The sequence below is a fragment of the Mucilaginibacter pineti genome (genome assembly GCF_900101875.1).
Taxonomy (GTDB): Bacteria; Bacteroidota; Bacteroidia; order Sphingobacteriales; family Sphingobacteriaceae; genus Mucilaginibacter; species Mucilaginibacter pineti.
Genome location: NZ_FNAI01000008.1, coordinates 1 through 112298 on the forward strand (window position 1 = coordinate 1; position 112298 = coordinate 112298).

Annotated in this window: 126 protein-coding genes (1 of these 126 running past the window's edge); 58 read left to right on the forward strand and 68 right to left on the reverse strand. The window is 48.5% G+C overall.

What is annotated here, in order from left to right:
* The first annotated feature begins 78 nt into the window (after positions 1-78).
* The 9 genes from BLS59_RS16935 (at position 79) to BLS59_RS32515 (ending at position 5189) form a co-directional block, all read left to right on the forward strand.
* Positions 79-663, forward strand: a complete 585-nt coding sequence (locus BLS59_RS16935) for a zincin-like metallopeptidase domain-containing protein (RefSeq protein ID WP_262492960.1) — start codon at positions 79-81, stop codon at positions 661-663.
* Complete coding sequence (locus tag BLS59_RS16940) at positions 656-1084, forward strand: M23 family metallopeptidase (protein ID WP_091150767.1); 429 nt, start codon at positions 656-658, stop codon at positions 1082-1084. The genes BLS59_RS16935 and BLS59_RS16940 overlap by 8 nt, the downstream gene beginning before the upstream one ends.
* A gap of 13 nt (positions 1085-1097) precedes the next feature.
* The gene (locus tag BLS59_RS16945) at positions 1098-2339 is read left to right on the forward strand and encodes a zincin-like metallopeptidase domain-containing protein (RefSeq protein WP_091150769.1); all 1242 of its coding nucleotides are present in this window, start codon (positions 1098-1100) and stop codon (positions 2337-2339) included.
* 5 nt (positions 2340-2344) lie between these two features.
* A complete protein-coding gene (locus BLS59_RS16950) occupies positions 2345-3127 on the forward strand; it encodes a DUF4099 domain-containing protein (protein WP_091150772.1) in 783 nt (260 codons plus the stop codon).
* Positions 3127-3759 carry a hypothetical protein gene (locus BLS59_RS16955; RefSeq protein ID WP_091150774.1) on the forward strand — a complete coding sequence of 211 codons (633 nt, stop codon included), beginning with the start codon at positions 3127-3129 and terminating at the stop codon, positions 3757-3759. Before BLS59_RS16950 ends, BLS59_RS16955 begins: the two co-directional genes overlap by 1 nt.
* A gap of 15 nt (positions 3760-3774) precedes the next feature.
* Positions 3775-4248 carry a PH domain-containing protein gene (locus tag BLS59_RS16960; RefSeq protein WP_091150775.1) on the forward strand — a complete coding sequence of 158 codons (474 nt, stop codon included), beginning with the start codon at positions 3775-3777 and terminating at the stop codon, positions 4246-4248.
* A gap of 123 nt (positions 4249-4371) precedes the next feature.
* Positions 4372-4599 (forward strand): hypothetical protein, encoded by a 228-nt coding sequence (locus BLS59_RS16965; protein ID WP_091150776.1) that lies wholly within the window; start codon positions 4372-4374, stop codon positions 4597-4599.
* A gap of 64 nt (positions 4600-4663) precedes the next feature.
* Complete coding sequence (locus tag BLS59_RS16970; RefSeq protein WP_091150778.1) at positions 4664-5074, forward strand: DUF1281 family ferredoxin-like fold protein; 411 nt, start codon at positions 4664-4666, stop codon at positions 5072-5074.
* Positions 5064-5189 (forward strand): hypothetical protein, encoded by a 126-nt coding sequence (locus tag BLS59_RS32515; protein ID WP_262492957.1) that lies wholly within the window; start codon positions 5064-5066, stop codon positions 5187-5189. The genes BLS59_RS16970 and BLS59_RS32515 overlap by 11 nt, the downstream gene beginning before the upstream one ends.
* A 192-nt stretch (positions 5190-5381) precedes the next feature.
* On the opposite strand, the gene BLS59_RS16975 is transcribed toward BLS59_RS32515, so the two are convergent.
* Complete coding sequence (locus BLS59_RS16975) at positions 5382-8954, reverse strand: ABC transporter permease (protein ID WP_091150780.1); 3573 nt, start codon at positions 8952-8954, stop codon at positions 5382-5384.
* A 246-nt stretch (positions 8955-9200) separates the two neighbouring features.
* Between BLS59_RS16975 and BLS59_RS16980 the strand changes: the two genes are divergently transcribed.
* The gene (locus tag BLS59_RS16980) at positions 9201-9437 is read left to right on the forward strand and encodes a hypothetical protein (RefSeq protein WP_091150782.1); all 237 of its coding nucleotides are present in this window, start codon (positions 9201-9203) and stop codon (positions 9435-9437) included.
* Positions 9416-10057 carry a DUF1281 family ferredoxin-like fold protein gene (locus tag BLS59_RS16985; RefSeq protein ID WP_091150784.1) on the forward strand — a complete coding sequence of 214 codons (642 nt, stop codon included), beginning with the start codon at positions 9416-9418 and terminating at the stop codon, positions 10055-10057. Before BLS59_RS16980 ends, BLS59_RS16985 begins: the two co-directional genes overlap by 22 nt.
* 9 nt (positions 10058-10066) lie before the next feature.
* Here the strand turns inward: BLS59_RS16985 and BLS59_RS16990 are convergent, their stop codons facing one another.
* From BLS59_RS16990 to BLS59_RS17000, 3 genes are all read right to left on the reverse strand, one after another.
* Positions 10067-10387: an RNA recognition motif domain-containing protein gene (locus tag BLS59_RS16990; protein WP_091150786.1), complete on the reverse strand. Its 321-nt coding sequence runs from the start codon at positions 10385-10387 to the stop codon at positions 10067-10069.
* Positions 10388-10416: 29 nt separating this feature from the next.
* Positions 10417-11223, reverse strand: coding sequence for a hypothetical protein (locus BLS59_RS16995; RefSeq protein ID WP_091150788.1), 807 nt, complete (start codon positions 11221-11223; stop codon positions 10417-10419).
* Positions 11224-11296: 73 nt separating this feature from the next.
* Positions 11297-12070 carry a DNA-formamidopyrimidine glycosylase family protein gene (locus BLS59_RS17000; RefSeq protein ID WP_091150790.1) on the reverse strand — a complete coding sequence of 258 codons (774 nt, stop codon included), beginning with the start codon at positions 12068-12070 and terminating at the stop codon, positions 11297-11299.
* Positions 12071-12276: 206 nt separating this feature from the next.
* On the opposite strand from BLS59_RS17000, the gene BLS59_RS17005 reads away from it, so the two are divergent.
* Positions 12277-12525, forward strand: a complete 249-nt coding sequence (locus BLS59_RS17005; protein WP_091150792.1) for a hypothetical protein — start codon at positions 12277-12279, stop codon at positions 12523-12525.
* A gap of 1 nt (position 12526) precedes the next feature.
* Complete coding sequence (locus tag BLS59_RS17010; RefSeq protein WP_091150794.1) at positions 12527-13411, forward strand: SOS response-associated peptidase; 885 nt, start codon at positions 12527-12529, stop codon at positions 13409-13411.
* Positions 13412-13420: 9 nt separating this feature from the next.
* On the opposite strand, the gene BLS59_RS17015 is transcribed toward BLS59_RS17010, so the two are convergent.
* Genes BLS59_RS17015 through BLS59_RS17030 form a run of 5 tightly spaced genes read right to left on the reverse strand, consistent with a single transcriptional unit; the run spans position 13421 to position 19217 of the window.
* Complete coding sequence (locus tag BLS59_RS17015; RefSeq protein ID WP_317039772.1) at positions 13421-16222, reverse strand: error-prone DNA polymerase; 2802 nt, start codon at positions 16220-16222, stop codon at positions 13421-13423.
* The gene (locus tag BLS59_RS32285) at positions 16207-16632 is read right to left on the reverse strand and encodes a PHP domain-containing protein (RefSeq protein ID WP_240315260.1); all 426 of its coding nucleotides are present in this window, start codon (positions 16630-16632) and stop codon (positions 16207-16209) included. Before BLS59_RS32285 ends, BLS59_RS17015 begins: the two co-directional genes overlap by 16 nt.
* The gene (locus BLS59_RS17020) at positions 16629-18131 is read right to left on the reverse strand and encodes a Y-family DNA polymerase (RefSeq protein WP_091150796.1); all 1503 of its coding nucleotides are present in this window, start codon (positions 18129-18131) and stop codon (positions 16629-16631) included. Before BLS59_RS17020 ends, BLS59_RS32285 begins: the two co-directional genes overlap by 4 nt.
* The gene (locus tag BLS59_RS17025) at positions 18124-18849 is read right to left on the reverse strand and encodes an ImuA family protein (RefSeq protein WP_091150798.1); all 726 of its coding nucleotides are present in this window, start codon (positions 18847-18849) and stop codon (positions 18124-18126) included. The genes BLS59_RS17020 and BLS59_RS17025 overlap by 8 nt, the downstream gene beginning before the upstream one ends.
* An 11-nt stretch (positions 18850-18860) precedes the next feature.
* Positions 18861-19217 carry a hypothetical protein gene (locus tag BLS59_RS17030; RefSeq protein ID WP_091150800.1) on the reverse strand — a complete coding sequence of 119 codons (357 nt, stop codon included), beginning with the start codon at positions 19215-19217 and terminating at the stop codon, positions 18861-18863.
* 148 nt (positions 19218-19365) lie between these two features.
* Here BLS59_RS17030 and BLS59_RS31645 point away from each other — a divergent pair, with 148 nt between their 5' ends.
* From BLS59_RS31645 to BLS59_RS17045, 4 genes are all read left to right on the forward strand, one after another.
* Positions 19366-19578, forward strand: a complete 213-nt coding sequence (locus tag BLS59_RS31645) for a hypothetical protein (RefSeq protein ID WP_162842666.1) — start codon at positions 19366-19368, stop codon at positions 19576-19578.
* On the forward strand, positions 19562-20062 hold the full coding sequence (locus BLS59_RS31650; protein WP_162842667.1) for a helix-hairpin-helix domain-containing protein: 501 nt from the start codon (positions 19562-19564) through the stop codon (positions 20060-20062). The genes BLS59_RS31645 and BLS59_RS31650 overlap by 17 nt, the downstream gene beginning before the upstream one ends.
* Positions 20059-20649 carry an alpha-ketoglutarate-dependent dioxygenase AlkB family protein gene (locus BLS59_RS17040; RefSeq protein ID WP_091150804.1) on the forward strand — a complete coding sequence of 197 codons (591 nt, stop codon included), beginning with the start codon at positions 20059-20061 and terminating at the stop codon, positions 20647-20649. The genes BLS59_RS31650 and BLS59_RS17040 overlap by 4 nt, the downstream gene beginning before the upstream one ends.
* A gap of 202 nt (positions 20650-20851) precedes the next feature.
* Positions 20852-21361: a hypothetical protein gene (locus tag BLS59_RS17045; RefSeq protein ID WP_091150806.1), complete on the forward strand. Its 510-nt coding sequence runs from the start codon at positions 20852-20854 to the stop codon at positions 21359-21361.
* Positions 21362-21476: 115 nt separating this feature from the next.
* On the opposite strand, the gene BLS59_RS17050 is transcribed toward BLS59_RS17045, so the two are convergent.
* The 4 genes from BLS59_RS17050 to BLS59_RS17065 form a co-directional block, all read right to left on the reverse strand.
* A complete protein-coding gene (locus BLS59_RS17050; RefSeq protein ID WP_091150807.1) occupies positions 21477-24857 on the reverse strand; it encodes an ABC transporter permease in 3381 nt (1126 codons plus the stop codon).
* 111 nt (positions 24858-24968) lie between these two features.
* Positions 24969-25538, reverse strand: coding sequence for a hypothetical protein (locus BLS59_RS17055; protein ID WP_091150809.1), 570 nt, complete (start codon positions 25536-25538; stop codon positions 24969-24971).
* A gap of 118 nt (positions 25539-25656) precedes the next feature.
* The gene (locus BLS59_RS17060) at positions 25657-26136 is read right to left on the reverse strand and encodes a DUF5683 domain-containing protein (protein WP_091150811.1); all 480 of its coding nucleotides are present in this window, start codon (positions 26134-26136) and stop codon (positions 25657-25659) included.
* A gap of 104 nt (positions 26137-26240) precedes the next feature.
* Entirely contained in the window at positions 26241-26459 is a 219-nt protein-coding gene (locus tag BLS59_RS17065) for an Lrp/AsnC ligand binding domain-containing protein (protein ID WP_091150813.1), read from the reverse strand.
* Positions 26460-26900: 441 nt separating this feature from the next.
* Here BLS59_RS17065 and BLS59_RS31655 point away from each other — a divergent pair, with 441 nt between their 5' ends.
* The 3 genes from BLS59_RS31655 (at position 26901) to BLS59_RS17075 (ending at position 31145) form a co-directional block, all read left to right on the forward strand.
* The gene (locus BLS59_RS31655; RefSeq protein ID WP_162842668.1) at positions 26901-27077 is read left to right on the forward strand and encodes a hypothetical protein; all 177 of its coding nucleotides are present in this window, start codon (positions 26901-26903) and stop codon (positions 27075-27077) included.
* 202 nt (positions 27078-27279) lie between these two features.
* Positions 27280-29691 (forward strand): ABC transporter permease, encoded by a 2412-nt coding sequence (locus BLS59_RS17070; RefSeq protein ID WP_091150815.1) that lies wholly within the window; start codon positions 27280-27282, stop codon positions 29689-29691.
* Between the two features lie 71 nt (positions 29692-29762).
* Complete coding sequence (locus BLS59_RS17075; RefSeq protein WP_091150817.1) at positions 29763-31145, forward strand: serine hydrolase domain-containing protein; 1383 nt, start codon at positions 29763-29765, stop codon at positions 31143-31145.
* Between the two features lie 64 nt (positions 31146-31209).
* Here the strand turns inward: BLS59_RS17075 and BLS59_RS17080 are convergent, their stop codons facing one another.
* The 3 genes from BLS59_RS17080 to BLS59_RS17090 form a co-directional block, all read right to left on the reverse strand.
* The gene (locus BLS59_RS17080; protein WP_091150818.1) at positions 31210-31569 is read right to left on the reverse strand and encodes a prolyl oligopeptidase family serine peptidase; all 360 of its coding nucleotides are present in this window, start codon (positions 31567-31569) and stop codon (positions 31210-31212) included.
* Complete coding sequence (locus BLS59_RS17085) at positions 31566-32105, reverse strand: alpha/beta hydrolase (RefSeq protein ID WP_162842669.1); 540 nt, start codon at positions 32103-32105, stop codon at positions 31566-31568. The genes BLS59_RS17080 and BLS59_RS17085 overlap by 4 nt, the downstream gene beginning before the upstream one ends.
* A 185-nt stretch (positions 32106-32290) precedes the next feature.
* Positions 32291-32875, reverse strand: a complete 585-nt coding sequence (locus BLS59_RS17090) for an RNA polymerase sigma factor (protein ID WP_091150822.1) — start codon at positions 32873-32875, stop codon at positions 32291-32293.
* 177 nt (positions 32876-33052) lie between these two features.
* Here BLS59_RS17090 and BLS59_RS17095 point away from each other — a divergent pair, with 177 nt between their 5' ends.
* Positions 33053-33427 (forward strand): hypothetical protein, encoded by a 375-nt coding sequence (locus tag BLS59_RS17095; protein ID WP_091150824.1) that lies wholly within the window; start codon positions 33053-33055, stop codon positions 33425-33427.
* Between the two features lie 210 nt (positions 33428-33637).
* Entirely contained in the window at positions 33638-34186 is a 549-nt protein-coding gene (locus BLS59_RS17100; RefSeq protein ID WP_091150826.1) for a hypothetical protein, read from the forward strand.
* Here the strand turns inward: BLS59_RS17100 and BLS59_RS17105 are convergent.
* Positions 34183-35877, reverse strand: a complete 1695-nt coding sequence (locus tag BLS59_RS17105) for a hypothetical protein (RefSeq protein ID WP_091150828.1) — start codon at positions 35875-35877, stop codon at positions 34183-34185. The genes BLS59_RS17100 and BLS59_RS17105 overlap by 4 nt on opposite strands.
* A 3-nt stretch (positions 35878-35880) precedes the next feature.
* Positions 35881-39786 carry an SMEK domain-containing protein gene (locus BLS59_RS17110; RefSeq protein WP_091150829.1) on the reverse strand — a complete coding sequence of 1302 codons (3906 nt, stop codon included), beginning with the start codon at positions 39784-39786 and terminating at the stop codon, positions 35881-35883.
* Positions 39787-39814: 28 nt separating this feature from the next.
* Between BLS59_RS17110 and BLS59_RS17115 the strand changes: the two genes are divergently transcribed.
* The 3 genes from BLS59_RS17115 (at position 39815) to BLS59_RS17125 (ending at position 42952) form a co-directional block, all read left to right on the forward strand.
* The gene (locus tag BLS59_RS17115; RefSeq protein ID WP_143014148.1) at positions 39815-41194 is read left to right on the forward strand and encodes a hypothetical protein; all 1380 of its coding nucleotides are present in this window, start codon (positions 39815-39817) and stop codon (positions 41192-41194) included.
* Between the two features lie 61 nt (positions 41195-41255).
* Positions 41256-42200, forward strand: a complete 945-nt coding sequence (locus BLS59_RS17120; protein WP_091150833.1) for a D-2-hydroxyacid dehydrogenase family protein — start codon at positions 41256-41258, stop codon at positions 42198-42200.
* Positions 42173-42952 (forward strand): hypothetical protein, encoded by a 780-nt coding sequence (locus tag BLS59_RS17125; RefSeq protein ID WP_143014149.1) that lies wholly within the window; start codon positions 42173-42175, stop codon positions 42950-42952. Before BLS59_RS17120 ends, BLS59_RS17125 begins: the two co-directional genes overlap by 28 nt.
* Here BLS59_RS17125 and BLS59_RS17130 read toward each other — a convergent pair.
* The 8 genes from BLS59_RS17130 to BLS59_RS17165 all read right to left on the reverse strand — a co-directional run bounded on the left by BLS59_RS17130 (position 42939) and on the right by BLS59_RS17165 (position 49270).
* Positions 42939-43181, reverse strand: a complete 243-nt coding sequence (locus BLS59_RS17130) for a hypothetical protein (RefSeq protein WP_091150837.1) — start codon at positions 43179-43181, stop codon at positions 42939-42941. The genes BLS59_RS17125 and BLS59_RS17130 overlap by 14 nt on opposite strands.
* Positions 43182-43195: 14 nt before the next feature.
* Entirely contained in the window at positions 43196-43393 is a 198-nt protein-coding gene (locus BLS59_RS17135) for a DUF2188 domain-containing protein (protein WP_091150839.1), read from the reverse strand.
* A gap of 51 nt (positions 43394-43444) precedes the next feature.
* The gene (locus BLS59_RS17140; protein ID WP_091150841.1) at positions 43445-44017 is read right to left on the reverse strand and encodes an NUDIX domain-containing protein; all 573 of its coding nucleotides are present in this window, start codon (positions 44015-44017) and stop codon (positions 43445-43447) included.
* A gap of 4 nt (positions 44018-44021) precedes the next feature.
* Entirely contained in the window at positions 44022-44525 is a 504-nt protein-coding gene (locus BLS59_RS17145; protein ID WP_091150843.1) for a hypothetical protein, read from the reverse strand.
* Between the two features lie 62 nt (positions 44526-44587).
* Entirely contained in the window at positions 44588-44887 is a 300-nt protein-coding gene (locus BLS59_RS17150) for an RNA recognition motif domain-containing protein (protein WP_091150845.1), read from the reverse strand.
* Between the two features lie 26 nt (positions 44888-44913).
* Entirely contained in the window at positions 44914-45462 is a 549-nt protein-coding gene (locus BLS59_RS17155) for a GNAT family N-acetyltransferase (protein WP_091150847.1), read from the reverse strand.
* Between the two features lie 55 nt (positions 45463-45517).
* Complete coding sequence (locus BLS59_RS31245; RefSeq protein ID WP_143014150.1) at positions 45518-45736, reverse strand: hypothetical protein; 219 nt, start codon at positions 45734-45736, stop codon at positions 45518-45520.
* A gap of 12 nt (positions 45737-45748) precedes the next feature.
* The gene (locus tag BLS59_RS17165) at positions 45749-49270 is read right to left on the reverse strand and encodes an FtsX-like permease family protein (protein WP_091150850.1); all 3522 of its coding nucleotides are present in this window, start codon (positions 49268-49270) and stop codon (positions 45749-45751) included.
* A gap of 155 nt (positions 49271-49425) precedes the next feature.
* Here BLS59_RS17165 and BLS59_RS17170 point away from each other — a divergent pair, with 155 nt between their 5' ends.
* Genes BLS59_RS17170 through BLS59_RS17180 form a run of 3 tightly spaced genes read left to right on the forward strand, consistent with a single transcriptional unit; the run spans position 49426 to position 50808 of the window.
* Positions 49426-49698 carry a hypothetical protein gene (locus BLS59_RS17170; RefSeq protein ID WP_091150852.1) on the forward strand — a complete coding sequence of 91 codons (273 nt, stop codon included), beginning with the start codon at positions 49426-49428 and terminating at the stop codon, positions 49696-49698.
* Positions 49695-50465, forward strand: coding sequence for a non-homologous end joining protein Ku (gene ku / locus BLS59_RS17175; RefSeq protein ID WP_091150854.1), 771 nt, complete (start codon positions 49695-49697; stop codon positions 50463-50465). The genes BLS59_RS17170 and ku overlap by 4 nt, the downstream gene beginning before the upstream one ends.
* Before the next feature lies 1 nt (position 50466).
* Positions 50467-50808 carry a hypothetical protein gene (locus tag BLS59_RS17180; protein ID WP_091150856.1) on the forward strand — a complete coding sequence of 114 codons (342 nt, stop codon included), beginning with the start codon at positions 50467-50469 and terminating at the stop codon, positions 50806-50808.
* A gap of 4 nt (positions 50809-50812) precedes the next feature.
* On the opposite strand, the gene BLS59_RS17185 is transcribed toward BLS59_RS17180, so the two are convergent.
* A complete protein-coding gene (locus tag BLS59_RS17185) occupies positions 50813-51025 on the reverse strand; it encodes a hypothetical protein (protein ID WP_091150858.1) in 213 nt (70 codons plus the stop codon).
* Between the two features lie 89 nt (positions 51026-51114).
* Here BLS59_RS17185 and BLS59_RS17190 point away from each other — a divergent pair, with 89 nt between their 5' ends.
* The 4 genes from BLS59_RS17190 (at position 51115) to BLS59_RS17205 (ending at position 53576) form a co-directional block, all read left to right on the forward strand.
* The gene (locus tag BLS59_RS17190; protein ID WP_091150860.1) at positions 51115-51453 is read left to right on the forward strand and encodes a zinc ribbon domain-containing protein YjdM; all 339 of its coding nucleotides are present in this window, start codon (positions 51115-51117) and stop codon (positions 51451-51453) included.
* A 77-nt stretch (positions 51454-51530) separates the two neighbouring features.
* Positions 51531-51773 (forward strand): hypothetical protein, encoded by a 243-nt coding sequence (locus tag BLS59_RS17195; RefSeq protein ID WP_091150863.1) that lies wholly within the window; start codon positions 51531-51533, stop codon positions 51771-51773.
* 4 nt (positions 51774-51777) lie between these two features.
* Positions 51778-52314 carry a lipocalin family protein gene (locus tag BLS59_RS17200; RefSeq protein ID WP_091150864.1) on the forward strand — a complete coding sequence of 179 codons (537 nt, stop codon included), beginning with the start codon at positions 51778-51780 and terminating at the stop codon, positions 52312-52314.
* Positions 52315-52331: 17 nt separating this feature from the next.
* Positions 52332-53576, forward strand: coding sequence for a cation:proton antiporter (locus tag BLS59_RS17205; RefSeq protein WP_091150866.1), 1245 nt, complete (start codon positions 52332-52334; stop codon positions 53574-53576).
* A gap of 29 nt (positions 53577-53605) precedes the next feature.
* Here the strand turns inward: BLS59_RS17205 and BLS59_RS17210 are convergent, their stop codons facing one another.
* Positions 53606-54052 (reverse strand): YciI family protein, encoded by a 447-nt coding sequence (locus BLS59_RS17210; protein ID WP_091150868.1) that lies wholly within the window; start codon positions 54050-54052, stop codon positions 53606-53608.
* Between the two features lie 92 nt (positions 54053-54144).
* On the opposite strand from BLS59_RS17210, the gene BLS59_RS17215 reads away from it, so the two are divergent.
* On the forward strand, positions 54145-54522 hold the full coding sequence (locus BLS59_RS17215; RefSeq protein WP_091150870.1) for a response regulator: 378 nt from the start codon (positions 54145-54147) through the stop codon (positions 54520-54522).
* A gap of 24 nt (positions 54523-54546) precedes the next feature.
* Here the strand turns inward: BLS59_RS17215 and BLS59_RS17220 are convergent, their stop codons facing one another.
* Positions 54547-55137 (reverse strand): PAS domain-containing protein, encoded by a 591-nt coding sequence (locus BLS59_RS17220; protein ID WP_091150872.1) that lies wholly within the window; start codon positions 55135-55137, stop codon positions 54547-54549.
* A gap of 102 nt (positions 55138-55239) precedes the next feature.
* Between BLS59_RS17220 and BLS59_RS17225 the strand changes: the two genes are divergently transcribed.
* Together BLS59_RS17225 and xth are read left to right on the forward strand one after the other, a co-directional pair.
* Complete coding sequence (locus BLS59_RS17225) at positions 55240-55479, forward strand: hypothetical protein (RefSeq protein WP_091150875.1); 240 nt, start codon at positions 55240-55242, stop codon at positions 55477-55479.
* A 3-nt stretch (positions 55480-55482) separates the two neighbouring features.
* Positions 55483-56268, forward strand: a complete 786-nt coding sequence (gene xth, locus BLS59_RS17230) for an exodeoxyribonuclease III (protein WP_091150877.1) — start codon at positions 55483-55485, stop codon at positions 56266-56268.
* Here xth and BLS59_RS31250 read toward each other — a convergent pair.
* The 5 genes from BLS59_RS31250 to BLS59_RS17250 all read right to left on the reverse strand — a co-directional run bounded on the left by BLS59_RS31250 (position 56223) and on the right by BLS59_RS17250 (position 61642).
* Complete coding sequence (locus tag BLS59_RS31250) at positions 56223-56462, reverse strand: hypothetical protein (RefSeq protein WP_143014152.1); 240 nt, start codon at positions 56460-56462, stop codon at positions 56223-56225. The genes xth and BLS59_RS31250 overlap by 46 nt on opposite strands.
* A gap of 13 nt (positions 56463-56475) precedes the next feature.
* Complete coding sequence (locus BLS59_RS17235; protein ID WP_091150879.1) at positions 56476-57111, reverse strand: hypothetical protein; 636 nt, start codon at positions 57109-57111, stop codon at positions 56476-56478.
* Positions 57112-57316: 205 nt separating this feature from the next.
* The gene (locus BLS59_RS17240) at positions 57317-58990 is read right to left on the reverse strand and encodes an amidase (protein ID WP_091150881.1); all 1674 of its coding nucleotides are present in this window, start codon (positions 58988-58990) and stop codon (positions 57317-57319) included.
* Positions 58987-60567, reverse strand: a complete 1581-nt coding sequence (locus BLS59_RS17245; RefSeq protein ID WP_091150883.1) for a serine hydrolase domain-containing protein — start codon at positions 60565-60567, stop codon at positions 58987-58989. The genes BLS59_RS17240 and BLS59_RS17245 overlap by 4 nt, the downstream gene beginning before the upstream one ends.
* Positions 60568-60685: 118 nt before the next feature.
* Positions 60686-61642: a carboxylesterase family protein gene (locus BLS59_RS17250; protein WP_091150885.1), complete on the reverse strand. Its 957-nt coding sequence runs from the start codon at positions 61640-61642 to the stop codon at positions 60686-60688.
* Between the two features lie 201 nt (positions 61643-61843).
* Between BLS59_RS17250 and BLS59_RS17255 the strand changes: the two genes are divergently transcribed.
* From BLS59_RS17255 to BLS59_RS17310, 13 genes are all read left to right on the forward strand, one after another.
* Positions 61844-62365, forward strand: a complete 522-nt coding sequence (locus tag BLS59_RS17255) for a hypothetical protein (RefSeq protein WP_091150887.1) — start codon at positions 61844-61846, stop codon at positions 62363-62365.
* Between the two features lie 120 nt (positions 62366-62485).
* Positions 62486-63382, forward strand: coding sequence for an ATP-binding cassette domain-containing protein (locus BLS59_RS17260; protein ID WP_205411295.1), 897 nt, complete (start codon positions 62486-62488; stop codon positions 63380-63382).
* A 9-nt stretch (positions 63383-63391) separates the two neighbouring features.
* Positions 63392-64162 (forward strand): ABC transporter permease, encoded by a 771-nt coding sequence (locus tag BLS59_RS17265; protein ID WP_091150890.1) that lies wholly within the window; start codon positions 63392-63394, stop codon positions 64160-64162.
* The gene (locus BLS59_RS17270) at positions 64162-65229 is read left to right on the forward strand and encodes a sensor histidine kinase (RefSeq protein ID WP_091150892.1); all 1068 of its coding nucleotides are present in this window, start codon (positions 64162-64164) and stop codon (positions 65227-65229) included. Before BLS59_RS17265 ends, BLS59_RS17270 begins: the two co-directional genes overlap by 1 nt.
* The gene (locus tag BLS59_RS17275; RefSeq protein WP_091150893.1) at positions 65226-65897 is read left to right on the forward strand and encodes a LytR/AlgR family response regulator transcription factor; all 672 of its coding nucleotides are present in this window, start codon (positions 65226-65228) and stop codon (positions 65895-65897) included. Before BLS59_RS17270 ends, BLS59_RS17275 begins: the two co-directional genes overlap by 4 nt.
* Positions 65898-65904: 7 nt before the next feature.
* Positions 65905-66129 carry a hypothetical protein gene (locus tag BLS59_RS17280; protein ID WP_091150895.1) on the forward strand — a complete coding sequence of 75 codons (225 nt, stop codon included), beginning with the start codon at positions 65905-65907 and terminating at the stop codon, positions 66127-66129.
* A 71-nt stretch (positions 66130-66200) separates the two neighbouring features.
* The gene (locus BLS59_RS17285) at positions 66201-66812 is read left to right on the forward strand and encodes a hypothetical protein (RefSeq protein WP_091150897.1); all 612 of its coding nucleotides are present in this window, start codon (positions 66201-66203) and stop codon (positions 66810-66812) included.
* An 8-nt stretch (positions 66813-66820) separates the two neighbouring features.
* Positions 66821-66982 carry a helix-turn-helix domain-containing protein gene (locus BLS59_RS17290; protein WP_091150899.1) on the forward strand — a complete coding sequence of 54 codons (162 nt, stop codon included), beginning with the start codon at positions 66821-66823 and terminating at the stop codon, positions 66980-66982.
* A gap of 66 nt (positions 66983-67048) precedes the next feature.
* On the forward strand, positions 67049-68878 hold the full coding sequence (locus BLS59_RS17295) for a M3 family metallopeptidase (RefSeq protein WP_162842670.1): 1830 nt from the start codon (positions 67049-67051) through the stop codon (positions 68876-68878).
* 256 nt (positions 68879-69134) lie between these two features.
* Positions 69135-70070: a serine hydrolase domain-containing protein gene (locus BLS59_RS17300; protein ID WP_162842671.1), complete on the forward strand. Its 936-nt coding sequence runs from the start codon at positions 69135-69137 to the stop codon at positions 70068-70070.
* A 416-nt stretch (positions 70071-70486) separates the two neighbouring features.
* A complete protein-coding gene (locus tag BLS59_RS32520) occupies positions 70487-70621 on the forward strand; it encodes a hypothetical protein (protein ID WP_262492958.1) in 135 nt (44 codons plus the stop codon).
* Between the two features lie 42 nt (positions 70622-70663).
* Complete coding sequence (locus BLS59_RS17305) at positions 70664-71464, forward strand: AraC family transcriptional regulator (RefSeq protein WP_091150904.1); 801 nt, start codon at positions 70664-70666, stop codon at positions 71462-71464.
* A 56-nt stretch (positions 71465-71520) separates the two neighbouring features.
* Positions 71521-73164, forward strand: coding sequence for a serine hydrolase domain-containing protein (locus BLS59_RS17310; protein WP_091150906.1), 1644 nt, complete (start codon positions 71521-71523; stop codon positions 73162-73164).
* A 17-nt stretch (positions 73165-73181) separates the two neighbouring features.
* Here BLS59_RS17310 and BLS59_RS17315 read toward each other — a convergent pair whose 3' ends face one another.
* The 3 genes from BLS59_RS17315 to BLS59_RS17325 are packed head-to-tail and all read right to left on the reverse strand — an operon-like array spanning position 73182 to position 74776.
* Complete coding sequence (locus BLS59_RS17315; protein ID WP_162842672.1) at positions 73182-74048, reverse strand: DUF4238 domain-containing protein; 867 nt, start codon at positions 74046-74048, stop codon at positions 73182-73184.
* Complete coding sequence (locus BLS59_RS17320) at positions 74041-74334, reverse strand: hypothetical protein (protein WP_091150909.1); 294 nt, start codon at positions 74332-74334, stop codon at positions 74041-74043. The genes BLS59_RS17315 and BLS59_RS17320 overlap by 8 nt, the downstream gene beginning before the upstream one ends.
* 1 nt (position 74335) lies before the next feature.
* The gene (locus tag BLS59_RS17325) at positions 74336-74776 is read right to left on the reverse strand and encodes a hypothetical protein (protein ID WP_091150911.1); all 441 of its coding nucleotides are present in this window, start codon (positions 74774-74776) and stop codon (positions 74336-74338) included.
* Between the two features lie 8 nt (positions 74777-74784).
* On the opposite strand from BLS59_RS17325, the gene BLS59_RS17330 reads away from it, so the two are divergent.
* Together BLS59_RS17330 and BLS59_RS17335 are read left to right on the forward strand one after the other, a co-directional pair.
* Positions 74785-75105: a hypothetical protein gene (locus tag BLS59_RS17330; RefSeq protein ID WP_091150913.1), complete on the forward strand. Its 321-nt coding sequence runs from the start codon at positions 74785-74787 to the stop codon at positions 75103-75105.
* A 154-nt stretch (positions 75106-75259) separates the two neighbouring features.
* Positions 75260-75859 carry a hypothetical protein gene (locus tag BLS59_RS17335; protein WP_091150915.1) on the forward strand — a complete coding sequence of 200 codons (600 nt, stop codon included), beginning with the start codon at positions 75260-75262 and terminating at the stop codon, positions 75857-75859.
* Between the two features lie 35 nt (positions 75860-75894).
* Here the strand turns inward: BLS59_RS17335 and BLS59_RS17340 are convergent, their stop codons facing one another.
* The 4 genes from BLS59_RS17340 to BLS59_RS17355 form a co-directional block, all read right to left on the reverse strand.
* Positions 75895-78834 (reverse strand): hypothetical protein, encoded by a 2940-nt coding sequence (locus BLS59_RS17340; protein WP_091150916.1) that lies wholly within the window; start codon positions 78832-78834, stop codon positions 75895-75897.
* Entirely contained in the window at positions 78821-79732 is a 912-nt protein-coding gene (locus tag BLS59_RS17345; protein ID WP_143014153.1) for a PIN domain-containing protein, read from the reverse strand. The genes BLS59_RS17340 and BLS59_RS17345 overlap by 14 nt, the downstream gene beginning before the upstream one ends.
* 140 nt (positions 79733-79872) lie before the next feature.
* Entirely contained in the window at positions 79873-80736 is an 864-nt protein-coding gene (locus BLS59_RS17350) for a hypothetical protein (RefSeq protein WP_091150921.1), read from the reverse strand.
* Between the two features lie 12 nt (positions 80737-80748).
* Positions 80749-82467 carry a coiled-coil domain-containing protein gene (locus BLS59_RS17355; protein WP_091150923.1) on the reverse strand — a complete coding sequence of 573 codons (1719 nt, stop codon included), beginning with the start codon at positions 82465-82467 and terminating at the stop codon, positions 80749-80751.
* An 81-nt stretch (positions 82468-82548) separates the two neighbouring features.
* On the opposite strand from BLS59_RS17355, the gene BLS59_RS17360 reads away from it, so the two are divergent.
* Positions 82549-83760, forward strand: coding sequence for an ImmA/IrrE family metallo-endopeptidase (locus tag BLS59_RS17360; RefSeq protein WP_091150925.1), 1212 nt, complete (start codon positions 82549-82551; stop codon positions 83758-83760).
* 5 nt (positions 83761-83765) lie between these two features.
* Entirely contained in the window at positions 83766-84266 is a 501-nt protein-coding gene (locus tag BLS59_RS17365; protein WP_091150927.1) for a hypothetical protein, read from the forward strand.
* 201 nt (positions 84267-84467) lie between these two features.
* Here the strand turns inward: BLS59_RS17365 and BLS59_RS17370 are convergent, their stop codons facing one another.
* The gene (locus tag BLS59_RS17370; protein ID WP_091150929.1) at positions 84468-85421 is read right to left on the reverse strand and encodes a hypothetical protein; all 954 of its coding nucleotides are present in this window, start codon (positions 85419-85421) and stop codon (positions 84468-84470) included.
* A 42-nt stretch (positions 85422-85463) separates the two neighbouring features.
* On the opposite strand from BLS59_RS17370, the gene BLS59_RS17375 reads away from it, so the two are divergent.
* Entirely contained in the window at positions 85464-86192 is a 729-nt protein-coding gene (locus BLS59_RS17375; protein ID WP_091150931.1) for a hypothetical protein, read from the forward strand.
* A gap of 217 nt (positions 86193-86409) precedes the next feature.
* On the opposite strand, the gene BLS59_RS17380 is transcribed toward BLS59_RS17375, so the two are convergent.
* The 3 genes from BLS59_RS17380 to BLS59_RS17390 are packed head-to-tail and all read right to left on the reverse strand — an operon-like array spanning position 86410 to position 91878.
* A complete protein-coding gene (locus BLS59_RS17380; RefSeq protein WP_091150934.1) occupies positions 86410-89388 on the reverse strand; it encodes an AAA family ATPase in 2979 nt (992 codons plus the stop codon).
* A complete protein-coding gene (locus BLS59_RS17385; RefSeq protein WP_091150936.1) occupies positions 89366-90016 on the reverse strand; it encodes an ABC-three component system middle component 1 in 651 nt (216 codons plus the stop codon). The genes BLS59_RS17380 and BLS59_RS17385 overlap by 23 nt, the downstream gene beginning before the upstream one ends.
* On the reverse strand, positions 90013-91878 hold the full coding sequence (locus BLS59_RS17390) for an ABC-three component system protein (protein ID WP_091150938.1): 1866 nt from the start codon (positions 91876-91878) through the stop codon (positions 90013-90015). Before BLS59_RS17390 ends, BLS59_RS17385 begins: the two co-directional genes overlap by 4 nt.
* A gap of 612 nt (positions 91879-92490) precedes the next feature.
* On the opposite strand from BLS59_RS17390, the gene BLS59_RS17395 reads away from it, so the two are divergent.
* From BLS59_RS17395 to BLS59_RS17405, 3 genes are all read left to right on the forward strand, one after another.
* Entirely contained in the window at positions 92491-93735 is a 1245-nt protein-coding gene (locus BLS59_RS17395) for a site-specific integrase (protein WP_091150940.1), read from the forward strand.
* A gap of 180 nt (positions 93736-93915) precedes the next feature.
* Entirely contained in the window at positions 93916-94395 is a 480-nt protein-coding gene (locus BLS59_RS17400) for a hypothetical protein (protein WP_091150942.1), read from the forward strand.
* Positions 94379-94927, forward strand: coding sequence for a helix-turn-helix domain-containing protein (locus tag BLS59_RS17405; RefSeq protein ID WP_091150944.1), 549 nt, complete (start codon positions 94379-94381; stop codon positions 94925-94927). The genes BLS59_RS17400 and BLS59_RS17405 overlap by 17 nt, the downstream gene beginning before the upstream one ends.
* Positions 94928-95061: 134 nt before the next feature.
* On the opposite strand, the gene BLS59_RS17410 is transcribed toward BLS59_RS17405, so the two are convergent.
* The 5 genes from BLS59_RS17410 to BLS59_RS17425 form a co-directional block, all read right to left on the reverse strand.
* Positions 95062-95286, reverse strand: coding sequence for a hypothetical protein (locus BLS59_RS17410; protein ID WP_091150946.1), 225 nt, complete (start codon positions 95284-95286; stop codon positions 95062-95064).
* A gap of 50 nt (positions 95287-95336) precedes the next feature.
* Positions 95337-95825, reverse strand: coding sequence for a J domain-containing protein (locus BLS59_RS17415; protein ID WP_091150948.1), 489 nt, complete (start codon positions 95823-95825; stop codon positions 95337-95339).
* Between the two features lie 4 nt (positions 95826-95829).
* Entirely contained in the window at positions 95830-96030 is a 201-nt protein-coding gene (locus BLS59_RS17420; protein WP_143014154.1) for a hypothetical protein, read from the reverse strand.
* Between the two features lie 4 nt (positions 96031-96034).
* On the reverse strand, positions 96035-96160 hold the full coding sequence (locus BLS59_RS32525) for a hypothetical protein (protein ID WP_262492959.1): 126 nt from the start codon (positions 96158-96160) through the stop codon (positions 96035-96037).
* 67 nt (positions 96161-96227) lie between these two features.
* Positions 96228-96770 (reverse strand): hypothetical protein, encoded by a 543-nt coding sequence (locus BLS59_RS17425; protein ID WP_091150951.1) that lies wholly within the window; start codon positions 96768-96770, stop codon positions 96228-96230.
* Positions 96771-97031: 261 nt separating this feature from the next.
* Here BLS59_RS17425 and BLS59_RS17430 point away from each other — a divergent pair, with 261 nt between their 5' ends.
* Both BLS59_RS17430 and BLS59_RS17435 read left to right on the forward strand, forming a co-directional pair.
* The gene (locus BLS59_RS17430; RefSeq protein WP_091150953.1) at positions 97032-97244 is read left to right on the forward strand and encodes a hypothetical protein; all 213 of its coding nucleotides are present in this window, start codon (positions 97032-97034) and stop codon (positions 97242-97244) included.
* A gap of 268 nt (positions 97245-97512) precedes the next feature.
* Positions 97513-98037: a CBS domain-containing protein gene (locus BLS59_RS17435; RefSeq protein WP_091150955.1), complete on the forward strand. Its 525-nt coding sequence runs from the start codon at positions 97513-97515 to the stop codon at positions 98035-98037.
* 77 nt (positions 98038-98114) lie between these two features.
* Here BLS59_RS17435 and BLS59_RS17440 read toward each other — a convergent pair whose 3' ends face one another.
* The 18 genes from BLS59_RS17440 to BLS59_RS17525 form a co-directional block, all read right to left on the reverse strand.
* A complete protein-coding gene (locus BLS59_RS17440) occupies positions 98115-98636 on the reverse strand; it encodes a hypothetical protein (protein WP_091150957.1) in 522 nt (173 codons plus the stop codon).
* Positions 98637-98749: 113 nt separating this feature from the next.
* Positions 98750-99022: a hypothetical protein gene (locus BLS59_RS17445; RefSeq protein WP_091150959.1), complete on the reverse strand. Its 273-nt coding sequence runs from the start codon at positions 99020-99022 to the stop codon at positions 98750-98752.
* Between the two features lie 180 nt (positions 99023-99202).
* Positions 99203-100021, reverse strand: a complete 819-nt coding sequence (locus BLS59_RS17450) for a hypothetical protein (protein ID WP_091150961.1) — start codon at positions 100019-100021, stop codon at positions 99203-99205.
* 26 nt (positions 100022-100047) lie between these two features.
* Complete coding sequence (traM, locus tag BLS59_RS17455; protein WP_091150963.1) at positions 100048-101103, reverse strand: conjugative transposon protein TraM; 1056 nt, start codon at positions 101101-101103, stop codon at positions 100048-100050.
* Positions 101104-101122: 19 nt separating this feature from the next.
* Positions 101123-101341: a hypothetical protein gene (locus BLS59_RS17460; protein ID WP_091150965.1), complete on the reverse strand. Its 219-nt coding sequence runs from the start codon at positions 101339-101341 to the stop codon at positions 101123-101125.
* 2 nt (positions 101342-101343) lie between these two features.
* A complete protein-coding gene (gene traK, locus BLS59_RS17465) occupies positions 101344-101961 on the reverse strand; it encodes a conjugative transposon protein TraK (RefSeq protein ID WP_091150968.1) in 618 nt (205 codons plus the stop codon).
* Between the two features lie 24 nt (positions 101962-101985).
* A complete protein-coding gene (gene traJ / locus BLS59_RS17470) occupies positions 101986-103185 on the reverse strand; it encodes a conjugative transposon protein TraJ (RefSeq protein ID WP_091150970.1) in 1200 nt (399 codons plus the stop codon).
* A 94-nt stretch (positions 103186-103279) separates the two neighbouring features.
* Positions 103280-103915 carry a hypothetical protein gene (locus tag BLS59_RS17475; protein WP_091150972.1) on the reverse strand — a complete coding sequence of 212 codons (636 nt, stop codon included), beginning with the start codon at positions 103913-103915 and terminating at the stop codon, positions 103280-103282.
* Positions 103899-104549, reverse strand: coding sequence for a hypothetical protein (locus BLS59_RS17480; RefSeq protein WP_143014155.1), 651 nt, complete (start codon positions 104547-104549; stop codon positions 103899-103901). Before BLS59_RS17480 ends, BLS59_RS17475 begins: the two co-directional genes overlap by 17 nt.
* Positions 104533-105225, reverse strand: a complete 693-nt coding sequence (locus tag BLS59_RS17485) for a conjugal transfer protein TraI (protein WP_317039770.1) — start codon at positions 105223-105225, stop codon at positions 104533-104535. The genes BLS59_RS17480 and BLS59_RS17485 overlap by 17 nt, the downstream gene beginning before the upstream one ends.
* Positions 105226-105287: 62 nt before the next feature.
* Positions 105288-105656, reverse strand: coding sequence for a hypothetical protein (locus tag BLS59_RS17490; protein WP_091150977.1), 369 nt, complete (start codon positions 105654-105656; stop codon positions 105288-105290).
* The gene (locus tag BLS59_RS17495) at positions 105625-108159 is read right to left on the reverse strand and encodes a TraG family conjugative transposon ATPase (RefSeq protein WP_091150979.1); all 2535 of its coding nucleotides are present in this window, start codon (positions 108157-108159) and stop codon (positions 105625-105627) included. Before BLS59_RS17495 ends, BLS59_RS17490 begins: the two co-directional genes overlap by 32 nt.
* Positions 108156-108479, reverse strand: a complete 324-nt coding sequence (locus BLS59_RS17500) for a DUF4133 domain-containing protein (RefSeq protein WP_091150981.1) — start codon at positions 108477-108479, stop codon at positions 108156-108158. The genes BLS59_RS17495 and BLS59_RS17500 overlap by 4 nt, the downstream gene beginning before the upstream one ends.
* A complete protein-coding gene (locus tag BLS59_RS17505) occupies positions 108476-108763 on the reverse strand; it encodes a DUF4134 domain-containing protein (protein ID WP_091151248.1) in 288 nt (95 codons plus the stop codon). The genes BLS59_RS17500 and BLS59_RS17505 overlap by 4 nt, the downstream gene beginning before the upstream one ends.
* A gap of 714 nt (positions 108764-109477) precedes the next feature.
* Positions 109478-110308 (reverse strand): RteC domain-containing protein, encoded by an 831-nt coding sequence (locus tag BLS59_RS17510; protein ID WP_091150983.1) that lies wholly within the window; start codon positions 110306-110308, stop codon positions 109478-109480.
* 222 nt (positions 110309-110530) lie between these two features.
* Positions 110531-111439 (reverse strand): response regulator transcription factor, encoded by a 909-nt coding sequence (locus BLS59_RS17515; RefSeq protein ID WP_162842674.1) that lies wholly within the window; start codon positions 111437-111439, stop codon positions 110531-110533.
* Positions 111440-111474: 35 nt separating this feature from the next.
* On the reverse strand, positions 111475-112068 hold the full coding sequence (locus tag BLS59_RS17520; RefSeq protein ID WP_240315261.1) for a GNAT family N-acetyltransferase: 594 nt from the start codon (positions 112066-112068) through the stop codon (positions 111475-111477).
* A gap of 123 nt (positions 112069-112191) precedes the next feature.
* On the reverse strand, positions 112192-112298 hold the end of the coding sequence (locus tag BLS59_RS17525) for an alkaline phosphatase family protein (protein WP_091150989.1). 1258 nt of this gene lie beyond the right edge of the window; the window shows 107 of its 1365 coding nt (coding positions 1259-1365); its start codon lies beyond the right edge, outside the window — the gene reads right to left on this strand; the stop codon is at positions 112192-112194.

The following is a 112298-nucleotide window of genomic DNA, read 5'->3' on the forward strand; positions in this document are numbered from 1 at the left end:
AAACTTATAAGTTATGCCGTATGACCGCACCGGAAAGTGGCCTAAATAACCAGCCAGTCTATCCGGTGCGGCATAATCATTCACGCGGCATTATGGCCGTTATGCCGATATCGGCATAAGGGGCACTGGAGTGGTCACGAAACGCGTTTGAACCGGGATCTCAGTAACCGTTACGGCAGTCCCGGCTATGCCAAAGAAGAATTACGCGCCGAGATTGCTTCGCTGATGCTGGGCAGCGAACTGAACATCGGGCATAATTTCGGCCAGCATGCGGCTTACGTAGAGAGCTGGATCAAAGTACTCAAAGACGATCCCGGCGAATTATTCAAAGCTTCTGCCGATGCACAGCACATCACAGACTACCTGATGGACTTTGAAAGAAAAAGGGCGCTTGCTTTGGAGTCAGCCCAAGTCAACGACGACAGGCTGATGAGCGGCGACAGGATCGCCTATAACGGAACCGTTTATCACGTATTGGACGATACAATTCATAAAGCCTGCCATATACAGGATTTAAATACCGGCGCTAAAACCAAACTGAAGGTGCAGGACGGCTTATACGCTTCGTTACTTCAGGTCAGGAATAATCCGCAGGAATTGGGCAGGGAGGATGAACTGACCATAGCAACCGAACAGGTATTTCAGGCACGCGGTTATGAATAAGCTTTTATGGATAGTTTTATGCTGTCTGCCGCTGCGGCATCTGTCCCTCACTTCAGGTTACGGGCTTCGGGTCCACCCCGTTACGGGTTTGGTACGCTTTCATGCAGGTATCGACCTGCGTGCCAGGCAGGACACCGTGTTTGCGGTGATGCCCGGCCGAGTGGATTTCGTGGGCTATGATTCCCTAACCGGCGTGCATATCCGGTTGATCAGTGGCGACTTTGCCATTTTGTATGGCCATCTGTCGCAGGTCTTTGTGCTGGCGGGTGATTCGGTGAATGCCTGTATGCCTTTGGGTGTTACGGGTTCATCAGGCCGGGTTACCGGTGAGCATTTACACTTCAGTATTTCTTTGAGACAGGTTCCTGTCAACCCGCTGCTTTTTCTGCGGGGCTTAACGAACAATCAATTAACAAATTAAATAAGGAAAAACCATGAGTACACCTTTTAAACCCCTGTCCGAACAGATCACGAACAAGATGATCGCGGACCTGAAAGCCGGAACATCCATCTTTCAACGGCCAAACAACAGTTTGAATTCGGCGTTGCCGTTCAACCTCGAAAGCGGGCACCGCTACGCCGGGCCGTCGGCGTTAATTCTTTTAATGCAGAAACGGGACGACCCGCGCTGGGGCACGTCCAACCAGGCCAACCGTAACCATACGGCGGTGGTGAAAGGCGCGACCGGTACGCTGATCCAGTTTATGTCCAATTATGAGTACCAGAAAATGGTGGACGCTGCGGGCGAACCGGTGCTGAAAGAGAACGGCAAGCAGCGTACCGAGCGTATCAGGCTGGAAGAACCCAAACAGGTAGATGCCTGGCTGTTCAACGGCGAGCAACTGCGCAATATCCAAAAATGGGAAAAGGAGCCAAACATCCTTTCACCTGCCGAACGCGCGCAGCTCATTTTGGATAACAGCAAAGCCGTGATCGAGCATGGCGGCGACGATATGTTTTATGACCGCCAGCTGGATGCCATCATTATACCGGAACAGGAACAGTTCCCAAGCCCGGAACAGTATTATGCGGAGGCGCTGCACCAACTGGCGCACCGGGTAAATGCCCGGGAAGCGCTTGACCGCCCGCAGCTCGGCAACGATCCGGGTGGTATGATCAGCGAGGAATTGCGCACCAATTTAGCATCGTTGTTTTTAAGCAAGGAACTGAATTTGCCTTATGACCTGAATGACCATGTGGGCTATGTGCAAAGCTGGTCGCTCATGCTGAAACAAGACCCCTCCGAACTGTTTAAAGCAGCCTCGGATGCGCAGCAGATCGTAGACAAGGTTTTAGGCTATGAACAGCAGATCGAGGAAAAGCAGGAAGCTGAACAAGGCGAGCAGGCAGATAATGCTATGGACACCGCTGCCGAAATTGATCAGCCAAAGATCGACCCGACCAAACTCAACGAAGGCGAAGTGATACCGCATAACGGCACCGAGTTTAAGGTCATCAAGGTGCAGAAAAACAATGTTTACCAGATGCAGGATTTGGGCAGTGAACAAAAATTTAAGATGAGCGCCAAAGACGGACTTTTTAAGGAATTGCTTGATGCGCGTAACAACTCGCAGGAAATGGGCCTTGACCGTGGCGCGTCCGCCGAAGAAGCTGCTTATCATGAAACCGAGGCCGTAGAACAATACCTGGATGAACAGTTCCAGATCGAAAGGTAATCGCTATGCTAAGACAACAATTTAAACGGGAGGAACTCCCGATGGAGGAACTCCAGAAGCTGGGGCTGGCGGACTGGAACGTTTTGCATATCGATGATGACGACCTGGCGGCATTGCTGGCAGGGCGGCGCACGGATATGCTGCGTTTGGAAAACCTGGAACAGCAGGGTTTGCATATCCCGGCTTTGGATGCCAAGCTGTCTTTGCGGCGCAATGAGGATGGCAAGGTAGAACTATTGGCGCATCCCATTTATAAATATGCCGAGGGGCCGGAATACCTGACCGATATCGAAAAGGAGAGCCTGGAAAAGGGCGAAGCGGTGAATGTGGTCAAAACCATCAGTGACGGCGAAGGCGACAAACGTGAAGTACTGGTCGAATTTGATAACGAGACCAATGAGTTTATTGAAGTCGATACGGGCAAGATCTTTCCGCCCGATGAAATTAACGGGATTCCCCTGACCAAAGAACAAAAGAAAAATTACCGGAAAGGCAAGGAAGTAGAAACCGAGGATGGTACGACCATTCAGTATTCCGCGCAGGATAAACACGCGATCCGCGCCAACCGTTTGGCCCTGATCGCCTCGATATTGATCGACGGTGGTGTTTCTTATGTCCTGTTTAAAGGCTTGAATGCCCTGTTTAACAAGAAACAGGAGGCCGCGCCGGGTAAGAACTTTAATCAGGCTTTGGAAAAACTTAAAGAGGCTGAAGCGAAACGCGTTGCGCCGGATATTAAGGCTGACAAGGGCGAGGACGAGGAAATTTCCGAATCGATCAGCCGCTGATGCATCCTTATTTTACGCGCTTAGCGATCAGGCCGGAAGTACAAAGGTTCTTCCGGCCTTTTTACCAGGTGGATGCTATCGGTAACCCCCTGTTTGCTTATGGTGCAGAAAGCGAACATTTCGGTTTTGCTTTTCATAAGGTGCCAGTAACGGATAGCGTTTGGCTGGCCGGTAACCTGCAATTTCCGCAAGTCCGGCTGGTTATCCTGTCCGCTTCGGCACTCGACGCCGTTTCCTGGCTGAACAAAAAACTGCCTGCCTTTCCGCAGACCGAAAATATACTGTTTGTGAGCTTGGGCGCGGGTGTCAGCGATGTACAGTCGTTGTGGCTGCGGGAGCATTTCGCGGGTAAATCTTTTCGACTGCTATTTGGTAATGATCTGTTGGGACGCATGGCTGATCTGAAGCTGGCGGCTGCTATTCGTGGCTGGCCTTTGTCGGTGTTCCTGGCTGAAAAAGAACAGGTTGTTGTTAACTTTCGTTCCCGGCAATTTTCTTTCGGCCAGGAACACTTCAGTCTTTTTGCCTTCGAAAAGGCTGCGGGTGTACGCTTTGGTATGGCCACCGACAAGCCAAAATCATTTAACACATTTTTTGACGAGCTGAAGGCCAGGGCCGGACTGCTGGCCTGATTAATCTTAATTTTTATGGAATCTTTGATAGTTGATGAGCCGCAGGTGATCACGATCCGGCCTGCGCGTGTTTTTGCTTTTGTGCATGTCATGGCTTTTATGCTGTGCAGCCTGGGCTTTTTACTACTGGCCTGGCGCTTTTGGCCGGGGCTGGTCTGGATCAGCTTATTGTCCGCCCTGTTCGGGCTTTACCGCTTTTGGTTTATCCGCTGCGTTTGCTATACCATCACGCCGGAGATCATCCGCATTCGCCGGGGCATCTTTTTCAAGCGTACCGACCAGCTAGAATTATTTAGGGTCAAGGACTATATTTTGACCCAGCCGTTCTTATTACAAGTCTGTGGTTTGATGAACCTGACGCTGAAAAGCACCGACCCGGAGAATCCGGTCATCTGGCTGCGGGGCATTCCCGCCTCCGACCTGGTGGATACGCTGCGCGGCTATGTGCAGCAAGCCCGGCTGAACAACAAAATTTACGAAATTAATTAAACTTTTTCCTTCAAAATCAGTCAAATAACTAATTAATTTAGTATATTTAAGGTATAAAACACGAGGGTATTTCAACCAATTTGCCCGAGGTTGCTTAGCAAGAGATCCGATCATTTGATAGTAATGAAAACATTTGTTTATCTGGTATTTACCTGTTTTATTTCTACCGGCGCTTTTATGGGGGTCCTGTATTCCAAAACTCCGCTGCTGCTTTACGCCGTTGGCTTTGGCATCTGGGCACTTTTCCTGTGGGGGCTTAACCGCCGCATGAAAAAAAATGAGCTGCGCCGCAGCATGGAGCGACAGTTCCAGGACTATATGCGTTACCAGCTGCGTAAGCCCGCACGCTGAAAACTAATTTAATACCGACCCGCTGTGACCACAGCGGGTTTTGTTTTACCCCTAATTTATTGCTATGCCCAACTGGTGTTCCAATAGCGTGGTGTTCTCGGCAGACGAGGCCACGCTGGAAAAGATCCGCAATATGTTTGCGGACATTCAGCAAAAACAGGAATCAACCGGGCTTTACCAGTTGCCCTCATTCGCCAAATCCGATAAGGGCGTGATAACCGATATCGTGATCAGCCAGGACCGCTTTGAATTTGAAACACGCGGGGAGCCTAACCTGGAGCTGATGATCGAAACAGCGCAATTTTACGGGGCTTCCTTCGTCAGCAGGTTTGCCGAAATGAGCAATGGCATTTATGGTGAGGCGAGCTTCGCCGGCAGCACGCTCCGGCTGGTTACCCTCGATCAGCAGGACTTTATGGCGCTCCGCTATGACCCTGCGCAAAAGAGTTATCCCTGGGGCGGCAATGTTTTTTGAATATAAAGGCGACCTGCTGGATCATATCCTCGACCAAAAGATTGCCACCATCCCGGACTGGCCAACCAACCTGCGTCAGCCTGAAAACGGTACCGGGCCAGGTACGGAAGTGTGACCGATATTAAACCTTTTTCTGTAGTTTTGTCTTATTATACGCGGGCAAATCTGCCCGCATTGTGATAAGGTTTCCTCTAAAAATAACATCAATTATAGGGTCTTCAATTTTCATATCATAGTAACCGGCTAACTTTTGCTTTTAGTCATGTCAGGTTAAATTAATTGAAAACTTTCTGTCACCCGCCCGCTGTTAATCCGCCTTCAGGCTCTTGCCCGGATTAGCCAGCGCAGCCTGGATGGTTTGGTAACTAACGGTTAATAAAGCTATGCCTATTGTACCGGCTGCCGTTAATATAAATATCCACCAGGAAAAAGCCGTCCTGTAATTATAGTGCTGGAGCCATTGTTCCATAAAAAGGTAGGACAGGGGCATGGCAATCAGCAAGGAAATGAGAACCAACCGGATAAAATCTTTAGACAGCATTGCCCACAGCGCCGGGACTGTTGCCCCTAAAACTTTACGTACTCCGATCTCTTTTTTACGCTGCTCAGCCATAAAGGAGGCCATGCCGAAAAGGCCGAGGCAGCTGATCAGGATAGCGAGGAAAGAAAAACAGCTGGCCAGCTTTCCAACTCTTTCCTCATTGTCAAAGTTTTTGGCGAAATCTTCACTCACAAAATTATAAGAAAAGGGTGACGAAGCATCGTACTCCTTGAATATGGCGGCTATTTTAGTTAAAGCGGTGTGTGCGCTAACCGATGGGTTGATCCGCAGCAGCATATTGGATAAATGTCCTTTGCGCAGGTAAAAGAACATCGGTTTAGCCTGGTCATAGGGCGACCCGGTCACCAGGTCTTTAACAATGCCGACAATAGTATAAGTGCCGTTACCCTTCCAGCGGATCGTCTCACCCACCGGTTCTTTCAGTCCCATATAAGCCGCGGCCGTTTCATTGACAATAAAGCTGGTGGAATCGCTGAGAAAAGTGGACGACAGGTCGTGGCCGCGTTCAACTTTCCAGCCTATGGTTTGCCCGAACTCGGGAGTAATAGCGACACTGGTAAATTCCTCCTGAAGGGCTGGGCTTTTGCCGCGCCAATCGAGGCCGCTTTGGGTGACATACGTTTGCGTAACAGGCGTTTCCGATTCGGCAACCGCGGATACCATGCCGGAACTGATGAGGTCATTCCTCACGGCCTGGTATTGTTTATTGATCTCATCGGTTTGCAGCGGTATGGTGATCAGGCCATTGCGGGAATAGCCAACTGGCCGGTCTTTCGCAAATTCGACTTGGCGGAATATCACGATCGTGCCGATGATCAGCATTACCGAAGCAGTGAATTGCAGGACAACCAGCATCTTGCGCGGCAGCATAGCCAGCCGCCCGGTACGAAAAGTGCCCTTCAGTACTTTCACAGGCTGGAAAGAAGATAAGTAGATCGCAGGATAGCTGCCGGCAATTAGTGCGGTGAACACACAAAAACTGATGCTGCAAAGCCAGAAATAAATGTTTGTCCAGGGAATGCCGAGTTGCTTGCCTGCAATGCCGTTGAAGAACGGCAGGCTAAGCAGTACCAGCGCCAGCCCAAGCACAAAAGCCAGCAGTGCGGTCAGCAGCGACTCGGTATAGAACTGGATGATCAACTGGCTGCGCAGCGAGCCGATTGCCTTCCGGATGCCTACCTCCATCGCCCGTTTTTCCGAGCGGGCAGTGCTCAGGTTCATAAAGTTAATACAGGCCAGCAGCAGGACGAAAGTACCGATGATCCCGAAGAGCCAGACATACTGGATACGGCCACCGGTGTTCACCCCGTTTTTGAACTCTGAATATAAATGCCATTTGGCCATAGGATGCAGGAAGACCATGGGGTTGGAATGCACATCCGCCGTCTTACTGTTCCGGATCGCATTGAGCTTTACATCCTTAATCTTTTGAGAAACCGCCGACATGTCCGCGCCATCTGCCAACTGTACAAAGGTCTGGAACATGCTGGAGCCCCAGGGATTGGTAAAACGGGTATCATAATGCTGGCTTTGCACCAGTAAGCGCCAGGGTGCGATAAACTTAAGGTCAGCAAAATAGGAATTGGAAGTCAGGTCTTCGTAAACGCCGGCTACTTTTACTGTCAGGTCATGGTCAATGCGCAGGGTCTTATTCATGGCCTCTCCTTTACCGAAAACAGCCAGCGCGGCCGAACGTGAAAGCAGGATCGAAGAAGGATCGTTTAGACCGGCGCGACTTCCTTCGGCCATTTGTAAAGACAACATGTCCGTAATACCGGGGTCCATAAAATTACCATTCTGCTTCAGGTTATTTTCGCCAAAGGATAATACATGCGGCCAGGTACCGGATGCCATGACGACATGTTTAAAGTCGCTGCCATAATTACTCCGCAAGGCCTGTCCCGTTGGATAGGCCTGTGTATTCCAGGTTTCCGTTTGGTTGTTGCTGGTATGATTTTGCATGACCATGGCAATGCGGTCGTAATTCGGGATACTTCTATCGAAGCTCAGTTCGCTCCATATCCATAGACCGATGATCAGGCTGACCGACATGCCAAGGGCGAGGCCTCCGATATTGATAAACGATGTAAATTTCCTGGTGATCAGGGTTCTCCAGGCGATTTTCAAATAATTCTTAAACATAAAGCTGCGGGTTAGTTTTGTATAAGACCAGTTTGTAGCGGTCTTGTGACGCAAAATTATCGCAACGGGGCGGTTAAAAGGTCTCAAAGTGTAAGTTGGGCGCTCTTTTTCCAACGCTCGTTTATATTCCGCCGGGCTTAACCCTGTCATCTCCCGGAAGATCCGGTTAAAGGTAGATTTGGAATTGAATCCGGCGTCCAGCGCAATGCCGATAAGGGTCAGCCGGTCATAGGCTGGGTCCTGCATTTTTTGAACGACATCCGAAACGCGATACGCATTGATGAAATCGTTAAAGTTTTTCTTCAGCGCTGAATTGATGATCCGGGATAGTTCGTTTTGATTTATATTAAGTGTTTGTGCCAGCGAGCGTAAGCTGAGATCCGGATCGCGGTAATACAGGCGTGCCTGCATGGCCTCTTTAAGCCAGATGCCTTTTTGTTTCAGTTCCGCCGGCAGCAATAGCCTTGTGGATTGCACATTAACCGGTACTTCTGTGTTCAGCCTGGAAAACGCCGCCGCAGCGATCCGGATCATCATGACTGCAGATAGGAGATACAACGGATAAGAAGCTTCGTGACCCAGTTGGTCGTGGAAAAAAAAATAATTTATTAGGGTAAATGGCAACCATAACAGCCACGACAGACCCAGGCTGATAAGCATGCGTCGCAGCCACCGTAATTCATAACGGTACCGGTCACTTAATTCATTAAATTTCAGATGTCGGTAATACCGGTCAATCAGCCTGTTTGCTGCCCACAGGTAGCTCATGACGAAAAGCGAGGCCAGTAATTGAAAGATGAAATTAAACTGATCAAGTAAAACGTGCAAGCTAAGTGAAAGCACAAACGGACAAAAAAGAAGCAGATCTTTGCGGCGGAACTTATATCCCGTCCGGGTTAGTTTTAGTACATAAAAATAAATAAACGGCGCTACCGCCAGTACATATTGCATCGGCAGCCGACTCCAATTTGTTAAGTAATTATCGGGCAAAATGTCAATTCCTAAAATCAGTATCATCCACAACACCATAGTGGTTAAAGCAAGGGCAAGAAACAGATAGGCTGACCGGTTGGGCTTTTTAGCACACCACAACTGCACGCACTGGGTAGCCCCGACAAATATCGTTCCCAGGCAAGCCAGGTCATACAGGTTGATATGTAAGATGTATGCGTTCAAAGTAAATAGGCTGCTTCAATAGCCATTCCAAATTTATAAATGTTTGATTACCAGTAAGCTAGTAGAAGCCGATATAACTCGTGTAATAAAATCGAACATTCGGGTGTCCGCTTTTGATTAGCTACATGGCCTCCGTTGATTATCTTTGAACTACATTTTTGTGAGACCGGGTGTTTTTCAAATCATAACACTTAAGTTGGGGTTCCCGGCAGCGATTGCTTGGGAACCCTGTTTTTTACAACCCTTTTGAACGCTTTTTACGATGTTAACCTGGTGCGCCAACCGCCTGACCTTCTCGGGCGATCAAAAAAAACTTGCCGTGTGCTTTCCCTGTTCGGCGGGATGGCGAAAAAAGGGCAAAAAAAAATGCTTGGCCAGCTTCCCGCGTTCTTGCCAAAGGAACACAAACACTTTTATAATATCCGCATTGAAGGCAGCGACATCCTTTTGATACCAAATACATGCCCGATCATTCCGTGTTAATACTGATCGCAGATCACTTCGGGCTGGATTACCGAAACCAATACCACGAACCGGGCATGCTCCTGCACGGCGAAACCAACTATCAGCACAGCAAACTGGAGGATATTTATTTAGACGGCTATGATATGGATCGCTACAGGTTCGAGGGAGAACGGTTCTGGTACCAAAATGCGCCCTATAAAACAGAGGAAGAAGTCATCGACTTGCTGGTCGCTAACAAGAAGGCGGCCCTGGCTGCCGGGCAGTTCGTGCAGGAGGCTTATACCGAGAATTTCTTTGTCACCAAAAGCCAGCTCAGCCGCGAAGAAGTAGCTGCGCTATATAATGATCCGCCCGAGGGCGAATTGCTGCTGCCATTAGCGGAACTCAAGAATTTCGAGGCGGCCAAGGCTATCTTCGATTCCTGGTCCGAAGAAAATGTGATCCTAATGGAAAATTATTGTATGCAGGAATTCCAGCACTTGCCCCGGCTAAACTATAGCCAGGAGCAATATATTGCGTTGAGGTTTCTTGACCACCTGCTTACCGGGTGGCGTCAGCAACACCGGATCGACTATGAGGATCATCCATTCCTGACCCGGCCTGGTGACGGGCCGGATGAAACCAACCTGGGGCGCTAAGCGCCCCATTTACCACTTATTACCGTCGATCTCCCCGCTATTATCCCGGTATTCCCGGCGCAGCTTTCGAAAATTACCGCTCGAATCCTTCCCTCTTTCTTCCGCTTCCTTCACAGTGATCTTCCTGCCATAAATTTCCTTTTCATTCAAAGCCGAGATCGCGGCTTTTGCCTGATCATTCACCGGCATCTCCACAAATCCCCAGCCTTTTCTTTTCCCATCTTCATCCATCTTTAGCATGACACTATGTACCTGGCCGAACTGGGTCAGCATTTGTTTGAGTTCAGCTTCCGAAAGCTTGTGCGGCAGGTTCGCAATAAATAGTTTCATCGGTTTAAAATAGTGAAAAGTTTCGAAAGCTAAAAGATCATTTTGATCACCTTAGCGATCCCGTCCAGCAGGAGATCCAGGTCTTGCTTTTCCGGCTCACGGCCCTTGGCCGCATAACACAGCCGGACGATCTCCGCCAGTCCTTCCATATAACGCCAGGTATGAAAATCATAGACCTCCGCTTTTTTTAGCGCTTCGTTGGTTTCGCTGATCCCCGGATTCTTTTTGAGCCTGACTTGGTGGATACGCGCCAGCTGGCTAAGATGTTTGCCCAACACGACGCCCGCTAATATGCCCGCCGCGCGATATTGTTTATTGCGCGCCAGTTGCGCCGCCGCCGAAAGTTCGGCATCCAGCAGATCGGCCTGCAAATGCAATTGCAGGTCGTACAACGTGCTTTCAAAAGTGATCTTTACGGCATCTAGGATCTGCATTTGCTGCTGCATCATCGGAATGGCGGCATCCGGGCCGACGATGACCTTTTTATCAAAGCCTGCCGTAATGGTCACATTACGCAGGTAGTCTTCGATGACGTAATTTTCCGGCCTGACTTCCTTGCGCGTTTTCGGTGTTTCATAGAGCCGGGCGAAATCGGCAACCCGGTCCGGCAATAGCAGGCGAAGGAAGGTTAGGGCTTCGGAATACCAGGCTTGGTACTCATGGGCAAATGACGGCAGCTTTTTTTGAAAGGCCGTGTAATCCTGTTTTAACACCTGGGTAACATGCGCCGCCGTCTTTTGCGGGAACTGTTCGTTCTGCATCGCGTTAAAAAGGCCGACACCCTGTGCGCTCAAACGCTTCAGGTCGGCGGAAAATTGATCAAAACCGGTTTTCATGCGGGCGCAAAACTAAGCGAACGGCCCGGTTTTTCCAATTGATTTTGATCAAACGGCTGGTCAGTATCGATGATCATTCATAGCGTTCCTGGCCTGCCGTATAATAAGTTTTTCGTTTGGCGATTTCGGCGACGAGGATTTCTTCTCCTTTTGGCGTCAGCTTGTGTTTGGGCAGGTGGATTTTCAAAAAATCGCGCTCCTTTTCCGTGATCGTATCCGGGAAGTTATGGCGGATATGTGCTTCGGCATCGCTTAAGACCTCGGGTATCGCTTTGGTCAGTACGTTTAGCTGCTTTTGGGGTATTTTATTGGCTATGGAAAACGGCGAAATATTCGCGGCGTACAGGATTTCATCTACATAGGCGTTGCCGATTCCCTGGACGATCTTCCCTTCCTGCAGCACGGTTTTGATGGGTTTGGAGATCTTTTTAAGCGCTGTTTCGAGGTAATTATTTGGCAGCTCCATGGCATCGGGAACTTTTGATATTTCCGGGTCGAGGGTTAAGATAACGGCTTTTTGCCAGTCGGTGATGGCGAGCCCGGTGCCGCCAGCAAACTCCAGGGTGGCAACGGTAAATTTATTTTCGTTTTCACCCTCGTACCAGTACATCGATCCGTACAGCATCAATTGAACGCTGAGGATGTGCGTTTCGCCAAAGACAAAGTATAATTGCTTGCCTATACGGTTGATGGCGGTCAAGGTTTGTCCTTCCAAAGCCGACTTGAAATCGGCTTCCGGCAGCTTTAGCCTCCGGTGGACCAAAATGTTGATACTGGCCAGTTTTTTGCCAACCAGCCGCTTCGCCAGGTTGGTGCAGAAGATATTTAGATCCGGGATTTCAGGCATGGCTTTATTATTGATAGTTGCTCTCTATTCTTAACCGATTTCGCCGGGGATAGTTTCAGGTATTGACTTTCACTGTTTGACCGGTTAAAGTAACAAAAGCGCAACAGCGAATCCTGGCGGGGAACCGCGGATGTTTGCAGGCGCGTAAGGTTTAAAAAGTCTATCTTCCATTTCTTGTATTTGTGGGGATTGATTAATTTTAGCCTATGGAGGAGCCGTTCGTTATCGAGTATGAAGGAAAAACTGCAAAGGTCAGTGAGCACCATTTGCAGGATATGCGCGTCTTCCGGATCATTTTCAACGGCACGCGCAAGCCACTAACCATCACCGTTGCCGAAAAACCGGGGCGCAAGAAATGGTGGACTTCCGTGCCGCAGGGCCGCCAGAAAGAGGCCGAAGAAGTTGGCAGGCTAATTGCGGACTATATCCGGGCAAAACGAAAGGAGCAGCAATAGGATGTGTTATTACAATGGACAAAAAGTAACCCGGGCGGAATTCATCAAGCTCAAGGATCTGGAAAGAGCGGTCAGCAAATATGACTTTCTGGACAAAGGGGCGATCAGCGGCTTTACCGATACGCAAGTCGCCGTGGTCGTTGCCACGCCGGATAAGACCAATTTTGATATCGTGCAAATGGAATGGGGATATATCCCGAACTACCTGCGCAACCGCGAGGAAGTGGTGCGAATGCGGCAGGGCTACAAGGATGAAAAGGGCGAATGGGTCGAAGGCCAGCCGCAGCTCAACGCCAAAGCAGAGAACCTTTTTGTCAGCGAACGCAGCGGCGGCAGGTCCATGTTCTACGATGCGGCTAAACACCGGCGCTGCCTGATCCTGTCGACCGGTTATTTTGAATGGCGGCATATTTACAAAAAACATAAAAAGACGGGCAAGCGCTTAAAAACGCGGGATAAATATCCCTATTATGTGAGCCTGCCGGAACATGAATATTTTTTCACCGCGGCTATCTGGAATCCCTGGACGGATCAGGATACCGGCGAAATGGTGAACAGTGTAGCCATGGTAACCGCTATTGGCAATCGGCTGGCGATGTGGGTGCATAATTCCAAACGACGAATGCCCACTATTTTGAACGATGATCTGGCCTGGCGCTGGATTTCCAGAGACCTGAGTAAAGAAGAAATATTGGAAATTGCGGCGACCCAGTATCCTTACGAGCAAATGGACGCCTGCCCGGTAGCCAGCGATTTCTTAGCCAGGCTTGATCCTTCGGAGCCATTTGCCCATGCCAAACTTCCGGCAATCGATTTGTCTATCGAACCCACAGACGAACACCAGGAAGAAGTTGCGGAGGTGTCGCAGCAAGCTTGTTTGTTTTAGCTTTTCGAATTACCTGAAATTCCGGCTTTTTGGAAAAGGCTTTTTCAAGTCCTCGGCGCTCAGCGTATTTTCGAAATAAGCATCGGCATAGGGGTCAACCTTTTTCGCCGCTGTCGAATTTTTAAGCTGCCGTGCCTCCGCCGCCTTATCCTGCGTGAGCTGCCCGACCAGCCGGGAGTAGTCGTAACATCTGGTCACGATCAGGTGCGTGCTGCCGCCTTCCTGCTGTACCCGCCCCTCCACGCAAAGCACATCAGAATAAAGAATCTCTTTGGTAAACTTCTTAAAATTCTGTTTAAAGACCACCAGGTTGCAGGTGTCATCCTCATCCTCTAAAGTGATAAAACATACGCCCTTTGCAGTCCCCGGCCGCTGGCAGAACAGCATGATCCCGGCCAGACGGACATAAGTCCCGTTCGCTACGCCTTTGACCTGCCGGGTGGTCAGGGCGCGCAGCTTTTGCAATTGCGGGCGAAGGAAGCGGAGCGGGTGCGCCTTGATGGACAGGCCGGTGGTCGCATAGTCCTGTAGCACATGCTCGGAAAGCTGCATAAAGGGCAATTGCAGCTGCGGCTCAAAAGCGCTGTTGGAGGCCTGGCCGGCAAACAAACCGATGGGCCGGTCTTTGAGGGCTTCGGCTTCCCATAACGCCTGCCTCCGGTCGAGGCCGATGGAACGGAAAGCATCGGCTTTAGCCAGCAGGACAATTCCGGCCTGTGACACACCGGCTTCCGCCAGCTGCTCCATGCGGGTAAAGGCCTGCGTCCGGGGCGCTGTCAGGAAATGGCTGTCTTCTTCCCGCAAGCCCTTGACCTGGCGCAAGCCGAGGCGCAGCGCACAGAATTTGCCTTTCGTTTCTTCCAGCGTATAATCCCATTCGGAATGGTTGATGTCGATGTTACGCAGGGAAACGCCGTGCTTGTAAGCATCGCTCACCAGCTGCGCGGGCTGGTAAAAACCCATCGGCTGACTGTTGAGGATGGCGGCGGCGAAGACATCCGGATAATAGCATTTGATCCAGCAGGAAACATAGACCAGGTGGGCGAAGCTGATGGCATGGCTTTCCGGGAAACCGTAGCTGCCAAATCCCTCCAGCTGCTTAAAGATCCTTTCAGCGAATTCGCGGCTGTAGCCGCGGGCGGTCATACCGCCGATCAGCTTATGCTCAAACTTGCTGACCAGGCCGTTGAACTTAAAGGTCGCCATACTGCGGCGCAAAAGATCGGCTTCGGTCGGCGTAAAGCCGGCCGCGACAATGGCCAGTTCCATCGCCTGCTCCTGGAAAAGCGGGATGCCCAGCGTGCGTTCCAGTATCGCTTTGATCTCGTCGGATTCATAGGTAACCGGTTCAAGGCCCTGCCTGCGCTTGATATATGGATGCACCATATCACCTTGTATCGGGCCGGGTCGGACCAGCGCTACCTGGATGGCCAGGTCGTAAAAGTTTTTAGGCCTGAGCTGTGGTGCCATGACCATCTGCGCGCGGCTTTCCACCTGGAAGGTTCCGGCAGTATCAGCAGCAGTTACCATTTCAAAAACCTTCGGGTCATCCTGCGGGATATTCGCCAGCGTCAGGTCAAGCCCATGGTGCTTTTTGGCGAGGTCAAAGGCTTTGCGGATGGCGGTCAGCATGCCGAGCGAAAGCAGGTCAACCTTCATAAAACCGAGCGCGTCGATATCATCCTTGTTCCACTCGATATTCGTCCGGTTGATCATGCGCGCATGGAAGACCGGGCACAGGTCGCTGAGTTTACCCTGCGTAATCACGAATCCACCCGTGTGCTGGCCAAGCTGGCGCGGGAAGCCGATGAGCTGGCCCGTCAGCTGGATCACTTTCCGCAAGTGCCGTTCTTTCGGGTTCAGTCCGAGCTTAATGATCGTCTCTTCATCGATATGCTCATCCGCCAGTTCCCCGAAAGCTTTGGATAGTTTTTTAACCGTATCTACCTGTAAACCCATAGCCCTGCCCACATCCTGGATCGCGCCCTTGCTTTGCAATACGGTTACGGTCGGTAGGATGGCCGCACGGTCACGGCCAAAACGTCTGAATACATACTGCATGACTTCTTCCCGGCGCTCATGCTCAAAGTCCACATCAATATCCGGTGGTTCGGGCCGGTCATCCGACATAAAACGCGAGAACAGGAGCCGGTACTTCATCGGATTGACCGGGGTGATGCCCAGGCAATAGCACATCGCCGAATTCGCCGCCGAGCCGCGGCCCTGGCAAAGGATCTTTTGGGAACGTGCCCAGGCCACGTAATCATGTACTGTCAGAAAATATTTGGCATGACCGCGTCTTTTGACAAAGTCCAGCTCGAAAAGGAGCTGCTTCTCTAATTTGGGCGCCAGCTTTTCGCCAAAGAATTCATGCGCGCCTTTAAAGGTGACCTCGGCCAGGTAATCATCGGCGGTCATCCCTTCAGGCACCAGCTCATCGGGATATTCGTATTGTAAGCTCTTTAAATCGAAGTGGCAGGCATCTGCTATCTTTTGGGTGTTGGCTATAGCTTCAGGATAAGCATGGAACAAGCGCTCCATCTCTTTGGCTTCTTTCAGGTAACGCTCCGCATTCTGGTGCAGCAGGTAACCTGCGTTAAAAATGGTACGCTTCGCCCTGACGCAGGTCAGCACGTCCTGCAGTTCGCGACGCGACGGATCATGATAATGAACGTTATTGGTGGCCACCAGCGGTACAGCCAGTTCCGACAGCAGGAAGAGGCGTTTCGCGTCGCCGTCTGCAAAGGTGCGGGAGGCTGCGATATACAGGTCTTTAAGATGGTGACGGTATTCGGCTACCTCGTTTTTAATTTTTTGGGCAGCTCAAAATCGGCAGTGATCTTTTCCGGCGGGATGATGACAAAGATGCTGCCTTCCGCATATTCGTAAACGTCCTGCTTATGGAGAAAGCATTTTTCTTTTTCAGCCCGCAGGTTGCCTAAAGTGAGCAGGCCGGACAGCCGCGAGTAAGCGGCCTGGTCGGTGGGATAAGCCAGCAGGCTCGGTCCGTCCAGCAGGTCGAGCCGGACGGCCGGAATAAACTTAATGCCGCGGTCTTTGGCGACCACATAGGCACGGACGACACCGGCAAAGGTATTGCGGTCAGTGAGCGCAATAGCGGTGTAGCCGAGATCAGCCGCCGTATCGACGAGTTCCTCCGGGTGGCTGCCGCCGAGCCGGAAGCTGAAGTTGCTCGTGACCTGCAGCTCCTCGTAACTCATGGGAAATATCCGTGAATGAACCAGCGCCGCGTTTGGCCGGGCAAGTCGTTTGGCGTGCCGAACAGCCAGTAACGCATGCCTTCTTCGTCCTCGGCCACATAGTAATCCCGGTAGCCGCCATCCTCGATCCACCATTCATGACTGATCCTTTCCGGATCATCCGCATTCACAATGATATGCCGCTCATGACGGTAGACAAATTGCCGGGGCGCGTAATCAGGGGTCAGCGCCATCGCTTCGATGGGTTCCGGCGGCTCCAGCAATTGCACCGGGCGGATACTTTCTTCCGGCCAGTCGCTTTCCGGCGTCTGCGTCAGGTCAGCCGTGTTTCCGGCGGCACGTTCCGGCCAGTGGTGCTCCTGCGGCAGGTAGCGGTGTGTCTGATCTTTACCGACACGGGCGGCCACATTATCGAGCAGCTCAGCCACCTGTTCGCTGTCCACTGCCGGTTTGCCGTTCCAGAGCAGGTTCTGCTTGTCGCTAGCGGGTTCTGTTTTCGGAGCGTCCAAAATAAATAGCTCAATACCCAGGCCGGGCGCTACCTGGTCAAACTGCAAAGCGAACAGCTTAAAGATATGATCGGTGGGCTGGCTGGGATGATTGGTGCCGATGCTGAGTTGCCCCGACTTGCCGTCGATGCGGCAATAGGTCAGCACCGCGCTGCGCAAACCAAGCCCTTCACCATATAGCCGTTTGCACAGCGTATCGATCAGCGCATGAACAGTCGTTTCGATGACTTCGCGGGTACGGATCGGTTCCAGTAAAGCGACCCGTTCGGAATACGGGACTGGCTCTTTCAGCGGCAGCAGGAATTCCGCTTCCTGGCCGAGCGCCTGGTACAAGCGCAGCACCATATTGCCGCCGAAGCGGCGCTTTAAAACGGATTTGGGCATATGGATAAAGCTGCCGACCTGGTAAAAACCGAGTTCCCGCAGTTTGATCAACAGGTCAAGGCCCAAACGTAATGACCCAGGCGGCAAGGGCATCAGCGCATTGCGTTGCCCGCCCACCGGTACGATCAGGCCGCTTTCGGCGCAGCGCGCCACGGCCCAGGCGCAGCCGATGGTATCGGCCATGGAGGGACGGATGGTATAACCCAAAGCGTGTAAACGGCTGACCATATCTTTCAGAAATTCGGTCTCGCCGCCTTTCAGATGTGTGCAGCCGGTGACATCCAGCAGTAGACCATCCGGCGGGTCGACCATGACCAGCGGGGTATAGCGCAGGCACCATTCGGCCAGGCCTTTCAGCAATTTGATGTTCCGTCCGGGCTTGTTTTCAAAAAGCTGGATGCCCGGTGCGAGCACACGGGCATCGGCCGCAGCAATGCCCGGCTTCACCCCGTACTGCTCGGCCTGAGCGTTCATGGCCATGACCAGCATACGCCCGTGATCCGGCTCGGTAAAAGCCACGGGCAATTCGCGGAGCGAATGAAGGCGGATGGCCTCGCGGTCGGTCAGTAAATATTTGAACCATATGGATACAAAGCGCTTAGGCATAACGTTGCGCTTTTTCCGTCATCACTTCTTCCACCACCTGCGTAAACTGCCGGTCTTTCCATTCCATCGCCCAGGAACCGGGCTGCCCGTTCTTGACTTTCAATAGTTCCACCTGCCAGCGGGGAAAGCCCACGCCCGGCATCCCCGGCCGCAGCTTGCTGCGCAGCGGCTTCACCGTCCAGCGGGCGGTGCAGGCCGTGGTATTGAGCACCTTCACATCTTTCCGCAAAATAAATCCCGTCACCTGGCTTTGCTCGATCGCCAGCTGCAAGCGGCGCGATTCCATAAAACTCAGCAGCCTGGTTTCGCAGATCACCGCCGCGATACCATTACACTTCAGCGCTTCTTCCGTCACCCAGAGCACATCCTTTTCACGCACCACATCCACAAAAATGATCCGGTCGGGATTGATACCGAAACGTTTAAGCGCCGGCGGGTAGATCCGGCGCGTATAGCTCACCCAGACACACACGCCGCCCTTAGCCAGCAAGGTCTGTATAATGCCGGCAATAAAGCCGCCAATAGCAGCGGTAAATTCGGGCCGCGTGCTGATAAATTCATGCAGCGCGCCGGTCGGAAACACCTGGTTGGGAAAAGCGTTTTCGATCGGTCCCAGGCCAAAGGATTGCCTTTCCTCCGGCGCTACCGGGCGGAAACCTTCCCAGCCCAGCAGGTCCTGGCGCAGTTTATCGATCATTTCTTGTTTGGTCGCTGTCATGTCCCTTGGTTTTAAAGATCAAAATTGAATTCCGGAAAGCGGATGCCCGCCTCCCGGTTATACTGGCGGATCGCCGCAGCGATGGTGTTCAGTTCGCTGGTCGTAAACAGTTCATCATCCGTTTCGGGGTAGGCCTGTCGCGGCTGCCCGATATAATGGATGAGCTCGTAATAATTTTCCACGTCGGCCACGGTTTGCAGCGGTTGCGGGTCTTCATATTCGACGTTCACGTAGATGATCGAACGCCGCTCACCGGCAGTCACATCATAACGGCAAAAGCCGTCCACATCCGCAAAGTTTTGCAGCTGCTCGACCAGCAACGCGCACATTTTATTTCCTAATTCGATTTCGACACTATACGGCACCATATGACCTCCATTTTTGGGACTATAAAGTTATGCTAATATTTTTAGCATTTTCTTTATCTTTTTTACAAATTTTTACTCACATTGTTTTCATGACAAATAACTGTTTCCCGATATCCCTAAAACGATCAAGGCCAGGACCGAAAGATGGGTGCGTATCTTCCCGGACGCAGGAGACGGTTACAGGCTCTATGACCCGCTATTTGAACGGGAACTTGGCCGCATTTTGTTTGATGCAGCGGATAACTGGATCTATGATGGCGAGTTGCTCACCATCGAGGAACAGGAAGAACTGGCCGGCGCGATCACCGTCACCAGAAAGAAATGGACGAACTACTCAAAAACTTATGAAGAAGAACATTGATTATGAGCTGAGCGTAGCCGAAAAGCGGGCGCTCAAAGACCGCAAGGTCAGCCAAAAAATGCTGCGCGATTACGCGCCGGACGAGATCGCGGCTTTGCTGAACGCCTCGCCGCAACGCGCTAAAGAACTGGCTGCGCTGGCGGAATTCCAAAGCATTCCTTCGCTGGGCATCGGCTTTGCCAAAGAACTGATGGCGCAGGGCTACTTTTCCCTGGAGCAACTCAAGGGCAAATCCGCCATAGAACTTTTTGATGCCTTCGAAAAACACTGCGGCTGCTGGGCTGATCCCTGCGTGGAGGATTCTTACCGCCTGCTGGTCCATTATATCGAAAACCGCGATGACAATAAGCGCTGGTGGAACTTCACGGCCGAGCGCAAAGCCTACCGCGCCGAGCATGGCTTTCCCGCCGACCGGCCGCTGACCGCCTGGTACGAGACCGGGCAGTTCCCCAAAATGCAGGCTTTTAAGGAGGTAGCAAAATGACCGAACAACTATGTTTTTTTCCCGAAGCCGGCCAAAGCAAGGGGCTGCCCAAGAAACTACTGGCGTATACGCCCGGCCTGCTCGATACAGCCACGAGTGACCGCCTGCTGCAACAATTTATCCGGGAAACGCCCTGGAAGCAAACCACGCAAAAGCTGTGGGACAAGGAATACCTGACCCCGCGGCTGACCTGCTGGTATGGTGAAACGGAACGCATTGCCGGTACGCTCCCCTGGACACCCGAACTGCAAATGATCCGGGAGCTGGTGGAACCACTGGCCGGCGTCCGCTTCAACAGCGTCCTATTGAATTATTACCGCGACGGCAACGATTCGGTGGCCTGGCACAGCGACAAGGAAAGCATCATGGGCAGCCAGCCAACCATCGCTTCCGTGAGTTTCGGGCAAGTACGCAGCTTCGATATCCGTAAAAAGACCGATCACAGCGAGCATTATTCGGTAAGGCTGGAACACGGCTCCTTCCTGCTGATGAAAAGCGGCCTGCAGGAGCATTGGGAACACCGCATCGCTAAGTCTATCAAAGCGACGAAGCCGCGCATCAACCTGACTTTTAGGCTGGTACTTTAGGATTTTAAAATAATTTGTTATCTTGCCTGCCTAATGACCACCAACCAATTATATAGCAGAATCTATAACGCGATAACTATCGTGGTGGCTGTCATTATTATTATTCCGATTTCCCCGGGAGTATCCTGATTGCCCTTTAATTAAGCCATCATATACGAGCCTCCCGGAAACCCCGGGAGGCTTTTTTTATTTCAAACCAATCATGAAAAAGCCAGCAACCTCCGAAAACCAGTTTATTTTCTCTATCCATGCCGAAGACAAAAAGGGTCTGATTGGCCAATTGCTCATGCACTTTAACCGCAGCAGCTATGATGTGCAAAGCCTGAATGTCGCCCGCACGGACATCAGCGACCTGGTGCTGATCACTTTAGAAGCGTGTGTCCCGGAAGCGGTCATCGAACCTTTCCGCCATAAACTCCAAAAGATCGTGGAAGTATACGCGGTTAACTTTTGCCCGGCTAACGATGGCCTCAGGAAAGTTGGTTTCTACCGCCTGGCCAAACCGGCGCTGGACGCCAGGCTGTGGGAACTCATGAACAAATTCGGCGCTACGCTAAGCAGCATAGCCGAGCACAGCCTGGTGATCTCCAAAACAGGCTCGGATAAAGACCTGGCTGAGTTGTATGCGCTGCTGGAAGGGCCGCATTTACTGGGGTTCTGTAAGAGCGGGCTGATCCGGGAAGAGAGCCTGGTGCCGTTTGATGCGCTTTAAGCTAATGCTTGAACGAACAACAAAGCCGCGCTATTAAACGGCCCGGAACATCCGGGCCGCATAAATCATTTTTCAGGCTAAAAACAATTACACCTCGCGCAGCTGAAAATAACGGTTACTCGCTCCGTAAGCTTTTGACCGGGTTGACTAACGTCACTTTAATGATCTGAAAGCTGACCGTGACCAGCGCGATCAAGATGATCGCAGCGCCGGAAAGTGCGAAGACCCACCAGGACAGCGGCGCCCGGTAGGCAAAGCCTTGCAGCCAGCCGTGCGTCACCAGCCAGGCCAATGGCAGGGCAATAGCGATCGCGATGCCGATCAGCGTCATAAATTCAGCGGACAGCAGCGCAAACAAGGAACCGGTACCCGCACCGAGCACCTTGCGGATACCGATCTCTTTAACACGCTGTTCGGCGGTAAACATCGCCAGGCCTAAAAGGCCCAGGCAGGATATAAAGATCGCCAGCCCGGCGAAAATATCGGCTAACCTGTTGATGACCTGTTCATTTTGATAAAGCAGCTGGTATTGCTGGTCGACAAAATAAATGACCGGTGGAAAGGCAGGGTTTAATGCTTTGCTCAGGTTTTCAATTTGGGTAAGCGCTGCCGCTGTTTTGCCGGGCTGGGTTCGCACCAAGACCACGCCGGACGGGTCATTTTCACCGGCGGCCAGCACCATCGGTCCGATCGCTTCATGGAGCGAATGAAAATGAAAGTCTTTAACCACGCCGACGATCGTTCCCCGCTTTCCCATATAGGCGAATGGCTGACCGATAGGCTCTTTGTAGCCCGTTAATTTGATCGCCGTTTCATTCAGGATATAGCTTGAACTATCAGACGGGTAGGCTTTGGAAAATTCACGTCCTGCCACCAAGGTCAGCTTCATGGTCCTGAAATAATCATAGCCAATAAACGCACGGGTAAACATGATGTTGGAGGTGCTGTCATGACCGGTCCAGTTTACCGCTGGGCTGCTGCCATAAATGTCAACCGGCGCAGAGCTCACGCGGCTGACGGCCAATATGCCGGGCTTATTTAATAGTTCATTCTTGAAAACTTCGTATTGGGAGGAGAGCTGTCCTTCCATCGGCAGGTAGACCACGTTCTCGCGGTCGTAGCCCAGGTCTTTGGAGGCCAGGTAATTCATTTGCCGCGAAACGATGATGGTGCCGGTGATCAGCACCACCGACAACACGAACTGGAATACGACCAAGCCCTTCCGGAAGAAAAGGGTGCCGGTATCCAATTTCACGGCGCTCTTTAAAACTTTAATGGGTTTGAAAGCTGATAAAAAGAAGGCCGGGTAACTCCCGGCGACGAGGCCCGTGACAAGCGTGACACCGGCAGTAATCAGCCAAAACCCGGGCTGTGCAAATGGCAGGGCCAGCTGCTTTTGGGTGATCTGGTTAAACCCGGGTAATAACAACCATTCTAATACCAGCGCGAAGACCACGGCGATCAGGGTGACCAATAAAGATTCCGTCATGAACTGTCCGATCAGCGAACCGCGCAAGGCACCTGCCACTTTGCGGACACCCACCTCTTTTGCCCGTTTAACCGAACGCGCGGTGGACAGGTTCATAAAGTTGATACAGGCGATCAACAGGATAAAAACAGCTATCAGGCTAAACAGGTGTACATATTCAATACGCCCGCCTGCGGGTTTGCCGCTGGCCAGGTCATTATGCAGGTAAGCCTCGGCATAAGGCTGCAAAGCGATATCGGCATACCAGTTCGCCGTGCTACGGTTAATATGGTAATAGAGGTCAAAGACATGCGCGATCTTGGCGTTGACAGCGGCAACATTTGCCTGCGGCCGTAGCATGACATAGGCCTGTGGCCCGGTGTTCCCCATCTCCCTCGCCCAGGGATTGTTATGCAGGAAAGTATCCCAGTTGGTCAGGAAATCAAAGGACTGTGATGCGTTTTTAGGCAGGTTCTCAAAAACGGCGGTGATCTTAAAATCCCGTTGATTTTGATAACGGATCGTCTTTCCAATGGCTTGCGCAGGATTGCCATAAAATATTTCTGCCATGTGCCTGGAAATGGCAATGGCATCCGGCGAATTCAGTGCCGTCTGCGCTGAACCGGCCAGCAGCGGATAGCTGAACATTTTAAAGAAATCGGCTTCGGCCGAATTACCGTTCATCTTGACGACTTTGTCGCCCACCTGGAAAGCGCTGTTTTCGCCGAAGCCGATATTGGTCGCATATTCAATATCCGGGAACGCCCTTTTCAGTTCATCGGCCAGGACACCGGGCAGTTCATAAGAACCGGAGGGTACATGGTGATCGTAATTGGTTTTATACACCTTGAACAAACGGCTGCTGTTCTGGAAAAATCCGTCGACGCTGTATTCATTTTGCACCCATAGCAAAATCAGCAAACTACAGGCCAGGCCGACGGCCAGCCCTGAAATATTAATAATGCTTTGCGATTTGTGTCGGAGTAAACCGCGCCAGGCGGTCTTGATGTAATTCTTTATCATAAAACTGCGTTTGATATTTAAACGCAATGATAGCGGCTCCAGGCGCTGCGGAAGGCCCGGATTATAACTTGGGCGCTGTTTAGTCAACTCACTTTTGTACTCGGCAGCGCTTTTCCCGGTCACTTCTCTAAAGACCCGGTTGAAGGTCGTCTTGGAATTGAAGCCTGATTCGTAGGCGATCCCCAGCAGGGTGAGCTGGTCATAAGCGGACTGCTTCATTTTCCGCACTACTTCCTGTACCCGCAATTCACCAATAAAATCGTTGAAGTTCTTTTTGAGGCCCAGGTTGATGATGCGCGATAATTCGTGTAGCGGCAGGGTCAGTTGAGCGGCCAGCGATGGCAGGGTCAGGTCGGGATCTTCGTATAAACGCCGCTCCTTTACCGTTCGCTTCAGCCACCGGCCTTTTTCACGCAGGTCGTCGGGTATCCGGTTTGGCTGCGGCATGGCGATAATTGTCCCAGGCTTTACAAGCACCTGCGCTGCGATAACGACCAATACCGCGGCGGAAGCTACCGCGAAAGCATCGCTGCATAACCACAACAAAACGCTGACAGCAAACAAATACAAAAATGTTTGCAGCAGCCGGAACCTGGACCGGGCCCTGTCCATCAATACGGGCTGCATGCGCTCGTAAGCTTGCTGTATGAGCCGGTAAGCCAGATACAAATAAACGAGAATAGCAACAGTTACCAGCCATGCGGGCAGCAGCGGGTTGATTAATACCACGCTGAAATGAACCCAGTCTTTGCTGCGAAAAAGCTGCTCCGGCCACACGATGTTGCGGGTAAAAAAATAGAGCAAGGACCCCAATGCCAATGAAAAGTCCACCGGTAAGGCTGCCAAATGCAGGGCCATGACCACCAGGGCCAGGCTCAACCATAGGGCAGCAGCCGGCGCTTGCTTCCTGGCGAATACTAATAATATGGACAGGGTAATCGCACAACAAATTGCCGCCAGCCGAAGCAGGTCATTAGCGGCGATATGAAAGATGAAGGAATGCAATGGGCTTTACAAGTCAATTTTTGTTCCAAACCTATAAATAATTGACCGATAATGACTTAATTAAACGAGATTTTCAGACTGTAACAGAAACGAACGTCTGTATGTACGGTTTTAGTGCTGCGCTCGGATGCGTTTAAGAATTTCCGATTCCAATGCAGCATCCGGCAAATCGCCGCCGGTGATTTCCCAATCTTCTTCCATCATTTCAATTTCAGCTGCAAAACCGCCATTAACAAAAACCAGGAAGCGGCCCTCGTCGGGCATCAGCTGGATGTATTTACGCTCGTTAAACCGGTCATAGGTTAAACTCAATTCCGTATCCGGATCATTGCCCCGCAAAAAGGTGGGTTGGTTATCCTGTAATAGTTCGACCACCTGTAAGACTTCCGCTTCACTTAAAGCGGTCCCGCTGTATTTCCATTCGAAAGCCGTACTGCCCTGGAAATGCAGCTCGCCCAAAAAGCCCGGATGTTCCGCGCCCTCCAGCTCGACATATTCGAGGTATTTGTCCAGCCTTTCTTCAAAGTCATCGCCTTCCTCAGCCGGGTAGCCTTCGTATAAGCGATAGGCTGATGTAGCCACATACACATTGCCCTCCTGGCGGTAGACCGGGAAAATATCCAATGGCTGTACAAGGCCACCATCGCGAATAATCTGTAGCAGTGCGGGATTGTTAAGCATACGTTTCAGTTAACAAAGAATCAGGAACTTTGGTTTTCATGGCAGTGGGCATCAAGCGCGTAGAAAGAAACAATTTTTCAGGATACAGCTAATTCATAGTAAAACAAAATTCAAAGGCTCAGTGGATAACCAGGCTAAGACCGGCGGTGTATTTTCCCGTCCCGGCTGATAGCATAGCAGGTTCAAATTGCAGCACCGATAATTCCCGGGGGTGCTTTCCCAAATGATATGACCGGTTAAGCCGCACCGAACTGACCGGCGCGTCAATCGCGCTATAAAGGTAAGCGGCAAACAGGGGCGCGAGCAATGCGGCAGTTACCCCATTTTCGGGATGCGTTCTGGAACTGTGATAAATCTCAGCTGCACCCAGGGACAGCACCGTCGTTCCGAAAACGATAGCCCCTTTGCCGTATTCTTTGTTATAAACCTGGCCAAGACCGGGAATATACACCGATAACAGGCAAGACAGCACCGGGCTTCGGCGGTGAATATTTTGATAACGCGCAGGAACGGCCAGCGTATCGGAGGTCATCTGCTGCTGGGCATAGGCATTGGCCAATACCATAAATAAGCTAAGGGTCAGGAGGATTTTTTTCATAAACCGAAGATAATTAATTCGTTGAAGTAAAGTAGATGACTTGCCAGCCAATATTGCCTGACTTCTCAGAAGTTCGAAGATATCTGGGACTTTGGCTTACCTGATCAGGAAGCGCTGCCCAAACGGATCGGGTCATAGCGCTTGCATTCTTTGAGCACGATATGACTTTCTACATGCGCCACGTTGGGCATGCTGCAGATGCGGCTCATCAGGAATTCAAAATAAGCCTGCGGACTGGCGGCATTGATATGCAAGATAAAGTTCCAGCTGCCCGAAACATGAAGGCAAAATTCCACCGCATCCAGCGTATAATGCGTGGCCACAACCGGCGAACAGGCGCCTGCTGATACAGACCAGCACGTTTCAGCGTACCCTGCAACAGCCGCTCTTCCTGTTCAGGCTGGGGTAATTCCTCAGCCGACAGTTTTTGCCTGGAGGCTTCCGCGCGGTACCAGTTATCCAACCAGTTCCGTTCGTCGGGCGTAGCCGTTCCGTTATTGTAACGGGCAATAAGTGCTTTGATGTCCTGTTCGTCCATGACCCTGTTTAGCGTTTGTATATATAAAACAGGTGATGCGGGCGTTTGGGAGTAGATGGAATTAAAATAAAATTAACGGGAATTTAACAAAAATACCTAAGTATCTGAAATCAATCGCTATTTGACCAATTAAATAATTGCGATGCTGATGATAACGCTATGGAGCTATCTTAGTAAACTACAGGACGAATTGCTAATTTTGTAGTGCCAGCTTAAAAAAGCGCTTATGACTCGTCTCCGTCTCTTTCAGGTTTTATTCCTTTTGTTATATCTTTCGTTCGCAAAGCCGTTTGCAGCCAGCGGCCAGATCGACCCGTTACCTGTTCGGAATGATACAGCGGTACATATCCCTAATGATAATGCCAAGCAAATGCTTGAACAACTGGTGAACAGTAAGCCTTAGCGAAAACGGCTGCCATGCATTCGGGCGGGCCAGTAAAAGTAAAAAACGACAGTTTTAAAAGCGTACAGGCGCTGTATCACAAACGGACAACAAAAATTAGGTTTTAGAGATTAATATATTGATTGTTAATGAGTATAATAATGGCACCGCAATTGAAGCTTGTCGATATTAACCAGAACGATCATTTTTATTGTCAACCGCCATGTGGAAAAACTACTTTAAGACTGCCTATCGTACGCTTTTCCGTAACAAGAATTACACCTTTTTAAATATGGCCGGGCTCGGTGTCGGCGTTGCCGTATTCCTGGTGATCTTTATGATCATCAGTTTCGAGACGGGCTATGATGGTTTCCATACGCAGAAGGACCGGATCTTCCGGGTGCTGACCGTTTCGCCGGCGGCCTCGGGTGACCCGGCGATGGGTTCAGGTGTCCCGGCGCCTTTGCCGGATGCGCTGCGGGCGGAGATACCGGGTTTAAAAGTGACCGACATCAGCGGTTATACCCAGGTGCCGGCTTTATCGCTGCAAGCCGGCGGGCAGGTGGAAAAGAACCTGAAAACGGACGTGTTCTTTGCCGACCCGGCCTTTTTTGAAATTTTTGATTTTAAATGGCTGGCGGGTGATGCCAAAGCTACGCTGAACGATCCGAGCTCCATGGCCATGACTAAAAGTACGGCGGCCTTGTACTTCGGTGACTGGAAGCGCGCGCTGGGTAAAACCATGAAGATCGCGAATGATTTTACGTTAACGGTAAGCGGTATCGTGGAGGATGTGCCCGGGCAGACCGATTTCCAGTTAAAGCTGATCCTGCCGGCACGGCTTTTAAAACATGCTGTAGCTACAGACTGGACCTCTATTACAGGCCACCAGCAATGCTATGTATTATTGCCGGCGGGCATGACCGTAACCGGGGTGGACCGGCAACTGACCGCATTTTCGCGCAAGTTTCGTAAGCCGGATGACAAGACGACGCAGGTCTTGCAGCCGTTGGCCGCGGTGCATTACGACGCGCAAAATGCCTATGCGGGCGTGAGCAATTTTTCCGGTAAGCAGATCTCGGGCCAGCGGGTGGACATGCTGTGGCTGATCGCGTCGTTCATCCTCATCATTGCCTGTGTCAACTTTGTTAACCTGGCCACTGCCCAGGCCGTGAACCGCAGCAAAGAGATCGGCGTATGTAAGGTAATGGGCAGTAACCGCGGCCAGCTTCGGGTACAGTTCCTGACCGAAACATTTTTGCTGGTTGCCGGTGCTATCATTTTAGCGGTTGCATTGGTAGGCTTTACGGCGGAAGAGATCGGCCGCATCATTCATATCCCGCTTTCCCTGCTCAAAGTCCCGCTGTCTGTTTTGCTGCCTTTTCTTTCGGCAGTTACGGTTGTGGTAACCCTATTAGCCGGAGCCTATCCGGCGGTGATCCTGTCAGGTTTTAATCCCATCACGGCGCTGAAAAACAAGGTTGCGCAGAAAAGCGGTAAAGGCTTGTCATTGCGCCCCATGCTGGTGGTGCTGCAGTTCGTGATCGCGCAGGGTCTGATCATTGCCTGTTTCATTTTTGTCAGGCAGCTAAGCTATTTCGAAAATGGCGCCATGGGTTTTGAAAAGAACGCCATAATCAATGTGAGCTTTTTACCCGACAGCGCCCGCAACAGCAAACTGGATTATTTGCGGAACACCTTACTGACGGTTAAAGGGGTCAAAAGCGTGAGCTTCAGCAGTAGTTCGCCTGCCGAAGAAGACAGCTGGTGGACTCCGGTCGGCTTTGACCACGGCGCAAAGGAAACCCCTTTCTCCTCGGTATTAAAATCCATCGATGCGAGCTACCTCGATACCTACCATCTACAGCTCGTAGCCGGCCGGAATGTACAGGCGGCTACACCGGAAAGGGAATTTCTGGTGAACGAGACTTTCGTCAGGCAACTGGGTTTCAAAAAGCCGGAAGATGCCCTTAATAAAGAAATCAACTTATGGAAGGGTTATACCAAAGGACTGGTCGTTGGTGTGGTCAAAGATTTTCATTCCGCCTCCTTCAAAGAAAGCATCGCGCCGGTTTTCTTTTTGAACCACCCGAACCGCTATAACAATGCCGGGCTGAAGTTAGCGACCAATGATATGCCGGCTACGATCAAAGCGGTCGCAGCCCTGTTTGCCAAGGCTTACCCCGAGTCCCCGTTCGAATACCAGTTTCTCAGCGACAAGATCGCCGGATTTTACCAGCAGGAAAGGCAGTTATCGAACCTGTTCGAGCTGTTTGCCGGTATCGCCATCTTTTTAAGCTGTCTCGGGCTGTACGGCCTGGCTTCCTTTATGGCTACGCAAAGGGTGAAAGAGATCGGTATCCGCAAGGTACTGGGCGCAACCGCATCGCATATCATTTACCTGTTCTCGCGGGAGTTTGTCCTCTTGGTCTTAATCGCCTTTGCCATCGCCAGCCCGCTGGCCTGGTACTTTATGCACCAATGGGTACAGCAGTATACTTACCACGTCAACCTCAGCGCCTGGATCTTCCTGGCCGGTGGCGCCGGTTCGGTGCTCATTGCTTTAGCGACTATCAGCTTTAAAGCGCTGGCCGCATCACTGGTCAACCCGGTGAAAAGTTTGAAGAGCGAGTGATCCGGAGATTGAGGAAAACTATTTGTAACGTATCTTGCTGTACCGCGTCTTTTATTAACATCAATTGCGCTATGAAACTTTTATGGACATTATTACTTACCATTTGTTTCGCTAACGGTTTTGCCCAGGTGCGTGACCACCGCATAGCTGATGAGCTGAAGGACACATTTGTGTCCAAGTACAATCATAACGACCTGAAAGGCATCTACCAGTTAACGGACACCGCCTTTTCCAACCATATTACCGAAAGCCAATTAACGGGATTTCTGCGGGGCAACCGTAATTCGGGTAATATCCTGAAAGATTCCCTGCTTGGCGAATTGAACGGTAAGTTTACCTACCTGCTGATAGCGGAGTCGCGGGATCTGCGCCTGAACCTGGAAGTGACAGCCGCCAGGAAGATCAGCGGTTTTGGCATGTCCAATGCACCGCTGGTTTTGCTGGAAAAGCCCAAAGCGGTTAACAGCAGTAACCCCATGAAAACACCGCTTGACCTGTCGGTGGACAGCGCGGCGCGGGAATATTACCGCAACCCGAACGCGCAAGGGGTGGCCATCGGTTTTATCCAAAATGGCAGGCGCTATGCCTATTTTTATGGGGAGCTCAGCCCGGATCATTTACTGGAGATCGGTTCGATCACCAAAACTTTCACCGGCACTTTACTCGCCCAAGCCGTACTGGACAAAAAAGTGGCGCTGAGCGATGACATCCGCAAATATCTTACAGGCGATTATCCTAATTTAGCCTATAATGGCACGCCCATCACCTTACAGGATCTGGCCAATCATACGTCCCGCTTGCCCGAACTGCCTGACGACATCGGTACGCAGCCGGGGTTTAATCCGCTGGCACCGGAAAAGGACTACGACTCCGTATTGTTCTATGCTGCGCTGCACCGGGTAAAGCTGGACACCCTGCCCGGTTACAAGTATAATTATTCCAATTTCGGCATTTCGTTGCTAGGCCATATCCTGGAGCGGGTGTATGGTCAGTCCTATGCCAGCCTATTAAAAAAATATATCACCGGGCCATTCGCGATGAAGCATACCTTTTATGAGCTGAATGCGCAACAACAAAATAGGATGGCGATCCCGCATGGAGAGAATGGGCGCAGGATACCATTCCAGGAAGAAGGGATGTTCGGGCCTGCCGGTGACATCCATGCCACGCTGGGTGATATGCTCATTTACCTGGACCAGCAAATCAGGGAGACCGCGCCTGCCGTAAAATTAAGCCACCAGCCTACCGCGGGAAATGTCGGCCTGGCCTGGGGTGTCCGCCATACGGGCACTTACCGCGACATCCAGCACAACGGCAGCACCATCGGGTTTACCGCGCACCTGTCCGCCTTCCCGGAACTGAACAGCGGCTGCGTGATCCTGACCAACAGCAAAGCCAATTTGCGAAAATTGATCTATGCCATCCAGCAGATCGCCCGGCGAAAGACCTTATAAATGTCAAAAATCGTCGCTTACCTGCATTCGTGTTGAGCGCTAAACCAATCTATAGAATGATCATTTAATTCAAATGTTTGTTTAAAAATGCGACTAGAGCATGTACAACCGGTTTTGTATCAAACAGCGCACCGCCATGCGGCGCTTTCTTAATGATAAGGAGTTTAGCCTTTACCGCATGTGCTTTGAGCGAATCCCTTAAACATACAGATTGACGGATATCCATTAATTCATCCTTAGTACCGTGAAGGATCAAAAATGGCGGATCAGCGCTATCTATATAATTTAGGGGGGTCGCCAGTTTAACCAAATCCGGTTTGCTGGTCATGGCGCCTCCAAATAAAAGCCCGGGTCCGCTTTTGGGGCTTGTAAATTCTGAGTCAGGCCTGAGGTAAAAATTTGACAGGCCAAAATAGTCAATCACGACCCTGATGCTGAAATTTGGCTTTTGATGTGCAGGAAAAAATCGGGTATGAAGTTGTTGTTGGATAAACCAACTAAGGCAGCCAAATGGCCGCCGGCTGAAAATCCAATGACCGCAATTCGCCTTCGGTCTAAATGATACCTGCCGGCATTATCATAAATGTACCCGCTGGCCTGGTTACAATCAATGATTTGCGCAGGAAATATAGCTTCGGTACTAAAACGGTAATTGATGTCAACGATCGCATAGCCGTTTTTGACCAGGGCTTTCAACGTATTGGGCATATAATGCATATCCCCTTGTTTATTACCGGCCCGCCAGCCACCGCTGTGCAGCCATACTAAAACAGGGTGCTTGCCAGTTCCCGGCAGCATAAAAATATCCAGCTTATGCTTTTCCAGCGTGTCGTGTGCGTAAGAGATGTTCAACATGGCTTGGGTTCCCGCTGGAAAGAATCGGAGCGCCCCGGAGTTTTGGCTATGTCCAGTTAACGAAAAAAGAATAAAAAAACAGATCAGCAGCAGGCGTTTACTCATCAGCGAACAGATTGACTTCCAAAAATAGCATAGTGACGGTTCGCCTGCAACAGGAATCGAATGATTATTCCTTTTATCATTAATCGAAGTTAAATGAGCAGACATCGCCGATCTATGGATCTTCGTTCGCCACCAAAAATTGGTATAAGATCGCAGCCGGAAAAATGAGCAGCTGATGTAAGAGCCTATCGCATGAATAAGATAATCGCGATGCTCAGGCCGGCATCGTGCAGCCTGGGCTTCAGCACCTTCAGCGCGTTCTGCACCTGTTTCTTTACGGTATGCTCCGAGATATCCAGACGCTCGGCGATCTCTTTATGCGACAGGTCGCTTTTGCGGCTCAGCTCAAAGATCTCGCGCATTTTTGGCGGCAGCGCTGCGAGCTCGCGGTCCAGCAATTCGGCGCATTCCTTTTCATCGATCAGGGTCAGCGTAGCGAGGTCTTCCTCGTTGAGGTATTTGGCGATCGCGCCCAGGTAATTCTGACGGGTTTTCTGCTGCTCGATGAGATTGAATACCCGGTTCCGGGCATTAACGTAGAGATAGCCTTTGAGGTTAGCCGCATCCTTCAGCCCCTGGCGCTTGAGCCACAGGCTGCTAAAAATTTCCTGCACGGCGTCTTCAGCGGCTGGTCGGTCGCGCAGCATTTTGTAGACATGCGCGTAGATCAGGCTCCAGTAACGGCGGTAGATCTCGGTGAACGCAGCCTGGTCATCACCCTTTAGCAGGGCGACCCGTTCAGCATCCGATGAGTTTTTATACACGGCCATGACGGGGAGATCATTACATTAAAGTTATGCAATATTTTATCAATGTTAAAGAAAATATTTTGATCTGCAAGAGTGGAGGGCTAAAAACCAAGCCCTTAACTTAATGTAAGTATAGCTTTCCTGCGTCTTATCCGAAAATGAAACTTTAGTTTTTGGTACATTAGTGACAATTTATGCATGAAGATGGAAGATATACAAGCCGCTTTTAAGCGTTTGCCTTTGCTGATCGGACCGGATGGTTATGCGCCTGGGGTCAACGAGCCGGTGTTGCTTTATCGCGGCGATCTGAGCTTGCAGCTGGAAACCGGAACCTTGCCCGTCGATGGCGAAGTCTTTTTTAGCTGGCGGCCACGTCCCGGCGTACGTTTCCGCGGCGCAATTGACCGCTATACCCTGGACTTTGATGTCAAAAACATAGACCTCCCCGGTAAGCGGACAACCCATGGCCAGGCCATGATCACTCATATCGGTGGTGCCGACGGCAGCGTGACGGGGGTAATCAATAATCCCTTTATTTTTAAAGTGCAGGAAAGCGCCGGCCGGCTGTCGTAACGCTGCGGCAGCCAGGCATATTCTTCCTTATATTGATCCACATGATAGGAGGAGCAGTCCTCCCAGGCCAGGCCATCCCTGCTCCAGGCCCGGATCAGGCAAGGGTAACAGCGCCTGCCGTTCAGAAAAGTCAGGAACAGTCCCAGGTCACTGATCAGCTTGCGCGAACGGTCATAATCGAATACACCCGTTTTTGAGATCGCTTCCCCCTTGTGGAGCGATCTCTGGCAAAGTTTCACCCGGCAGACCAGTGACCCGGCTGCGCAGGAATGCCTCGACCTGCTGATCCACTGGTACGTAGAAGCTAACAATAACAGCGGTTTTGCGGAAGGCGCGATCGTCTTCATGCAGAATGCCTTCGAGCTGCTTTACAACTGGCAGATCGGACCGTCGCCCAAAGGGCAGAAAGTAGATGCTGCCGGCAAACTGCGGGCCCTGCTTAACCGGGCCAGCATACCGACGCAGGTCCCGACGGCCTACCAGCGGATCACGGCTGACCTGAAAGCCAAGGGCATTCACGTAGCGGACCTGCCGGAACTTTTTACGCGCGTCCGGAACACAATCGTACATTCCGACAACAATAAGCGTAAAACATTGCGGGCCATTTCCTCCATGGACAGGTTTCACATCCGTCACCTGGGGCTGTACTGCCTGGAACTGCTGATCCTGTTTGAACTGGATTATCGCGGAAAGATCGCCAACCGGATTTCGCTGAATAAATTCGTGGGCGGCAATGAAGAAACGGTACCCTGGGTCTAAAGCGGTTGGTCGATCGGCCCGAAGTGTCCGGCGTTGATCAGGGAGCGGAAAACGGCGGTGTTCTTGCCCAGCTCATCCTTCCCGCGGCCTTTGACCAGGGCTACGTATTCCGCAAAAGAGATGTGCTGTTCATAATAAGCGAAGGGTCCGCCGTGCTTTTCATAGCTCTTTTTCTTGCCGCGGAGATAGCGCTGGTAGGCATCCACCAGGTCCAGCAGATTGGACGGTGCCGCCTTCAAAAACGCAAATTGTTCGAGCAGCGTATTGATGCCGATCATCGTGAGCGGCTTGACATGGAATGTCAGGGCTTCGGCTGCGCTTAATTGTTCGCTGAATACAGACTGTACTTCCGCATTAACGCCTACCATGTCCAGCGCCTGGTCGGAATAGATGATCAGCGGGTAAACGTTCAGCTTTTGCAGGTTGCCTAATTTCAGGCGGTTCAATATGGCGGGGCCGGCCGTTTCGAGCAGGCGCAGTTGCCTGATCAGTTGATAGGCGCCTTTTGCGCCGCCCTTCGTATCCTTGGGTTTCGCATAGTTATCCAGGATAAATGCTTTAAATCCCTCCACGTCGAATGTCTCGCCCGTCTTCGGGTTCAGGTCAGCCATTTTCACCTCTACGATGATCAGGTCCTTCTGGTTGGGGCGGATCCAGAAGTCTTCGAATGGCGGTTCGCCAGCAACTACGTGATGCCTGCGGTCAAACAGCGCTTTGAGCATATTACCCACCAGGAACTCCTCGAAAAATTCCTTGCCCATTTTTGAACGGAAAAGGCCGAACGTTTTTTGAATGTCCCTGCCGGTGTTCAGCCCGGAATATTGAAAGATGCACCAGAACAAGCCCTGGTCCAGGATGTAACGGAAATAACTGAAGTCGATCACGGCGATATGCTCGTCATCCACCGCGTAAAAGGGCCGCGGGATGAGGTCGAAATGGATGGACATCTCGTCCCTGGACTGCGTTTTGTCGTAACTGAAAATTTCGAGGGCCTGCGGCGGGATCTCGCTGCGATGGAAAATATATTGACCGGTATGCTCTTCACCGAGCACCCGCTGCATGAGCTCCATGAAGGTCTTGGCGAAATTCCACAGGTTGCCCAGTCCCAGGCGCTGCTGAAAGGAACTGATGATCTTTTTGCGTTCATCGCTGCTGCCGAAAAATTGCTGCACCAACAGGAATTTGATCGGCGCGGTATAGAATAAGGCGTTGAAATCCCGGATATAGTTCTGCTGCCGGAGCGCGATCTCCCAAAGCCCTTCGCGTGTTTCCAGACCCGTGCCTTCGGTGTGATAGATCAAATGATTGTAAATGAGGATCGTATTGAACAGATCCTTGTTGAATGCTTTGAGGTCGGTCGTCACCGCTTCTGCGGCACGGTAATGCGTCAGGCTTTCCCGGATCAGGTAGGCGATCGACTGCACCGCAAAGATAACCTGGTGCTCATGCGACAGGAGTCGGTCGACCACCTGTTCGTAGTCGGGCTGCCTGTCACCCGGCTTGAGAAAAACATGCCGGAAGATCTGGATGGATTGCGTCCGGGCATCCGTCTCCTGGAAGAGGATCACGTTGATCTTGGACAGGTAAAGCACGATCAGATCTGTCGGATAGGGATAAAGGAAGCTAAACGGATCTGCCGGCAGCGGCAGCCCGTAAGCGGTGGTATAGTCGGCAACAGCGATGGGTTTCATAGTTTACCAATTCTTCAAGTCCTCGTCTTTTTCCCACTCGATATCCCGCGCCACGTTAGCGCGTATCTCCAGGAGGACTTCCCGTACCGGGGCCGCTAACTCCAGCGTTTCCAATGCTTCATCCAGCATTGCCTGTTTGCTGACGTCCTGCGGAAAGGGCCCGGCGCCCACCTTTCTCCGGGAACCGAAGTTGCCGTAAAAACCGTCATTGAAAATAGCACGGATATCCGGCAGCGTGCAGCCGGGCAGCGCAGCAAGTGCATTGCCGATAGTGGCCGCGAGGCGTAAATAAGCACTATCCTGTATCCGTAAGGCCCGCAAGCACATCGCTATCCCGGTCAGGTAGCGCTCGTCGCCCGCGTGCTCCGCCACAGCCGCCAGCAGTTTATCCCGCAGGCTATCGGGCACCGGACCGTGGGGCTGCAGTACCTTGAGCATGTCGGCGTAGGTCAGCTGTTCTGCGTCGCTCAATCGGGCGAACCAATCGATCAGCGCCACATATTGGTCCTCCCGTACGCCGGCGTCGGTTTCCGGGTTGTAATATTTGAGATTCTGGTAAGAGCGGATCAGTTCATCGCGCCCGGCGAAGGCTTTGAACTTGGCCCGGAGGAAATCAAGCAGCGCCTCGAAACCGAACCGGTCCTCCAGGAATTTTAGCGCTGCGTGCAGAAAGGTCTCCAGCGGCAGGTCTATGCAGTGCTGGTAGAGCAGGTCCCTTAACTGATCAGCATGCGCCTTGGTCAGGGCTTTATCCCCGAACAAATGGTAGAGCAGGTTTTCGTGTTCGCTGCCGTCTTTGTCCAAATCGATCAGGCGGCCGATCAGGGCGATCGTTTTCTCCGCGTTGACAGGCAGGTAGTCGCCAACGTTGTAGATCAGGTTGCCGATGGCGGTCATGTTGCCTTCATCCAGGACCTGGTCGAAATAGTCGAAATCCTCTTCACTGTAAAGTGATTTATCGGCCTGTCGCGCATAGGTAAGCACCCAGATCGCGTTAGCACGCGCGGCGGGCGTGTCACGCGCCCAAAGCGTATCGACGATACGGTAGTAAAGATCCGGCTCCCTGATCCCCGCCTTGGCCAGCATCAGTATGGTTTCCAGGGCATCAGGATGATGGGTTTCTACATAAGCCAGCAAGGCCAGCGCCTGATCAGGTTCCTCTTCCAGCAAATACTGCAGGATTAGACGGAAATTTTCACCGGCCGGCTCGCCGGGCGCCCGGCGGCTCGTGATCAAGTGCTCAAAAAAACCTTCCCAACTGCCGAGTTCTGATACCGATGTCGCCAGGAAGTCTTTGACCTGCGCCTTCGCCGCGAAGTAATCGGAGTCCAAGAACAACTGTAAACGTTCCGCGTAGTTCGCTGTACGGGTCAGTTCAGCCAGCAAACGTTCCTGTTCTTCGCGGTATTCGGGTTTAACGTCCGAACGTTCCAGGTGCTGCAGCTGGCGCAGGAGTTTATTTTTTTGGGCAGCGAATACCGGGTCACCTATGACGGAATGAAGGAAGGCCAGGCTTTGCGCCAGGTCGGCCGTGACCTCCATCGGCTTGGGATGGTCTTTCTTGGGAATGCGCATAAAGTTCAGCTGGCGCGTCATATGCGTAAGGATCTGCGCCTTAGTTTCCTCAGCGGATTTGGGGTATAGGGTGACCATGTCCCGAAAGGCCTGCGTGCGGATGGCGTCGATGATCGCGTTGCGCGGCACAACGGCGTGACCGTAGCTATAGGCGCCGGTATGTTGCTCGTAATGCGTTTCTAAGGTAATCTCCGGGTTCAGCAGGATCGAAAAGCCACTCAGGGCCAGTTCCTGCTGCGTTGGGTCCAGGTGATCGGCAGCAACAAGCGCTGTTAGTTTACGGCCCAGGAATTGCTGCCGTTCGCAGGGCTGCGGCGGTGCATAGTTGAACTCGCGGAAATCATATTCCTTGTAACGGAAGGCCGCCCGAAGCATGGACGGGTCGCCGGGCTTGCTGTAACCCAACACGACCTGGTAGTTGTGCTCCAGCGCTGCCTCACCATGCGTGTTCAGCATCGCGATCGCACAAAGCCGCTCCAGATTTTCAAAGACGCTTTTCAGGCTCATTCCGCCCCAGATATCGTTGGCCGCCGGTTGTTCGACCCCTTGAAATGCGGGCGACAGGCGGGCCAGGACTTCGATTGCCAGCTCCGGTCTTTTATAAGCAAACGACAGCAGTACCTCCAGCCCTTCATTCAGGCTGCGGTATTCACCCGCCCGGGCAGCGGTCTCCATATCCCGGATCAGTTCAGCGAGCATCGCGTTCAGCTGAGTTTCCACCCGGCCTTCTACCTGCAATAACATGAGGTTTTTGATGATCCGTTCGCGGAAAGGTGCCAGCTGCGGATTTTTGAGCAAAGCGGCCACCCTGGAAAGGGAATTGGTGATAATGACATCACTGTAAGGATCAGGCTGTATTGCGATGCGCAGGGAAGGGCTGACAAAACCAGCGCTCCTGAGCTCATCGATGATGATCTCCGTCTCTTCCGCATCGACCTGGTTGACAGTTCCCAACAAAGAAAGCTCATCCCCGGTATCGCTCACCGGGCCGCACAAACTGATCAGCTGTATCGTTTTATAGATCTTCTCGCGGTCGATATAAGTTTTTTTGGAAATATCGGCTACCGTCTGATCGGTCAGTTCAGTAACGAACTGGGCGAAGTTAAAATCGGCGGCCAGGGCTTGCGGATCGGCACCGTCGGCCACACGCTGGCAAATGGACAGGATCACGGCCGGGACGCCCCGGGCCTGCTCGGTGAAACGCACGATAAATTCATCGCGCATCCCGAAAAGCTGGGCGCGAAACATGGCTTTGGTCTCTTCGTAGGATAAACGCTCAAGCCGATGTATAGCGATATCGCGGCCGTGGGTCGGCAACTGCCGTAAGGTTTCATCCAGCAAGGCTTTACGCACCGTCAGCAACAGTTTCGCTTTGGGCAGCCGGGATACAACATCGACCAAACTACGCAGCATCGCCGGATCTTTATGGGCGTCATCCAGCAGGAGGATAAAGATCTTATCGCCGGTCAGCGTCTCTGCCAGAGCCGCCGGGTTGAAATTCAATTCATCGACCACGAAAGCTTCCTTGCCTGCGTCACCGTCTACGTGCCGGATAAAATATTCGATACAGAGCCGGGTTTTGCCGTAGCCGCCTTCTGCGGCGACCGCGAGTACTTTTTGCGCCGGGTCCTCCACGAACGCCCGGAGCACTTCCACATCCCCTTGGCGGCCGATAAAAGGATTATGGAACTGGAAGGTCAGCTGGTCATTGGCGGTATTCAGCTGTTTACCGAAGGCGATGCGGTAAGGCAGCAGCGGATCATTAAAGGTCGGCAGCGCGGTAACCTCGCCATATTCTGATTCGAGGAAGGCGGCGATCTCGGCCAATTGCGTGACATCACATTGCTGTTCAATCAGCAGGCGCAACTGACCGATGTTGATCAGCCGGTTGCTGATCGGGAAAATAACCGAAGGCGCCGGATCCAAGGTTAATTTTGCGACCTCATCCTGGATATACTGGTCCACATCGGCCTGGGACTTGGTGGTCTGGTAGCCCATATCGATCACCAGGTGGTACAGCTCCGGAAACTGCTCGTAAAGCCGGTGGGCTACATAGCGCGAAAGGGTATGAGTGATCTTGCCAAAGCCTTTTTGGGAGGTGACCTGGATCGCAATGCCCTTGTCCGCATCGCCGACATCCACCGCAGGATAGTTCAGCTGCTCGAATTCCAGCCTTTTGAAATCAGCCCGAAAAATGATGTTTAAGATGGGAATAAAGAAACGCTCTGCGTGACGGTTGATATCGAAATTATTCGCCTTATTCTCCAGTTCCACCTGGTAGACGAAATAAGCGAGGTATTTGCTGATCTTATAGAGATAGGTTTGACTGAGCATGATTTAACGGTTGATGGATAAAGATAAGGTGCGCCGGCCTTATCTTAGCCTTATATTTGTAACTATGCTGATCTATCTCGATCTTAACGTGATACAGGACATCAAACAAGCGGGCGGTGAGGAGCTGTTAATGCGCATCAAGCAAGATCAGCAGCGCAATGTCTATTGCTTTTCCGAAGCGCACCTCTACGACCTCAGCCGCGACCAGACGGACCACAAATATACGGATATGGAGCTGATTGCCGAAGTTGCGGGCGATCACTGTATTTATTTCGAGGGTGATCGTGTCCGGTTCGATTATGAAACGCCGCGTGAATATTTCGGCCGATTTGACTGGAGTACGGTTTCCGCCGCCTGGCAAAGTCTGCCGGACGAAGCAAATTTGCTCTTCGACGTCTTCAAACTAATGCCTTTAAACTTTACAGCAGCACTGCATGACCTAACGCTGCCGGAAGATATGCCGGACGTTTTCAAAGACCTTTTAACGCAAACGGTAACCTACTATGATTTTTTTGCGGCTTTCATGGATTACACCGTGGAATTGTCGGAGAAACAAAAGTCATTCCGGGCCCTCCTGCAGTATTTGCGCAGCCAGGACCTGCTCATCAATTATTATGAATATTTCGGCTTAAAGGGTTACGACGGTACCCGGATCACCGATCAGGCCGCATTCCTGGAGAGTTATTCCGCTTTTTGCGCCAAGAATGTTCCTAAAATGACTGTTTATCAATCGTTTATACGCATGTACTATTGCCTGGAATTTCTGGGTTTGGTGAAGGGCAAAGCGGACAAACAAAAAATGATGAACCTGGCTAACGATGGCCGGCATGCGTTTTTTGGCGGTTATTGCGATATCGTCGTTTCTAAGGATGAAGATTTCCGGAACAAGGCAAAGTTTATGTATGAGGCCTGTGGTATTCACCCCTGGGTGATCGGTCCGGATGAATTTCGCGATTGGATTACTGCCGGGCCGCCCAATGACGATACGCTCGGTGAGCTGTACCAGCTGATCGGGAAAGTCGGTGAACTGGAATGCATCGATGAGCATGAGACTGATGATACCCGCTACACTACGTTCGCACTGCCAAGGTTATTTTACGATTATTTCGGCTTGCTGACCTTTGGAGAGAACGAGGGTAAATATTTCTTTTACCTGACTGCCGAAAAATTGCGCTTCAACCGAGGCACCTGGACGCCACAGATCAGTGTACCGGTCGGCTTGCTGCTCAAAGAATTGGGCATGGATCTCCAGGGTAAAGGCGAGTTTCAGCGAAGCGAGGTCACGGCGTCAGGCTGGCCGGGCCGTGCCTGGCTGTATGGCAATTCGATCGTGGAGCTGATCTGCGAGCAGGATCTTTACCTGAAATTCAATCCCGTTAACGATATCCCTGCCGCCGATAAAGTTTGAATACAATTGTTCGATTTAATAGGGCTTGCAGCAGTTCGTGCCAATTGCCTATTTTTGCCCCATGAACATCAAGATCGGGATCCTGGACGACTACCAGTCGGTGGCTTTGACCATGGCAGACTGGAGCGTCGTGCAGCAACAGGCTGAAGTAACCGTATTTACGGAGCATATCGCAGCCGAAGACGTGCTGGCCGAACGCTTGCAGCCGTTTCAAGTGCTTTGCGTGATGCGCGAGCGCACGCCGCTGACGCGGGCACTGCTCAGCCGATTGCCGAACTTAAAACTGATCGTCTCGACCGCGCAGCGGAACGCATCATTGGATACGGCGGCTTGCACCGAGCTCGGCATTGAAGTGGCCATGACCAGCTATGTAGAAAGCGGGGCGCCCGAACTGACCTGGGCTTTATTGCTGGCGCTGGCACGCAACCTGGCGGCCGAGGCGGGCAATGTGCGCTCGGGCGGCTGGCAGACCACGGTCGGTGCCGACCTGCAGGGCAAAACGCTCGGTATTGTGGGCCTGGGCCGCATCGGCACCAAGCTGGCGACCTATGCCAAAGCTTTCGGCATGAAAGTGATCGCCTGGAGCGAAAACCTGACGGAAGAACGGGCGCACCGCGCCGGAGCCGAACTGGTCAGCAAGGAATACCTTTTCAGGAGCGCCGATTTCGTGACGCTGCACCTTGTCCTGAGCGACCGCACGCGCGGCATTGTTGGTGCCAGGGAACTGGAACTGATGAAGCCAGCCGCATTTCTGGTCAATACTTCACGCGGGCCGCTGGTGGACGAGGCGGCGCTGCTAACCGTTCTGCAAACCCGCCGTATCGCCGGCGCCGCATTGGATGTATATGATACCGAGCCGTTGCCGGCCGATCATTCCTTCCGGAAATTGCCCAACGTACTGGCTACGCCGCACATCGGCTACGTCACGGAGCAGACCTACCGCGTATTCTATGGGGATACGGTCAAAGTGATCGAAAAATGGCTGGCTGGTCAACCTACAAATTAAATTGTAATACCAATATGTCAGACCCTCCTAACCATCCCGATCATGCCGGCCTGGAAGCATTTCAAGCTTCCCTCAGGCAAACTGCTGCCAATACCTTCCGGCGGTTCATGCAGGAACTGGAAGCCGAGTCCGACCGCGGGGCGGCTATCTTTGCCGGGACATTTTTTGAATGTACCTTGAAGCTTTTGCTGGAAGAATTGCTGAACAAAGTAAAGTCAACCAGGAGCCTGCTGGAGGACGCCAATGGCGGCTTATATACCTTCAGCGCAAAGATTAACATCTGCTATAGCCTGGGTTATATCACTTTAGCCGAATACCAGGCGCTCAACGTGCTGAAAAAGATCAGGAACCAGTTCGCCCACAATTTCGAATACCGGTTCTCTTTCGAAGATGAGCGGATCGCCGCCCAGTGCGTGTCTTTGAAACAGGAGCTCAACGCTTTGAAAGGCAAAGATTTTGAAACGTCCCGGGCTATGTTTATCGAAGCAGTTAAGGAATTGCATCAAAAACTGTTCGACCGGCGTTATGAGGTCATTACCTTCTCGGCACCGGCCTTTAAGATCGAGCACTATTTGGATGATCCGCAGGCTTTCCAGAAACTCACACAAGAACAACAGGCGCTGGAAGAAGCGAAGTGGATGCTGGAGCATGAGAGCAAATGGGCGGACAAACAACGCCGTGCAATCCGACGCAACCAGGCTGCTGACAAAGCAGACAGCGGAAAACCGGGTGAGCAGGTTACCGGCAATTAAACTTCACATGCGCGATATACGGCACCAGCCGGTCCAGGTTACTGAAGGCTTCATGTTTGGTAATGCGGTTAGCGGCCGGATCATAATGCCGTTCCACGTAATAATTCGGCAATGAAAAGAGCTGCACGATACAGTCGCCGGCTTTGCGGTCAGCCAGGAAATGCCCATCTATGGCTTTCGCCTGCTGCTCGGTTTCGCTAAGCGCGTTGAAATGTTGCGGTGTCGGCATAGTCAAAAATAAGCTTATTCTTTTTCATCTGTCGGTATTTCTTCCGGGTGATGTTCAAAATGGACACGTGCCTGTTTAAGGCCGGTCGCGATGGCTTCCCCTTCGTTGTGCGTGGTCTTCAATACCTCATTAGCGATCTCGACCGCTTTGTCGCGCAGGTATTTGGGCTGGTTCTTATAAGATAGCGGGTAATCGCCGTTATACCAGGGCATGGTTCCTCCTTTTCCAATATGAACAATTAAAATGCGATCTGGTTCGCAGAATTAGGCGGTCAGAAAATAATGCTGCAGGAGCATGATCGTCTTCGCATCGCGGAAGCCGCCGGCTAATAATTTTTCTTTCGCCTCGCTAAAGCTCAGCTGAACCAGTTCGATGTCCTCACCTTCTGACTCCAGGCCGCCGCCTTTGCCGTGCTCGCCCCGGCAATCGCAATCGGCGATGAACAGGTAGAGATACTCGGTGATGCCGCCGGCGGAGGAATAAGCCGCGCCGATCCGCCTCAGGCTGCTGATCAGGTACCCGGTCTCTTCTACCACCTCCCGGCGCGCTGCCTGCTCGGGCGTTTCGCCCTCATCGATCAGGCCGGCGCAAGTCTCGACCAGGTAACCGCTGTCATTGCCGTTCAGGAAGGTTGCCAGCCGGAACTGCCGGGTCAGGATAAATTTTTCCTGCGCACGATCTGCTAATAGCACCGCGACCGCATCCGGGCGGTAATAGATCTCGTTCTTTTGCTCGTGCAGCTTGCCCTCCAGGTCAGGCTTCTGGTAGGTCACTTCCTCCAGCAGGTAAGTTTTATGGGATAGCGTTTCCTTATCGAGTATTTGTATGCTGGCCATGATCTTAAATTTTAGTCCATCGTTTAGTGAGTTCGCCTCCTGCACCCATCACCGGGTCGTTTTCCGGGACAGGTAGGGCAGCAATATTTTTATCGGTCTTCGGGCGTTCGCCTGGTTTGCCATAATTCATATCGTAATCCCGGTCGTCCGGGTAAGCGCCGACCACGCCGACGGCGTCTTCTTCGTCCAGATTCTTGTGGGCCACACCAGCCGGTATGACCAGCACGTCGCCTTTCTCAAGCAGGAGTTTGGGCCCTTTGTCGCCGCCCAGCTGGATGGTCGCCTGGCCGGAATAAATGCCCAGCACCTCGTGGGTGATGCTATGGTAATGGTGATAGGTGAAAATGCCCGCATCCCAACTGTTCGACCAGCCGTGCTTTTTAAACAGCTGGCTAACATGGATGGCGGGGAATAGTAGAGGGATGTCGAGCGCGCTTTTATAGAGCAGCGCCGGCAGGTGGTTGCCGGGAAACGTGCCGTCGTCTTTGATCAGAATTTCTTGAACCATAGCCTGATGTTATTCTTTTTAAACCCTCGCAAGATGATATGGTTTGCAAACGAATGGTTGGTTTATTTCGATCGCGGCCAGCGCGGTCGCTTCGACGGGGCTTGTTGCTGCGCCTGCTTCTTCTCTTCCGCTAGCCGGACGCTTAGCTGCCGACCGCCCAGCTGGCTGCCATTGAGGGCAGCGATAGCACGGCTGGCCCCGGCGCTATCGGTCATGGTCACAAAGCCATAGCATTTGCTTTCGCCGGTTTGCTGGTCGGTAACAATGGTAACGGTGTTGACGGTGCCATGGATACTGAACAGTTCCAGCAAGCCGATCTGGGATAGGTCTTTCGGAAAGCCAACGATGAATAACTTTGCCATTGGCCTAAATATACAGTTTTAACCAATCAGGCGACCTGGGTAAACTCATAAAAATCCTGGAGCACATCGAAAGGCTCGCGGTAGTGAAAACCGCATTTGGCTAACAGCTTACTGGCCGCGTAATTGCGCCGGTTGACCACGGCCGCAACTTTCGGTATGCCCTGCGCTTCCAGCGCCTGCAGGATCTTTGGCAGCAGCTTGCTCATCAGGGTTTTACCTTTGTATTCAGCCTTGAGATAAAACTCGATAAAGAAGGGATAGTAGCCGAGCCGGTAATGTTCACGCGCGACCGCAGGCGGGATGATGTCCACGATGCCGGCGAGCCGGCCCGAACTTTTATCCGTGATCAAATGGATCACATTGCGACCGGAGTGGGCGCTCAGAATGGCGGCTTTTAACCATTGTTCAGCTTCGGCTAAATGATTCAGCTTCTTTTCCGGGATAAAATGTAACGTTTCTGCATCGGAAAATAGCTCAAACACCTCGGTTATCAGGTCCCGGTAGCGCAGCAGTTCGGCGGCATCAATGGGGTTCAGCCGCAGCTGGCGGGTTTCGAGGTAGAGCGGATCAAGCATGGGCGGCAAATTTAAGCAACCGCGCCGTTTATTTCGCCCACAAATCAAAATTGGCTCAGCGTTTTTTTGCTGCCCGCGCGCGCCGGATCAGCGCTTGTTTCTGCGCTTCGGTCACCTGCGGGTTCGGGTCCAAAAATTCGGCGAGGAACTCCTCGACATGACCGAGCTGGTCAGGGTGTTTATGCAACAAACCGACCAGCTCGCCTGTTTCATTCGCAGACGCCTGCCCGGAGATAAACAGCTCCAGCAGCAACCAGATGCGCTCTTCCATCATGCTTCTATTGATTTACTGGTTGCGGATGCTTTTGACCGGGTTGGTTAAGGCTGCTTTAACCGTTTGGGTCGCGGAGGTCAGGATGGCCAGCAGGAACATGCCGGCGCCGCTGCCGATAAATACCCACCAGCTGAGGCTGGTCCGGTCGGCAAAGCTTTGCATCCATTGCTGCATGGCCAGCCAGGCCAGCGGTGTCGCTATTACAAAGGCCAGTACGATGAGCCAGCTAAGTTCGGAGGATAACAGCACGACCATTTGCGCGACCGAAGCGCCCATGACCTTGCGGATGCCGATCTCTTTCTGGCGCTGGTTGGCGGTGTAGATCGTGAGGCCGAGCAGGCCCAGGCAACTGATCAGGATAGTAAACCCGGTGGCCCAGTTCAGTAATTTAGCGGTGTTTTGTTCGCTGGTGTAGAGCTGGGCGATGCTTTCGTCAAAAAACTGGAAGCTGAAATCTTCGCCGGGGTAAACGTCTTTATAAGCGGCCTGGATTTGGCTGATGGCGGATTGCCAGTTACCGGGCTTTAAAGCAATATGAAAAGTGCCGTTAAAATAGAGATTGGTGCTGGTCAGAATGACCAGGGGGATGATCGGCGCATGGATGGATTCCTGGTGAAAGTCAGCCACGACACCAACGATCTGCGTCTGCGGTTTGCCCAGGAAGCCGGCCAGTGATTTGCCGATGGCCTCGTCCGGATCTTTAAAGCCCAGGCTTCGCGCGAGGTTTTGGTTGATCAATACGGTATTGACAGTATCCTGCGGCTGCAGGTTACGCCCGGCCAGCAGCGGGATATGGTAAACCTTGATATAGTTCTGGTCGCCGAACTTTTCACCGATCTTATCGACCCTGATCTCGTTTTTACCGTCACGGTAAGTAGCGGAGGCCGAATGCGGATCATTGGACATCGGCGCATCCCTTCCGGCACTGACCTGTTCTACCTGCGGCATCGCGCTCAGCTTATCCAGGAAGAGTTTTACTTTGCTGTTCTGCCGGTCCTTCCAGGGCGAATTGACGATCAGGATAGCCTCTTTTTTAAAACCCAGGTCTTTGTGCAGCGCATAGTAAATTTGTTTACTCACCAATAGGGTCGCCATGATGAAAAACTGCGCGATCACGAACTGGGCAACGGTCAGCGATTTTCGCAGAGTGGTGCTGCGGGTCTGCCCGCCGCTTTGTACCTGGCTCCTTAACACCGACACCGGGTTAAAAGCGGATAAGATCATCGCCGGGTAGAAACCGGCAGCCAGTGCCACGATAATGGCTAAGAGCAACAGGAACAAGAGGACGCCCGGCTGTAACAGCAAGCTTGCATTGATCCCGGCAGGGATAAAGTTCGCGAAGGCCTGCAACAGCAAAGGTGTCAATGCCGCTGATAGTATAACGGTGATCAGCGTCAGGAAAAATGTTTCGATAATGAACTGCGCGATCAGCTGGCTCCTGCGGCTGCCCATCGTCTTGCGGATGCCGATCTCTTTGGCACGCTTGACCGAAGCGGCGGTACTTAAGTTGATGAAATTGATGCAGCCCATCAATAACAGGAACAAAGCGATCGCGCCTAATTCATACAGCGTGGTTTTATTGGCCGTCCGGCCATTACCGTAAGTGCCATAATTGGCATTGAAATGCAGGTCGTTTAACGGCTGGAAGTAAAACGACTGCTGGCTGTTTTGCCCGGCGGCCGGCGGGTAATGGCTTTTGTACAGCTGGTTCAGTTGCAGGCTCACTTTTTCAGCTGAACTGCCTTCCGGCAGCCGGACGAAAAATTGCTGCTCCGGCGTAATGCTTTGGAAAGCGTTGACCAGGACCTGCGCCTTTAGGGCGGGTGTAACCGCTACCGTCGGAAACGAAATAAAGTCGTGGAAGGTCAGGTCCGTGTTCCCGGTGATGTCCGCAACCACACCGCTCACCGTTGTCCTAAGCGAATCGTACTGCACGGTCCGGCCGAGCATGTCGCCATATTTCAGCGACGGAAAATATTTTTTGGCCTGTAAGGCGGTCAGCACGACCTGGTTAGGCCGGGACAAGGCCTGACCGGCATTGCCGGCCAGCCAATGATAGGTGAACAAGCGGAAATAGCCGCCATCGGTCAGGATCACATTATCCTGGGCTTTGAGGTCAGTGGCGGTTTGCCCCGTCGGAATGGTCACATGAGGCTGGTAGAGTGTAAACAGCCGGGCGCTGGCATTGATTTGGCTTAACTGGTCCTTGGTCAATTCAATGGCCGCCCCGGGTAATCCCGCGTTGTAGCTCTGCTGGCCGGCACTGCTGAAGGTAGTGACCACGCGGTAGATGCGGTCGCGGTCTTTATGAAAACGGTCAAAGCTGAAATCAAAATGAATGATCAGGTAGATGACCAGCGCGGCGGTCGTGCCGACGGACAAGCTCACGACATTGATCAGCGTAGATAATTTGTTGCTTCTGAAATTGCGGAAGGCGATCTTTAAAAAGTTCCTAAACATAAAACGGCGATTTGGATGCCGCAATGTTAGCGCTAATCCTGGCCGCTGAGGTCTCAATTTATAACTTGGGAGTTCTTTGGGCTGTTCGGCCTTGTATTCCGCGGGACTTTTACCGGTCATTTGCTTAAAGATGCGGTGGAAGGTGCTTTTGGAATTAAAGCCGCAGGCGTAGGCGATGCCGGTTAAGTTGACGTGACCGAAAGCAGGGTCCTGCATTTTTTGGGTGACCTCGGCGACGCGGTATCCATTGATAAAATCATTAAAGCTTTTTTTCAGGCCCTGGTTAATGATCCGTGACAATTCATGCGTGGTTAGCAGCAGCTTTTCTGCGAGTGTGTTTAGCGTCAATTCCGGATCAAGGTGATATTGCCCGGTTTGCATGGCCCTTTTCAGCCAGGCGCTTTTTCGCTGTAAGTCCGACCTCTTCAACGTGTCGGGCGCTATCAGGGTCACCGGAACGATAACCGGTTTGATGATCGCCAAAGCCGCCATGCGGATCAGCATCGCGGCTAACAGGAAATCATAAGGCGCAGACGTTAACTGATCCCGGTAAAACAGCGCATTGATCAGGAAATAAGCCAGCGACAGTATAGTCAGTATGCCTAAACCGGCCAGCGAAACCTGGACGCTTTTCAACTGCGCACGGAAACGATCACCTTCCTGAAATTTTTGATGATCGTAAAACCGGATGATCCTTCGATGGGACAGGTAAACATAAATAACGACAGCACAGCAGCTAAATGCGGGATTGATATTCAGGCCGGCAATTGCCAGGATGAATGCGATCAGCGCAGGAACAAAATGAAGCAGATCCTTGTGGCTCGTTTGCCGATCCGGCGTCGCCAGCTGTCGGACATAAAAATAAAGCAACGGCCCCAGCGCCAGGGAAAATTGTAATGGCCCTAAGGGTAGCAGGCTGGTGCACAGCACGACCAGCGCCAGTCCCAGAAAAAGGTTGGCCTTTTGCTCCGGTCCTTTGATCAGCCATAACAGCAAAGCAAAAGCCAGCCCGGTAAAAACCGCGCCGGACAGCAGCATCGCATACAGGTTGATCACAAAAGGATATCCGTTCATAACGCTTAAAGGCAGCAAGGCTTATTCCAAATTCTTAATACTTTAAAGATTAGTCTTTTAGCTTGCCTCCATGATCAGCAAATGTAACGAAACCGAACAAGGTGTACGAATTCAGCACGGAGGAAACAAAACGCTGGTCAAGGGGTTGTCCATGTATGGAAAATTATGCGATCACGGTCAGCAAGGATAAGAAAGAACATCATTTCGAAGTGGGCGAATACGCGCACCACGAGGATGACAAGTGCAAATACCGGGTCTATGAGAATGGCAATTACGTCGCCAGCTTTACGCCAGACAGTCATGACTTTTTGCAGATCTGCCAGAACCCGGGAGAAATTGACGAAGAAGTACTGCATTTACTGGCCGACAAGATCGAGGCGCATCACCCGCATGGGGTAAACGATAACATTAGAAAACTGAAATTATGAGAAGCATCTGGACCGGTTCGATCGGCTTTGGGCTGGTAAGTATCCCCATCAAATTATATTCGGCCGTGCAGGAAACACGCCTCGATCTGGACATGCTGGACAGCCGTGACCACGCGCATATCAAATTCCAGCGGGTGAATGAAAACACCAAAAAGGAAGTACCTTACGATAAGATCGTCAAAGGCTATAAATACGATGATGAGTATGTGATCATCGAGGAAGCCGATTTTGAAGCCGCCGCGCCGGAAAAAACCAAGGTCATTGAGATCGAGAACTTCGTGGACCTGGCAGCGGTCAACCCGATGTATTACGAAAGTTCTTACTATACGGCACCGGCCACCAAGAAAAATAAAGCCTATGCCTTGCTGCTGTCCGCCTTAAAGAAGTCGGGTAAGGCGGGCCTCGCCCGGTTTGTGCTGCGCAGCACCGAAAGTTTGTGTATCGTGCACCCGGTCGAAAACGACCTGGTGATCACCCGCATCCGTTTTGCCCAGCAGATCCGCGAACAAAGCGAGCTGGAACTGGATGAAAAGATCGAAGTAAGCGATAAGGAGCTGAAAATGGGGCTGGCGCTGATCGATCAGTATACCGAGCCAATGGACCTGGCGAAATACAAAGACGAGTACCATAACGAGTTATTGAAGATCATCGAGCAGAAAGCCAAAGGTAAACGCCCGACCATCAAAAAACTGAAACCAAAAGCTGCCAAGAGCGATGATCTCTACGATCAGTTGATGAGCAGTCTGAAAGTAAAGAAAGGTGCCTGATATGATCAGCCCCTTACAAACCACGATCCCGCAGCCCGACGGCAGCGACCGCCACGTGATCATCGAGCCCGTGCTTGAAAAAGACAGCGAAGGCCGTTTTGGCTCGACCGGTGTTTATAAAGTTTTCAAAGACGCGTTCGGTGATGAAACCCATTTGTTCACCGAACCGCTGGAAAGCGAGGCGCCGGCAGATGACCTGCCGGATGAACAGAACCCCGATTACCTGGGCAAATTTGTTTTTGAGAACCGCGAACTGCAGCATTTTGAGGGACAGGTGCTGAGCCTGGCGGAACAGGCCTACCTGGCTGTATTTATCGAAAGCTACCAGGAACCGGATATTTAAGCGCCTATTTTTTGACCAGCTCGATCTGGTCGGGCGCTACCTTCAATGCCTCGGCCACCAGGCGCCAGCGCTCTTTTATATCAGCGAGGGGCATTGTCCGGCATATTTCCACCCAATTATGCCGCGATAAGCCATAAGTGATGTAATCGTCACAGATTTCATGGTGATCGGGATAGTCCAGCCAGGTCGTTATGCGCTTGTAATATACTTTTTGCATGTCAGCAAAATTAAAGATTTTGCAAAGACAAATTACGCTCCCATCCATTTTTGAATGGCTACCTTTGTCCTTCAACAAACTTATTTGTCATGAGCGAACTTCCATCTTGCCCGGTCTGCCATTCTCCCTACACCTACGCCCAGGAAAGCTTATTGGTCTGCCCGGAGTGCGGGCATGAATGGAGTCTTGCTGAAGAAGCAGCGGATGACCAGGGCTTTGTAGTGAAGGACAGTAACGGCAATATCCTGCAGGATGGCGATACGGTGGTAACCATCAAAAACCTGCCGGTAAAAGGCACCTCGCAATCCATCAAAGCCGGCACCAAAGTCAAAAACATCCGGTTGGTAAACAGCAACCACAATATCGACTGCAAGATCGAAGGATTCGGCGCGATGGCGCTCAAATCTGAATTTGTGAAAAAAGCTTAAAACGCCATTCGCTTTACACCCGAACACGGCTTTCTTCCAGGCACCGAACAATAACAGGCCGGTCTTGTTATCTTTTTATGAAAAATCCATTTGAAAAAGAAGACCACACAGGACTGTATGTCGGGATCGCGATCGGCGCGGCTGCCGGTATTGCCTTAGGCTGGCTTTACCTGACCGATAAAGGCGCGCAGTACCGCCGGCAGATCAGCCGGACCGTGAAAGAAGGTGCCAGTGACCTCGCAGCAACTATTATTGATAAAAAGACCATCATTCCGAAGCCGCTGGCCAAAGCAGGGACCGACGCGGTCATTAAAGACTAAAAATATGAAAAAAGGTAAAGCATGGATCGGCGTGGCGGCTGCGGCGGGTACTGCGGGCATCGCCTACGCGCTTTGGCCGAAAAAGAAAGTGCCGGCTAGCGCGATCGTGGATCCATTCAATAAAGAAATGTACCTAGGTAAATGGAACGAAGTCGCCCGTTTGCCCAATCTGATCGAAAAAGACCTGCGTGACCTCACTGAGGAATATACACAGAACGAGGACGGAACGATCCAGGTGGTTACCCGCGCCTTTAATCCGATCAAGAACAAACCTGTCGAAGCGACCGGCACGATCAAATTCAGGGGCGCCGAAACCCGTGGTCAGCTGGAGGTCGCTTATTACCTGCCGATCTACCTGGATTACAATGTGCTGGACATCGACGACAACTACCAGTACGCCCTGGTCTCCGGCAACAGTATGAATTACCTCTGGCTGCTCTCCCGCGAAAGTAGTATGCCCGAAGAAATGAAACAGCGTTTTTTGCAAAAGGCCACGGCGCTTGGTTTTGACATCAGCCGGCTGGAATGGATGGACTACTGATCCTTAGCCAATAATTAATGGAGTTATTTGTGATCATCGCGCTGCTTGTCATCATCAGCGCCATTTATTCCTATATCAATGCCCGCTTTATCAAGTTGCCGGGTACGGTTGGTATCGTGACCGTCGCTATCGTGGGGTCTGTACTGACCATTATCGCCGACAAGCTTGATCCGGCCATCGGCAAGCAGCTGAGCGTGGTGGCCAAACATATCAACTTTTCGTCCACCTTACTTAATATCCTGCTGGGTTTTTTATTATTCGCCGGTTCCTTCAATGCCAATACCCGGCGCCTGAAGCGGGAATTGCGGCCGGTGTTTGTACTCAGTACGCTGAGCGTGCTGCTTTCGGCAGCGATATTCGGGGCGATATTCTATTATTTGACGGGCTTTTTCCATATCCGGATACCTTTTAGCTATTGCCTGCTGTTCGGCGCGCTGATCTCGCCGACCGATCCCGTGTCGGTCGGCAACATCATTAAAAATTCCAAACTACCTTCCAACCTGTCCACCATCATCGCCGGCGAATCGCTGTTCAATGACGGCGTGGGACTGGTCCTGTTTATTACAATACTGGAGGTCATCCGTTCGGGCGATGACAAGATCGATATCGCGAAAACCCTTTTGTTATTTGCCCGGGAGGTGTTCGGCGGCATCGCTTTGGGTGTCATTCTCGGGATGCTGGGGCACCGGCTGATGAAAACGGTCACGGACTTTCAGACCATCGTACTGATCTCGCTGTCGCTGGTCATGGGGATCTCGCTCATCGGCGCGTACTGGGGTTTGTCCATACCGCTGGCCGCGGTGTCTGCAGGGCTGTTCGTCGGCGATAATACCATCAATATTGACGACAAGGAACGCTCGCACGAAGCGCTGGAAAAATTCTGGCAGCTGATGGACGAAATGCTGAACACGATCCTGTTTGTAATGATCGGCCTGCAGATGGTCAACCTGCCTTACTTAGCCAATTACTGGCTGACGGGCAGCCTGGCCATTCTCCTGATCCTGGTCGCCCGCTGGCTAAGCATCTTTTTGCCGCTGACCTTTTTACGCCGGACACTGGACGTCAATTATAGCAGCATCAACATTCTGACCTGGGCCGGAGTACGCGGCGGTATCTCGATTGCCCTGGCATTGTCGCTGCCTACAAGTCCATACCGCCACATCATTTTATCCGCCTGTTACTTTATCGTGATCTTTTCGATCATTGTACAAGGCCTGACCTTAAACCGGGTCATTAAAGCGGGGTTAAAAACGGAAAAATAACCGGTGCTGCCTGCTGTACGTGTAAGAAATCAGAAGTCGGTTTTCTTTACCTGGTCATGAAATTTCAGGTACAACGGCAAAGCTGCTGAACCATACCAGCTGTAACATTCCGTTTCCAGCAGGCCCGCGCGTATCGCCGGGTCTGTTTTGAGGAGCTTTATGGCCTCATCCGTTGTTTTTACGTTCAGGATAAAGATGCCTTCGTACCGGCGGGTATTTTTGGCCAGCGGTCCTGCGGCTACCAATTGGCCCGCGGCGGCGAGTTTATCGATATTAGCCATATGGCCTTGAAAGAGGCTGTCGCCGCGGACCTTGCTGACCTTGGTCTTGCCGGTTTTCAGCATGACCAGCACATATTTTTTCATGCCGTATTGGTCGGCGCCGAGCGAATCAGCCAGCCGCTGGTTAAAGGCATGCTGCGCCGAAGCGATCGTACCCGTGGCGAGCAGCAACAAAGTAAGGATCAATGGTTTCATGTAAAGCTTTTGCCTAAGATAGCGAATAAACTTATTTGTTATCCAAACAACCCTGGGTTGTATTTGTAGCTATTTAATAAAAGAACGTTCCGTTGAAAAAGATAGCCGATCCTAAGAAAATAGTACTCGTTGACGATGACTCAGATATCCGGGATATCATGACCTTCATACTGGAATCCGAAGGTTATACCGTTATCGGTTTAGATAAGGGGCTTCGTGCCCTGGAAACCATCACCGAAGTTCGCCCGGATCTGGTATTGCTGGATGCCATGCTCGGCGATATGGATGGCCGCGATATTTGCAAATCACTAAAACAGCAGGCGGTGACCCGCGCCATACCGGTTGTCATCGTTTCCGCTTCCCACGGCTGGCATACCGCGCACGAAAAAAAATGCGGCGCAGATAATTATCTTCCCAAGCCATTTGATATCGCAGACCTGGTGAGCCAGGTTAAGCAGTATGCAGCGTAACTTGTAAGCCCAGCCCATCTCTAACTATTCATTCGTTTTATCAGAGATATCTTTAACGATCTGATCGAGTTCCGCTGTACTATTTTTGAGCATAGTGCAAAGCTGGTCTACCTTTTTGTCCGCCAGTTCTTCCGCGATCAGGCCGGCCAGGCCGATGATATTAGCCAAGGGCTTGCGCACAAGATGGGATTGGATGAACCCGATCTCGTCCAGTTGGGTATGCGCCGAATCCAGCTTGCTTCGCGTGTCCACGAACTCCGTGATATTATAGCCGATGCAGAAAATGCCTTCCGGCTGACCCTGCGCATCAAAGAAGGCCTGCATTTCCCATTGAGTGGTGACAAAACCGCCGCGGCCGTCATGTTTTCTTAAGGTTGCCGAAAACAACTGTCCTGGCGCGGTAAAGCATTGCATACCCACCTGCTCACAGATCACGATATCGGCCGGGTGCAGCGTGATGCTGAAATGTTTGCCCAGTAAAGTACCATTGGTAAAATCAAAATTGCGGTCGTAATTTTTGCTGACGTAGGAATAGCAACTGTCCATGCCGATAGCAATGGTATAGAAAAAGGAGGAGTCTTTCAGGAACTCGTTGATCTGCTGGTATCGAACCATAATTTAGCCTTTAATTATCATTAAAGAACATGACCGGCCGGATTAGGTTTTACCGCGTTTTACCGGCGCGCAACAATAAGCGCTGAGACTTGTTGAACAGGTATGAAAAATCCATTTGAAAAAGATAACCACACGACGTTGATCGTGGCTGTATCTGTGCTTGCTGTAGCGGCCGGCGCCGCTGCATTTTTGTTTCTTACCGATAGCGGTAAGGATACGCGCAAAAGCCTGAAGAAGCAAATCAAAAAGATCGCCAAAGATGCCGCAGTCGAAGCGATCCACAAAAAAACCAAGATCGCTAAAAAGACAGTGCAAGCGGTCGCTGACCATGTGGTGAAATAAACGGTGAAGATCGCCACCTATAATATCAATGGCATTAACGGCCGTATCGTCAATGTGCTGCGCTGGCTGCAGGAAGCCGAGCCCGATGTGGTTTGCTTACAAGAATTGAAATGCGAGGATAACCGTTTCCCAAAAAAAGCGCTGCTCGAAGCCGGTTATCACGCTATCTGGCAGGGCCAGCAAAGCTGGAACGGCGTAGCGATCCTTTCGCGGTACGGCGAGATACAAGAAACACGGCGCGGTCTGCCAGGGGATGCGGAGGATAAGCATAGCCGCTATATCGAAGCTTTTATCAATGGTGTGGTGATCGGCTGTCTGTACCTGCCCAACGGTAATCCCTGGCCGGGATCGAAATTCGATTATAAGCTGCGCTGGATGGAGCGCCTGCAAAGTCATGCAGATAAGCTGCTAACCTTCGGCTTGCCGGGGGCGCTGGTCGGCGATTATAATGTTATGCCAACGGAACTGGATACTTATAAGCCCGTCAAATATTTGAAAAATGCCTTGTTTCGCCCGGAGAGCCGGGAGTCTTTTAAGCGGCTGGTCGATTCCGGCTGGACGGATGCGATCCGCAAGCTGTATCCGGATGAACACATTTATACGTTTTGGGATTATCTCCATAATGCCTACGGCCGCGATGCCGGCCTGCGGCTGGATCACTTTTTATTAAACGGTATTTTGGAACCCCGATTAATCGCTGCGGGCGTAGACAAACAGGTACGCGGCTGGGAGCATTCCAGCGATCACGGGCCGGCCTGGATCGAGCTGGCCGACTTGACCGGCGTCTGATCGGGTTTCAAGCCGAACAGGCGGCGCAATGCGGGAAGGATATTTACCCGCATTAAGTATTTGGCCATAAAGGCTATTTTTTTTGGCTTGTCGCTACCGAACATGGCCAGTATGTCCTGCAGGGCTTTCGGGCTGTGCATCCACTGCGTATTGAATAAAGTTTCCTGACCAACTTTGGCGAAACGGGTAAACATTTATTTTTCGTAGTTAAGCATCACCCGAGCCGTTGACCCGGATGTCTTCGATATGATAATAAAGATCCTGGACCTTGCCGAGCGTTTCCTGGTGGCTGCGCATAGCAGCAGGGAGCATGCTTTTCCTGTTAATCGTTAATATTTTATAGCGCCTGGTCACATCTTCCGGTTTGAAATCGGCATATTTTATTTTTAGATAATAATTATTATTGTCCTTGGTAAGCTCGAAACCGATGGCCTTGGCCGTATCTACTTTTATAAGGTCTGGCATGACCAGCCATCCCGCGCCGCCGCCGAATATCAAATAATTAATGCGGTCTGCATCGGGCACCGAAGTAAAGGTTTTATGGTTATGATCAATCAGATAGCCCAAATGGCCATCATAAATTTTTTCATGGTAATCCCCGTCCAATGCGGCCCGGAATTGGAAGCCCAAAACACTATCGTTTGCATCAGGCTTCATAAAGACGTTCCCGCTCATACTGCGAATATCTCCGGTCATTAATGTATCTGTCCGTTTGATGGTGTAAACCGCCCATCGTGTATTTTTTTGTGCGTTTTTTACAGCGGCAACAAGCGCTGCAGGGGTTTGGGCTGCGGCGCTCATGCAAATAAATGCAGCAGCGATAATTATGATCGTTTTTTTCATATCGGATTTGTAAGTTAATATTTTAAAGCGGCTCCAAGTACCGGGTCATCATGGAGTTGAAGGTAAGCCATAAGGTCTCAAAGCTTTTTTCATGCAATGAGAGCGTCGAGTCAGCGGGCATGGTTGCCGGGTTCTGTGCCTTAGCACTCAAGGTAAAAACCAGGAAAAGAAAACTGAGTCTTTTGATCATTTCAAACAAGTTTTGTTATGGTTCAACCGGGTACTGCTGATGATACCTTGTAGCTGCCTGGTAAATATTCGCCGCTTCCAGCATTTTGCCTTCACCAAATAGCTGGCCGTTAAATGTAATGCTGGTCCGGTATTTCGGACCTATTTTACCGTTCGGAACGACGATGGCCGGGTTTCCGGTCAGGCTGCTGAGGGTGAGGTTGGTAGTGAAGCAGGGCGACATATACAGGTCAAGGCCTTTTAACTTTTCATACCATTGCTGAATGAGCATGGTCCTTGCCCGGTTGGCGTTGATGTATTCGGCCGCCGAGGCGAACTGCGCGCCGCGCAAGGTGTATGCCCAATTGCGCTTTTCCTGGCGGGTTAGTTTATCTACGTCTTTATTGATCACCAGGTTTTGAAATGCTGCACCGGCCTCGATACCGAGAATAAAGCCCATTTCATTAATGGGCAGGTCAGGGTATCGTATCGGCACTAGGGTTGCGCCAAGCTTTTGCAATGTTGCAAGTGTGACGGAATCATTGTCGTGGTTGTCATACTTATCATCAAAATCGGCTTTGATGTAACCAATGCGGAATCCTTTGAGCGTTTTCATGTCGCCGTTATAATTAAACGGTGCGGCAATAGTGCTCAGGTCACGCGGATCGGTGCCCTTGATCACATTGAATACGATGGCGGCGTCTTCGGCGTTACGGGTGATCGGGCCGAGTTTATCCATGCTCCAACTAAGTGCCATCGCACCATATTTGCTAACGCGGCCGAATGAGGGCCTTAATCCGGTCACCCCGCATTCGGCCGCGGGGTTAATGATCGAGCCTTGTGTTTCTGAGCCAATGGCAAAGGGTAGGCAACCCATGCTTACCGCCGAAGCCGAACCGGCAGATGAACCGCTGGATCCCCTGCTGATATTCCAAGGATTTTTAGTTCTGCCGCCAAACCAGATATCCCCTGTAGCCAGTTCACCCATGGACGTTTTAGCAATCAGAATAGCCCCGGCATTTTCGAGTTTAGTGATCACAGCAGCGTCAATAGGAATGATCCTTTCTCGATAAATGGGCGCACCATATGTAGTAGGGTATTCATGCTGGGCCAGCAGGTCTTTAGCGCCAAAAGGGATGCCATGCAATAAACCTTTGTAATGGCCCTGTTTAATTTCTGCATCAGCTTTAGCGGCTTGTTTCAGGGCATGCTCTTCTGTAAACGTTACGACAAAGCGAAGTTTATCGTCAAACTTTTTTAGTCGGCGGATGTAAAATTTCGTGAGCTCAAGAGAACTGATCTGCTTTGTTTTAATCAGTGATGCCAGTTGCATGATGCTATAAAATGCAAGGCTGTCGGGATTTGCCGGTAATCTCGTGACGAGCGCTTTGCCGGGGAGAAAACTGTTTACTTTGTCCGGAAAGTTAAAGCCAACTGGTACCGGATTAAAAATCAGGGCTGGAACTGTACTCGCGGGCATATCGATCCTGCGCAGGGCCTGGTAAGTACTGCGGTAAAAGCTAAGGCTTCCTAAAATGGAATCGGCTTGCGCCTCGTTAATATCAATGCCGATCAATTGTTTGGCGCTGCCAACCATTTCTTTCGTGATTGGCGCGTTCTCCAGTTTCAACGCTGCAAAAGAACCCAGAAAGAATATGCCTGAAAGGGCACCAATTTGTATTGTCCGTCTAATGTATTTTTTTGTTTTCATCGGGTCCCGGTAGCTTTGGCGGTTGCCAGGTTCATTTCTTTGATCACTTCTCTGATGGCGTTATCATCGGCCCACTGCATCTTCATATCATTGATGGCTTTCCAGTAATATTGCCTGCCTTCTTCTGTTTTGCCAGTTTTGATCAGGAATTGGCCTGCTTTGCGTGCTGCATCAGCGGATAGCTGCCAGAACTCAAAGCCTTTAGCATCGGCCAGCTGCCGGTAATATTGCAGGGCGCGTTTTGGATCTTCCTGCGCTTCATAGTACCGGGCAAGGTCGGTTATTACATAAGGCTGAATATGCTTTTGAGCGCTATAGCCGTCCGCCATTTGGTCAATCAGTACGCGATTTTCCTGCAAGTCGGTGAGCAGGTAGGTCAGGCCGGGGTCGTATTGTTTAAAGCGTTCCGGATTTGTTTTAGCCAGACCATTAATCAATTGCTGCGCTTCAGCCTTTCTGCCGGCATAACGCAAGAACAGGGCTTTACCGATGAATTCCTCGGGCTGTAATAATTGTTGTGCTGCCTTGTCTTTCTCAAAAACATAATAACGGAGGAAAGCGGCGGCCAGTGGAGATTCCCAGATTCCGCCGGAGCCTAAACGCAACGCGTAGGAAGGGCCGTTGGCATTTGACAAAAAGATGAAGGTGTAACCTGATTCGGGTACACGGATAAATAACGCAGCGTAATTCTCCGCCTGTCCGTAATGCCAATGGATTTTTTTGCCGGCAAAAGCTTCGGAAAACCAGCCCATACCATAAGGGCTCAGCGTGCCATCGTTTAATTTCGTAGGGATGGTAATCTTATCGTAACTCGCTTGGGTGATGAGGGTATGGTTATCGTAACTGTTGGTATATTTTACCAGGTCATCAATCGTTGACAATAAGCCGCCCGACGGGAATGCTCGTGTCCAACGGGCATAATACCCGGTATCCGCGGTAAAATTTTTGGTTTGCTGATCATATAAATAGGGCGTGGCGATATGCCTGAAAAGACTATCAGTACGGTTTTTCGGAAAACCGAAAATCGTATGTTTCATACCGAGTGGATTTAAAACCCTTTTCTGTAGCTCTAATTTATAAGCATCGGTTTCCGGACTATGGTTACCCGCTTTTTCAAAAATCCCGTAGAGATAATTAAAGCGGGAGCCGTTATAAACGAAAGAGCTGCCGGGGCCATCCTCGGATGTCTGGGACAAGAAGTGTTTTATTTTTGCGTTTGGATCAATATTGTATGGCCAGCCGAAGCCGATATCGACGTAGCGGTAGTTCAGTATGTAATCCTCAAGACTGACGAGATGCTCCTGCTCATACTGCATCACAAGGTTTGCGGTCATCGTTTTGGTGACCGATGCGATCATAAAAAGGTCGTCGCTTCTTACCGGTGTTTTCTTTTCAAGGTTGGCGTAACCATCCATCTGCCGGTAAACCACTTTGCCGTCTTTCACTACGGCAAGACTGTAGCCGGGTAAACGCAAGACCTCAGCCAGTTCCTTAACCCGCCTGGCAAAAGCTGCATTTTGTGCAAAGGTATTTTGGGTAAACGCAAAAAAGCATAAAATCAGAACACGTATTTTCATCGGGGAATATTTAGAATATTAGGTACGGTTATAAGACACCTCCAATAGCGTTAATGTTGCGCATGTGAACCTTCGTTTGCAGGACATTAAGGGCATTTGGCAGGCAAATGCACAGCCATTATCTGATCTTTTTATAAACCATGCGGGCCTGCCGGTTCAGGATACAAAGTTGCTCCTTGCTGTTAATTATAAATTCGGCATCAACAGGCTCCCATGCTCTGACATAAAACTTTGTATCGGAGGCCGCTTTCATTTCGATGAAGCGATCCGGTCTTGGTTTGAGGATGAGGTGCCCTTTTTCCACCAGCACTTCAACCGTATCATATGGCCCGGCGTACTTTCCGGCGTAAGTATTCAATATTTTTTGTTTCACCTTTACAGGCTGGTAGAGAAACTTCCGTTGGTTCAACAGCCAGGTATAAAACTTCGGGTTGTTATATGTGGTATCCCAACTATTATGGTTGGCCTGAGGGTACAGCGTGAGTCGGACGTTGGAACAAAACCGCCTGAGAATATCTACCATTTCGATACTCCGCTTTGGGGGAGCAACATCATCCTTGAACCCGTGAAAAGCCCATACAGCCATATTCCTTAAGCGAAAGAGATTAGCCGTGTCACGGCCTCCTGCAATAGGTGCTATGGCGGCGAAAAGTTCAGGGTATTTTATGGCCATACTCCATGTACCAGCGCCGCCCATGCTGATGCCTGTCAAATATATACGGTTGGTATCTACCCGGTAGCTTTGTTTGGTCCTTTGCAGAAGCCGGTACAATTCGTCCTCATTCCATCCCAAATTGTCAGTTTGTGGAGATATCAAAATGAAAGGGAACTCCTTACCCTGCGCCACAAGTTTGGGCAAACCATTTCCTTTAACCCTTTCCAGATCGCTACCACTTTCTCCCGATCCGTGCAGGTACATCACCAAGGGAAATTGTTTATCAATTTGCTCTTTATAGCCTTCCGGCAGGTACAGCAGGTAGTCGGTTTCCCTGACAAGCTTTTCATGGCTTTGCTGGGCAAACGCTGAAAAAGCTAAAAAGAGCGGCATAGAAATGCTAAGTAGTGTTTTAATCATAAGTTTTTCGGTCTCATGTAAATTTGAATCGGCCGGAAGATGCAGGTAAAATTAAGCCGTTTGAAAATCACCTTGCAGGACGAAAATGCGATTTGGCAGGCAAAAAGATAATAATGGCCCGTTACCTTACTACTTTGTCTGTCTTTCAGGTTTCTTTGCACTCGACGGCTCTGTTATTGTCTTTAAATCATCTAAATATTTATGAAAAGAAAAGAATTGATTGCTCCCAAGATTGGAATATTTTGTTGCTTGTTATTTCTTGTCGTTGCTGTGGGCTTAGGTTTCGGATGCCGAAAAACATCGAAAGGAGATGCTTGTGATGGCATGCTTAGCGAAAGCACACCTGTTCAGATGGCGGTGATTTTCCTTGATGGCAAAACTGGTGAAAACGTATTGCTTTCTAAAAACATTAATCCCGCTACTGTAATGATAACACAATCTCCTGATAATGCAAATGCCATACATGGCATGATGATCAATCAGCCGGGATCACCTTTTCACGGCGCGCTGTTATTTAACGTTGCGGATACTGAAATGGGTGACTTCAGTTATAAGATCGATATAGGTTTTGATCGTGCAATATTGTCCTATACCAATCAGAAATTGAAAAGCGATAACCCCTGCAAGCCTTATTATATCAATTTAAGTAACCCGGTGATCACCGGTCATCCATTTACGATTTTGAGGCTGGGATCGCGGTTGCTTTTTAAAATTATGCTTTAATTCTGATCACATTCGCAGGAGAAAAATGGGATTTGGCAGATAAACATCCGGCGATCGTCTAAATACCTATGCTTTCGTAGGTTAAGCCGCTTTCTTTGTACGATGGAGCAATCATATATATTGGAAACACGTGCGCTGGGCCACCGATTTACAGACGGCGCAGCCGTATTAAACGATATCTGCCTTCAAGTACCCGAAAGATCGGTGTACGGGTTTCTTGGCGCAAACGGCGCAGGAAAAACAACCACGTTGCGCCTGGTACTTGGCCTGTTGGAAAAGCAACAGGGAGAGATTCTTCTGTTCGGCCAGCCATTCGGCCGTAATCGATTGCAGGCGCTGCAAAGAATTGGTGCGATGATCGAATCACCTTCACTATACGGCCATTTAACAGCAACGGAAAACTTGTTGGTGCTGCAAAAAATTTATGGTTGCCCGAAAGAAAGGATCGCATTGGTGCTGGAAATGGTCGGGCTGAGCGCAACAGGTAGCAAAAAAGCTGCCCGATTTTCTTTGGGAATGAAGCAGCGGCTGAGTATTGCGATGGCTTTGTTGCACGAACCGTCACTTTTGATCCTGGACGAGCCTACGAACGGGCTCGACCCCAATGGTATGATTGAAGTGCGTGAACTGCTGCTTTCGCTAAACCGAAAGCATGGTATTACAATCGTGATCTCCAGCCACCTGTTGGGGGAGATCGAAAAAATGGTGAGCCATGTGGGTATTATCCATAGCGGCAGCTTATTGTTCCAGGGGACGCTCGCCGAATTACAACAGCAGCGCAGTGCCGGTGGCCGGCTTAGCCTTTATACCGATGACCAGTCAAAAACGACCAGCGTGCTTCGGGCGATGAACATACAGGCGACGTTTGATGGCGGTAAGTTTACCATGCCTATGCCTCAGCAGGAAATGATTGCCGCCCTTGCTAAAGAACTAATAGGTTCCGGCGTAAGCTTATATGAACTCAGCCCGGCGGGCAATGACCTGGAGGCAATCTTTATGGATATGATCACACATTAAAAATATTTTATGATTCAGTTTGTACAAAGTTTTGAAAGCGAATGGCTGAAGCGCAAGCGTAGCCTCGCGTCCTGGCTGGTGATCTGCGGCGCGTTTTTTACGCCGCTGGTCATTACTGTCGCGAAGATTGTCCGGCATGGTGCGCTGGCCGCTTCCAGCCGTCTCCCAAATTATTGGGAGGCGCTCTGGAAGAGTTCCTGGGAGTCTATGGCCATTTTTTTGTTGCCGCTCGGTGCTATCCTGGCGAGCAGCCTAATCACGCAGCTGGAATTCAAAAACAACACTTGGAAACTATTACACACGACACCGCAGCGTTATGGAGTGATATTTTTAGCGAAGCTGTCGGTGATCCTGGTCATGATGCTGCAATTTTTAATCTTATTTAACATAGGTATTTATTTATCCGGCGTACTGCCAGGATTACTGTTTGGCGTAAGTTATCCTGCTGAACCAATCCCGGTGACATACTTCATGACAGAGAACGGTCGGTATTTCCTGGCATGCCTGCCTATAATCGCACTTCAATACCTCATCAGTTTGCAGTTTAAGAACTTTCTCGTGCCGGTAGGCATTGGCCTGGTGCTCTGGATCTTGTCGGTAGCAGTGCTAAGCTGGCCGTACGGGCACTGGATTCCCTATACTTATTGCAGTTTCAATTACTTAAAGGATGGACCGAAATTCACACACGCTTTCCCCCTGATCACCTTCGCACTTGGGTATTTTCTATTGTTTACGGTAACGGCATATATTTTATACCTTCAACGAAAAGAAAAGGGGTGATGAAAAAAACGGCTGTTTTACTGATTCATTCAGGATATTGGTTATTGTTCGGCACGTTGCTGCTTACATTTTTTTTCTTTGTTGTATTCGTTCCGGCGCATACGCACTTACCTGATTCAGCCCATCATAACGATAGCCTGCTTTCCTGGCTGCGTTTAATGTTTGGTTTCGCGGTCGTGCCCGGTTTATGCTCTTTTTATAGCTGTTATACTTTTCTATTTGGCCGGCTTTTAAGCAAGCAGAAATTTGTCCTTTTTCTTGGCGGTAGTTTTCTCTGCGCTTTAACAGGGTCGCTTATCGGCGCAGGACTGGAATCCCTGCCTTTTATGTTTGGACGAAGTTATCTTTTCAATGATGGTTACGCATCAGCTGTTATGGTGATCCTAATCATGACGGTTGTCGCATGGATCAACGGCATGATGGGGGCAGTTATTAAAGGCTGCCTTACCTGGTACCGCGATATTCGCTTAAAAGAAGAATTACACCGCAAAAACATCGAAACCGAACTGGCACTGGTCAAATCGCAGATCGACCCGCATTTTCTGTTTAATACGATCAATAATATTGATGTATTGATCAGCAGGGATGCTGCTGCGGCATCTGTCTACCTGAATAAATTATCGGGTATCATGCGTTTCCTCCTGTACGAAACCAAGAGTGAACACATCAGTCTGGAGCGCGAGCTCGATCATTTGCAGCAGTACATCGATCTGCAGCGGATCAGGACAAGCAATGCGGATTATGTTGATTTCGAGGTTAGCGGGATGTACACAGGACAATCCATCGCCCCCATGGTCTTGCTGCCTTTTATCGAAAATGCCTTTAAGCACACGGAAGCCCGTAAAACAGATAGCCGGATCAGTATCTCTCTGCAATTGAGTAAAGAGCAGCTCACCTTTATATGTACGAATTCTTTGTACGCTGTTAAAAAGCCCCGCGACGTAAATTGTGGCCTCGGAAATGAACTCATCCGAAAGCGGCTGGATCTGCTTTATCCTGCGGCGCATACGCTTTCAATCAGTGAGGAATTCGGCCTCTACCGCGTTAAACTTGAGCTACAATTATGAGATACATTATTATAGAGGATGAGCCTTTGGCCGCGGCCAGGGTGAGAGAGTTTGCTGATAAGCTAACTTACCTGACATTTTGCGGCGTATTTGAAAATGCGTTTTCCGCGATGGCTTACCTGAAGAATAACGCAGTGAGCCTGATTTTCCTGGACATCAATATCGGGCAGGTCTCTGGTATTCAGTTCCTGGAAATGGCCAAACCTGATTGTGAAGTAATCATTCTGACGGCTTACCAGGAATATGCACTAAAGGGATTCGAGATGCAGGTGGCTGATTATTTGCTAAAGCCTTTTACATTTGAGCGCTTTTGCCAGGCAACCGAAAGGGTGCGCGGCTTGCAAGAGAAACCGGAGTTGGAAAAGGCATTTATTTTCGTCAAAACCCAATACCGGCTGGAAAAAGTAATGCTAAGCGAGCTATTGTATGTTGAGGGCGCAAGGGATTACCGGAGGCTGCATATAGGCAAACAGGAATTAATGACGCTCGAAACTTTCGGGGAACTACAAGAGAAACTTCCCGGGTCAAGGTTTATCCGCGTCCACAAATCCTACCTGGTGGCATTAGATAAGATCCATTCGCTGGAACGGGACTTTATTCGGATCAACAATGAGATGATCCCAGTATCTGCAACCTATAGAAAAGTACTGCTTGAAAAGATAAAATAATATCAAGGTGACTTACGAGCGCTTAAAATTCATTTTTGACACTTACTTTGCCGGTGGCCTTATTGAGCCAGAGGCTCAGGAGTTGATGGCTTATATCAACAACTCGGCAGATGCGGAACTAGAAGCGATTTTAAAGCAAAACTGGGAAAATCCGGATATAATAGCCGTCTTTACAAAAGATCAAAGTGAACGGATCTTAAAAAGAATATTAAACAAACCCAAACCAAAGTAAACAGAGGGTAATATAGTCCTTTCCATCGCGGTTTCATCGGAATACGGGTTCAATGGCTTACATTTACCATAATGGATGAAGATGGGCGTATATTTTTGGGACTTGCCCGCTCTGTAAAGATCGTGGACGGCTGTCATGTGATACCGACTACTTATACCGCAGAAAAAGAATTGGAAGAATGGCATTGCCACGAGGAAGCCAGCGTCAGCTTGTTGCTTAAAGGCACCCATGATGAATACTTATATGGCAAACACTTTAAACGCATTCCCGGCGACCTTAAGTTTATCCCCGCAGGTGAATTCCATCGATGTGACCGTTACGAATCTGGCACGCTCAAGATTAATATTTCTCTCAGGCCGGGCCTTGTAAACGCCATCGGTGCCGATCACCTTGACAATTTGTTCGCAACAAAAGTGGATCTGAAATTTAGTTTGATCAAACTTTACCATGAACTGGAAGACAGCAGTAATTATGCGGAGGCTTCGGCGCAGATGCTTTTGACAGGTTTGCTTTATCCGCAGCGCAAAAAAAATCAAAAGGTCCCTCTATGGGTAAACCGGCTGAAAGAACTTTTGCAGGATGAATGGTCTAACGATATTGATCTCGACGGACTTTCCAGGGAGGTAGGTGTGCATCCCGTTACAATTTCCCGCTATTTTCGAAATATTTTTCCAGCACATTAAGCGAATATATGCGCAAAATAAAGATCGAACATTCTTTGGCTTTATTGAACGACGGCAGCATACCGCTGAACGAGGTCGCTTATCGCTGCGGTTTTGCTGATCACGCACATTTCACCCGTACTTTTAAAGCCGTCACCGGTTACCTGCCCAAACAATTCCGGAAGATTTAAACAGGTTAATCCTGTTCTATTTAGTGTCGTCTGGTCTGTTTACCTTGCCACATGATCATCTTAATTATGTTCCGAACCCGAAATTTCCCTTTAGTTATTATACTTATAAGCCTTTACTTGACCGGTAAGGCGCAAACTTTTGACCCTTTCGATGGCCATGGCGCAGAATTCACAGTAAAGTTGGAGCGTTATTTCCCTTCTCCCGGTGTGGAACAAGCTGGGCGGAAGCGACTAGCGGATAGCGTCCATATCTTCATTAAGGGAAAGCCATGGACGTTAAGTAACGTGGGCGTCCGATTAAATGCCTGTGAAAAATTCCTGGTTTCCCTAAACCGCCATTACGCTTATTTCCAGCTCTTAGCTTATAAAAATAAGCTGGACACGACTGCGCGTTCCGCCAAACAACACATCAGTGAACTGATCGATGCGTTGGATACCCGTACTAATCAGGAGCTGCGAAGACCGCGGTTCGCCTCGTTAGCAAAAAAGAATGGTTATCCTTATCAGTACCTCATCAGGCAGGTAATGCTGAAAGCGGCCCATGAGCTAAGTCCGGCCGATGTGGCGGTAGCGGCTCAACTGAACGATCCCTTTCTGGAACGGTTGACTACGCGCTATGATAACCTGATGGACGCCATCAGCCCAGTTCCGGGCCGAGGTGCTATAATGCAAAATAAAGATCCGTCTGTGCGAGCGAGCGGTATGCGGAAGTTTTACAGCGTGTATGACCAGCACGCGGAGATACTGGCGGCTACGCTGATCGATATTACCGCCCAAAGTAATGCTTACGCGAAACTGCGGGTTTTTAAAAGCGCGCCGGAAGCAGTGTACGCCCGCCGCCTGCAATTGCCGGAAGACAGTGTGCGGTCCATGCTGAAACACATGACGGCACTTAACAGCGTTTTAAAGGCTTATCAGCAAGTTCAGGCAGATCAGGTAAAATTAAAGTACGGTCTGGATACGGCACACAGTTGGGATATGAACCTGCCATCGGGTTACAGCTTTAAGCCAATGACATATGCAGAAGTCAGGAAATTAATTGATCAGGCTTTTAAGCCTTTGGGAAAGGCCTACCAGCGTTCCTTCGCCTGGCTGTTGGAACCGGCCAATGGCGCTTTGGACATCGCCGCCGGGCCTAACCGCATCACTGAAAATACTTCGGTCGGTTATCCTGGCGTACCCACCACCCTGTATATGAAAAGCTATCAGGGCATGCTTGGGGATATCCTGCGGTTGTCACACGAAGGCGGCCACGCGATCCATGCCCAAATGATGAGCGAACACCTTTCGGTTCCCTCTTATTCGTCAGGCCCCGGCTTTCTTTTCGAAGCTTATGCTATGCTTAACGAATTGCTGGTGCTGGATGCACTTAAAAAGCAGGCGGCGACAACGGAGGCCAAAGCCTTTTATACCAAAGCCTTGCTGGATAAACTATCGTTGGAAATATTTACAGCGGCAGAAGAAGGCAGCTTCGAACAGGCGCTTTATGACGGAACTGCGGCCGGCCGTGTTCGCGACCGGAAAGATGTAGACAGCCTGTACAGCGGGATCATGCAGCAATATGATCTTTTCTTTACCTCAGAACCTGAACGTAAAAGCGAGTGGATTAATAAACGCCTGCTGTTCGATGATCCCTTGTACAATATTAATTACTTGTATGCGATGCTGCTGTCCTGCCGGCTTTACCAGCAGGCACATGACGATCCGGCTGACTTTGCTCGTCGCTATGGAGAATTGCTAAAGAATGGCTTCGATGCATCGGCCAATGACCTGATTAAAAAATATATGGACTTTGGCTTGGAAAATGAATCACTGCTTCAAAGTACCATCATGTTGATGCAAGCGCAGACCGATGAGCTAAAGGGTTATTATCAAATCCTTAAAAGGACTAGGTAGCAAATACAGAAAATGGCGTGTTCCATACCTAGAAACAGCTGTAAAGACTAATTGTGCGGTATCGCTAATACAAGTTACTATATTCGTTTTTTAAATGCTGATCATGTTTAAATCCAGGTTTTTTTGTTTGTTGTTGTTTTGCTTTTGCCAAGTGGCTTGCCCGTTGTACGCACAGTCGGTTCGGCCAAAATCGAAATCATTTGCCGGGTTAACGAGTGCTATCGAGCAACAATATGGAGGCGTACATAGTATTCTAATGGCTAAAAGCGGGAAAATGCTTTACGAGCATTACTTCAACGGCTTTGGGGCCGACTCCTTGCATGATACCCGCTCTTCATTTAAGTCTATTACCAGTTTGCTGATCGGAATCGCCATCGACAGGGGGTTGATCAAGAATGTAAACGAAAAGGTTTCGAATTTCTTCCCCAAAGAAAAATCGTTTGCAACCGACACATTAAAAAGAAGGTTGACCATAAAGGACCTGCTGGAAATGCGATCAGGCTTTGACTGCGACGAATGGAATGATGGGAAAGATTGCGAAACCGAGATGACTAAAACCGCTGATTGGGTAAAATTCAGCCTGGCTCTACCCATGAAAAACGCACCGGGAAAAGTTTGGGCGTATACCTCCTGCGATCCGATGATCATTAGCGGAATTATAAAAAAGGTTTCAGGAATGAGCATTATGGATTTCGCCGCCAGGTATTTGTTCACCCCTATGGGTATTACTAATTATCGCTGGACCGTTGACCCGGAAGGTCAAGGTATGACGGCGGGCTCATTTTATATCCTGCCGTCGGATATGGCGAAGATCGGCAGCTTAGTACTGAATAATGGTCGCTGGAAAGGTAAGCAGGTTGTATCAAAGCGTTGGATTTTGGTATCGACTAAAGCGACAATACCAATACCTGACTTTTCTTTTGTGAGAATTAGCAGGTCAAAGAATGCCATACCGCAACCTACGTTTTACGGATTTTATTGGTACAATGAGAATTTAACCCTCAATGGCCAAAACTTCCCCATGGTGATTGCCTCGGGCAACGGCGGACAGTATATCATTGTCATTAAGAAACTGGACATGGTTGTTGTTTTCACGCAAGGAAATTTTGGAACCTGGAAGGCAAAGCAGGCATTCGATATCCTGGCGAAATTTATCATCCCTTCGATTGGCAATGGCAGCCGAGCTAATTGAGCGAAACAAAGGTGGGCGTCGCTCGCGAGTAAGACCTGGCAGGTCCTCGAATGTGACTATTTTATCTATGGCATAATAGGCAAAGGTCTTCCTTCCGAAGGATACCGGGTTTGAAGTTTTACTGGACCTTTGGCCGCAAAACGCTCTACTATCTTTCTGGCCGCTGCCGGCGTTTTACCCAGGTTTGCAACCAACTTTTCTTTGAGTTCATCGCCTAATAAATGCTGTTATGCCTGGAAAGAGCGTAAGCAAGTGTTTATCTGGATTTAGTTGATTTAATTTTGACACACTGCCCTTATATTATTTTAATTTCTACACGTATATAACTTGCTATATAAAGCTAATGATAATTATTAATGTATTTCTGTTCATTATACTTGTTTGTTCATGATTCATGAACACTACTATTGTTGAACATGAAAGAAGCAGAAATTCTAAATCATGCCATCAGCAACTTCAAACTGATTACCGGAGTTAAAAACTACAGCATCAGAAGACCGCAAGACAGCGCTTCTCTTGAAGCCAGAATTAAGATAACGCTGGCTAAATGAAAAAGCAGGAAACGTATTCATTTGGTTTTGTACATTTACACAATGCTGGCTTTAACGAAAGGAAAATATTTGGGGGCAGTAAGCCGTAACGTCGCTGCTAACGGGGTATTGATTGGCATGACCGAATACCAGGCCGGGCATGATTTCAGCCCGATGCATTACCATGAAAACCCCCATTTAAGCCTGGTGCTCAAGGGCACGATGTCGGTTCGCCGTAAGGGTTTTGGTGAAACCGTTCAGGCGGTGGAATCCTGCTCATTTATGCGTGCAGGGGAAGTCCATCAAAACTTCCTGCATAGCGCGTATGGACGAAATATGAACCTGGAATTGGAGCCTGAATTCTTTCGCACTTACGATATCAACGAATCACAGGTGACGCCGCAGTTGGTTAAAGATCACCCGGAATCTACGCTTTTAATGCTGCGGTTGTATAAGGAACTGATGATCGGCGATGACTCGCTCAGCGACCAGGTCCACATAATGTTATTGTCCCTGGCAGACGACTGGCAGCATAGCAGCCGCAGTCAGGCTCCGCACTGGGTTGGCCAGGTGCGTGAACTGCTGCATGACAACTGGAATAAAACGGTGACACTGCTAGACATGGCTCAGGCTGCGAACGTCCACCCGGTAACCGTATCCAGGTACTTTACACGCTATTTCGGTACCGGTTTCGGTGCATACCGCCGCAAGCTAAAAGTGGAGCGCGCGGCGGCAATGATCAGTTCATCCGGGCGCTCTTTAACGGAGGTCAGCTTTGCCTGTGGTTTTTATGATCAGAGCCATTTTATACGGGCCTTTAAATCACTGACACATATGTTGCCTTATGAATTGCGCAGCGTGTAATTTCCCGCGCTAATTCTGTCCTATTTGATAACAATTTATCCGGTTAATTTTGCGCTATGAAAAGATTTCTGATCGTGCTCATGCTAGTCCCGGTGATAACCAGGGCGCAGCAGCTGCCGGATTCACTAATTAGTAAGATAGACGTTGTACTTTCCCGTTGGAAAAGTACCGGGCCGGGCTGCGCAGTGTCCGTGGTTATGGGCGATCACATTGTTTATAGCAAGGGATTTGGCCTGGCGAATGTAGAATATAATATCCCCGTCACACCGGAAACGGTGTTTACCCTGGCCTCGGTATCCAAAGAGTTCACCGGCTATGCTATAACCCTGCTGGTTAAGCAAGGAAAAGTATCCCTTGATGATGATATCCGCAAATACCTGCCCTGGCTGTCTGAATTCAAACACAAAATTACCGTAGCGAACCTGCTACACCACACCAGCGGCTTACGTGACCATCTGTACCTGTTAAATTTCACTGGTTTTCCAATGGATGGTATCCTTACCCAGGAATACGCGCTGAACATCATCAAAAAGGAAAAGACCCTGGACTTTTTACCGGGAGAAAAATTCTATTACTGCAATGCCAATTACGTTCTGCTGGCGGAGATCATTGAGCGAGCGAGCGGGAAAAGTTTTGCTGCTTTCGCAGATTCCGCGATTTTTAGGCCACTGGGCATGCACCATACGAGGATCCAGCAGAATCCCTTCGAGGTCATCAAAGATCACGCGGCATCATATAGTGATGATCAGGGGCATGTCACCACTTTTCCATTAATTCATTATGAACATGGTGACGGTGGCGTTTTGAGTTCTGCAAACGACCTGGCTAAATGGACTGGGAACTTTTATCGCCCCAAAGCTGGGAACTTGTCGGATATAGCTAACTATACTGCGCTGGGGCAGCTCAACAATGGTAAGCGCACGGAATACGGCTCGGGTGTTTTTGCCAATATCCATCGGGGACAAAAGCGGCTGATGCATAAGGGCGGTATAGCAGGTTACAAAAATTTTATAGCTGTATATCCGGAATTGAAGATCGGTATTGTTGTGCTCACCAATGCCGATGACGGGCCGAAAACAACGGCAACGATGGAAGATCTGGCTGCCCTGCTGGTTCCTGAAGGAAAACTGACTGATCCCGCGCAGGAGCCATTGATACCAGTAGCGATGATAGATAGTGCTGCAGTTAAGACATTTACTGGTGAATACGTGGCCCATAACGGTGAAAAGATCCATTTCAAATGGAAGAAAGGCAAGCTTTTCTTAGACGGTATTTCGCTTAGCCCGGCAAAAGGGAACGTATGGTACGCAGAAAATTACCCCGCCATACGCTATCGTTTCGGCGGCGCTGTAAATCCCTTACAGGTAGAAACCCCGGGGCCAAATCCTCCGGTCGGCTATCATAAAATAAAGACAAGCCCCAAAGCACTATCCGCTTTGAAGGCTTATTGCGGGACTTATACGACAGATGAAGTTGATTATTCCTTTACGATAAGCATAAAGAAAGGAAAGTTGGTATTAACAAATCACCGCCACGGACAGACTCCTGTTACGCTTTATGGTGCGGATGACCTTTATCCCGGGTTTTATTTTATCGATCACCTCGTCGCCGTGCGGAATAAAAAGGGATACCTTACCGGGCTCGAACTGGCGCAGGGCGTTACATCAGGTTTGATCTTTCACAAAGCAACCGTCAAATAGATCCGGGAGCTGCGCTATCAATTGCTTGTCAGACTTTCAAAAATAAAACTCCTGAGTTCATCTATAGTATTAAAGCTTTGCCGATAAGCCTCTTTAAGCCATAGCAGGTATTCCTTGTCCACACAGCAAACATATTCCCTGGCCTGCATCAGCTGGAGCATATCAATATAGAATTTGATGTTCGGCGCGAATACTTCTTTCATGTTCCTGATGCGGAAAAGTACTTTATTCGGGGCCAGTGGAAAGATCATATCGTCCAGAAAAGGCTCGGTGTTTTCCGGATGGCGCAAAATGACCGGGTTGTCGCCGCAAATGGATGGAAAAGTCCCCGGAAAGGTTTTAACCGTTGCCGTCCATTTGCAATCCAACAGGTTCCAGTAAGTCGTTGCGGGTATAACATTCCTGAGCCGTTGGAAATAGGATGGATCGGCCCTGACAGCGTCTGCAAATTTCTCTGGATCAAGCGGCCGCATAGTCTTTTTATCGATGACGGCGACGCCAAGCTGGTTCAGTTGATGGATATCGGTTGTAGCATTGATGACATCGCGCTGCGAAGGTACCCGCCAGAACAATTCACCCGCGAAATAATTCAGCAACACAGCATCCTGTTGATCCAGGCCGAAGCCCTGGTCGACCGCCTTGATCTTGTCCAGTATCCGGGCATAACGACTTTCCATCCCGCTGTAAAGTTCCTCCAGATAGTCCTCCGGAACCCCGTCATTGTTGATCGTATTATTATCGGGCAAAAAGAAATGGCTGGCGGGCGAAAAGTACTGACCGTTCTTTTTGAACGCGCTTTGCCTGACTGTCCAGATCATAAATTGGCCCTGCGCGTTAGTAAAAGCTTTGAGGTAAAACTGCGGCAGGTAGTGATGCTTAGCCATGTAAAAAATAATCAACAAGTTCTGTCCATTCTTCCTCCAGCGAGACCTCCGGACGCCGCCGGCCGGCCCTTCGGTACCAATAATCGGCATTTCCTGTGTCCCCTTCCTTCCGGTGCAGGTAAGCATGTACCCAGGCTGATTCCTGGTCACTGAGCTGATCGACCTGGTGATGGGCAAAATCCCAGTTGCCTTTCGCATCATACCAAAGACTTTTCAACTGTACGGCAAGCCCGGTTTCAGGTTTGCTATTACTTAAAATCGTTTTAAATTCAGTTAGCGTTTGCATGCTATAGATCATTCAATTTTTTCTTTTCCTCATCCGAAAACTCGACATGCTTCGATAAGTCTTTCACCATTTTACGAGCAAATACTGCGCCCTTATCGTTACTTTTCATTACATCATCATCGCCAAGATCGGCATCCGGACCATAAATGGCCTGTTTCAGGTCCCGTCGCTGGTGGATTTCTTTGACTTTATCATCCACTTTCTCAACCATAGAATGATCAGGTGTACCGTTTTCGGCAAGGTCTTTAAAATCCTTGTAAGGTTGCAGGTTTACTTTCATTACCTTTTGCATAACCTCTCCCCATTGCAGGAGTTCTTCTACACTATAATCCGGGTTATTCTTTTTCGCCATGTATTGCACCATAGCCAGGTACTGCTCCGGCGAACCGCTGAAGCGTCGTCCAAGTCCCAGCAGCTTGCTGATAAAAGACAGGAATCCCATAGGCGTAAATGTTGATTAGTATAAAATTAGGAAATTTTTTTCTGCCTTTTTTTGGGAAGCTGCCGATGCCATCGGCATCGCGCTTTCCGCTGTATCTTTTTTTCCTGAAAAAGGATGCCGCTGCAATCGCTGTTTCGGCCATGCCTACCATTAGGTTTGCTATCGCGCACCAAAACGAAGGCTGCACAGCAAGCGCCAGCCCGCCGTTACCACTACACTGCCCAAACCGGTCCGTACCGCTGCGCTATACCAGCCGATTTTACGCGCCCACCGGCAGGCAGGCCCTTGCTTTTTCCCCTTCATCAACGGTTTGCTTATTGTATGATTAAACAAGCTTTCCTAACCATTTGAGTTTTTTAATAGCAAAGATAAAGCCCTTTGCGCAGCCGTCAAGGGTTTATGAAACCCGGCACCAGCCGGGCCCTTGACAGCCGCGCACCGTGCTTTTAAAATCCTTGCATTAAAAAACTAAAATGTAATGTTATGGAAAGCCTGGTATTAAATCTTCAATCAAAAAATCAAATCAAAGATTACATCGTAGATAATTACCTTATTCGATATGAGGCAGATATTTTCAACGAAATGTTGTCGGCCATAGAAAATGGGGCACAGGAACATCTTGATTGGTTCCGTAGTTTTGGTGATAGCTTGAGAGCGATTGCCATGAATTTGCACGCCTACCGCAAAGGTTTAGAGTTCGGCTTTACCGAAATTGCTTTTGACAAATATGGTTGGTTTAAGCGTCCGCAATGGCTTGACACCGAAGAACACGCTTTCGGCGATACGCGCCGCTACGGCAACCACAGCACTTTTACCATAGGACATGGGCCAAATGGGCTTTGGACTTATGCGATGAGTTATAGTTTTGGATGCGCCGGTGGCGGATACACGCTATCGGTTTATGATAAGAAATTCAACCACCGTGACCAGGCTTTTACTGCCGCATTAAATGATTTGAAAATGAAAATGACATCGAGAGTTGGTAGTACCGATACCACTAATGATAAACAACCAATAATATTGGCAACGCTTCGTGATATTGAAAAAGTAAAGATTGCTATGGTGCAATTATCATTGTTCTGATCATACTCAGATTGTTGCCAACCTTATAAACTAGCTTATAGGGAGTTATTAGCAAGATATAATTCTTTTAAATAATGGTGCCCGAGTATTACCAATTGGTTGATAATACCGTTTGCTGCATCCTTTTCGCCTGAATCGTAAAGCATCGTAAGCATTTTTTTCAAGACATCAGGCTGATAATGCGCGGTGTAATCCAGCTCACCGGCAATAATTGCGACAAATTTTTTCGAATCCGTATCTTCGTTTAGCCGGGTTAACTGTTTAATCATAAACTGGCCTCTGCCATATGTCGGATCTACAGATAATGTATTTATAATAAGCTTTGTGGTTTCTTGATCCAGTTTCGAAAGTACGGTAACAAAACGGATGATCCCTTTTAATGGTTCGCTGTCGCCCTCTGAACTTGTTCCGCTAAATAATTTCAATAAGTGTTTCCAGATTCGAATGATTTTATTTGTCAGTGCCTGGCGTTCCGTAGCTTCGAGGGCTACAATTGACGCAATCTGTGTATTCAAGAATTGCACCAGGGACGGTGTATACTGATTGGGATAACGGTTGATTAGTTTATACAGAAAGGTTTCTTTGTAATCGATATCATAATTCCAAAAGTAATAAGCTACAAAATGCCGTAGCAAGCCTTGGTGATAGTGTAGATCAATTAGGTTGTCATCCAGTGCCCGTTGATAATGCGGTTGCATGATCGGGTAAAAATCACCGGAGATTGGTTTGCCGAAAGCAACACCGGCCATAAAAGCCAACCATGGCAATTTTGGTAGTTGTTGATGAGCGACGATTTGAATTCGAAGCCACGAATCATCAAGGAACATAAATTGAGATAAATACATTCCCTGTAACGTGTAACCGTCTAAAACTTCCCGTCTTAAATTTTTTTCAAATGCTATTTTAAGCGCAGGTTCCCAATTTGAGCCGCCCACTGGGGCATTCCGATCTCTTGCCTCCTTCAACGCACAGTCGAGGATAGATCGCATTACCTTGCCTTGGGTGTGGTTCAAAGAATGCATTACAAAATCCGGTACCGCTTCAGTGCCGACGTTAGGACTGGGTTTTAAATCATTTGCAATGGTTATAACTATTTCTTTTGCTGCAAGAAGACCGTCGTCATCGAAGCCACCAACTTCCGCCCGTGTACCTTCTGAAATCAAATAGGCGACTTGCCCAAAAACCCAATCCTGGCTTGCCCGCGTTTCATGGGCAGTACCAAGTGAATCGTTTATAAAATCCTCACTTTTGATGTATTGGAGGCAGAAATGAAGTACCGGCAACCAATCAAATAAATGATTCGTTTTTAAAGCGTTTGTGAACCCCCAGATAATGTGGTATACATAGAAATAATCAACTCCTAAGAGTTTGTGCAATTCATGGATGAAATGCTCGGGGCATTGCTTTACTGCTTCTTGCAATTTTTCACCGAGGCCTTCAACCGTTGGATCTTCCCAGCGATCGCGGTCGCGGAAAGTCAATAGCATGTCCAAGAGGTCATCAATACTTAGCGCTAAAATTTCCTCGGGTGTATATGGTGATACCGAGCCGACTCTTACCAATACCTTGCCTTCTTCTGCATAATCTTTATCCGGTGTAATCTGCGCGGACAACGTTTCGAAACTTTCATTAAAAGCAATGTTCGACTTTAATCCTTGCAACCAACGGTGCCTCCATGCTTCAGGTGTTTGACCATTATGTCTTTCGCCGACCGGACCTTGCCGGATAATTTCTTTTAAATTAACAACGTCGGTTTCATCTAATTGCTCGCTGACGGATTCCAGTAGTTGGTAAAGCTCTTTATGATACAAGTGCTCTGAAAAGATTTGATGTTCATCAGTAGTACCGCTTATCTCCCAAAAGACCGTCTTCAAAGCGGACCAGTTCTTTGAGAAAACATAGAATAATATACGTTTAAAGAAAGGCAACTGGAAACGATTTTCCATCGCAAACATTCGTAATACGGGCAACGCTTCTGCTGATTTTTCTATTGCAAGATAAGATAACCATTCGACAAGGATATAGCTGAAAGTATGTAGCAGAGCATAACCACTTTCCGTTTCTTCTTCCAGGTCGCGGATGCCATAAAAACCCATAATGGATTCGAGATCATGCGTAAGAGTAAACTCAGCGTGCTCTATCGCCGCGGTTACCTCCGTTCCGGTTAAACCGGCGTCGCTGAAAAATTTCGTAAAATATAATTTCGGCCATAACGGGCCTTCGTCTGCATATTTTTCAACAACTCCATCCTGAAGATAATCCTCATTTTCATCAAACAGCACGACCTTTAAATTGCTTGATATGGGTATTAGGGAAAGATGATAGGTTTTATCATCTTGTTTAATGTCAAAATGCCGATGATGATCCCGTAATAAGATATTAACCTGGTCAGCCAATAGGTTTAGCGCGGATGTGCCAAGATATTGATTGACTTTTTCGAGGACTTTTAATTCCACAAAAGCGTTTTGCAGGTTATAAAGGTCGTAGGCCGTTTCATAGGTTCTGGTATCCTGCCGGTCAGCAGGATGATCCAAGATGGAAATGGCAAAAAGTTGGGTAAATATCATCAATGCCTTTTGGGTATCGTCTGGCTTACCGGTTAGAAATTTTGGGAGGAGATTTTCGGCGATTTCAGCAGTTTGAAGGCCTGTATCGAACTGGCTTTTTACCCACACGTGTTGAAATTCTATTAATTCAACGGGAATACGTTTGTTGGGAAGTTTGGACAAGATGCTTATCAGACGGTACCAGGAAATATAATTATCAACTGGTTTTTCTGAAGCGTTAATGATGATTGCTATAATTTCATCTATATAGTTTTGCGCATCACCATCGGCGATTTTTTGCGCAACTTTCTCGAGATAATCCAACGCTTCCCAACGGGGCGTGCTGAAGCCATTCTTCACTTTCACTGGCTGCGGATTTTTTTCCGGGGCAAAGTGACCATTGGATTTTAAATATTCAAACCATCCCATTTTCTGCCAGTTTTCTTAAAAAATATTTTTCATAGCCTTCATGTTGATTGAAGAGATAGCTCAACAAATGCTGATCTAATGCTGTTGGGGAACTCTTCGAGGCAATACGGTCGAGTTCTACGCAATTTGTTACGAAATCAGAATCAGGAATATCGATATCTTCATCATGAACTTTTCGCACCTTGGCGATCTTAGCTTTCTCATCCTGTTCCTTTTTTAGTTTCAGATAATCGAGGAAACTCGGCAGTAATTTTCGAAGCGTGCCGTCAAATAGCTTTCGGGCAAAATTCTTTTTATCGTTATCAAAGAAAATGTACTGTAAGCCTAAGCTGTTAAATTCGGGCTCCAGCAATTCATGTAAATGGTATCTATTTTTCGTGTCGCTAAAATCTTTATAATTAATGGTCGTGAAAATACAAGGCACGCCGACTTTATGCTTTAAGTGTTCAGTTAGGCTCAACAAATTGATCGTGTCACGATAACTATCCCCGGTATGATTAGGGGGTAAGCACTCTAAATTTCGCCTGGCCGCTTTAACGTATATATTTTCGTTTTCAACTGCAACCTCAGCCACAGATTTGAATAAAAAATCCAGCCTAGCTATGCGGTTATCTAAAGCTGATTCCACCAGGTCTGGCGAATAAATGGTATCGATTGGGGTTGTCGATGTGAATATTTCCGCTGAGTCTTTACTGATTGCTTTCAGCGCTTGCAGCAGGGTGCTTTTACTATTAACCTTATGCCGGTCCCATTCCCGTATCATATTTTGTGTCGTAATACAAGTCAGGTACTTATTATCCAGCCAATAAAAAAGTTCATCGAAATGGTTATACGGCGGATGGGTATCCACTTTCAGCAATTCTAACCAGACGCAGGTATCAATAGCGATATACATCATGTTGCTGAAAATATAAACAATGTAAATGAAAAAAACGAATAAATCCGGTATGTTCACCAATAGGGAGGATCAATCGCGGAACCAATTGTTTCTTGGCGCGAATGCTGTGTTGAATTTTTCGACCAGCATCTTGGCGAGGACTAAGCATCAGCAAAAAGATGTTTTTCGGTCCTGGCCATTACTTCTTCCATGTGCCCGAAATCGCAATACTTAGTAAAGCTGTTGATAAAACGGGTAAGTTTTATATCGTTTGCATCCACATCCGACTTTTGCAAATCTACATCAAAACCGAGAAGCGTATGAATACTGTAACGGGGTTGACCGTTTGGCCAGTTTACTTGCAAATGCGCCAGTGCATGCATCGTATTAAGTTCAATTTGGACGACGATTACATATCGTTTAATAATTTCTTTATTGACATATGGAATTCGGATCGTCAGGAATTCGCCATTTAATGGTTTTTCACCGGTGACATGATCCAACGCCCGTTTGAAATCACGAAGTTTTGATTTTGGTGTATCAGCCTGAAGGCTTTTTTTTGGGAATATTGAATGCACAATCTTCGAATCCCGGTAGAGTATCAGCACAAAATCTTTAGGTTCGTTCCCTGAGCGGGTAAAACGTTCCGATTTGCCGGTATACTTTATGAATAATGCCGCGTCGGGATGTTCTTTAGTGTCTATAATACTTTGCGCATAGACATCATCAGCTATTTGCCTCCAGTCAAAAATAGGAATACCAGAAGATTGGAAACGACTTGGATCGCCTAAAGCGCCATCGCCAAAGTAAAGATCGTTTGAATAATAACCATGCCTGCTCATTATATGCGCCCAGCCTGTATCCTGGTTGCCATGAATGTGAATTAAGCCACCATTCGAAATAGACAGGATTCCAAACCAATGCTTCTTAATAGAGGCCAAAACACCCATTTGCCAGATCGGGTCTTTAGCTTGCTCAATTATCCATTGGACGAGTTCAGGTGTTAGATATTGTTTTTGCGGCATAAGTACAACCTATTAATTATTTGCTACTTCAATTAGTTGATTTACGCTGAAGCTGTGATAGCCAAGATTGGAAAGCTGCTGTTCCAATAAATTCCTTCGCTTTACGGAGTCTTCGGCTATCTGCTTTGCCATTCTCGATAGCCAAAACATATCCTCTTGCAGGATTAAGTGCTTTAAGTCGTCGGGACAAACCGGTTCCTCCTTCAATATCTTCGTTTCAGCGGCAAGAGCAGTTTGTCTTCGTAAATCGTCAAATCGCGCTGTAAGATCACCTCTTGCTCCCTCAACGCGTTCTTGTCTTCCATCTCGCTCTTTTTCAAGTCCACCGATAATTTCTTTTTCTGCTGCTTCAAGTCGCTCATGATAGCTTCGCTGGCTGTGTTGCTTTCTGATAAGTTCTGCTGGTGCATTTGTAATATCTGCGCGTAATCGCTCGATAGCTGCTCTTTCAATTGCAATAGCTCGTTCCACTCGTTCTTGCTCACTTCCAATTGATTCGAGTTCTCTTCCAAATTGTTCATCCAATCGATCTCGTGCTGCTTTGTGCTCTCGGTCAGCATCGTCTTGTAGTTGTTCAATTGTTTTTCCTGTTCCGCCAAGCGCGATTTCTTCCTGCCGGATGTTTGCATCAAGTAATGCTTTCTCTTCTCTAATTCGCTGTTTTGTTGACTGATATCTTTCGTCCAGGCGTTGATAACGTCCGTTAAGTCCTGCTTTTGTAGTTCTAAATTGAACTCGTCTTGCTTCAATTTCATCCAGCTCTCCGCGATTTGTTGTTTCAGCATCGCTTCGGTAGCGTTCTTCAAAAACAATCCGTTGTTCGCCAGCTCGCTTGATTGCGAGTTCAGTTCTTCCGATAGCTGTAACAACTGCTCGTTCTGCCGTGCGGTACGGTTCTGATTCCAAACATCGGCCAAGTGCTCGTATGAGATTGTTAACTTGTACCTTTCGGCAGTCGTAACTTTCTTCAGAAAGTCTATCCGGGTCTCCATCAATTGCAGGTATTCCATCTCCAAGATCGGTGGGTACTGAAAAATAAGCGATTTGTTGTTCATCATCGTGGTATAACCATTTGGCGCGGTCGCCCTTTTTTTGAGAAATTTCTATTGCCTCGGCAGATTGCTTTGGTATTGTTAGATTGATCGTATTAACCCGCAGCCGTTTTAATCCGGCAAATTCATTTACGGTTAACTTTTTTCTTTTACCTAATTGAATAAATAGTATAGGCTCATCGTTTTCGTCATAAAATACTATATCGGCCTTAAATAACAATTCTTCCTGTGGCCCATCATATCTAAAATCTGATTTTATGTTGCCATTGTGATCTTCAAAAAAATATTTATTTTTTTCAACACGGCTCGCGGCAATGACAGTTCCCGGCAATAGAAACAGCGCCAACCCGGCCTCACCTTTAGGGGGATATTTGTAAACCGGAGGCACCCTGATTTCTTTATTGAGCTCCAGTGTCGTGGCGGCAAGCTTTCGCCTATAATCCTCATCTTTAAAAGTGCATTTATCACCGGGTTTGATAAATTTTGCATCGTGCCGGAAATAAGGTCGATAATTTTGGACTTTGGGTAATACGGCTTGCATCTCGCGCTGGCAACCTATACACTTATAACCTTTTCGGCCGCGTTGAGTAACTTCAGAGATATGTATATCTCTATCCAATGTCACACTGTGCGCGTAATCATGGTGGGCGTCTGGCTCGGCAACTGGAAAAGCAGGCATGGAATAAAATTTAAAAAGTTATGTAAATTTACATAACTTTTATTTGAATATCCCAGTAATTATTTTCATTTTTGTTACACCATGGATGAAAACCAATTTCTTAACGAATTCTACAAAATGCTTTCCCCGGTTGACCTGTGGGAAGGTGAAACCAATTCAATTAAGGAAATTTTCGATGCTCGGCTTACACGACACGGCATCACGATTAACCAGGCAGAAAAAATGCTGAACATGCAAAAACGCACCCTGGAGGGCATATTGGATGGGTCAGCCAAACGAGTTGATGTAATTAATTTATTGAAGCTTGGGCAGTTCTTAGGGCTGCAAATGGACGCGTTATTAAAATTATTCCTTAATGATATGCCACAGGAAATGGTAGGCGAATTGGAAGATGCGAAAAAGAAATCTTATATCCTGTCGACGTTTGACATCAAAAGCCTGGCGAAATCAGGCTTTTTGACAACGAAAACAGATTTTGATCAAATAGAAAAACGTATTGTTACTTATTTCGGACTAAAATCCATTTTTCAATATTCAAATAAGCAAATCATTCCTGCATTTAGCAAAACAAAGAAAAGTGAAAGTAGCCTCATGCGCGAATTTTGGGTAAGGTCGGCTTACGCGCATTTCGATTGCCTGAAAAATCCTAATCTTTATGATAAGATGAAACTGGTAGACCTTATTGCTAAGATCAAACCGTATAGCATGAACGTAACAACAGGGCTTCGGACAGTAACCCAGGCGTTGTATAACATAGGAGTTAGCGTAATCTATCAACCGCATTTACAGACTACACAGGTCAGAGGCGCAACCTTCATCATTAACGGCAAACCTTGTATTGTTCTGACCGATCTTAACAAACGATATGCGACCATTTGGTTCGCCTTACTGCATGAATTGCACCACGTAATTTTCGATTTTGACGAAATCGAACGTAATGTTTTTCATTTAACCGGTGAAGCCGATCTTTTTTTGCTACAGGAAGACAAAGCTGATGAGTTTGCCCGTGATTACTTTTTACCTGCTGAGCGTTCCAGGTTTATTTACAAATATATCGACAGCCCTTTAGTAGTGGCCAACTTTGCAAGGGAGCACCAGATCCATCCTTCCATGATATATAATTTTTATTGCTGGGATATGGATGCGACAGGGAAAGGAAGCTTCTGGGCTAAATACAAACATACTGAGGCCGACGTAAAGCTGGCCTTAAAGGATATCAATATCGATCCATTTGATAAGGAGCGTGTTGAAGATACCGTAAACTATTTAAAGGAAAACATTTTTAATATTTAATTACTATGGCCGAAGAAGAGAACAAACCGGAACAGCGCAAAAAAACTGAAAAAGAATTAGCAGACGAACTGCTTAAGCAGAATATCCTGGCAGCGTCTGATCGGGTCAAAGGCGAACAGCTGATTATTTCACAAGCAGGTGACCTGGAAAGACAAAGAGAAATTCTTCAAACGGCCCTAAGTAATATTGATGATCCTGAGAAGAAATTTGACCTTTATTACAAAGGTATTAACAGGTTACTGCGTGCGCATTTACCTAAGGGCCCTTCTAACAAAGCTGCGCGAGATTTCATCTATGAAGAAAAAAACACGTTTCTGACCCGTGGGAAAAGAATCAAAAAAAATGGTACTCGCGGCGGTGATGGCCGGATGACTTATAACACCGATGCCGACGAAATGCTTCAGATCATTATGGAATGGATTATGGAAAACGGCACAATGGTAGAGCTCTTCAACAAACTTCGTGATCTGAATATTAGTAAAGGTTATGGAACGAGATCTTTTTAACGACGCCCTACCAGGCTGACGTAAATCAAAACTGATATGTTAAGCAATTCGTGGAGTAGTTACTTGACATATCAGTAAGTTTATTTGAATCGAAAATAATAGCAATTGTTTCATCAACTTGGGTTAACCCCTTATTCGTTTACCTGGCTGAAAAAAAACGCTACTGGATAACCCCGAAACACTATAAATTGAAATTGTTGTTTAATCATTTTTATTCATTGCTGAGGTGTAATAGGCAGCCAATGAAACTACTTCCCAAACCTCCCGTTCACGTTCGTCTTCCAATTGGGTATGATCGTATTCAATAAAGGAACTCAAAAACTGAGATGTAATATATAGGCAATCAGCAAGCAATTTAAATTTTATGAGTTCGTTGCTTGCCGGCCATTCTTTTTTGTTCTCAAAACGCATTTGTGCATATTTTATACTAAAACCTTCCGAATGGGCAAAGGCTGACGCATATGAATAATAGTGAGTCGCAAAATTAGTCGGGAGAGGAGAAGTTTTAATGGCTGCTGTAAAATTCATATAACTTAAATAATCTTTTTTACCTGCTTTTACAGCCTGGACATTTTTGCGTAATTGTTCAGGTGCCAATTCATACTCGCTATTTTTTTCCAGCATATCGATCAGGTCGTCTACTTCTGGTTTAAAATCTATTATAGGTCCGGGACTAATAGCCTTTTTAAATACTTCTTCACGCTGCTTCCTGAATTGTAGTATAGATGATAACTCATACAAATTAAAATAAAGCTGCTGCTGCACCAGGTTCTCTGAACATTCATTGTACAACCTGAAATACACAAGATAACTTTCTAATAAACTCCTAACCATAATATTAGCGGTTGCATCGTCAAAAAACACATTGCCGTTTATATCAAATACACCATCAAGAATTTTTATCAAATTGATTACCCTTAACCTATAATTGCTTACAATAATATACCTCGTATTCGTGTGCGCTATCTGAAAATTTTCAGCCGATGAAGGTGCAACTTTAACAGCTTGTAATGCGCAGTCAAAAAGCAAAGCAGAAATTCTGTCAATATGCTTTATCAAAGTAGTGGAAGATGGCCGTTCATTTTTGTTTTTAGGAAATTCCTGTTCCATAAACTTTTGATAGTCAAAACCATTGGTTCCGTTGTCCTTTTCCATTTTATCAGTAAAATTGCGTTAATTACTTAAAAGTTTAAAGATATGGAAAAATGGAAACCTCAAAATATGCAACTGAGAAGTGCAGTTATAAGTAAGGTATTAAGGCTGGAGCAGACATCGAGCAGCGCGCTTCGGGCGATTTTTCGCATGTTTAAGCAGGACAGTAAGACATTGGGCAATAGTTCCAGCGCACTGCCATTTAAGTCAAAAATAGACCTGCTTTATGATCTAGAAGAACTAAGTAAAACTGAATATGCCCATTCACTGAAATTAATGGAAATAAGAAACCAGTTCGCCCATAACCCAAATGCCGTTTCTTTCGAGAGTTTTAAAGAGATCAATAATGATATCATAAATTACCTACTGCGGAATTGTCCGGGAGATTTGGAAAAAGAAGATGTTGAAACAAAGCTCGTTGGTGCATTCAACCACTTATTTCAAATAACGGCAGGAAAACTCATGATTATCGAAGTTGAATACAGCGGGGGCATTCGCAAACAAATACGGCAACATGTTAATGATATAATTGTTAAAAATATCGATCACATCTGGAAACAAGCCATGGAAAAAAAGAAGATGCAGCCTAAACCAATATATCAAATTTTTCAAACCATTGACGACGATGAATTGGATAGTTTTTATAACTCCTTCAGAATTGCCATGTATGAATTTAGTTCGGCAGAACTGGCAAAGATAGATATTGAAAAAGGTGAAGTTTTTAAAGTTAAGGAAACCATAGAAGAGCAAATAGAACAAAAAAAACTATTATAAGCAGAAAATGAAAAACTAGTTCTTCATTTCAGATTGAACAAGCAAATAGTTGCTCGTTCAAATACGCCAGCAGATAGAAGCCTAACAGGTTTGCGTGCTTCCAATTTCACCTTAATATTCTCCCATTTGTTATCACAAAAATGTGTGCCTAATGCTCTTCCTAAGTTCGTGGACTGGTATGAGACTTTGCAGCCGGAAATAGTCCAATTGTGCTAAATCAATTTGTAAGAGATTGGCTGATCATACGCACCAACACGCCATTTTCAGCTGCTCCCAGCGTTATGATATTTACCGGAATGCCATCATTCTCCAGTTTGCGCATAAAGAATTTTGCCTGGACAGGATCATGCGTTGCCATAATGATTTGGAAATCATAATCGGCGACGAAATCGCGCAATAAATCAAATACCGCCGAGGCATGCACTAGGTCATGATGCTGGGTCGGGTCATCCAATAAGAGCGTTTTCCAAGGTGTCCAATGATATTTATGCGCCATCGCCAGTAAAAAGGTAAGTTGCAGATCGGTGATCTGGGCTTCACTGGCAACATGGGAAACCAACACGTCGCTTTCATGAAGCTGCACATTCACACTGGCATGGGATTTTTTATAATGACCGTAACTATCGAGCGCGGTCGAAGAAAACCTTGGCTCTACAATAATACGCTTAAGCAAGCTTTGCCAAAGCGGGTTTACGGACCGCAGCCGTTCATAAACGATTTGCAGCTCATCGTTCAGCTTGGCTGATAATTCGTTGAGTATTTCAATGTTCGAACGTACCCAGGCTAGTTTTTGCCTTGCTTTTGATAAGCGTTCTTCGAGTCCAGCCTGATAAATAGCTTCTGAAACCGCCCCCCGGGTCGCCTCGATATCCTGTTCAATCTTCAACTCCTCTTCAATGACCTGAAGCCTGCTCAGCTCCTGGTCGACTTCGTTTAATGTGGTGAGCTGCCGTTCCGATGCGTTCATCCGGACATCGGCATTTTGAATAACCGTGCTCAAGTTTTCAGCGTTTACTTCACCGGTAAGTTTGGCATTTGTCCACCTGCTGCGCAGCTCGCTCAGCCTTCCCGTAGCCGCCGAGACCTCCATTTCTATCGTTTGGACCGCGTCACGCGCTGCTTTGATATCAGCTTGCAAGTTAACCAGGCGACGCTGCAGTTCCGAAACAGCACGCTCACTTTCGGCTTGTTCTTTTTCATTAAAGAGAATTAAGCCGGTAAGTTCATCTGCGTTTACCCAGTCGGCAGTATCTTCTACGGCTTTATTCCTGGACAATAACGCGTCGTTGAGCGCAATACTCAGCTGGTTGAGCTCCTCCAGCAGCTTAAGGACGCGTTCGTTGACCTTTATCAATTGCTCCGAAAGTATGACCAAGGTATCTTCATCCGAAGGCATTGTTTGTGCACCGGTTTCTGCTTCCAATTGCTGACGGGTTTGAGCTATCCCGTCCCGAAGTTGCTTAAGCAGGTCCACTATTGCTGTCGGCGTGACTGCATCGGGGAAATAGGTCGTATATTTGGCCTGTACCTGCTCGTTTAGCGATGCCAGCTTCAGTTCCGTTGTTAAAATCGCTTCTTTTTGTTGCTGTACAGCGGTCTCTGCAGCTAACCGCTCCATTTCGGCACGCCTCAGGTTTCCGGTTGCTTGATGCACCAGCGCTGTCAGCGCACTGATTCCGGGATCATCTTCATTGACTTTAACCAGCATTCGGCGCTGCAATTCTTCAGGAAGATATACGGCGGCACAAACCGGGCAATCGCCGCGGTCTTGGGGGTACTTGCTGGCAATTAGCGCCAATGCCTGTTTTATCACGTCATTGGCTGCGGTCAGGGATTTTAAGGCAGTTTCCGATTGCGCTAACGCTGCCCGGACATTGTTCTCGGCTGTTAAAGCCGATGCTGCGTTTGTTTCCGCCTCCCGCAAAACATCTTGCTGATCCGGCAGGGTGAAATTGGTAACCGTATCTCTGGAAGCGCCTAAGCTGTTGATCGTCTTTTGAGCATCTTCCATTTGGGCGAGCGAACGTTCCTGCCCGGCAATTACTTCTCTGCGGCGTTCGATGGCTTGCCAAAAAGCTTTCCGTTGCTCGGCTGCATCGATCTGGTTGTTTAAGGAATCCTGTTGCTGTGTCGCTGCAAGCAGTTCTTCCTTTTTTAAGTTAGCCAGCTGTTCAAGCGATTTTACCTGCTCGTCAAGAAATTGCCGCTGGTTTATTACTTTTTTACGTTCAAGTAAACGAAAGTTCTCATTTTGCTTAATATCCTTGGCGACCCGCAAGGATTTAAGATCGGATTCTGCCTGCGTCGCCTGTGTAAGGTATTGTTCCAATTGCAGCTGCTTTTGCTGTAGCTCCTGTCTCAGCCGCGCTATTTCTTTTGTTAATTCCTGATGAGAATCCGGTAACGGCACAAGTGCTTGTAACTCGTTCAAGCGGTCTTTAAGCGCATTGATAAACGACTGCAGCGCGGTGCGCATTTCCCCGCCCATAATTTTTAGTGCAAGTAACTGGTCAGTTTTACGAACAGGAAAATCCGGCAAAGTCACAGCGATGCCGTTTAGCTGGGTTAATAGATCAGCTTTAGCCGTCAGCGTATTGACCGGTGCGATAGCGCGATCATTTCGTTTACCAAGCAGCGTTTGCCAGTTAGTCCACAGGAGGTTGATCTCGTCGAAGTCGCGTTGGGCCTGCTGTAGTTCCGCACCTGCGGCCCTTTTTGCCGCAGGGATTAATTGATTGACCTCGGTAGCTTCCCTTCCGATCGACAAATGATCAAGCTGACTTCCGCCGTCGGTCCCGTGGGCATTTACAAACCAATTATTGCCCTGCTGATTAAGGAAATGTGTCAGCTGTAATAAAAAAGGCAGGTCCTGTTTTTCTACATTTCCAAAAAGTTCCTCATGATTGCCGCTTAGTATCGGAGCATTGCCTTTTGTTAGCGACACCTCGCAAAAATGATCATCCTCGAAATCCAGGCGGACCTGTGCAAGACTTTCCTTGTCGCGAATAATAGGGTCGACACTATTTCCTAACCGGCGGATCCCACCTGTCAGTGCCAGTTCAATAGCTTCGAATAAGGCGGTTTTACCCGTTCCATTGGGCGCCAGTAAAATTGTAACACCCTTTGCCAGGCTAATTTCCACATTTTCACCGAATCGGCGAATGTTGGAAAGCTTAATTTTCTGCAGATGTTTCATCGGTTGTCAACATATCATTTTGAGAAATTTCACTAAAAAGCGCATCGACTAGCGCTGCACCTGTTTCGCCGGATAACAGGGCATCACGCCAATGAACCTGTCGCGCTACCGAGAAATGCGCTAATCGTGCCCCGGTCTGCTGAATGGCGGTATTCAGGGGGTCGACGATCTCTGTTTCCAGCGTATGGTCGGTAAGGGATGAAAGGAACGTTCTGTTCATCAAGTCGGTGATCTGTTCACCAGGCCGGAGAATATATTTACGGCAGAATTGCTCTCTTGTTTCAATACTGGTACAGAAATCCATGGAGACCTCGCTACCGGTAACTGCGCCTATAAAATACAGATCGGCAGATTCCGGGTCAAGCAGATCATCTTTGATCGCAGCGATCCAACTGAACGACTGCTGCAAGCCGGAAGGCTCGGGAACTAATGCGATGGCGATCGTTTTCCAGTGGTCTGTCTTATTGCTCAGCCGTTTTAAACGAAGGACGGCCCGGTCAGCGCCATCGACCGGGTAACAGTCCAGCCATGGTTGTATTTCTGCATCGTCAGTTCTTAACCGGTATCTGCCGGCCGCTTTTTCGCCGATCGCTTGTATTACGGCCAGCGCCGTTAAATTTTCGTTCATGGCGCAATATTGTTAAGTTGCTCTTTTTGTGTTTCGTTAATTTTTGCCACGATCGCCGGCAAATAGGTACGCAGCATAGCGAGATCGCCTTTTCTCAGCGCTTCTTTGATCTTGCCGGAATGCGTGAGGATCATCGGCTGGTGCCCGTCCGCCAATGTATACGAGGGTTCTTGCCCGTCACTGAGGCTTGAACCGGTGATCTCGGAAATACTGCTCTCCACCGCGGACAGTATCAGTAGCTTAAAGGGTTCCCGGCCAATTAACACCTCTATCCCTTCGTCCGCTAAATTTCTTAAAGTATGATTATCATCAGCAGGGCCGCTCCACACTTGGATGGCGCGCGTCCCGACTGTCGTCCCGCTCAATTTTTGCCATCCCTCGTCATTGGCCGACACGGCAACCGCGACGGCCAGAAGCAGAATGATGCCTTTGGAAACCAATAGCGCGGTCTTTGGCCCGTGACGCAGTGAACCGGCGATTGCTTTTCCTTCGGCGTGAGGAACCAGCATTTGGCGGCAAAAACCCGTCCTGACAGTGGTATCGGCATCCAGCGCGGCAAGCCAGCATTGCCATCGCGCTTCCATCGCGGTTCTAAGTTCACCAGCCGGTATGACCAGCAATTTGTCACTGATCTTATTTTTGATAACCGCCCAGGTCAGATCATCCATCTGCTGGTCAAGCGACCGGCCTTCACTGTCCGCATCACCGGAATTGGGAATCTCGCGAATATCCGCCGGCGCTTGTCTCGCACCGAGTTCGATAAGCGGTAAGGTGCGGCAGTCTTCTTCATCTTTGCCTAAGGTTCCGCCTATGAGAGCAAGCGTTCGCTCACGCCAGAGGGCCAGATCATGGATATAAGCCACAGAAGTGCCCGGCATATGCAGGATAAGTCGCCGCAATGCGGACGGTAATGGTTCGTGACGGGGAGACTGGCAATGGAGTTTCAATTCACTTGGTTTTTGTTCGTTCCAGGTCTCTATTACTACCTTTTCTGCCCGTTCGATATGGCCGAAGTCAGGGTCACAGATGCCACCAACGTCCCATCCCAAGCCCTTGTTGATATACTGTGCCCATAACTTTAGTTCCGGAAGCCAAAACGGGCGAAGTTCACCAAGCAGCGGTCTTGGTGTTATTTGGCTCGTATATGTGGAATTTTCAGTAATGAAGCTATTGATTTCTTTCCGTACTTTCTCCGGATCATTAAAACAAAAGGCCAGTGTTTCCTCCGCGCGGCGGTTAATGCTGCTTTCAGTACCTACGAATTCAACCTTCAGGTGCCGGAATACTTTGAGGATATGGTCCCAATCCGAAAAGCCGCACCAGGTGTTCAGCCATAAAAAAATATTTCGTGTAGGGGTATGTACAGCCTCCGCCTGTGTCAGCGATGCCGCTGTTGTCGAAGCGCTGATGCTATTGCTAAATTCATAAAGCTGACGCACCTCGAGGCCGCGTTTAATCAAAACCTCCGGAGCTGGCAATTCAATACGGAACTTCCGTTTGGGCGTCACTGTGGCCGGATCATGGGTAGCCGACCAGGTTGCCAGGCTTGCCAGTGAATCATCTAGTGGCGACAAATTACGTAATTTGCCTGTATTATCGCCTCTCGAAACCAAGTCGGTATTACGGTCGCACGCATAATCGCTGAACTCCGTGAAGTTTCGCTTAATCTGGATATGCTCCAATGACTGATCCTCATGCAAAAGAATCAAATCATCCCATGCCGGGATATCACCCTGTTCGCAGCCGATCATCAGCACATGCGGTTTGCCAAGCGCGAACTTGACAACCATGCCTGCTACTTTTTCTGCAGCAACGCAAATTTCGTAGGCGTCAGAGAGTTTTAATTGTAATTTTTTTAACACCTAAGTTTAATTTGGTTCGGGTCAATAAAAATACGCATATACAATGACAATATCCAATAACTTGTCACTGATAACAGTTTTCTACTGTCGACGTCAGCGCGATTTCGTGTTTACAAAGCCCATCTTATCATAAATCTAACGCTGAAAGCCGTCACGGAGTTTACCCGATAAACTTCAAGAACCGGGCTTTTGCCTCAATAATTTTTCTACTTATTTTGATTTAAATTATATTGATTCTTTCTTATATTTGAGTAACAAACGTTCTGAAACAACAGCAAATTGATATAAAAAATTCGGTATACTTCGCGGTACACTATTTGAATTTGATTTTATAAAGTACTGAATATAAGGCATTTATCTAAAGATATTGGAATCCCAGCGGGATCACAGGTGGCCTTCGAAAGAAGGCCATTTTTGTTTAAATACCCTTCTAAACCGCTAAAAAGCGGGAATTTCAATACAAGTAAGACTATCCAAATGCAAGCTAATCGGTCGCCTATTCGGTCGCCTGTTGTTTTTGCTGATATTAGGCGACCGAATGTCATTTAGTTCACCTTGTATCTACTTGATTTTCAATTTAAAGGACCATTGTTTCACTTAAAAAATGTGGTTATGAAAGTAAATGAAAATCTTTCCATTCTGTTCTATTTAAACCGCCCTAAGATGACAAAAGAGGGTCTGGTTCCTATTTATGTGCGTATTACTGTGGACGGTAAAAAGGATGAATTTTCCTCCGGTAAGAAGATCGATCCTGATTGCTGGGATGCGAAAACGGGCGCGAATAAAGACTGTCCCGATCAAAAGGCGATCAACAGCTACCTTACCAAAACAAAAGCCGGTATCGAAAAATGCTATAACCTGCTGGAATCCTCACAGGCTGTAATCACAGGCAGCATGGTGAAGGAAGCGTATATGCCAAAAGCAGTCGTTAGAAAGACTTTGATGCAGGCATTTAAACTGCACAATACGGAATTTGCCGAACGGGTAAGTAAGAAAAAAGGCAAAGATGGTACGCTGGCCAGGTATGAGCGCCTTGAAAAAAAGGTAGCTGTTTTCCTAAAAAAGAAATATAAGCTTAATGACCTTGCGCTGGACGACATACAAATGGCACTGGCTACTAATTTTTATCACCACATGATCATGGACGATATTGGCGAAAATACCGCCATGAAATATGTAAAGACCTTAAAGCAGATCATTGACCGCGCGATCGATGAAGGCTGGATCAAACACAATGCAATCAATGGGTTCAAGTGTACCTATGTGCAACCAGACAGGGAATGCCTGGAAGCGCACGAAATTCAAAAGATTTACAAAAAGAAGATTGCTATCAGGCGGCTTGAAGAAGTGCGGGACGTTTATATTTTCTGCTGTTTTACCGGCTATGCTTATGAAACCACGTATAACCTGGAACCTGAAAATATCTTTACAGGTGTGGATGGTAAATTATGGATCACCAAAGACCGTTCAAAAACAGGTTCAGAGGAAACAGTACCGCTAATGCCAATTCCACTAGCCATCATCAAAAAGTATAAAGATCATCCTTATTGCGTTGCCAATGGAAAGCTATTGCCTGTGAACAGCAATTACCGTTACAATGTGTATTTGAAGGAGCTGGCTGACATCTGTGGTATTACTAAAGAACTGACCACGCATACGGCCAGGCATACTTTTGCCACGACAGTAACACTTGAAAATGATGTGCCGCTGGAAACGGTCGGCAAGATGCTGGGACATAAAGACCTGCGCAGCACGCAGATCTATGCGCGGATTACCAAGCGGAAGATCAGTAATAATATGAAGGCGCTGAGTGATAAGATCTTTACGGATAAAGGCGCGTATAAATCAGCATCTTAAATGGTAAAGTTAAATTATGTCAACTACCGAGCATTCCTCGGTAGTTGATACGATAAATAAAACAATAAGTGATCTGTATAAATGCATGATAATCATTGAGGCAAAAAGTCTCCGATTTAACAAAATTAATTACTTTTAAAGTTTACTTATTTGGTAAACTTTATGTATATTTGAGAAGCAATGTATGTAAAAGCAAGCGATACGGGCGAAGAAGTTCGGGTCTCTATTACTAAGATAGATGCCAAAGAAATTGCCCTGATTAACAAGAGTAAGAGATTTGATTTTAACTGGAATAAAGAAAAGGCGAACAGTGTGTACAAATTGACCGGAGAAGGCATACAAGAACCGTTGGGGTTGATTTCACTCATTGAAAGACCGGATGATCTTGCAATGGAGATACGTCTGATTGCCGTTTCTAAAGACAATAAAGGAAAAGAGCGGAAGTATGAACGAATCGCGGGATGTATGATTGCGTTTGCCTGCAAAGAGGCTTTTACAGTGGGGTATCAAGGATTTATCTGTTTAAAGCCAAAAACGCTGATCAGTGATCATTATAAAGAAAAATACAATTTGATTTCAACGAAGTTATTTCTTATTTCCGAAGGGAAAAATTCATTGGATTTAATTCATAAGTACTATCAAGATGGAAAAGAAAAATAAAAAATATCAGGTTATTGACATTTCAAAATTCAGCGACGATGAACTGGCTGACGCTTTTATTTTTTCACAAGATAATAAGCCTGTAACTGAGGAAGATAAGCAGGCAGATAAGGAATTTTGGGCAAACCGTCGCAAGGAATTTGAAAACCGCTCACCAAGAGAAAAAATATTTTCAAAGTTGTTACAGCTAAAATTTCAGTTAGAGGATTATATAGGTAGTAACGACTATAAGGAATCGCTTAATTTTGGATATTTTCTCAATGAATATGTTAGCAGACAAGATAAAAAAGACAAGGAATTTGCCAGTGAGGTTGATGTTACACCAGCAGTACTAAGTCAATATATCAATAACCACAGGAAGCCAAAAGATGAGTTTGTCATTAGATTAGAGTTGCATTCTAATGGAATGATTCCGGCATTAAGCTGGTTTAAACTGGTTCAAAAGGATAAGGAGCATGAAATTAAAACCAATTCTGATTGGAGACGTGACGAGAGTAAACATGTAAAAAATCGTATCGAGATGTTATACTGATATTCTGTCTCAGTTAGGTTTACGTTCGGGATTCAATGGATATTACAAGTCGTTATCATATTATTTAAAATCTATTGCAGTAAGGGTGCCCCCAAAGGGGGCCGCGCCCGAATTTTTAAGATTTAAAGGTGTTTTTACATCTTTATCAAGATGAGTATTGCGCCAGCTACCACCATTAATAGCCCACAAATATTTATCAGCGCCTCCAGCGATTTACAGATGATCCCTTTAAAATAGCTGGAATATATTTGCAACCCCGCTAAATTTCTGCGGTTAAACCGCAGGTAACCGACGATATAACGGATCAATAAACCGATAGCTAAAAGCAAAAGGCCGTTTGTGTCTATATGTGATAGCATAGTTTTTTGAAATTTAAAAGGGGACGAAACCGTCCCCTTTAATGAACTTATTAGCGTTTTAAATACTGCCTGCCTGTGCCTGCGTTTCTTTTAACTACTTCGGCGCCATACTTTGCCCTGATTTCATCCAGGCTTTTTTTGCCACCGTTTTTAACTTTGTATTCCCCTGTTCGGAAATACCAGGCTAACTTTTTAGATGCAAAATAATACCCTGCTGATTTAAGGGTGTCCTTATGTACCCTTGTACCACCCGTTACCCAAACCCAGTTGCCGACCAGTTCGATAGTAATGCCTTCCAAATGGATGATTTTTTCTATAGCTTCCCTATATTCTTCGGAAAATCGGATTTCTTCTTCGGCCTCTTCGGCTGTAAATTTGCCATCGTTTTTAATGGCTGTTGCGCAGGCTCTTGAGTAAGCGACATTTATCTGTTGCATGGTTTCATTATCACCCCCAAGGTCAGGGTGATATTGTTTTGCTAATTTCTTATACAGGGCTTTAACCTCGTCCAGTGTCCTGCATTCTTTAAACCACTGCATAAGCTTAACCTTTAACAGAGGTTCGGTTCACCTTTGGATTGCGTACCCTTGACAGTAAAATCTCTGTTTCCAGTATCTTAACTTTTGGGGTGTCCTTCAAGGTAACCAGTGAACTGCTTTCTATTTCGCTTACCATATCGGCTAAGCTGTCATGGTGCGTGTGTACCGACACACGGACCATTATAAACATTGTTTCGTATCTCATGGCTTTAGCGGTAATCGTTAACGAACTGGACGAATTGCTGGTAAAAGGTATCGGGATTATCTTCTTTGAAGTTTTCGGCGTAACCCTCGTAATAGATGCCGTTCAGGTATTCTATAAATGCGTCTAACATGGTGATGATTTTTAAAATGGTTAATGAAAAAAACCGCCCCTGCTACCTGCAAGGGCGATACTGGTTTTTAGGCTGGAAATACAATTTTGGCTTCCAGTTCTTTTCTTTTGGCTTCGCAAGCCTCAAAAATGAACTGCGCCACCATACGGATCAGGTTGGGCGTGTTGGTGACAAACTTTCTCCCTTTGTCATCTTCAATAATCAGTTTGCAACCCTGATACGGGTTTGCTTCCAGTTCGTCCGCTTCTGCGGCCTGCGCTATCTCGAATCTTTCCAGTTCTGCAATACGGCCTAACAGGTTGATGCGCTGAACGCTGATGCGGTGCAAATCACCTAGTGCCTTTAGTTTATCATCCAGTTTTAATTCGGGCTTTTGGGGTTCTCCCGCTGGTTTAAAGGATTCGTGCGACGTCTCTGGGGAATTTGCGGTCTTAATGCCAGCAGTTTCGGTTTTCTCTCCCTGCGGAGTTTGGACAGGCTTTTCATCTTTTGCAGGTTCATTTTTTGCGTCTTTTAGGTTCAGGTTTGGACGGATGGTTGATTTTGCTACTTCGGTAGTTTTAGCGATTGTACCTTGTACTGCGCCGTTTGCATTTTGATTTGTTTTCATTTTTTTGTTTTTAATGTTTAAAAAATCTGTTAATCCTTTTCCCGCTGATTTCCACTAAAGTTTATTTTCAAAAGAAAAGGGAAAAAGAAAGCACCCAGAAGGCGCACCCAAAAAGCAAAAGGAAACGGAATAATTGGAGGGGACCCTCTGGGGAGGAAACCGCTTATGCCGTAGTCTTTTGCAATTGGCAATAGCTATCCCATGAGGTGCGCAACTTCGCGTCCTTTTTCCCATTTCGCCTGAAAATGACGAGTTGCCAAAATGATTTACAATCTCACGTGCGGGATAAAAAGCAGGTGTACCGGGAGGTACGATGGTACTTCTGCTGCGCGGATGGAAATGCGGGTGAAAGGGCTGGCGTTTTTCTCACCAGGCATGAACCGGCATTTGCAGTTTGGGTTTTTTAATGATTTCAGAGATCGCCGGAAAGAGTTTCTTTTAAGCCATACCTCTGACAAGGATGGTTTTGAATAGCGGTGAAGTGGCTGAACTGAACTACTGCTAATCTTCAAGTAAAAATATATACTTTTGTACCGGATCAGCAGTTGCCCAAGGGGTGGCTCTGGTAAAGAATTTTATTGAAAAAAATTGCGTTTGCAATCCTCGCTAAAGAAAACTGGTAATTTTTAAATGCACGGGGAGCGTTTTCCGCATCATGCGAATGGTGGGGCGGCTCGTTTCGTGCATGGGTATACCAGTACCTCTTTAGCGGACGGGTTTGCCTCACCATTTGTATTTTACTATGAAAATTGAAAACATCATTGTTAAGAACTTCACTACGATCTGTGCCAGTGAAGAAATGCATGAAGTAGCCGAATGGCTAAAGGATCAATCCTTTCTGGCTGTCGCCGATGAAGATTCTAAGGTGATCGGTATCATTACGATGAAAGATGTGCCTTACCCGCCTTTCAGGTTGGTACTGGACAGCGAGTTCATCAAACCGCACTTAAGTCCTGAAAATACAGTTATCGAGGCTTTTGAGTTGATGCAGCAATCCGTAACAGATCATCTTCCTGTTTTTGAAAATGAAACTTTTGTGGGTGCGGTTCGGCTGATCGACGTGGGCAGGGAGATGATCGCTATGCTACAACATCCAAAGCAGCCGGAAGCAGAACTAATCAATAAATTAAGCAATGCCTTAACGAATATGCAAGGACTAATTTCGCTGCTTGCGGATTTGGACCATCGCAAAGATTATAGGGAAATCCTGAGCAGGTATGACCAGAGTTGCAGGGAAGCATTTTCGGTATTGCATGATAAGAGGTAAGGAGAAACTAATGATGTAAAAAAAGGCAAGCTATGTAGAAAGCTTGCCCTTAAATTGAAATATTCAATTCAATAGTTTTACGCCATGATCAGGTTACTGTTTTTGCCCCAGGTGATCAGAAGTGCTACTGCTGAGCGTATATCCAGGTCTTTGACCTTGCCCTGCGCTAAAGCTTTGTCCTGGTTATTGCCATCGTATAACCGCCAGTCCTGCCAGGTTACCTGAAGGTTTAAGTTGGTCTCTACATCATCATATTTATAGGAACCGGTATATCGGCTTTTGGCAGGAAGCCTTTCCGTTTCCGGTGTATTGTCGGGGTAAAATGTAAAGCCGATCAATTCCAGGTTATCCCGCAAATCGCCGTCAGCAGTATAGATGAGGTTGTAAAGATCAAGCACTTGTTTTAATTCCGCCGATTTGTATTTAAGTTCGGGATTCCAGAAATCTTTTAATGCGTAGCCGGTATGATAACAAAGCACTTTTAACTCACTAAGGAACTTCATACGAAACGCATTTGGCTTTTTGTCAATGGTTCTGGCTGCCTGTGTGAAGTTCATGTTATGCGTTATGTACAGTGCGATATGGTTCAGTTCTTCCATAATATTTGGTTAATTGATGTTTATGATAAGTTTGATCTATAACGCATTTTGGATAATCAAAGTATTGCCTTTCTTATGCTCCTAAGTAATGACCAGCTAAAAAATAGCATTTACTAAGTGTTAGATTGAGCTTTAAGGTAGTTCAGGTGTTCGTCGATCTCGTAATCATCTTTTGGTATTGTTTCACCGGTAATGCAGGTAAAGCAGTAGTGACCGGCATCGGCGCCGCCGACTACCCAAATGGGATTGCCGCAACTGCATTTTTTGCCTGAAAGGGCAACGCTGAGGGTTTCGCGGATGCGTTCTTCTACCTCCTGTTTTTTTTCGGAAGGGTTATTAGCGACATACAGGTAAATATAGGCTCTAACGGATATGGGTTCAAACATGGATTTAATTTGTGGTATAAAGATAATCAGCTTAAGCTGACTATAAAAAATCAGGCTAATTTATAAACAGTACAGCCAGCGAACGCTGGCTGTACTGTTTTGGGTTATCCCCGTCAGACAGGCGTATTGCTGGCGGCCAAACGCTCCCGTTAACGCCGCTTCCTCTTCCGCCTGTTTATCTTAAGCGGCTTTCATTTTTTGCCCCTTGCTTTGCTTTTTTCCGGTTTCTCCCTCAGTAGCTTTTTGGGATTGGCGCTTGGTTTGTTTCGGACTTTGCTGCTCTTTTACTGTTTCTGCTTTCTTTTCGGACTGCTGCTTTTTGAAATGCAGATTTAAGCCAAGGTTTTTATGCTCGACCGGCTGCATGCGCTCGTTAAAGATGCGCAGCCCTTTGACCGGATCAGGGGTGATATAATACTTGCCTGGGTTTTGCTCGGTGTCGATCTGTACCTGCTGCAAATTGCCCCGGTCAAGGGATTTAATCAAGTTTGCTTTTTGCTGCGCGTCCTGCATTTCCCGGATCGGTACTTTGGCCAAAGTGTCTTCCAGCTTATAGCCGTAGGAATCTGAATAGCGGATGTACTTGTGATTATCCTTATCGTCTTTTTTGTCAAAATCCAGCTTTAAGCGGGCGTGGTATTTTTCCTGCTCCTTGTTTAGCATTTCCTTGTACACAAAGCGGCCTTCCAATAGATTAAAGGCTTCCTTCGCGGTAATGCCTTTACTGTTTTTGATGTAAAAGGTTTGAGAACGGTCTTCCTCCGGGTTACCGTTTTTCAGGGTAGCATCATAACGGTTCAGGAAATAGCGGTCGGTCTGTTCAGACTTTTTAAAATGCAGGTTATAATCGACTGAGTTTGCAAAATGGGCATGATTGGTGCCGATGCTGAACTCGTTTTTGCCTTGGCTGATCTGATCGGTCATATCCTTACTCACCTTTTCCTCAAAGCCGAGATATTTGACGTTATTGCTTAAGAATTCTATATTTTCGTTGTTCATGATCTTGAATTTAGTGGATAAATGATTTACTGGTTCGGTCTGTTATTGCGCAGCAGTACGGGGTAACCGGCATGCAGCTTTACCTTGATGCGTTTTACTTTTTTACTAAACAATCCTTTTGCGGCCTGGATGCCTGCCCCGGCTGCCTGGGTGCCGATGGACTGATCCATTGATAATAACTGAATACTTTGCAAAGCATCGGAGGCGCCGCCACCTGCGGCTTCAAGCAGTTCCGCATCCGGTGCATCGATGCCTTCCATCGCGTCACGCTGGTCGTAAACCGACAGATCGACCGGGACAATGGAAGTGCCTAAACGGATGTTTTTAATGTTCAGCATCAGTCGCTGGTTGGTGATCTGGCAGGTACCGAACAGCAATAGTCCTTTTGGGATCTGCTGGCCTTTGAGCGACATGCTGTCCAGCAAACGGATCTTTACGACTGCGCCCTGCACCACTTTCTGGTCGCCTTCAATGGCCGCAGGAATGGCGTGGTAGGTGCTATCAGGTTTTGCCGGAACCGATGCCACCTTATTTTTTACTAATTTCGGGTTTTGTATCTCCTGGATCTTTTGCAGTACGCCTGCCAATTGCTCCATTTCAGGATCAGCTTCTTTGCCGGAACCCATGGTTTTTATCAGCTTTTCCAGCCGCTCGACTTCCGCGCTGCCACTGTCTTTGTAAGCGCTATACTTATGGGGATCAGCGGGGCTGCCATAACTTTGAGGTTTGTTCAGTTCCTCGGAAATGCGGCTCAGCCTTTCGCTGATCTGCTGCTCCTGTTTGTCCGCTGGGTTTTCAGTGCTAAAATGCAGCCCGCTAAAATTATTGTCATCGTTTCTCAGCGAATCTTTAACCGCCTGGTCATAAATGCTCATCTTATCGGCATTCTTTTCTTCAGCTATTTCAGCGCCGGGCAGTGTGGTATTCAAACCTTTGCTTTGCACGACCGCAGTTTTAGGATCGCCTTTACCGCCATCCATTGCTTTAAAGGCCATTGTCAGGAATGGCAGGATTAATAATGGCAATACCAATAGGAATTTGCGGTGGCGCAGTTGCTGCGCGTTTAATTGTTGTGTTCTCATGATGTTTCTATTTTTTTTGTTAGTAAATGGAATGGCAGATCAGGTACAGGCAATAGCTGCCAAAGAGCAGGCAAAACGCGGTCAGCGCGATCATTTGCTGCCTGCGGTTAAACCGACCTGCAAATTTGCTTAGGCGATCTGCAAGCATGCGCTGCCTGCGGACAAAGCTGGCAGCGATCCGGTTTGCCGTTTTGTTAGCAGCGTTGGTGCTGCTTGTTTTTTGTTTCTTGCTAAACATGGTTATTCCCCCTTTTTAATTTGGTCGCTATTCAAAATGGTTTCCCATTGCTGGATCAAAAAGCCATGCGGATTATTGTCACTGCGTGCCACATTGCGCAGATAACCCTGGGTCACCAAACTTCGGGTTGTTTTTGCGGTAGCCCGGATCAGGCGCTGTGTGGCATAACAGCGGAAATGGTAGGGATATTGGTTAATGTCAAGCTGCACGCTGTCAATGGTAATTTCCTGGCTGATGTTGCCGGAAACCAGGCTGGCATAATACCCGCTTTCCCGCAGGTCATCGTACTGGGCTTTTGCCGAATGATCGGCCAGATACAATGCCTTACTGACATTGGCAGTGATGAGCTTATCATCTGGGTCAAGGTTAAAGAACAGCTGGTGGAAAGTACCGATATGGTCTTTGGCCTCAACCGGGATATTTTCCCGTCGTCCCGCTGTGAGCGCTTCCAGCGCCTTGCCATTGGATAAAATGTAAATGCGGTTTTGCGCACTGTCAGCGGCCCTGAAACTTTGGTAAATCGCAAAGCAGGAAATGGCGGCGCAGCACAGGATCAGCACCAGGCTAAATGCCCTGATGTGCTTAAAAGCGGTGTCGATGTTTTTGAGTTGTGAAAACATGATTTTTCTTGTTTAAATGAATGATTAATTGCCGGAGAGCTTATTTTTCTGGTAGTCGTTATTGCTACCGAAATAGCCACCTGAGGCTCCGTTTTCCGCCATACCCAATTGTATTTTCTGCATGTTCGGGTTGATTGCATCCCGCACCATACCGGCCCCACCGGAAGCGGCGGCAGTGGTGGCATGAGAAGTCGTACTGACCAGGGTATTGACCTTTTGCAACAGGCCGTTTCCGCCACCGGCATGAACGATGTAATTGGCAACACTGGGTACGGTAAAATAACCCATGATGCCGATCACCATATAAATGAGATACGCCGTATCGGTGGCCGAAAAGAACGTATCACCAGCCTGCTGGACCTGGGAAATATCCAAACGGAGCATGTTTTCCTGGATTTTTCCTAGGATGGATCCAAATATATTGGCTACAGGCAGCCACAGGAAAATATTGACGTAGCGGGCGATCCAGACGGTTAAGGTATGGGAAAAGCCGTCGTAGACGGATAGCCCGAACACCAAAGGTCCCAATATCGCCAGTACGATCAGATAAAAGGTACGGATGGTGTTGATACAAAGGGCTGCCGCTTCATAGAGCACCTGAAGGACTTCACTCATCCATTGCTTGATGTTGTTGCGAAATGCGTAGCTCTGTTTGTCCATCCAGAATTTTACGTCGTTTCCGATACTTTCAAATGTACCTTCCTTGCTGCCGTCCTGGTCTTCTGGATGCGTGTACTTATACCAGGCTGCGCGGTCACCCTGCCCATCGTCGCCGACGTACATTTGGTAAGTCTCTGACTTTTTGATCGCGTCCTCTTTCTTTTTTAATAGCGCCGCAATCGCACGATTAGAATCAGTCACCATGCCGCCGGTGGCGTCGGAGATGGGTTGCAAGATTCCGTTCATCAGCGCAATAACCGAAGGGAACAGCAGGATCGCAAGGCCGATGCCGAACGGCCTGAGCAGCGGGTAAAAGTCGATGGGTTCGGCAGCTGCCAAATGCCGCCATACCCTGGAAGCGATGTACCATAAGGCGCCAAACCCGGCAATGCCACGGGCAACGCCAATCAGCCTGCCGCAAAGCGGCAGCATTTCTTTGTACACATTATCCAGCACCGATTGCAGGCTATGCACATCGGTGGCTACGCCCTGCGCCTGGGAAAATAAGGGAAAAGCGATCCCTGTCAGCACGAGGATCGTGCTTATCATTAATTTTGTTTTCATCTGTCTTATATTGTTTTTAACGGTGATGAAGCTATCATGATTAATTTGTTGCTATATGCTTTTGATAATCATGATGGTTTCATGATGTTTTGAATTAATTGATCTGGTAGAGCTGTTTACTTCGATTCAGGTTTTCGAGTTCCTTTATTCGCTGGATAGCGAGTACGGCGGTCTTTTTATTAAAGTCCCGTAAAAAGACCAGCTTATCCTGCATGCCTTCAAAGATGCGGTCAATGGCGGTCAGTCTCTCTTCATCGCTCATGCGCAGCTTGCCTGAAGTGATGACCAGCGTAAGTTCATCTAAGTGCCGCAGGCTTTGGCTAAATAGCTGGCTGTATACTGCATCCAGGTATTTGATTTCCTGCATTGAAAAGCTGCCTGCCTCCCTGAACTGGTTGTATGCTGTCTTATACGATTTTAATAGATCAGACTGCATTTTTAAAATGTCCGCTACCTTATGGTATTTGCGCACTTCAGGACTGACCAGCATGAGCCCGTTTAAAAAAGTCTCATGCAAAGAGAAATTTCCCTGCGATACGTTTTTGACCAGGTTATAACCGGTCGTCAGCGTCTGGTACCCGCGTTTCATATCGCTCAGGATGGCCTTAAACTGGGTCAATTTTTCGGCGTTCAGTAAAAGCTGCTGCACCTCGAAAGACTGGGCGCGGCTGCGCCCGGCAAAACCGAGCAGCAAAAGCGCCAGGACAATTAATTTATTTATCGGTTTCATAATACTGCTTTAAGTGATCAATGGAATTAGTTTCTGTTTTTCGCTGCTGAACCAGCATTTTTACCTGCTGAGAAAAGTGACGGCTGAAATCAAGCTTGTCCTGCATAGCGACTGTCAGTTTTTCCAAGCGCCCCAACCGCTCATCGTCGGTCATTTCCGCTTTGCCGGGAGTTATGACAATTTCCAGTTCTTCCAGGTCATCGCCGCATTCGCGCAGGAGATTGTCCCTTACCGTTTTAATATAAGCTTTGTGGTCATCGGGCAATTGTAACCCGCCAATCCCTGCAAAAAGCGACTGGATACGTGCAGCGTTTTCCAGGATCTCACTAGCTCCGGGACTGTTACGGATGGCAGGATTAACTGCTTTCAGCGAAGCAAAGTATAACTGGTGTAAACCAAATTCCCCATTTTTAAAGCTGTGGACAATAGACAGGCCATCGCCCGCTATCTCATATCCTTTTTTAAGGTAGCCAGCATAGAGCTGCAAAGCGGCGATCTGGGTATACAGGTATTTTTTCTGCGTGCTTTTCTGGCGCAGCCATTCGCCCCAGGTCTGGGCAAAAAGCGGGCTACAGGAAAAGCTGAGCATCAGGCAAACGATGCCTGCTGTCCCTAGTTTAATTGGCGATCCCATACAAGCGGCTGATCTGGCGTGTATCTTCAATGGATTTGGCCCTGGCATAAACCAGCATCACGTTACTGGCATTAAACTTTTTCAGGTCGTTATAGTTGCCTTCGATGCGCTCAGCCGCCTGCTCGATCAGTTCCAGTCTTTTGCCGTCCGACATCTGCACTTTAAAGGAATTGATGACCAGCAACAGCTGATCCAGGTTTTTTACACTTTCTTCCAGTATGCCGGAATAGACCTGACCCATATAACCAACCTCCCGCAGGGTGAAATGCTCATCCTGGCGGAACAAGGAAAAAGCGCTTTTATATTCGCTGACGATATGCGCCTGTTTGAGGGTGATCTCGCGGATGCGCTGGTAATAAGCGATGGCCGCTTTTACTTTATTTAGTTCCTCGAAATACTTGCCGTACAGTTCGCGCTGCTTCTCTGACCAATCGGCAATCTCGGTGAGCTTGAATTTAGAGAGCTGGTTTTCTAATACCTTCTGCGCGTTTTGCAGCCAGATGGTTTCGTTCTGCATGCGCTGGATCTTCAGGTCTACCGCCTTGATCACTTTTTTTACGCCCGCTTTAATCACTTCCACAATGGCGATCTGGGCATCGGCTTTTTCGGCCGAGAAACTTACCAGCAGCACAATCAGGCTGACCGGCATTACTATTTTACAATAGTTTTTCATCATCTTCAATTTAGCTTCTGCCTGACCTGCTCTCTTAATGGAGAGCAGGAAATTGGCTTAAGCGGTTAATCAATCTTGTTAAATCTCGCGGTTTGCAGCTTCAAAAAGCCGCTGTCCGGGGAAAAGTGGAGCACAAAGCCAAAGGCGTTATCGCTGATCTCTTTTCGCTGGGGGTCATAAATCCCCTGCCAGTGGGTTCGCTTGAGTTTTAGCGGCAATAGCTTACCGTCCCTTTTGGACTGCACGCCGATACTCCGGCTGACCTGGTAACGGTCTTCACCGTCGGCAATGATGGTCAGCGTGTCGCTGGCTTTCCCGTATTTGCCATCAGTTTCGCTGACGTAGGTGCCGGGAATGAAATTTTCGGTCTGCTTGTTTTTACAGCCCAAAAGCAGGGTGCCGCTAAGCAGCAGCATTAAAAGGATTGTTTTCATGATTTTCTGATTTTTTATTTATGGATTGAAGATTGCTTGTTTTTGGAGAACGTTCAGAACGCTCACCAGAACGCTCTCTGGATTCGGCGGCCAGCGCAATAATACCCTGTTGCATACTGCCATGTTCAATGGCGGCCTGTTGCACCCGGACACGTTCGCGGCCCTCGGTGGTAAACGCCAAATATTCCTCCGCGCATAACTCGTTTTTGTACACCTTCATCACCTGCCCGCCGATGTCTACAAAGATCTCCCGGTTGTCCTTGTTAACAGAAAGCAGGATGGTCTTTGCTTTATCGGACAACCCCAGGGTATCCTGTAACTTATCAAACTTGTGCATGAACTTGCGCATATCCATCATGATCTTGATGTCGGCGTTGTTGATGATGGCATCTTTAATGATGGGCGAGCTGATCAGATCGTCCAGTTCCTGGGTGACGACAACAGGCACCCCATTGAACTTTCGGATGGTTTTAAAGGCGTATTGCAGGAACCCCGCCATACCGGAGTTCGCGATCGCCTTCCAGGCCTCATCCACAGTTAATACCTTGCGGATCCCTTTGAGCTTGCGCATTTTAGAAAGGAACATTTCCATTACAATGAGCGTTACCACCGGAAATAAAATGGGATGCTCCTTGATCTGGTCGAGTTCTATCACTACAAACCGCTGACCCAAAAGGTCCAGGTTCTCGCGGGCATTGAGCAGGTAATCAAATTCCCCGCCTTTATAATACGGCCGCAGGACATATAAAAAGCTGCCCATATCAAAATCGATGTCACGGACCTTATGTGCTTTTAATACTTCGGTATACTCATTTTCCAGGTACTCATAGAAAGTATCAAAGCAGGGGAACAGTTCTGTGCGTTCAGCAAGGTGCCGGTAATAACCCGATAACGCATTGGATAGCGCCACATATTCACTGCGGATCAGCGCCTGGTCTTCCTGCTTCCACAGGGTTACCAGCAAAGCTTTCAGGCTTTCTTTCTTTTCGGTGTCCAGGGTTTGACCTTCGGGTAAATAGAAAGGATTGAACTGGATGGGGTTAGATTCCTCGTAGGTAAAGTAATAGCCGCCGACCAGTTCGCAAAGCCCTTTATAGCTGCCGCCAATGTCTACCGTTACGCAGTGCGCTCCCTGGTCATAAAGGGTACGCAGGATATGATTTACCGTCATCGACTTACCGCCGCCCGAAGTCCCGCAGACCAGCATGCCCATATTGGAAGTGATGCCTTTTTCGCGCGGCGCGTCAAACAGGTCAGCATAGACCGGCTTACCGCTCAGGCGGTCACAAAATCGGATGCCGCTTTCCGGCGGATCGCTGCTGTAATTGCTTTCCAAGTTCAGAAAGCAGGTTGCCTGTTCTAAAAAGGTATCAAAGCTGTCATTCATCGGGAAATCTGCGGCGTTGCCCGGAATGCCCGACCACCAGATTTGTCCCGCGCCGTCGCTTTCCTGCTTTGCCGTAGCGCCGATCTGCGCCATCGCTGAACTGACCTGGTTGCGTATCTCCTGCAAGCGTTCCCGGTCGTCGGTCCAGGCAATAACGTTAAAATGCGCTTTTACCGGCAGCCTTGCCTGGCTGATCGCCTCATTTAAAAAGTCATTGGTCGCATCCCTTGCAATGGCGTTTTCCCTGCTATAAGCAGAAAGCGATTGCAGCCGTCTTTTTTTAGCTTCGAGCCCTTTCAGCGTTTTCTGCGCGTCTTCAATAAAGATGTACTGGTTATAGGTATGATCACAGTCCAAAAGCAGACCCAAGCCCGAAGTAAAACCCACCGAAAAGCGGGTACGGTCAGTGCTGTATTTACCATAATCGATCCGGCTGCCGCAAAGCGCAGGCAAATCTTCTGCGTCACCCAGGGTAAAAAGCTGGCCGATCTGGTCGCCAACTTGTAAACGTTCTTTCAGGTGTACGTCCTTAATTACCGGTCTTTCGCCAGCGCCCAGATTAAAGCAGTAGGATTCCAGCAAGCCCGCCTGATCCGCAGTTCCGGCAAGTTCATCGCCCGATAGTTTACGCAAACCGATCAGCCCGCTGTCAGAAAGTATGCGCTCAAACTGACCGGTCTTTTCTAAAAAGGCAGGGAACAGTTTGGCATCGGTGAGTTGCTTTGGGACAATGCTTTTTCGCATCAGCCCGGAAAGGGCGCTGCTGCAAGCCTTGCGGTCTTCGGCTTTTTTGGTCAATAGGATATAACAGACATGATCCAGGTACTGCCTGCCGCTAAAATGACGCTCGGCGGCATCCGCCAAAAAGCTTTGCTCAGTACCACTACCTGCATACTTCTGCCTGGTATACACATCTTTTTTATGAAAGATGCTGTGTTTGGGCAATACCCTGATCGCCCTAATAAAGCTTTGGTGAAAAGTTTCGTAATCAGCGCCCGAAAGTGTAAATATATCGGGCAGCGACACCTGGTAAACGACGGTAATGTCGCCCCAGGCAGATATAAGCGCATCATGCTGCACCTTATAGATCGGGAATATTTTAGCGATCGGTGTCATAAATCCTCCTTTAGTTTGGTGAATAGTTTACGCGAGCGGAAATACAGGTATCCCGGCATCCGTTGTTTGGCCATTTTTTTCATCAGGCCGTACTGCCCGTAGCGGTGGCTCATCCGGACTACGCCGATATACAGGCCGCCGCCTGATGCGCCGATGATGACCAGGCAAGCCCAGGTGTTCACCCCGCAGAGGTACAGTACCGCAAAGAGCAGGAACAATAGGACTAAACCTGCAGCGAGGTAGCCGATGTACTGGGCGCGGAGCCCCTTGAACTCCAGGCTCCGGCCCACGCCTTTGTTAATTTGATAGACGCTGCTCATATCCCAAAAAATGATTGTAAGACCGTTGCCACTACCACCAGGAAAATACAGCTGCCAAACCAGCTTGCTGCTACCTTGCCGGTATCGCCATCGCCGGAATTCCATTTTTGGTAAACTTTCGTAGCGCCGATCAGCCCCAAAACTGCGCCAATGGCATACATCAAATTACAGCCCGTAGCGAAATATCCCTTGACTTTGTTGGTTGCTTCGGCGATCCCGGCATTCCCATCCTGAGAAAAAACCGAAGTACTCCAAAGCATTAAAAAGCCCAATACTGCCAGCATTCCCTGGCCGATACGCTGGCTGAAACTTTGCTTTTCGCTAAAGCTTTCCTGCAAATCGGCAGGCGTAATTTCAAAATCGAATTTCTCCATGCATTGCGCCAATATAAAAGCGCAAAGGCTGTCGCGGTATTCGGGCTCTGCTTTGTCGATGTAGATCGCCACCAAAGAAAGCAGACCGTCTTTGGTTTCCCCGGCTGCCGCCGCATAACTGATCAGCTCTTTGGTTTCCTCACGAAGCCGGTCATAATCTGCGGCCTTTTCTTCCAGCGTGGTCTGTACTTTCATCGGCACTTTTGCGGCTGGGGCGGCAACCTCGGGTTCTTCTTCATCACCTGCAAATTCCAGTTCGTCGGAACCTGCGATGTCTGTTCCTTCAGCATCGGGTGATATACTTCCCATCAGGCTGCCACCATGCAAGGGGATGATCTTCGGGTCACGGTCAGCGCGGTTTAAGCCACGCTTTAATAATCCTGAAAGCTCCGGGCGATAATAACGCAGCAGTACATAAACATAATACAGGACGGTAAGGGTAAGGATTGCGGCAGCATATTGCGGCCAGGAAATAGATGATAACATAGTGTTTTGTGTTTCCCTGCCGCTCCATTGCGACAGTGGTACAAAACTGGCCGGAAAGTCCCGCCGGACTAACCGACCATACCCGTGTAGGATACCCTGTTTTTGAAAAACACTGCTTTTCATAGCTAAAAACACGGTTTATTCATTCATCCGGTCAATGAGCGATTGTTTGACCTTATCGGTAAACAGGGTCTGGTTCGCCCGCTCGCTCAAATCATTATAAGTGCCGTAGAAATTCTTGACCGTGGTGTGGTACACCTTTTCCTGGTAATGAATAAAGGCAGCCATCACGACCTTACCATGGTTGACCGCTTTGGAGGTGATCAGCCCGTAACAATGTTCCACAAAAGCCGCCTGGTTCTCGGTCCAGGTATAGATCTCTTCGCCCAGCATTTCCAGAAAACTTCCGTCTTCTTTTTTGTTGATCCGCTCGATGCGGCGTTCCAGATAGTTCAGGGTCATTTCATTGGACAGCACCTGCGCCAGTTTGCTGTCATGGCTGGTATTGAAGCATTCGTCAAAATCCACCAGATTTTCATGCGGGCAAAGGCAAACATCAAACATGCCCCGTATATAATATTTATCATCCAGGTGAGAACTTTCCCGGCGTACATAATCATAGAAACTTAAGTTCGAGGAGAAATAATGGGTCAGCCTTTCCAGTTCATTCAGGTAATGACCTGTCAGCGCCTCCCCGCCGGGCGGCCTGCGCCCTTCAATATCCAGGATGGCCTGGTGAAAAAGCAGTTGCGCCTTGAAGCGCGGCTTGACCGTTTTGAAAAAACACATTTCATCGGCGGGCGTTTTTGGTTCATTGCGCAGGAAATACTTTTTCAGCCGCTTCATATATTCGTAGCACAGTGCCACGGCCTGCTGCAGCCACTTTACCCGGTCTTCATCACTTCGGCTCAGCTCAATGAGTTTTGCGCTAAGCTCTTCATACATGGCATCATAAGGTTTTGTATACATATAACCTTTCTTGTTCTAATCAGCGTCCTGCTGCTCTGCGCCATCGCGGCGGAGATACCAACAGCAGAAACAATAAGTAGCTTTTTTCCATAGGCGACAATATTAAGAGAACGTGAGAGCGTGAGAGCGTTAACGGGGGAGGCAAATATGCGCTTGCCCCGAATCCCCGTCAATAAGTCATACGCCCTTAATTTCCGGCTGGGTAAATTGCCCTAACACACCTTACAGCGCAGTAAAAAGGATGTTTACCAGCTCCGTTCGCGTCTTAGCACCCGTTTTCAGGTGCAGGTTCTGCAGGTTATTGCCTACAGTTTTTTCCGCAATAAAAAGCTTTTCGCCGATCTCTTTATTGGTCATTCCCAGCTTGATGTATTGCAGAATATCCCGCTCCCTGGGGGTAATGTCAAATTTCAGGCAATTCGCCTCAAAGATCTCAGCAGCCGTAAGTTTCAATAGGATAATGGTCCGGTCTTTTTCGTCCCGCTGCTGCCGTCTTTCCCGCACCGAACGGGCGGCTAAAATGGCCGTAATGACTAAAAAGCCGGTATTGGTAGTCAACACTTCGGTTAACTGGCTCACCCTGAAATAACCAAAAGGGATCATACAGATCCAGGGTAGCACCGCGATATAGGTCAGGTACATTTCCAGTCGTTCGGATTCCAGGTTCCCACGGTAGCGTTCACCAATGGCCTTAAAGGCATACCAGAAAAAAGCAACCCCATAAAGCGCCGGCGCGATCAGCCCCCAGCGTATCGAAAAATCAATATCTTCAGACAGGTGGTATTCGGCGACAAAAAAGATGAAATACGGTAAGGCCAGAAAGAACAGCATGCCTTTAAAAGCAAAGAATTTCAACTTTTTAAGCTCAAAAGCCGCATAAAAGTAATACGGCAGGTAAGCCGCAACGGCGAATCCGCTGCCCCAGGCGAGCATCATTTGCAGTTTGATGTGAATCCAGGATAGCGAAGGATCAGGAAAGAACCCGCCAAAGATGTTGTACAGGATCATCAGCACCAGCAGCCAGACATAAAGGAGGCCGCGCCGGTCTTTGGGAAAATACAGCCAGCTCATCAGCTGCGCCCCAAGTAAAAACAATTCCATAGCAGCCAGTAACCCAGTTACCGGGTGCATTTCTGTTCCAAAAAGCCGCATGAAGGAATGGGCGATTAGAACTTAGAAACAGTAGCAGAAAATTCCTTTTTCAGGAAAAAGAGTTTGTAGCCTAGGTCAAGGGTCGCATAGGTTTGGAAGCCGAAAGACTTGTACCAGGGAATATTTTTTAAAGTGGAGGTTTCCAGGATCACCGTCCGGTGCTGCTTTTCGCAGTAGGCGATCACCTCGGACAAAAGGCGCGAGCCGATCCCTTTGTGCTGGAACAGGGGGTTCACCCCGATAAACCATAGGTAAGCATTGTGACCGGAAAGCTGTAAGCTATGGATGGCTTTTTCACGTTTCATTACCGCTAATGCTTTTGAAATACCGGTACAGTTCCATACCAGTTCCAAATCTAACAGTAACGACAAAAAAGTCGTTTTCTTCTGCTCCGGGTAAAGCAATAAGGCGCAGGCATGCGCATCTTCAGAGATCAGCACCTCCCCAAATAGGGAACATACCTTTACCGCGTAGTTCATTAATGCGCTTCTGCGCAGCTGCTGGTCAGTGCCAGCAGTAACATAATTCACACTCAAATTGTCCGAAAAGGACTGGGCTAAAATCCCGGCAACCAAAGGCTGGTCTGCCGCATCTGCTTTTCTCATCATATAGGTATTCGTATTATAGGTATAATTGATTGGTAAGTTTTTAAGTCATAGGCGAAGTTTGTTTTTTGGTAAAATAAAAAGGCTGGTACCGGTCACCGGTACCAGCCCGTAATGATTAATTAACTATAGCTTTTTATTGGTAATTATTCCGGGAACTAGTTTTCCATCAGGCGTATTAAACTCAATGCCTAATAGTCTTGCAATCAAAGGTGCAATATCTACTGCACGGA

Bases quoted from the DNA above. Each gene is read 5' to 3' on its own strand.
- BLS59_RS17320 (WP_091150909.1), bottom strand. From the start codon at position 74,334: ATGCAAACGCTAACTGAATTTAAAACGATTTTAAGTAATAGCAAACCT.
- BLS59_RS17135 (WP_091150839.1), bottom strand. From the start codon at position 43,393: ATGCCCTGGTATAACGGCGATTACCCGCTATCTTATAAGAACCAGCCC.
- BLS59_RS17415 (WP_091150948.1), bottom strand. From the start codon at position 95,825: ATGCAGTGGTTTAAAGAATGCAGGACACTGGACGAGGTTAAAGCCCTG.
- BLS59_RS17490 (WP_091150977.1), bottom strand. From the start codon at position 105,656: ATGAAAACAATCCTTTTAATGCTGCTGCTTAGCGGCACCCTGCTTTTG.
- BLS59_RS17305 (WP_091150904.1), top strand. From the start codon at position 70,664: ATGCTGGCTTTAACGAAAGGAAAATATTTGGGGGCAGTAAGCCGTAAC.
- BLS59_RS17090 (WP_091150822.1), bottom strand. From the start codon at position 32,875: ATGGCCGTGTATAAAAACTCATCGGATGCTGAACGGGTCGCCCTGCTA.
- BLS59_RS17105 (WP_091150828.1), bottom strand. From the start codon at position 35,877: ATGAAACCCATCGCTGTTGCCGACTATACCACCGCTTACGGGCTGCCG.
- BLS59_RS17290 (WP_091150899.1), top strand. From the start codon at position 66,821: ATGCGCAAAATAAAGATCGAACATTCTTTGGCTTTATTGAACGACGGC.
- BLS59_RS17235 (WP_091150879.1), bottom strand. From the start codon at position 57,111: ATGAAAAAAACGATCATAATTATCGCTGCTGCATTTATTTGCATGAGC.
- BLS59_RS17395 (WP_091150940.1), top strand. From the start codon at position 92,491: ATGAAAGTAAATGAAAATCTTTCCATTCTGTTCTATTTAAACCGCCCT.
- BLS59_RS17450 (WP_091150961.1), bottom strand. From the start codon at position 100,021: ATGAACAACGAAAATATAGAATTCTTAAGCAATAACGTCAAATATCTC.
- BLS59_RS17445 (WP_091150959.1), bottom strand. From the start codon at position 99,022: ATGTTTGAACCCATATCCGTTAGAGCCTATATTTACCTGTATGTCGCT.
- BLS59_RS17120 (WP_091150833.1), top strand. From the start codon at position 41,256: ATGAACATCAAGATCGGGATCCTGGACGACTACCAGTCGGTGGCTTTG.
- BLS59_RS17335 (WP_091150915.1), top strand. From the start codon at position 75,260: ATGGAAAGCCTGGTATTAAATCTTCAATCAAAAAATCAAATCAAAGAT.
- BLS59_RS17405 (WP_091150944.1), top strand. From the start codon at position 94,379: ATGGAAAAGAAAAATAAAAAATATCAGGTTATTGACATTTCAAAATTC.
- BLS59_RS17355 (WP_091150923.1), bottom strand. From the start codon at position 82,467: ATGCCTGCTTTTCCAGTTGCCGAGCCAGACGCCCACCATGATTACGCG.
- BLS59_RS17030 (WP_091150800.1), bottom strand. From the start codon at position 19,217: ATGGTGCCGTATAGTGTCGAAATCGAATTAGGAAATAAAATGTGCGCG.
- BLS59_RS32285 (WP_240315260.1), bottom strand. From the start codon at position 16,632: ATGAGTTACGAGGAGCTGCAGGTCACGAGCAACTTCAGCTTCCGGCTC.
- BLS59_RS17190 (WP_091150860.1), top strand. From the start codon at position 51,115: ATGAGCGAACTTCCATCTTGCCCGGTCTGCCATTCTCCCTACACCTAC.
- BLS59_RS17325 (WP_091150911.1), bottom strand. From the start codon at position 74,776: ATGGGATTCCTGTCTTTTATCAGCAAGCTGCTGGGACTTGGACGACGC.
- BLS59_RS17410 (WP_091150946.1), bottom strand. From the start codon at position 95,286: ATGCTATCACATATAGACACAAACGGCCTTTTGCTTTTAGCTATCGGT.
- BLS59_RS17380 (WP_091150934.1), bottom strand. From the start codon at position 89,388: ATGAAACATCTGCAGAAAATTAAGCTTTCCAACATTCGCCGATTCGGT.
- BLS59_RS17360 (WP_091150925.1), top strand. From the start codon at position 82,549: ATGGATGAAAACCAATTTCTTAACGAATTCTACAAAATGCTTTCCCCG.
- BLS59_RS17140 (WP_091150841.1), bottom strand. From the start codon at position 44,017: ATGGCCAGCATACAAATACTCGATAAGGAAACGCTATCCCATAAAACT.
- BLS59_RS17125 (WP_143014149.1), top strand. From the start codon at position 42,173: ATGGCTGGCTGGTCAACCTACAAATTAAATTGTAATACCAATATGTCA.
- BLS59_RS16985 (WP_091150784.1), top strand. From the start codon at position 9,416: ATGCCCGATCATTCCGTGTTAATACTGATCGCAGATCACTTCGGGCTG.
- BLS59_RS17515 (WP_162842674.1), bottom strand. From the start codon at position 111,439: ATGCACCCGGTAACTGGGTTACTGGCTGCTATGGAATTGTTTTTACTT.
- BLS59_RS17385 (WP_091150936.1), bottom strand. From the start codon at position 90,016: ATGAACGAAAATTTAACGGCGCTGGCCGTAATACAAGCGATCGGCGAA.
- BLS59_RS17005 (WP_091150792.1), top strand. From the start codon at position 12,277: ATGGAGGAGCCGTTCGTTATCGAGTATGAAGGAAAAACTGCAAAGGTC.
- BLS59_RS17375 (WP_091150931.1), top strand. From the start codon at position 85,464: ATGGAAAAATGGAAACCTCAAAATATGCAACTGAGAAGTGCAGTTATA.
- BLS59_RS17330 (WP_091150913.1), top strand. From the start codon at position 74,785: ATGTTGATTAGTATAAAATTAGGAAATTTTTTTCTGCCTTTTTTTGGG.
- BLS59_RS17505 (WP_091151248.1), bottom strand. From the start codon at position 108,763: ATGCTGGCAGTATTGGGCTTTTTAATGCTTTGGAGTACTTCGGTTTTT.
- BLS59_RS17460 (WP_091150965.1), bottom strand. From the start codon at position 101,341: ATGTTTAGCAAGAAACAAAAAACAAGCAGCACCAACGCTGCTAACAAA.
- BLS59_RS16990 (WP_091150786.1), bottom strand. From the start codon at position 10,387: ATGAAACTATTTATTGCGAACCTGCCGCACAAGCTTTCGGAAGCTGAA.
- BLS59_RS17070 (WP_091150815.1), top strand. From the start codon at position 27,280: ATGTGGAAAAACTACTTTAAGACTGCCTATCGTACGCTTTTCCGTAAC.
- BLS59_RS17425 (WP_091150951.1), bottom strand. From the start codon at position 96,770: ATGAAAACAAATCAAAATGCAAACGGCGCAGTACAAGGTACAATCGCT.
- BLS59_RS17010 (WP_091150794.1), top strand. From the start codon at position 12,527: ATGTGTTATTACAATGGACAAAAAGTAACCCGGGCGGAATTCATCAAG.
- BLS59_RS17510 (WP_091150983.1), bottom strand. From the start codon at position 110,308: ATGTATACAAAACCTTATGATGCCATGTATGAAGAGCTTAGCGCAAAA.
- BLS59_RS17150 (WP_091150845.1), bottom strand. From the start codon at position 44,887: ATGGCAAAGTTATTCATCGTTGGCTTTCCGAAAGACCTATCCCAGATC.
- BLS59_RS17240 (WP_091150881.1), bottom strand. From the start codon at position 58,990: ATGAAAACAAAAAAATACATTAGACGGACAATACAAATTGGTGCCCTT.
- BLS59_RS31655 (WP_162842668.1), top strand. From the start codon at position 26,901: ATGACTCGTCTCCGTCTCTTTCAGGTTTTATTCCTTTTGTTATATCTT.
- BLS59_RS31250 (WP_143014152.1), bottom strand. From the start codon at position 56,462: ATGTTTACCCGTTTCGCCAAAGTTGGTCAGGAAACTTTATTCAATACG.
- traJ (WP_091150970.1), bottom strand. From the start codon at position 103,185: ATGAAAACAAAATTAATGATAAGCACGATCCTCGTGCTGACAGGGATC.
- BLS59_RS17265 (WP_091150890.1), top strand. From the start codon at position 63,392: ATGATTCAGTTTGTACAAAGTTTTGAAAGCGAATGGCTGAAGCGCAAG.
- BLS59_RS17495 (WP_091150979.1), bottom strand. From the start codon at position 108,159: ATGACACCGATCGCTAAAATATTCCCGATCTATAAGGTGCAGCATGAT.
- BLS59_RS17315 (WP_162842672.1), bottom strand. From the start codon at position 74,048: ATGGCTAAGCATCACTACCTGCCGCAGTTTTACCTCAAAGCTTTTACT.
- BLS59_RS17275 (WP_091150893.1), top strand. From the start codon at position 65,226: ATGAGATACATTATTATAGAGGATGAGCCTTTGGCCGCGGCCAGGGTG.
- BLS59_RS17270 (WP_091150892.1), top strand. From the start codon at position 64,162: ATGAAAAAAACGGCTGTTTTACTGATTCATTCAGGATATTGGTTATTG.
- BLS59_RS17060 (WP_091150811.1), bottom strand. From the start codon at position 26,136: ATGAAAAAAATCCTCCTGACCCTTAGCTTATTTATGGTATTGGCCAAT.
- BLS59_RS16995 (WP_091150788.1), bottom strand. From the start codon at position 11,223: ATGAAAACCGGTTTTGATCAATTTTCCGCCGACCTGAAGCGTTTGAGC.
- BLS59_RS17345 (WP_143014153.1), bottom strand. From the start codon at position 79,732: ATGATGTATATCGCTATTGATACCTGCGTCTGGTTAGAATTGCTGAAA.
- BLS59_RS17430 (WP_091150953.1), top strand. From the start codon at position 97,032: ATGATTTACAATCTCACGTGCGGGATAAAAAGCAGGTGTACCGGGAGG.
- BLS59_RS17075 (WP_091150817.1), top strand. From the start codon at position 29,763: ATGAAACTTTTATGGACATTATTACTTACCATTTGTTTCGCTAACGGT.
- BLS59_RS17370 (WP_091150929.1), bottom strand. From the start codon at position 85,421: ATGGAAAAGGACAACGGAACCAATGGTTTTGACTATCAAAAGTTTATG.
- BLS59_RS16940 (WP_091150767.1), top strand. From the start codon at position 656: ATGAATAAGCTTTTATGGATAGTTTTATGCTGTCTGCCGCTGCGGCAT.
- BLS59_RS17055 (WP_091150809.1), bottom strand. From the start codon at position 25,538: ATGCTTAACAATCCCGCACTGCTACAGATTATTCGCGATGGTGGCCTT.
- BLS59_RS17200 (WP_091150864.1), top strand. From the start codon at position 51,778: ATGAAAAAAGGTAAAGCATGGATCGGCGTGGCGGCTGCGGCGGGTACT.
- BLS59_RS17440 (WP_091150957.1), bottom strand. From the start codon at position 98,636: ATGGAAGAACTGAACCATATCGCACTGTACATAACGCATAACATGAAC.
- BLS59_RS17045 (WP_091150806.1), top strand. From the start codon at position 20,852: ATGAAAAAGCCAGCAACCTCCGAAAACCAGTTTATTTTCTCTATCCAT.
- BLS59_RS31245 (WP_143014150.1), bottom strand. From the start codon at position 45,736: ATGATGGAAGAGCGCATCTGGTTGCTGCTGGAGCTGTTTATCTCCGGG.
- BLS59_RS17170 (WP_091150852.1), top strand. From the start codon at position 49,426: ATGGAAAATTATGCGATCACGGTCAGCAAGGATAAGAAAGAACATCAT.
- BLS59_RS17025 (WP_091150798.1), bottom strand. From the start codon at position 18,849: ATGACAGCGACCAAACAAGAAATGATCGATAAACTGCGCCAGGACCTG.
- BLS59_RS17255 (WP_091150887.1), top strand. From the start codon at position 61,844: ATGAAAAGAAAAGAATTGATTGCTCCCAAGATTGGAATATTTTGTTGC.
- BLS59_RS17285 (WP_091150897.1), top strand. From the start codon at position 66,201: ATGGATGAAGATGGGCGTATATTTTTGGGACTTGCCCGCTCTGTAAAG.
- BLS59_RS17250 (WP_091150885.1), bottom strand. From the start codon at position 61,642: ATGATTAAAACACTACTTAGCATTTCTATGCCGCTCTTTTTAGCTTTT.
- BLS59_RS17145 (WP_091150843.1), bottom strand. From the start codon at position 44,525: ATGGTTCAAGAAATTCTGATCAAAGACGACGGCACGTTTCCCGGCAAC.
- BLS59_RS31650 (WP_162842667.1), top strand. From the start codon at position 19,562: ATGAAGAAGAACATTGATTATGAGCTGAGCGTAGCCGAAAAGCGGGCG.
- BLS59_RS17480 (WP_143014155.1), bottom strand. From the start codon at position 104,549: ATGGGATCGCCAATTAAACTAGGGACAGCAGGCATCGTTTGCCTGATG.
- BLS59_RS17000 (WP_091150790.1), bottom strand. From the start codon at position 12,070: ATGCCTGAAATCCCGGATCTAAATATCTTCTGCACCAACCTGGCGAAG.
- BLS59_RS17365 (WP_091150927.1), top strand. From the start codon at position 83,766: ATGGCCGAAGAAGAGAACAAACCGGAACAGCGCAAAAAAACTGAAAAA.
- BLS59_RS17225 (WP_091150875.1), top strand. From the start codon at position 55,240: ATGAAAAATCCATTTGAAAAAGATAACCACACGACGTTGATCGTGGCT.
- BLS59_RS16950 (WP_091150772.1), top strand. From the start codon at position 2,345: ATGCTAAGACAACAATTTAAACGGGAGGAACTCCCGATGGAGGAACTC.
- BLS59_RS17485 (WP_317039770.1), bottom strand. From the start codon at position 105,225: ATGATGAAAAACTATTGTAAAATAGTAATGCCGGTCAGCCTGATTGTG.
- BLS59_RS17195 (WP_091150863.1), top strand. From the start codon at position 51,531: ATGAAAAATCCATTTGAAAAAGAAGACCACACAGGACTGTATGTCGGG.
- BLS59_RS17350 (WP_091150921.1), bottom strand. From the start codon at position 80,736: ATGCCGCAAAAACAATATCTAACACCTGAACTCGTCCAATGGATAATT.
- traK (WP_091150968.1), bottom strand. From the start codon at position 101,961: ATGTTTTCACAACTCAAAAACATCGACACCGCTTTTAAGCACATCAGG.
- BLS59_RS17300 (WP_162842671.1), top strand. From the start codon at position 69,135: ATGGCTAAAAGCGGGAAAATGCTTTACGAGCATTACTTCAACGGCTTT.
- BLS59_RS17095 (WP_091150824.1), top strand. From the start codon at position 33,053: ATGAAGATGGAAGATATACAAGCCGCTTTTAAGCGTTTGCCTTTGCTG.
- BLS59_RS32515 (WP_262492957.1), top strand. From the start codon at position 5,064: ATGTTTTTTGAATATAAAGGCGACCTGCTGGATCATATCCTCGACCAA.
- BLS59_RS17040 (WP_091150804.1), top strand. From the start codon at position 20,059: ATGACCGAACAACTATGTTTTTTTCCCGAAGCCGGCCAAAGCAAGGGG.
- BLS59_RS17435 (WP_091150955.1), top strand. From the start codon at position 97,513: ATGAAAATTGAAAACATCATTGTTAAGAACTTCACTACGATCTGTGCC.
- BLS59_RS16970 (WP_091150778.1), top strand. From the start codon at position 4,664: ATGCCCAACTGGTGTTCCAATAGCGTGGTGTTCTCGGCAGACGAGGCC.
- BLS59_RS16965 (WP_091150776.1), top strand. From the start codon at position 4,372: ATGAAAACATTTGTTTATCTGGTATTTACCTGTTTTATTTCTACCGGC.
- BLS59_RS17245 (WP_091150883.1), bottom strand. From the start codon at position 60,567: ATGAAAATACGTGTTCTGATTTTATGCTTTTTTGCGTTTACCCAAAAT.
- BLS59_RS17340 (WP_091150916.1), bottom strand. From the start codon at position 78,834: ATGGGATGGTTTGAATATTTAAAATCCAATGGTCACTTTGCCCCGGAA.
- BLS59_RS17400 (WP_091150942.1), top strand. From the start codon at position 93,916: ATGTATGTAAAAGCAAGCGATACGGGCGAAGAAGTTCGGGTCTCTATT.
- traM (WP_091150963.1), bottom strand. From the start codon at position 101,103: ATGAGAACACAACAATTAAACGCGCAGCAACTGCGCCACCGCAAATTC.
- BLS59_RS17155 (WP_091150847.1), bottom strand. From the start codon at position 45,462: ATGCTTGATCCGCTCTACCTCGAAACCCGCCAGCTGCGGCTGAACCCC.
- BLS59_RS17420 (WP_143014154.1), bottom strand. From the start codon at position 96,030: ATGAGATACGAAACAATGTTTATAATGGTCCGTGTGTCGGTACACACG.
- BLS59_RS32520 (WP_262492958.1), top strand. From the start codon at position 70,487: ATGAAAGAAGCAGAAATTCTAAATCATGCCATCAGCAACTTCAAACTG.
- ku (WP_091150854.1), top strand. From the start codon at position 49,695: ATGAGAAGCATCTGGACCGGTTCGATCGGCTTTGGGCTGGTAAGTATC.
- BLS59_RS17500 (WP_091150981.1), bottom strand. From the start codon at position 108,479: ATGAGCAGCGTCTATCAAATTAACAAAGGCGTGGGCCGGAGCCTGGAG.
- BLS59_RS17180 (WP_091150856.1), top strand. From the start codon at position 50,467: ATGATCAGCCCCTTACAAACCACGATCCCGCAGCCCGACGGCAGCGAC.
- BLS59_RS17020 (WP_091150796.1), bottom strand. From the start codon at position 18,131: ATGCCTAAGCGCTTTGTATCCATATGGTTCAAATATTTACTGACCGAC.
- BLS59_RS16955 (WP_091150774.1), top strand. From the start codon at position 3,127: ATGCATCCTTATTTTACGCGCTTAGCGATCAGGCCGGAAGTACAAAGG.
- BLS59_RS17210 (WP_091150868.1), bottom strand. From the start codon at position 54,052: ATGAAACCATTGATCCTTACTTTGTTGCTGCTCGCCACGGGTACGATC.
- BLS59_RS17130 (WP_091150837.1), bottom strand. From the start codon at position 43,181: ATGCCGACACCGCAACATTTCAACGCGCTTAGCGAAACCGAGCAGCAG.
- BLS59_RS17310 (WP_091150906.1), top strand. From the start codon at position 71,521: ATGAAAAGATTTCTGATCGTGCTCATGCTAGTCCCGGTGATAACCAGG.
- BLS59_RS17185 (WP_091150858.1), bottom strand. From the start codon at position 51,025: ATGCAAAAAGTATATTACAAGCGCATAACGACCTGGCTGGACTATCCC.
- BLS59_RS17520 (WP_240315261.1), bottom strand. From the start codon at position 112,068: ATGATGAGAAAAGCAGATGCGGCAGACCAGCCTTTGGTTGCCGGGATT.
- BLS59_RS17110 (WP_091150829.1), bottom strand. From the start codon at position 39,786: ATGCTCAGTCAAACCTATCTCTATAAGATCAGCAAATACCTCGCTTAT.
- BLS59_RS16945 (WP_091150769.1), top strand. From the start codon at position 1,098: ATGAGTACACCTTTTAAACCCCTGTCCGAACAGATCACGAACAAGATG.
- BLS59_RS16960 (WP_091150775.1), top strand. From the start codon at position 3,775: ATGGAATCTTTGATAGTTGATGAGCCGCAGGTGATCACGATCCGGCCT.
- BLS59_RS17165 (WP_091150850.1), bottom strand. From the start codon at position 49,270: ATGAACGGATATCCTTTTGTGATCAACCTGTATGCGATGCTGCTGTCC.
- BLS59_RS17205 (WP_091150866.1), top strand. From the start codon at position 52,332: ATGGAGTTATTTGTGATCATCGCGCTGCTTGTCATCATCAGCGCCATT.
- BLS59_RS17475 (WP_091150972.1), bottom strand. From the start codon at position 103,915: ATGAAACCGATAAATAAATTAATTGTCCTGGCGCTTTTGCTGCTCGGT.
- BLS59_RS32525 (WP_262492959.1), bottom strand. From the start codon at position 96,160: ATGTTAGACGCATTTATAGAATACCTGAACGGCATCTATTACGAGGGT.
- BLS59_RS17220 (WP_091150872.1), bottom strand. From the start codon at position 55,137: ATGGTTCGATACCAGCAGATCAACGAGTTCCTGAAAGACTCCTCCTTT.
- BLS59_RS17085 (WP_162842669.1), bottom strand. From the start codon at position 32,105: ATGAGTAAACGCCTGCTGCTGATCTGTTTTTTTATTCTTTTTTCGTTA.
- BLS59_RS17295 (WP_162842670.1), top strand. From the start codon at position 67,049: ATGTTCCGAACCCGAAATTTCCCTTTAGTTATTATACTTATAAGCCTT.